Here is a 114,406-nt window from a genome sequence, read left to right on the forward strand (position 1 = left end):
AATCACTCAGCGCAACCGCCCAAATCATAACCTCAGATGCCCCCAGTCTATCCTGAGCGTCTCCGCCGCTTCCGCCGCGTCCCAAGCGCCTCAGCAGCGCCGGTGAAGGGGTATTTACGGATTAGGTCCGGGACCTGCAACCCCCATTTTGAAAAAACTTCACATTTCTCGGCGAAAACTTACTCACCTTAATGAAAACAATAGTTTAAGTTAATAATGTACTCATTTTCCCCGGTCACACTCCCCCAAACCATCCGCTTTAAGACCCAGAAGACCGCCTGTGGATGGAATCGTGCCTCCAACACGACTATCACCAAAAACTCACCAATAGAAAACGCCGTCACGGTTTCCCGTGACGGCGCAGTTCACCAATGTCTGAATAGTGTCACTTCAGATCAAAGCGATCAGCGTTCATCACCTTGTTCCATGCGGAGATGAAATCGCAGACAAATTTACCTCCGGCATCAGCCTGACCGTAAACCTCCGCAATCGCTCTCAGCTGGGAGTTTGAGCCAAAGACCAGATCAACGCGGGTTCCTGTCCATTTGACATCGCCCGTGGTGCGATCGCGGCCTTCATACACGCCGCCTCCGTCTGCGGCCGGTCTCCATTCGGTCCCCATGTCCAGAAGGTTGACGAAGAAGTCCGTGCTAAGTGTCCCGACTCGGTCGGTGAAGACACCATGAGACGTCCCATCGGAATTTGCACCAAGAACGCGCATACCGCCGACAAGAGCTGTCATTTCGGGTGCGGACAAAGTGAGCAGTTGCGCCTTGTCGACCAGCAACTCCTCTGCTGAAACACTGTATTCCTTTCGCTGATAGTTGCGGAAACCATCTGCAATCGGTTCCAGCATCCCTACGGATGCAACATCCGTCTGGTCCTGGGACGCATCCGTGCGGCCCGGGTTGAACGGAACCTCAACATCATGACCCGCCGCTTTGGCGGCCTGCTCGATTGCAGCGCATCCGCCCAGTACGATCACATCGGCCAGCGACACTTTCTTGTTGCCCGATTGCGCATCGTTAAAGGCAGTCTGCACAGCCTCCAGCGCAGTCAGGACCTTGGACAGCTTCAGAGGTTCATTGACTTCCCAGTCCTTCTGCGGCGCAAGACGGATACGTGCGCCATTGGCACCGCCGCGCATGTCGGACCCCCGGAAAGTCGAAGCCGACGCCCACGCCGTCGAAACCAGTTCGGATACCGACAGGCCAGAGGCCAGGATGCTTGCCTTCAGCCCGGAGATATCCCCGTCATCGATCAGATCGTGATCGACGGACGGAACATTGTCCTGCCACAGCAATTCCTCTTCCGGTGCCTCCTCACCCAGATAGCGGGAGCGCGGGCCCATGTCGCGATGGGTCAGCTTGAACCACGCGCGCGCAAAGGCATCCGCGAATTCATCCGGATTTTCATGGAACCGTTTTGAGATCGGGCCATAGATCGGGTCCATGCGCATCGCCATGTCTGCGGTGGTCATCATGGTCTTGACCTTTTTCGACGGATCGCCAGCTGCCGGGGCCATATCCTCTTCCCGGACACCGACAGGTTCCCAGATCCACGCACCCGCCGGACTTTTGGTCAGGTTCCAGTCATATCCGAACAGCAGGTCGAAATAGCCGTTGTCCCATTTCGTCGGGTTTGCGGTCCAGGCACCTTCGATGCCGCTGGTGGTGGTGTCGTCACCCTTGCCGCTGCCAAAGTCGTTGATCCACCCCAGGCCCATCGCCTCAATGGGGGCCGCTTCGGGCTCGGGGCCGACCAGTTCAGGATCACCCGCGCCATGCGCTTTGCCAAAGGTGTGGCCACCAGCGACAAGCGCAACGGTTTCTTCATCGTTCATCGCCATCCGGCCAAACGTGTCACGGATATCACGGCCCGAGGCCAGAACGTTCGGCTCACCATCCGGACCTTCCGGGTTCACATAGATCAGGCCCATCTGAACGGCGGCCAGCGGGTTTTCCAGATCACGTTCGCCACTGTAACGCTCATCCCCCAGCCACTCAGTCTCGGTCCCCCAATAGATGTCCTCTTCGGGTTGCCAGATATCCTCGCGGCCTCCGGCGAAGCCAAAGGTCTTCCCGCCCATGGACTCGATGGCGCAGTTCCCCGCCAGAATCATCAGATCGGCCCACGAAATCTGGTTTCCGTATTTCTGCTTGATCGGCCACAGCAGGCGGCGCGCCTTGTCCAGATTGCCGTTGTCCGGCCAGCTGTTGAGCGGCGCGAACCTTTGCGTACCGGTCGAACCGCCACCGCGACCGTCTGCCGTTCGGTAGGTACCTGCGCTGTGCCAGGCCATACGAATGAACAGACCGCCATAATGTCCGTAATCCGCAGGCCACCAATCTTGCGAGTCGGTCATCAGCGCATAAAGGTCCTGCTTGAGCGCCTTCAGGTCCAACTTTTTGAACTCTTCGGCATAGTTGAACTCCCCGCCCATTGGATTGGACGCAGGCGCGTGCTGATGAAGAATGTTGAGGTTCAGCTGGTTGGGCCACCAGTCGCGGTTCGACCTGACCCCCGAGGTTGCGTGCATGACAGGGCATTTACCCATGCTGGCATTGTCGCTTCCGTCCATTTCAGTCTCCAATCATGGCTGTGGTTTTGGCAGATTTTAATTTAGAAACAGAGATATCGCCGAAGACGAAAGCACATCTTTCACCGAGCCACCAAACCCCGCCTCACGTTAATTCCTGCGAAACGCCAATGTCTGAGAATGCTCGGTTCAGAAAATGTGACTCCCTGTCTCGTCGTGAACAGATCTAACACTTTTGATCCATTCTAATAAGTTTTGTTTTTCAATCAATTTCATAGATTATTCTTATGGGTTGGCCAGAGTCACTTTGATGGCCGCGAAGCGACCTCGGTAAGCATCAGGCCTACCCAGCGAAACTAAAGCACATCAGCAGTTTTCAGGTTGGCTTGCTCGCGCGGTTTACGATCTGTGCCGACCGCTACGGGGAGGGGTTGCAGAGCCCCGCAAGCAGTTCTGTTTGCCGACCCTAAAAACAGCCCGGCTCGGATGTCTGAAAATTAATAGCGCAAACGTCACCTTGCAGACTTGCCGAAGGTGTTGATTCCAGTGCTAGAACCGGGGCGCCATACTACCTATACAGGTATGTTTTTCCCTCTTTATCCAATTGGATGACGAGATTGGACAACTAGCCGTCGGAAGTGTGTTTCGCACGGTGCAAGCGTTTAGCTGCAATAAACGGCTAAGCGACCTTAGTGGACGGCAGAGGGCGCGCTGAGCACCTCTGCGCCGTGGGTGGCCATATTGCTACATTGCTACGCTACTTATTTGCTTCTCAGCCGATACTCTCCGTAATGTTTGTCTCAATTAGCGTAGGGCCATCGAACAAGCATTCGATCCGGTATTTCAGTTCCAAATTTAGCGCGTTCTTCGCGGTGAATGAGGAAATGACACGAGCCCGTCCTGAAACGTGTGGCATGTACGCCAAGTCCCAAAGTCGAGAGAATTTTACTGTCGAAGGATGCACTGCGGCTTGTTTTGCTACTGCCTCACAACTGTTCACGGCTATGCTTTTTGCCAGTGGTTCCGTTGCCCTAAATTGCTGTCCTGTTTGGGCATCAGTGGGCCGAAACCAAATATTGAAGGCGCTTTCCAGCGAGCCGCAGGTGACATAAAAGACGGGATCGCCTGCCTTGCTTTTTGAAGACGACTTCGCAACAGACGAAGGGTCAATACTGCTGCAGTTGCGGTTCTCACGAGCGATCTTGTTCACCACGGCGATGATCTGCGGTTTGAACTTCGAAGTATCATCGTCCCAGTAGAAATCATCTTCTACATAGACGCGCCCGCCGCTTGCTGTACGCTCGATATCGCGCAACCCATCGCTGGGAACCCAACCGCGCACATGGGTCAGCCAGTCTGGGCTGACGATCTGTACTTTCGTCCAGTCTGCTTGCGCGCACAGTCGCTTCACGGTCGTCGAATTGTCGATACGATGGAAAACGTCCTCGCCGATTGCCCGAGATGCTTTTCGATTCTTGACCTTGGACGCCGACGATGTTGGCTCGACGCGGATATCATGTTCGCCCGAGACGGCGACAACATCATTAAGCACGAGACCGCCGTTGCCGCATGGGTCCGGAATTTCTCCACTTGCTAAAACGCTCACCTGCAAAGCGGCTTGTTCGCCATCCTGTTTTGTCGGTGTGGAATTGCTAGCTGCAGCGATCTTTTCGGATTCGTCCTCTCGCCTTGCGAATTCCGCTTGAAATTCTTCTGGTCTTAGCTCCTCTAGTTCCGCGAGCCACCGATCCTCATCGACCTCAGCCAGTTCGGACAAGTAACTATCGGTGTCAGTCAGGCGTAGGGTTGCCAATCGTTCTTCCCGCTGTTGATTAGACACCTGCGCGCCTTGCACACAAATGATCACAGTGAACAAAAAGAGCAGCGCTTTGCCGCGATGCTGGAAATGCGGAAAGCCTTTGCCCGTGATTACGGTGAAGGCAAAGACAAAAAACAGAAGTGTAGCAACGACTAACAAAGCGCTGAAGCTCACCTCCTGTAATACGAACATCGCCAAGATAAAGAAGACGAGCTCCAACATAACAATCAGAAAACGGACAAATTTTTTTACGGCTGTAATTCCCGTATTCTTCGATTTTTTGCTGCTCATAGCGGTCCCTTTACTAACGAAATCGGCCACCAGACATACGCCAGTACCTCCCCGGCCATAGGGTTCGAGGAGGTGCATTACGGTCTGCAGCAACCGCTTCGTGCGGGGTTACGTTGCCCCGAGACTGGCCCTATCTGCCAATCCTGAGCGTAGCCTAGCCCGGATGTCTGAAAATCGAAAGCGCAAACATCACCTCGCGGATTTCCCGAAGGTATTGATTCCAGTGCCAAAATAGGGGTGCTATCGGAGAAAAGTGGTGCCGCTGATAGGACTCGAACCTACGACCCCATCATTACGAATGACGTGCTCTACCAGCTGAGCTACAGCGGCACACCGGGGGTTCGTTTAAACGGTCGGCCGTAATCGTGCAAGGCGTAATCGGGTCGGGATGATGACTTCAGTTTCCAGCAAACCGAACGCTCGAAGTTCCGAATTCCCGACACTTCACAGCCCCCGAAATATCGCGTGTCCGGTTCAGTAAACTCGTCTCACCAGCGCGTGACAAAAGATGTCATCGGATTGCTCACCCCTTATTCTGTTGGCAGCCTGCCTTCGAAGGAGACGCAGATGACCCCGATTGCAAAACACAAATCTCTTGCGCTTGCCGCAGTCTTCGCACTAGCCGCATCGTTGACCCCGGCTGTCGCGCAAGCCGCTGAAACCCAATCGCTGACAGTGGCTGGCGGATGTTTCTGGTGCGTTGAATCGGATTTCGAATCTGTTCCCGGCGTGATCGAGGCTGTATCCGGTTATACCGGCGGCAAGGTGGACAACCCCACATACGATCAGGTCTCACGGGGCGGAACCGGCCATTACGAGGCCGTCGAAATTACATTCGATCCGACGAAAGTATCCCGGGAAACGCTGCTGAACATGTTCTTCCGGTCGGTCGACCCGACCGATGCGGGGGGCCAGTTCTGCGACAGGGGGGAAAGCTATCGTACGGCGATATTCGTCTCTAATACAGGCGAAAAGGCGCAGGCTGAGCAGGCCAGGAAGGACGCTCAGAACGCGTTGGGGCAGGCGATCGTTACACCGATCCTGCAGCAATCGACCTTTTATCCGGCCGAAGCCTACCATCAAGACTACTACAAGGGTGACAAACTGATCTTCACCCGCTTTGGCCCCAAACGTCAGCGCAATGCGTATAAGGCGTATCGCAAGGCCTGCGGGCGTGATGCCCGGGTCCAGGAGCTTTGGGGCACTGCCGCACCATTTGCGGCCGGTCACTGATCCAGTTGGGCCGCCTGCACCTCTTTCAGATCCGGGATCACATCGGCTGTTCCGCGCCGCGTCACCATAAGGGCTGCGGCGCGCATGGCCTGTGAAATCGCCTGCGCCATCGGCAAACCGCGATCCATTCCGGCCAGAACATATCCGGTAAAAGTATCGCCCGCGCCGGTGGTATCGACCGGGTCAACCTTGTGCGCTGGAAACTCCTGAGGCGCCTGACCTCGCCGGATATACCGCGCGCCCTGCGCTCCAAGCGTGACGATGACGTGTTCGACCGGCAAATCCGAAGCCGCAAGGCCCGTGCTCTGACGCAGTTGCTCGGCCTCGATCTCGTTCAGGATCAGAAAATCCAGATAGGGCTGAATGGATTTGACCGCGTCTGCGTCAAACGGTGCGGCGGCATAGCAAACCACCACCCCCCTTTCACGTCCCAGTTTTGCGGCATCAACCTGTGCGCTTGTTTCGTTCTGCATCACCAGCAGATCGCCCGACTGCGCCCCGGTCAAGGCCTGCGCCACCTGCTTTTGCTGAATTTCCTGATTGGCACCCGGGAAAAGAACGATCTGGTTTTCACCATCGGCATCGACCGAGATGATGGCATGGCCCGTCGGCGCATCAACCTCGGAAATCTGGCGGGTATCCACGCCATATTCCGACAGCCGGTCCCGCGCCCAGCGCCCATCTGGCCCGATCGCGCCGATATGGCAGACATGCGATCCCGCCCGCGCCGCAGCAACAGACATATTCGCACCCTTACCGCCCAGAAACTTGTCCAGCGCCGAGGCGGCAAGCGTCTCACCCGGGCCGGGCAGATGCGGAACGGCATAGACCATGTCCGCATTGATCGAGCCGAGGTTCCAGATCGTCATGGATCACCCGATATCGCAGGAGGCCAGAATGGCCATGTTTAGGATGTCATTCGCAGTCGAAACCGTCGAACAGATCTGAATCGGCTTGTCGATCCCGGTCAGAATCGGGCCGATCACTGTTGCACCGCCCATCTCCTGCATCAGTTTGGTCGAAATACTGGCAGAATGGCGGGCCGGAACAATCAGGATGTTGGCCGGGCCGGTCAGACGTGAGAACGGATAGGCCTCCTGTTGATGCGCGTTCAGCGCGACATCCACGGTCATTTCGCCCTCGTATTCGAAATCGACGCGGCGCGCCTCAAGCACCTGTGGCGCTTTATAGAGCTTTTCTGTCCGTTCTGAGACCGGATAGCCAAAGGTCGAAAAGCTGACGAACGCCACACGCGGGTCCAGCCCCATATGCCGGGCAACAGCGGCGGCGCGTTCAGCAATCGTCGCCAGATCATTCTCATCCGGCCATTCATGCACCAGAGTGTCGCCGATCAGTACAATCCGCCCCTTGTGCAACAGTGCCGTAATCCCTGCCGCGCCATCCGCAGCACCTGCGTCAAACACATGGTTGATCTGGTCCAGAACATGCGCCGACTTACGCGTCGCGCCTGTTACAAGACCATCTCCGTGCCCATGTGCAAGCATCAGGGCCGAAAACACATGCCGGTCCCGTGCGGCAAGACGGTGAACATCCTTGCCGTCAAAACCCCTGCGTTGCAGGCGTTTGTACAGGAAATCCTTGTAGGTCTGCAGATGCTGGGTGTTGGCCGCATTGACGACCTCAATCTCGCGCACGGCATCCGCCAGACCGGCAGCTTCCAGTTTTTCCCTCACATCGTCGAGCCGACCCACAACCAGCGCCTTGCCGAATCCCGAGCGCTGATACATCACCGCAGCGCGCAGCACGCGGGGATCGTCACCTTCGGCAAAGATCATCCGGCTTTGCGCAGCACGCGCCCGGGCGTTCAGGCCGCGCAGGATACTGGCCGTCGGATCCATCCGCGATTTCAGGCTCAGCTCATAGGCCTCCATGTCAATGATCGGACGCCGCGCTGCCCCGGTGTCCATCCCGGCCTTTGCCACGGCTGGCGGTATGCGGTGAATCAGACGCGGGTCAAACGGCGTCGGGATGATGTAGTCGCGACCGAATGTCAGCGACTTGCCATAAGCCATCGCCACCTCGTCCGGTACATCCTCGCGCGCCAGACGTGCCAGCGCGTGCGCGCAGGCAATCTTCATCTCGTCGTTGATGGCGCGGGCATGAATGTCCAGCGCTCCCCGGAACAGATAGGGGAAACCCAGCACGTTATTGACCTGATTGGGATAATCGCTGCGCCCGGTGGCAACGATGGCGTCGACACGCACCTCGTGCGCCTCTTCCGGCGTAATCTCGGGATCCGGGTTGGCCATGGCAAAAATCACCGGATTGTCGGCCATGCTGGCAACCATCTCCTGCGTCACGGCACCCTTGACCGAAACGCCAAGGAACACATCGGCACCCTTCATCGCATCCTCAAGTGAGCGCAGGTCCGTCGAGATCGCATGGGCCGATTTCCACTGGTTCATGCCCTCGGTCCGACCCTGATAGATCACACCTTTGGTGTCACAGACGATGCAATTCTCGTGCCGCGCGCCCATCGCCTTGAGAAGCTCGATACAGGCGATCCCCGCAGCACCTGCCCCATTCAGCACGATCTTCACATCCTCGATCTTTTTGCCCGAGATCTGAAGCGCGTTGATCAGCCCTGCCGCACAGATCACCGCTGTACCGTGCTGGTCATCGTGAAAGACGGGGATGTCCATCTCTTCCTTCAGGCGCTGTTCGATGATGAAACATTCGGGCGCCTTGATGTCTTCAAGGTTGATGCCGCCGAATGTCGGCCCCATCAGCCGCACAGCGCGACAAAACTCATCCGGGTCTTCGGTATCCAGTTCGATGTCGATCGAGTTCACATCCGCGAACCGCTTGAACAGGACCGATTTCCCCTCCATCACGGGTTTCGAGCCCAGCGCGCCCAGATTGCCTAATCCCAGAACTGCCGTCCCGTTGGAAATCACGGCAACAAGGTTCCCCTTGTTGGTATAGTCATACGCCGTTTCGGGGGCTTCGGCGATTGCTTCACATGGAACAGCCACGCCGGGGCTGTAGGCCAGCGACAAATCCCGCTGTGTGGTCATGGGAACGGTGGCCTGCACCTCCCACTTGCCGGGGGTCGGTTCGATGTGAAAGGCCAGCGCCTCTTCTTTGGTGATTTTCGCTTTGGGCATGTGATGGGTCGTTTCTCTGCATCTTCGGGGCTTCCGCCTCATAGCGCAGGCAATCGCCCGCCTCAACGGGAATACGTTTTCATCTTTCACAGCAGAAGGGGGATTTGTAAGGTCACGTCCGGAATACGCCAGAAGGGGGCCGCCTTGTCCACAGTCACGCCGATGATGGCGCAGTATCTCGAAATCAAAGAGGCCCACGCCGATGCCCTGCTGTTTTATCGCATGGGCGATTTCTACGAGATGTTTTTTCAGGATGCCGTCAACGCGGCCGAGGCGCTGGATATCGCCCTGACCAAACGTGGCAAACACAACGGCGACGACATTCCAATGTGCGGCGTGCCCGTCCATGCCGCCGAAGGTTACCTGCTGACGCTGATCCGCAAAGGGTTCCGCGTCGCCGTGTGCGAACAGATGGAAAGCCCCGCCGAGGCGAAGAAAAGAGGCTCTAAATCAGTCGTAAAGCGCGATGTCGTGCGTCTGGTGACGCCCGGCACCCTGACCGAAGACGCCCTGCTTGAAGCGCGCCGCCACAACTTTCTGGCCGCCTACGCCGAAGTCCGGGATGAGGCCGCGCTGGCCTGGGCCGATATCTCAACCGGCGCGTTTCACGTGATGCCGCTGACCTCGGTGCGGCTTAGCCCTGAACTGGCCCGACTGGCCCCGTCCGAGCTGATCGTGGCCGATGGGTCCGAACAGGCGCTGCAGGAACCCGTCCGCGATCTGGGGATTTCACTGACGCCGATTGGACGCGCCAGTTTCGACAGCACCGCGGCGGAAAAACGCATCTGCGGCCTGTTTCACGTGGGCGCGCTGGATGCGTTCGGCACATTCGGGCGCGCCGAGATTTCAGCGATGGGTGCGCTAATCGATTATCTGGAGATCACGCAAAAGGGCAAACTGCCCATACTGCAAACACCACTGAAAGAATCCGAAGACCGCGTCGTACAAATCGACGCCGCCACACGGCGCAATCTGGAACTGACCCGGTCCTTGTCGGGGGGTCGCGCCGGATCGCTTTTGTCCGTGGTCGACCGCACCGTTACACCGGGCGGTGCTCGGTTGCTGGAACAACGTCTCTCAAGCCCATCGCGCAATCTGGATGTCATCCACGCCCGTCTGGACGCGGTATCTTTTGCGGCTGAGGACAGCCTGACGGCCTCGGACCTGCGCGAGGCGCTGCGAAAAACCCCCGATCTTGACCGCGCCCTGTCGCGTTTGTCGTTGGAGCGCGGAGGCCCCCGCGATCTGGCCGCCATCCGCAACGGGTTGGCGCAGGCCGCGACCATTGCTGAACTGTGCGAAAGCCGCGACTTGCCGGTCCTGTTGGCCACTGCCGTACAAAACCTGACCGGATTCGACGATCTGCTGGCCCTGCTGGACGAAGCCCTTGTTGCCGAACCCCCTCTGCTGGCCCGTGATGGTGGCTTCATCGCACCCGGTTACGACGAAGAGCTGGACGAGGCCCGCACCCTGCGCGACGAAGGCCGTTCGGTCATCGCTGGTTTTCAACAGAAATACGCGGAACACACCGGCATCGTGTCGCTGAAGATCAAGCACAACAACGTGCTGGGTTATTTCATCGAAACCACCGCCACCCATGCTGAGAAGATGCTGAACCCACCCTTCAGCGAAACCTACATTCACCGGCAGACAACCGCCAATCAGGTCCGGTTCACCACCGTCGAACTGTCCGAGATCGAAACCCGCATCCTGAACGCGGGCAATCTGGCATTGGAGATCGAAAAGCGGCTCTATCAAAGGCTTTCTGGCGAAATTCTGACCAAAGCCGCGCACCTGAACCAGGCCGCTCGTGGGTTGGCCGAACTGGATCTGACCACAGCGCTGGCCGATCTCGCACGCGGAGAAAACTGGTGCCGCCCACAGGTCGACACGTCGCGCGCCTTCGACATACAGGGCGGCAGACATCCGGTCGTCGAATACGCGCTACGCCAGCAAGGGGGCGACGCTTTCATTGCCAATGACTGCGGTCTCAGCGCCGAAACAGGAGCATCGATCTGGCTGCTGACCGGCCCCAACATGGCCGGTAAGTCGACCTTTCTGCGCCAGAATGCACTGATTGCCCTGCTGGCCCAGATGGGCAGCTATGTTCCGGCAGAACAGGCGCATATCGGCATTGTAAGCCAGCTGTTCAGTCGGGTCGGAGCCTCAGACGACCTTGCGCGCGGGCGTTCGACCTTCATGGTCGAAATGGTCGAAACCGCCGCCATTCTCAATCAGGCGGATGACCGTGCCCTTGTCATCCTTGATGAAATCGGGCGCGGCACGGCCACTTATGACGGCCTCTCCATCGCCTGGGCGACGCTTGAACACCTTCACGCCTCGAACAAATGCCGTGCCCTGTTTGCCACGCACTACCACGAACTCACCGCTCTGGCCGGGAAACTGAAAGGCGTCGACAACGCCACCGTCGCGGTCAAGGAGTGGGAAGGTGAGGTGATTTTCCTGCATGAAGTCCACAAAGGCGCTGCCGACCGATCCTACGGGGTGCAGGTCGCGCAACTTGCCGGCCTGCCGGCATCCGTCGTCGAACGCGCCCGCGTTGTATTGGACCAACTGGAGAAAACCGAACGTGAAGGCGGCAAGCAAAAGGCCCTGATCGACGATCTACCCCTGTTTTCGGCCGCGCCCCCGCCGCCACCTGCCCCAAAAGCATCACCCGTCACGGATATGCTCAATGACATCCTGCCGGATGAACTCACGCCCCGCGAGGCGCTCGACCTAATCTACAAACTGAAAGAGGCGGCCAACACCTGACCGCCCCTTCTTCTTTTTCTTAAATTCGGCCGCCGGAGGCTTGGCCTCTACAAGGCCAATCAGCTCGCAGGCGTCGAAGACACACCAACCTGTGCTGGACGCAGCAACCGGTCGTGCAGCATGAATCCCTCGGCCGAAACCTGAATGATGTCCCCTGCCCGGGTTCCCGGCACCGGCGCTTCGAACATCGCTTCATGGACCTTCGGGTCGAACCTGTCGCCAACCTCGGGCGTGATCACCTCGATCCCGTGTTTCTGGAACACGTCCTTCAGGGCACGCATGGTCAGCTCGACACCTTCGATCAGACCGGCAGCCACTTCTTTCTGCTCATCGGTCGCCGCCTCAAGCGCGCGTTTCATGTTGTCGTAAACCGGCAGCATGTCGCGTGCCAGTTTTGAACCACCGTACTGTTCCGCATCGCGACGCGCCTTGTCGCCACGTTTGCGCGCGTTTTCCGCATCCGCCAGCGCGCGCATGAACTTGTCCTTGAACTCGTCACGTTCCGCGCGCAGCGCATCAATTTCCAGCGCCTCTTCGCTGATCTCCGCAAATTCCTCGGCCAGCTCTTCCGCTTCGGCGGTTGCGATATCGTCCAGAAAATCTTCGTTCTTGGGCTCTGCCATCTCTTACCCTCTAGCTCCGGTCGGATATCAGCTTGCCGACCAGTTGCGCCGTATAATCCACGATCGGCACGATCCGTCCATAATTCAGTCGCGTGGGTCCGATGACCCCGACCGCACCGATTATCTTTCGATCAGCGTTCATATATGGAGACACCACCAAAGAGGAACCCGAAAGTGAGAAAAGTTTGTTCTCAGAGCCGATAAAAATGCGCACACCTTCGCCTTCTTCGGTCAATTCCAGAAATTCCGCGATATCCCGCTTGCGTTCCAGATCGTCAAACAGCGTTCGGATCCGGTCCAGTTCCTCAGCTTCGCCCGGTTCACCCAACAGATTCGCCCGCCCCCGGACGATCAATCTGGCCGAGTCGGTCCCGTCGCCCTCCCACGCAGCCATGCCGCTATCGACCATCTCACGCGCCAGTACATCGATTTCCTGCTTGCGCGATGCGATCTGGCTTTGCATCTGACGGCGCACTTCGCTCAGCGTCCGCCCCTCGATCAGCGCGTTCAGAAAATTCGCCGCCTCGCGCATCGAACTTGGCGTCTGCCCCGGAGGGGGTGTGAAAAGACGGTTTTCAACCTGCCCATCCGAAAAGACCAGAACCACAAGCGCGCGATCATGGGCCAGTGAGACGAACTCGATATGTTTGATTTCAGACTCATGCTTGGGGGTCAGAACCAGCGACGCCCCATGTGTCACGTGTGACAATGCCGACCCTACCCGGTCCAGCATTCCACCTACATCGCCTGCGTTAGAGCCTAACGTTTCGTCCAACTTTTGCCGGTCATCATCCCCCAGATCACCCACTTCCAGCAAGCCGTCCACGAACATCCGCAATCCCTGCTGCGTCGGAATCCGGCCCGCACTGACATGAGGGCTGTCTAGCAGACCCAGAAACTCCAGATCCTGCATCACGTTGCGCACAGTCGCGGCACTGACCTTTTCCGACAGGGTGCGTGTCAGGGTGCGGCTGCCGACGGGTTCGCCGCTGTCCAGATAACTCTCGACGATCAGCCGGAACACCTCACGCGACCGGTCATTCATCTCGTCCAGAATTTTACTTGCTTCGCTCATCGGCGTTCCCCTGCTGGACCGTCATTAAATCGCAGGCAAATGAAAGGTCAATCGGGGTTGCATCGTAACGCCGCGGGGCGTTATCCCCAACCCAGCAAACAAAGGATTTTCCATGCGACCCTCAGGACGAGATTTAAGCGAAATGCGCGCCGTTTCAATTGAAACGGGGTTTACCAAACATGCCGAAGGTTCCTGCCTGATCAAGATGGGCGACACCCATGTTCTGTGCACCGCCACGATCGAAGATCGCGTGCCCCCCTTTATCAAGGGGTCAGGTCTGGGTTGGGTCACCGCCGAATACGGCATGCTGCCCCGCGCCACCAACACCCGGATGCGGCGTGAAGCGGCAAGCGGCAAACAAGGCGGACGAACCGTCGAAATTCAACGCCTGATCGGCCGTGCCCTGCGCGCGGGTGTAGACCGGGTTGCACTGGGCGAACGTCAGATCACCGTGGACTGCGATGTGATTCAGGCCGATGGCGGCACCCGCTGCGCGTCAATCACCGGCGGTTGGGTTGCGCTGCGTCTTGCGGTGAACAAGCTGATGAAAGCCGGCGATGTAATTTCCGATCCGTTGGTCGATCCCGTGGCCGCTGTGTCCTGTGGTATCTACGCCGGTCAGCCGGTGCTGGATCTCGACTATCCCGAAGACAGCGAGGCGGGCGTCGACGGCAATTTCATCATGACCGGATCGGGCAAACTGATCGAGGTACAGATGTCCGCCGAAGGCTCGGTCTTTAGCCGCGCACAGATGGATCAACTGATGGATCTGGCAGAAAAAGGCGTGGGTGAACTGGCTGCAGCGCAAAAGGCCGCCACTGCATGACACGCAAGTTCGATGGTGACAGGCTGCTGGTGGCCACCCACAACAAGGGCAAGCTGGAGGAGATGGCTCATCTCCTCGAACCCTTTGGCGTGACTGTTGTGGGCGCGGGAGAGATGGACCTGCCTGAACCGGAAGAAACCGAAGATACTTTCGTCGGCAACGCCCGGATCAAGGCCCACGCCGCCGCCCAGGCCACCGGCCTGCCTGCATTGTCGGACGATTCCGGCATCACCATCGACGCATTGGACGGTGCGCCAGGGGTCTACACCGCCGATTGGGCCGAAACCGGCAATGGCCGCGATTTCCTGATGGCGATGACCCGTGCGCATGATGAGTTGGAGGAAAAAAACGCCGCCCATCCGCGTACCGCACAATTCCGCTGTACGCTGGTTCTGGCCTGGCCCGATGGTCATGATGAAGTGTTCGAGGGCATCGCCCCCGGTCATCTGGTCTGGCCGATCCGCGGCAAGGATGGTTTCGGCTATGATCCGATGTTTGTCCCGGACGGCCATGACATTACCTTTGCCGAGATGGACCGTTGGGAAAAGAACAAGATCAGCCATCGCGGTCGCGCGGTGGAGATGTTCGTGAAGGGCTGTTTTGGCGGATGATTGGCGCAACGGGGGCTTTGGCCTGTATGTGCATTGGCCTTTTTGCGAGGCCAAATGCCCCTATTGCGACTTCAACAGCCATGTATCAAAAAATATTGATCAAAAACAATGGCTTGATGCATATTTAAGCGAATTGAAGCGGTCTGCAACTGAAACGCCTGACCGCGTCCTGAACACGATATTCTTTGGTGGTGGCACGCCTTCCTTGATGGCACCCGAAACCGTCGCCGCCGTAATTGATGAAGCCCGTGCCCTCTGGCGACCCGCCAATGACATGGAGATCACACTTGAGGCCAATCCCGGCTCAGTCGAAGCGGGCCGATTTGCCGCTTATCGAGACGCTGGTGTGAACCGTATCTCAATGGGTGTGCAGGCCCTGAACGACGAAGACTTGCGACGCCTTGGGCGCATTCACACCGTCGCCGAAGCCCGATCAGCCTTCGATATCGCCAGAAACTGCTTTGACCGCGTCAGTTTCGACCTGATTTATGCGCGGCAACACCAAACCCTCGAAACCTGGCGCGCAGAACTGACCGAGGCGTTGTCCATGGCGGTTGACCATCTGTCGCTATACCAGCTGACCATTGAAGAAGGCACCGCCTTTGGTGATCGCTATGCCATCGGCAAACTGCGTGGCCTGCCCGAAGATGACAGCGCCGCCGACATGTATCTGGCCACGCAAGAGATTTGCGAGGCGCATGGCCTGCCCGCTTATGAGGTCTCGAACCATGCCCGCCCGGGGGCCGAGTCGCAGCACAACCTGATCTATTGGCGATACGGGGATTATGTCGGCATCGGTCCCGGGGCGCATGGGCGGATAACGGTTGGCGGACGGAAACTGGCCACGGAAACCTATTTGTCCCCGAATGCCTGGCTCAACGCGGTAAACAGCGGCAGTGGGGAAAAGCAACGAGACGAGCTTTCGCGACAAGATCAGGCGAATGAATACCTCATGATGTGTATGCGGATCATTGAGGGGCTAAATATTGACAGATTCAATGCACTGTCAGACTATCCGCTACCGCAGGACAAGCTGAATGATCTGATCGAGTTTGGCATGGTAGACCAAACAGACGGACGACTGATCGCCACCAAAGATGGGCGTGCCGTGTTGAATGCCGTGATTCGAGAATTATTGGGGTAGAGGATGCAGTACATTTGGGCCGCCTTGGGTCTGATCAGTGTTGGGCTTGCCGTGATTGGGATTGCCCTACCCCTATTGCCGACAGTGCCCTTTCTGCTTCTGGCGGCGTTCTTCTTTGCCCGCTCCTCATCGCGATTGCACAATTGGCTGATTTCTCATCGAACCTTTGGCCCCATGATTTTGGATTGGCAAAGTTCCGGAGCGATTCGACCGGCCGCAAAAAAAGCGGCCACCGTCTCGGTCGCCGCCGTTTTTGGCCTGTCTGTTCTGCTGGCCTTGCCGTCACACGTTCTGATCATTCAGGCCGTGGTTCTGTCCGCAGTGATGATCTTTATCTGGACGCGCCCTAGCGGCTGAGTTTTGCGCACAGATCGTCCAGCTGATCCAGGTTTTCATAAGTCAGAACCACCTGCCCGGTTTCCGTTCCGGCCTTGTGGTTGATCGAAACCTTCATCGCCAGAATGGCCGACAAATCCTTTTCCAAAGCACGCGTGTCTGCATCCTTATCTGCGCCTGCACTTTTCGTGCGCGTCGGAGATTTCTCAGTATCGCCCTGAAGCTGTTTTTTGACCAAAGCCTCGGTCGCCCGCACCGACAACCCGTCCCGAACCACGATTTTGGCCAGTTCCGACGGGTTATCAGCAGTAATCAATGCCCGTGCATGTCCTGCCGACAGCTTTCCCTCGATCACCAATGCCTGAACATCCATCGGCAATGACAGCAAGCGCAGAAGGTTGGCAATGTGGCTGCGGCTTTTTCCAAGGGCCTCGGCCAGCTTTTCCTGCGTGTGGCCAAACCGATCCATCAGCTGCTTGTACCCGGCGGCCTCTTCAACCGCATTCAGGTCTGCGCGCTGAATGTTCTCGATAATCGCAACTTCAAGGACCTCGGTGTCATCAAACTCGCGCACGATAACCGGGATTTCGTGCAACTGCGCCATTTGCGCCGCCCGCCAGCGGCGCTCACCCGCAACGATTTCATATTCTCCACCGCTCAGCGGACGAACAATCAGGGGCTGGATGATCCCCTTTTCCTTGACCGACGCTGCCAGCTCGTCCAACTGCCCCTGCGAAAACGTCCGGCGTGGCTGATTTGGGTTGGCGCGCAGCTTTTCGATTGGCACTTCCATGTCCGGGCGGCGCGGCAAGGTCGCAACGGCACCTTCGACATCATGGGTGACATCCGCCATCAAGGCGGACAATCCGCGCCCCAGCCCTCTGGATTTTCCCTTTTTGACGTTCACTATGCCCTCCTGACCGCCGTTCAAGCAGCAATTCTGTTGTGTTTTTGCATAACCTCACGCGCCAGATGTCGATAGGCCATGGCCCCAAGCGAACCCGAGTCATACTGCAACACCGGAAGCGCAAATGACGGCGCTTCGCTGACCCTGACATTTCTTGGTATCTTGGTTTTAAACACCATCCCGCCCAGATTGTCACGCGCATCCTTTTCCACCTGACGGGACAAGTTGTTGCGGTTGTCGTACATGGTCAACACAACACCTTCGATTCTCAGGTTCGGATTCGCAGTCTGCCGAACCTCGCGAACAGTCAACATAAGCTGGGACAAACCCTCCAACGCGAAGAACTCACTTTGAAGCGGAATAAGTACCGAATGTGCAGCCACCATTGCGTTTACAGTCAGTAAATTCAGCGACGGAGGGCAATCGATCAGGACATAATCGAACTCATACCCGTCAATCGCGGTCTGTCGCAGTGCATCATGTAAAAGATAGCTGCGTTTTTCGTTTGAAATCAGCTCGATATCCGCAGAACTCAGATCGACGGTCGCGGGAACAATGTACAAACCACCAATCTCGGTTTCCTGAACAACCGCCTCCAACGGTGCATCGTCCAAAATCAGATCATAAGTGGTCCAATCCCGGTCCTCGACCCCCAACCCGGTCGATGCGTTGCCCTGAGGGTCCAGATCCACCACCAGAACCCTGCAGTTTGCCTCGGCAAGGCCCGCCGCCAGGTTGATCGCTGTCGTGGTTTTTCCAACTCCGCCCTTTTGATTGGCAACCGCTATGATCCGGGGCCCAACAGGACGAGACAAATCAACCACGTGTGACTCCATTTATTTTCAGGATAACTGCCTGAGGTTCAGTCAAACTTGTAATCGGCTCAGCATCGAATTTCCATTCCTTGCGAGCCTCTGCCAGTTCTTTTTTCCACGTGGCGCCTTTTGGAAACAGCGCCGTGCCGCCTGCCCCCAAATGCCGATGACAAAAAGATAGCAAAACTGTCAGATCCGCCAGCGCCCGAGCTGACAAAATATCCGCACTCAACGGTTCAACTGCCTCGATCCTTTTTGAAATCACCCGGCAAGACGCGCCGCATTCCCGCGCGGCATTGCGTAAAAACGCCGATTTACGCTGATCGCTTTCCACCAGCGTAAATTCCATCCCCGGCGCTTCCTCCGTCGCCAATATCGCGCAAATTATCCCGGGAAATCCACCCCCACTCCCCAGATCGATCCAGTTTTTGGAGGGAGAGATGCACCGAAAAACCTGCACGGAATCAACAATATGCCGGGCCCATACATCCTTCAGACTGTTCTTCGAAACCAGATTGATCTTTGGGTTCCACCGCTGCAAAAGATCTACGAATACCGCCAGGCGCTCTTGTGTTTCACGTGAAACATTAAGATCAGCAAGCATCTGCCCGTGTTCAGGACTCATGCCTTCATGGCTTTCTGTTTACGGCGCAGCTTTGCCAAAACCAACGTCAATGCGGCGGGTGTCACACCTTCTACGCGACTAGCTTGCGCAATATTGGCAGGTTTCGCCTCTGACAGCTTCTGCTTCATTTCAGCGGATAGCCCGTCCAAAGCAAAATAGTCAAAATCCCTTGGGATTTCATGCGCTTCATCGCGCTTCATCGCTTCTACATCGCGCTGCTGACGCGCAATATAGTTGGCGTACAAAGCATCCTTTTCGATCTGACGGCGGGTGTCGCCATCAACCTCCCTCAATCCGTCAACCAACGGCAGCAACTGTTCAAAAGTCACGTGAGGGAAGGCCAGTATGGCCATTCCGTCTCGCCGGTTTCCGTCCTGATTGACCTCAATCCCTGCTGACAAAACCTCACGTGGTGTATAAGTTCGACTGGTCAACGCCGACCTCACGGTTTCCAACTTCTCCAGTTTCTTCTGAAAAGCTGTCCGCCTAGTTTCCCCCACACATCCAACATCGATTCCCATCGGAGTAAGCCGCTGATCGGCATTGTCCGCCCTCAGCGAAAGCCTGAATTCTGCGCGTGATGTAAACATCCGATAGGGTTCTGCCACACCACGGGTAGTAAGATCGTCGATCATAACCCCAATATAGCTGTTTGAACGGGTGAAGTTCAGGCGGTCCCTACCCAACACCTCCAACGCGGCATTAAGCCCGGCAACCAAACCTTGTGCGGCTGCCTCTTCGTATCCAGTTGTACCGTTGATCTGCCCTGCCAGGTACAGGCCGGACACTTCGGGCAAGGAAAGTTGGGCAGTCAGGACCCGCGGATCGACGTAGTCATATTCGATAGCATAGCCCGGTTGCAGAATCGTGGCGTTCTCCAGCCCTTTGATGGAACGTACGTATTCTTCTTGAATATCCTCGGGCAAAGACGTGGATATACCGTTTGGATAGATTGTATGATCTGAAACGCCTTCAGGCTCCAAAAAGATCTGATGCGAGTCCTTATCCGCAAAGCGAACGATCTTGTCCTCGATGGAGGGGCAATACCTCGGACCAACCCCGTCGATGTGCCCCCCATACATTGCTGAACGGGACAGGTTTTTTTCAATGATTTCATGGGTACGCGCATTTGTATGCGTGATACCGCAGGCAATCTGGGGGGCAATTACCTGATTGGACAGAAACGAGAATAAAGTTGGATCCTCATCACCATCTTGCCGTTCCAGATCAGACCAGTCGATTGTACGCCCATCCAAACGCGGGGGCGTTCCTGTTTTCAATCTGGCCAAAGGCAGATCAAAACTATCCAGACGCTCAGCCAGCCGTACGGATGGCCGATCACCCATACGCCCACCAGGTCGCGAAACGTCTCCGATATGGATAACACCCCGTAGAAACGTCCCCGAAGTCAGGATCACCGTTTTGGTTGGGACAATCGAACCGTCTGCCAGTTCTACTCCGGTAATTCGATGGTTTTCGATAAGGAAATCGACAACCTCGCCTTCAACAACCGTCAGGTTTTCCCGTCCCGCCGTTTCACGCTTCATGGCCGCGCGATACAACGCGCGATCAGCCTGCGCCCGCGGTCCCTGCACGGCCGGGCCCTTTCGCTTGTTCAGCAGACGAAACTGAATCCCCGCCTGATCCGCGACACATCCCATGACACCGTCCAATGCGTCGATCTCGCGAACAAGGTGCCCCTTTCCCAACCCACCAATTGCCGGATTGCAGGACATGACGCCGATATCATTTTCCGACAGCGTTACCAAAGCCGTGTTCGCGCCCATGCGTGCAGCCGCATGGGCAGCTTCGGTTCCGGCATGGCCCGCACCAACAACGACAACATCGAATTGTGAATGTTTCACGTGAAACACTCCTTACTTACCAAGGCAGAAACTGGCGAAAATCTCGTCCAGTAGATTTTCAACATCTATTCTGCCGACCAGTGATTCCAGGGCGCGAATGGCGGTTCGCATCTCTTCGGCTGCGATATCATACAAATCGTCACCCGATTCCAGAACCTCCAAGGCAGCACCAAGCGCAGAAAACGCCTTGTTCATAGCGACACGATGCCGTTCCCGCGTTGCAATACCAGAACTTGTGGCTCTGTCCGATAAAACACGCGATATCTGGGATATTAACCTATCAATCCCCTGACCTGTCTTCCCCGAAATTCCGGCATCACCAGTTCCGCGGGTATCGGATTTTGGCAGAACATGAATATCACCGGGTTGCATCGGAATACCCAGATCATCGGGAGAGTCTGTCAGGAACACCCTCAAATCAGCTGATTCAGCCCGCCTGCGCGCCAAGGCAATTCCCAAGCCCTCGACATGATCATCGGTGTCCCGCAATCCAGCCGTATCCAGCAGGGTGACCGGCAGTCCGGCAAGATCCATTCTGACTTCGATAACATCCCGCGTCGTTCCGGCGTATTCCGAGGTTATGGCAGCTTCCCGCCCCGCCAGAGCATTCAGCAAGGTGGATTTTCCCGCATTTGGCGGACCGACGATCGCCACTTCGAACCCGGTCCGGATGCGTTCGGCGATTGTGACACCCTTTGCTTCCCGCTCCAGCTCCGCCATGACGTCGGTCACAAGGTCGCGCACTTCAGGGGTTACATCCGTAGGCACATCCTCATCGGCAAAGTCGATTACCGCCTCCAACAAGGATGCAGCCCGGATCAGCTTACGCCTCCATCCTTCGGCCAGTTGACCTAACTCCCCGGCCAGTATGGTCTGGGCCTGCCGGCGTTGCGCTTCGGTTTCGGCGTCGATTAGATCGGCCAGCCCTTCGACTTGCGCCAAATCCATTTTACCATTTTCCAGTGCCCGCCTGGTGAACTCACCGGGTTCGGCCATACGCAGGCCTTCTATTTCGGACAAACATCGTAAAATTGCATTAATCGAGGCCGTGCTGCCATGAACCTGCAACTCGGCAACATCCTCACCGGTGAAGCTGGCCGGGGCCTGAAAGGTCAGAACCAGCCCGTCATCCAGCCGCGCGCCATCGGACGCAAACAGACTACGCACACGCATCCCGCGCGCCGGAAGACTGTCACCGGTCAATGCACCCGCTGCGGAAATTGCCTGAGGTCCAGAGAGGCGAATGACCGCCACCCCGGCTTTGCCTTGTGCGCTGGCCAAGGCGAATATCGTGTCCATTCGAAGGCCTCGCGTCGTTTAAGACCTGTGTCAGGTGTTCATCGAATCGAAGAACTCACCGTTTGTCTTGGTCTGTTTCAACTTCGACAACAGGAACTCGATCGCATCGGTTGTTCCCATCGGGTTCAGGATGCGGCGCAGGACAAAGGTCTTGGCCAGATCGCCCTTGTCAACCAACAGATCCTCTTTCCGTGTGCCGGATTTGAGGATGTCGATGGCCGGGAAGACGCGCTTGTCCGCGATCTTGCGATCCAGAACAATTTCCGAGTTACCGGTGCCTTTGAATTCTTCAAAGATCACTTCGTCCATGCGGCTGCCGGTATCGATCAATGCAGTGGCGATGATGGTCAGCGACCCGCCCTCTTCGATGTTCCGGGCAGCACCAAAGAACCGCTTTGGCCGCTGCAGCGCATTCGCGTCCACACCACCGGTTAGAACTTTACCCGAGGATGGCACCACGGTGTTAAATGCCCTACCAAGTCTTGTGATAGAGTCGAGAAGAATAACAACATCTCGTTTATGCTCGACCAAACGCTTGGCTTTTTCGATGACCATCTCGGACACAGCCACGTGACGGGTCGCCGGTTCGTCAAAGGTCGAGGATACAACCTCACCCTTCACCGAGCGCTGCATGTCGGTCACCTCTTCCGGGCGTTCGTCGATCAACAGGACGATCAGATAACACTCAGGATGGTTCTGTTCGATCGAATGCGCGATGTTCTGCAGGATCACCGTCTTACCGGTCCGCGGCGGCGCGACGATCAGCGAACGCTGACCCTTACCGATGGGTGCCACCAGGTCGATCACACGGGCCGACTTGTCCTTGATGGTAGGATCCTCGATCTCCATCTTCAGCCGCTCGTCGGGATACAGCGGCGTCAGGTTGTCGAACAGGATCTTGTGTTTGGCCTTTTCGGGGTTCTCAAAGTTGATCTTGGTGACTTTAGTCAGGGCAAAGTAACGCTCGTTATCGTCGGGCGCCTTGATTTCACCTTCGACCGTATCCCCGGTGCGCAGCGAATGCTGACGGATCATGTCAGGCGACACATAGATGTCGTCCGGGCCCGGCAGATAGTTCGCCTCAGGCGACCGTAGAAAGCCGAAACCATCCTGCAGGACCTCCAGCACCCCGTCACCGCCAACGACCCATCCTTCGTCCGCACGTTCGCGCAGAATCTGGAACATCATTTCGCCCTTGCGCATGGTCGAGGCGTTTTCGATCTCCAGCTCTTCGGCCATCGCCAGAAGGTCTTTGGGGCTTTTTGCCTTGAGGTCGGCAAGATTCAGGGATTCAGTTGTCATGATGATACGGACCTTGGCCACATCAGTTGCAGCTCAGAGTTGGATTTCAAACAGGAAGAGACGCCACCCGGACGGGCGCGTTTTGACCTACATAGGCTGACTGCTGTCCGGAGTCAAACCTGCTTCAGAATTTCAGAACCACGGCAAGCACGATCACCACCATCAGAACGGTGGGAACCTCGTTCATCATGCGGTACTGACGCCCTGTCAGGGTGTTTCGCCCTTCTGCGAAATCCCTGCGCCGGGCCAGCAGCCAGTGATGAAACCACGTCATGCCGATCACCGCTGCGCCCTTGGCCCAGGGCCAGGCCCAGTCCCAGCCGACAACACCGGGGGTAAAGACCATGATCAGCCCGCAGGCCCATGTCACGATCATCGCCGGACGCATGATGACACGCAGCAGTTTGTCTTCCATCTCAAGGAAAATCTTTGATGCTCCGTCCACCTTCTGTGCTTGTTCGACGTGATAGACGAAAAGTCGGGGCAGGTAGAACAAGCCAGCCATCCAGGAAATGACAGCCATGATGTGAAACGATTTCACCCATGGGTACAGTGTGTAAAGCAGATCGGTCATTCCGGCTCCGGGCGTTGGACGGGTCATCCCTAATAAAAAAGAAAGAAAAGAAAAAGGATGATGGTTTTGTAGTGTGAACAAAAACCGTGGATTACTTTTTTACCCCTCAGTTTTCCCCAGGTGGAAAGGAAAGTTCCGGGGCAGATGGAATGGCTCCGGTAAATCTGATTAATGATATAATATCAAATAGTTACATGAACACGCACGGGTATCAATCTGGGGATAACTACAGGATGGTTCCGGAATATCCCGGTTATCCTGATCAGGCCACTTATCCTTGTCCCGGCTGGAAAGATTTCGGGCGACTCAGGGAAGTTTCGGGCGAAATTCGCGGGGTTGCGTGTCAACCGGAAACCCATACAAACCGTTCAGGAACGTTCAACGATTTGCCCACGGGGTTTTCCACATGTCTGTCCCCCTTATCCTTGCATCAGGCTCAGCAATCCGCGCGCAGCTGCTGGAAAATGCGGGTGTTCCATTTGCTGTTCAGGTTCCGCGTGTCGACGAAGATACGGTGAAACGGGCCCTTCTGGCCGAGGACGCCCCGCCCCGCGATATTGCCGATGCGCTGGCCGAGCTGAAGGCGCGCAGGATCAGCGACAAGAACCCCGGTGCAATGGTTTTGGGCTGCGATCAGGTTCTGGATTTTGACGGTCAGCTTCTGTCGAAGCCCCAATCGCCCGACGAGGCGCTGGCGCAGTTGAAAAAGATGCGCGGCAAGCGGCACATGTTGTTGTCTGCGGCCGTGATCTATCAAAACGGCGAACCGGTGTGGCGGCATGTCGGGCAGGTGCGGTTACGGATGCGCGCCAGTTCGGACGCTTATCTGAAATCTTATGTGGCGCGAAACTGGGACAGCATCCGCCACGCGGTGGGTGCCTACAAGCTTGAGGAAGAAGGCGTGCGCCTGTTCGCCACCATTGACGGCGACTATTTTAACGTTTTGGGTATGCCCCTGCTGGAGCTTCTCAATTTTCTGGCGTTGCGAGGGGTGATCGAACAATGACCGACAAGCGGATTCCACTGGCCGGGGTGATCGGGCATCCCATTGCGCATTCCAGATCGCCGAAGCTGCATGGTCACTGGCTCAGAACTTATGACCTGCCGGGGCATTATGTTCCGATGGACGTTGCGCCCGCCGATCTGGAACAGGTGTTGCGCGCATTGCCCAGGGCCGGTTTCGTGGGTGCCAATGTCACCGTTCCGCATAAAGAGGCCGCACTGCGTCTGGCCGATCATGTCTCGGACAGCGCATCGGTGATCGGGGCGGCAAACACCCTGACCTTCCGCCCGGACGGAACCATTCATGCGGACAATACGGATGGCTATGGTTTCATGGAGAACCTGCGCGCCGGAGCGCCCGACTGGAACCCGCAGGACGGGCCTGCCGTCGTGTTCGGCGCAGGCGGTGCGGCCCGCGCGGTTATTGCGGCCCTGTCCGACGCAGGTGTTCCCGAGATTCTGCTGACCAACCGCACCCGCAGCCGGGCCGATCATCTGAAAGAGGAATTCGGTCAACGGATCACCGTAGTTGACTGGGTTCAGGCGGGAAATGTCATCGAAGGGTCCGAGCTGGTGGTAAACACCACCTCGCTTGGAATGACCGGCCAGCCCGAACTGCGTGTCCCTCTGGACGGTCTGCAGCCGGGTACGGTTGTAACCGATCTGGTCTATGCTCCCCTGCAAACCCACCTGCTGCATGAGGCGGAAAAGGCAGGATGTACCACCGTCGACGGTCTAGGCATGTTGCTGCATCAGGCGGTGCCTGGTTTTGAGCGCTGGTTCGGTCAGCGCCCCGAGGTGGATGAGGCAACCCGCACGGCGGCACTGGCATGAGTTTTCTGCTTGGTCTGACTGGCTCGATCGGCATGGGTAAAAGCACCACGGCGCAGATGTTCGTCCAGGAAGGCTGCGCGCTGTGGGATGCGGATGCAGCCGTACATAGACTCTATTCAAGGGGCGGAGCGGCGGTTGAACCAATGCGCGCGGTCTTTCCGCAAGCCATTGTTGACGGTGCCGTCAGCCGCGATGCGTTGAAACGGATCATCTCGGAAAACCCCGAAACCCTGAAACGTATCGAAGCCATTGTTCATCCGCTGGTGGCCATGGATCGTGCGCAATTCCGTCAGGATGCGGATGCCGACATTCTGATTTTTGACATTCCGCTGCTGTTTGAAACCGGCGGTGACGCCGCGATGGACGCGGTTGCTTGCGTGTCCGTTCCGGCCGAGGTTCAGAAAGACCGCGTGATGGCGCGCGGAACCATGACGGCAGAGCAGTTCGAACAGATCCGCGCCAAACAGATGCCCAACGATGAAAAATGCGCCCGCTCGGATTTCGTGATCGTTACGGACACTCTGGACCATGCGCGCGCGCAGGTGCAGGATATTGTCAGGCAGATACGGGCAGGACTGACACATGCGTGAGATTGTTCTCGACACAGAAACCACGGGCTTTGACCCGGAAAGCGGCGACCGGATCGTCGAAATCGGCGCGGTCGAGCTGTGGAACCACGTGGCCACGGGCGAAACCTATCACGTCTATATCAATCCCGAACGGTCGATGCCCGAAGAGGCGTTTGGCGTTCACGGCATCGGTCCCGACCTGCTGGACTCACCGCGCCCGCCGGAATCGGGACAGATCACGCTCAGGGACAAGCCGGTCTTTGCAAAGGTCGGGCAGGCGTTCCGCGATTTCGTTGGCGACGCCAAGCTGGTGATTCACAACGCGTCTTTCGATATGAAATTCCTGAACGCCGAACTGGGCTGGATGAATGTGCCCCTGATCCCGATGGATCAGGCTATCGATACGCTGGCCATCGCGCGCAAGAGGTTTCCGGGCTCGCCCGCATCGCTGGATGCTTTGTGCCGCCGGTTCGGCATCGATAACTCGAACCGTGTTTTGCACGGCGCGTTGCTCGACTCGGAAATTCTGGCCGAGGTTTATCTGGAACTGATCGGCGGGCGTCAGCCCGACTTTGGGCTGGCTACGTCCGCAGCCTCGATGGGTTCCGGCGGGGCTGGCGACTGGCGCCCCACCCCGCGCGCTACTCCGTTACCCTCGCGGATCACCGAGGACGAGCGCACGGCGCATGAAACTTTTGTCGGGAAACTGGGCGAAAACGCCCTGTGGAACCGCGCCTGACCGATATCAGGCGCGGATCATCTGATCAGGCTTCGGATTTCTGCGCCTGTTCGGCCTGACGACGCATCAGTTCGTTGCGGTACAGCGCAACAAAGTCGATGTTGTCCAGGTTGACCGGCGGATACCCACCATCGCGGGTCACGTCGCTGACGATGCGGCGCAGGAACGGGAACAGCATGCGCGGGCATTCGATCAGAAGGAACGGATGCATTTGATCCTCGGGCACACCCTCGACGTGGAACAGCCCGCAATAGTCGACCTCGAACAGGAACAGTACGTCTTCCATGCCTTTGGCCTTGGATTTGACGCTCAGCTTGATCGAAACTTCATACTGATGCTCGGTTGGCCGTTTCTTGGCGTCCAGATTTACCTGAACGGCGACCTCGGGCTGTATATCGCCCGATACGCCTTTCTGCGCCATTACGTTTTCAAAGGACATGTCGCGGATGAACTGCCCCAGAACACGCATCTGAACCTGTGGTGCCTGTTCGGCCGCGGCGTTTCCTGCGGCGCTTTCTTCGGTCATGGAACTACTCCAAAAATGAAATTCGCCACTGCTTAGCAACTTGCGCGCGGCACCTCAATGCCGGTGCGGGCCTTCGACCCATTTCGAGGGTCCGGACGATTCTCTTTTAGGCTTTACTTCGGTGAATTCGCCGTCGATCGTGTCACCCTGGCCAAACGGATCCTGCCCGGGTCTGAAATTGGCCTGGGTCCCCATCTGGAAATGGGAAACGGTGACTTTCGACTGAACGTACCGGAACACGCCCACCCGGACCGCGGGGATCAGTAATGCAAACCCGATGGCGTCGGTGAAAAACCCCGGGGTCAGCAGCAGAACACCCGACAGCAGGATCATCGCTCCATGGGCCAACGGCTCGGTTGGGTCGTCCAGTTCGGCAAACGAACGCTGCAACTGTCCAAGCGCCATGCGACCTTGTGTCCGGACCAGAAGCGTGCCCATTACGGCCGTCAGAACGACGATGGCAAGGGTTGGCCACAGCCCGATCAGACCGCCAACCTGTATGAACAGGGCGATTTCGATGATCGGAACCAGCAAAAAAGCCAGAAAAAGGTACATCCGGGTTATCCTTTCATGCACGGCGGGCTGTGGACTTGCCCCCGACTGTCACCTACATAGTACCACGAGGCCATGTATACAAAGTCTCGGTTCTGAAAAGAGGACGAAATGAATTCACCCCTGATCCAGCTTCTCGTGCTGGCCGGCATTGCAGTTTTCCTGATCCTGCGTCTGAAGAACGTGTTGGGTACGCGCGAAGGGTTTGAAAAGCCGCCCCTGTCGCAGCAACCCGACAACAACAAGTCGCGCCGGGATTTCGAGGTGATCGAGGGTGGCCCTGATCACGACATCACAGATCATGTGCCCGAAGACAGCGAACAGGCGCAGACGCTGGCCGCAATGAAGCGGGTGGAGCCGACCTTTTCGGTCAGCGAATTCGTTCAGGGTTCGCGCGGCGCCTATGAAATGATCGTGATGGGGTTCGAACGCGGCAATCTGGATGAAATTCAACCTTTCCTGGCGGAAGATGTGTTTGACACCTTCGTCTCGGTTGTTGCCGCCCGCGAAGATCAGGGCCTGACCATCGAGGCCGAGTTCATCGGCGTTCGCGAAACGGTGCTGGCTGATGCGCAGTTCGACAAGGATACCAACCGCGCCGAAATCACCATGCGGTTTGTAGGCGAACTGACCTCGGTCGTACGTGACCGCGGCGGCGATATCATCGAAGGCAACCCGAACACCGTGAAACGCCAAAAGGACAGCTGGACCTTTGCCCGTGTTATGGGCACCGACGATCCGAACTGGCTGCTTGTTGCAACGGACGCATGATTGGTGCCCTCCGGTCGCTTGCTCTGGCGGGTGCGATGACTGCGGCAGGCGCGACCGGAGCGGATGTGACGCGAACGATCCTGTCGTTTGACGAACTGGATGGCTGGGCCGCTGACGACCACGGGGCGGCCCTTTCCACTTTTCTTAACACTTGCGGGGATCTGAACGATCCGGACTGGCGTGCCCTGTGTGGAGTGGCGCGAACCTATTCCGGTGACGCCGCCAAGTCGTTCTTTGAGCTGTTCTTTCGCCCTGTTCTGGTCGAAGACGGCGATGACGCCCTGTTCACCGGCTATTTCGAACCGGAGCTGGACGGATCCAAGACCAGCTCTGACAGATACAGGTACCCGCTGTATCGCATCCCGCCAGAGGCGCGCGATGCATCACAGTGGCTCGACCGGCGCGAGTTGCTGAGCAGCGGTGTGATGGAAAATCGCGGTCTCGAAATCGCATGGGTGGACGATCCGGTCGAGCTGTTCTTTTTGCAGATACAGGGTTCGGGCCGTATCCGTTTACCGGATGGCAAGATGCTGCGGGTCGGCTATGGCGGCGCAAACGGTCATCCCTACCGTTCGATCGGGGCCGAGCTGGTCCGGCGTGGCTTGTTGGGGGCTCATCAGGTCAGCGCCCAGATGATCCGAAGCTGGGTCCGCAAAAACCCCGAGGCCGGGGCCGAGCTATTGTTCCACAACCCGTCCTATGTGTTCTTTCGCGAGGTCACGCGCGTGGCGCCCGAACTTGGGCCACTGGGTGCGATGAACCGGTCGGTCACAACCCTGCGCACGATTGCCGCCGATCCGGCTTTTACCCCGCTGGGTGCGCCGGTCTGGGTCGAAAAGGATGGCAAAGCCCCAATGCGTCGCCTGATGGTCGCGCAGGATACCGGATCGGCCATCAAGGGCGCCCAGCGCGCCGATATCTTTTTCGGTACAGGCGATGCGGCGGGTCAGGCGGCGGGCAGGTTGAAAGATCCGGGTCGGATGGTGGTTTTGCTGCCGATTCAGCGTGCCTATGCCTTATTGCCGGATGAGTTCTGATGTCGCGCCGCAAGCTGACCTCAGAAGAGATCGAGTTGTGGCGTAAGGTTTCGCGCCAGACCGAGCGTCTGCACCCCGAAATCCCGCAATCGGTTCACCCGGTGAGCCTGCCCAAACCCAAGCCGAAGAAAACGCCGAAATCCCGTGTCGAAGAATTCGAGGTCGGACAATCCGCCAAACCCAAAGCGGCTGCGGATCGGTTCAAACCTACCCTGACCGAAAGCCTGCGTGCTGCGCCGGTTCAGATGGACAAAAAGGCGTTTGGCCGGATGAAGCGGGGTAAGCTGAAACCCGAAGGCCGGATTGATCTGCACGGGATGCGGATGGACACCGCGCATCCGGCCCTGGTCCGGTTCATCCTGTCGGCACAGGCGTCGGGCAAGCGGCTGGTGTTGGTGATCACCGGCAAGGGCAAGGACCGGGACGAACCCGGCCCCATTCCCACACCCCGCGGTGTTCTGCGCAATCAGGTGCCGCAATGGCTGTCCCTGCCGCCGCTGACGCAGGCGGTGATGCAGGTCACGCCCGCGCATATCAGCCATGGCGGTGATGGGGCCTACTACGTCTATCTCCGCCGCACCCGCTAAAGGCTGCGCACAGCGCGGGCGATACCGACTCCCACCGACAGACAGGCCAGCAGGAAAAAGACGGCGATCCATGCGAACTGTGTTTCCAGCCCGATCCCCTGATCGATCAGAACGCCTGTCAGGCCCGGCCCGATGGCCGACCCCAGAACCATGACCGCCGCTGCGGTTGCCTTGATCGCACCGATGTGCCGGGTGCCGTAGAACTCGGCCCAAAAGGCGCTGGGCAGCGTGCCGTTTGCGCCCATGGTCACAGCAAGAAAAGACATGGCCATCAGTGCACCGCCGATCGACTGGATGGTGGATAGAATGCCGAACCCGATCGCCATTGGCAGCAGGGAAAACGGCATCATCCGCGCCGTGCCCCATTTGTCCAGCGCCCAGCCCGAAGCGAACATGGAAATCATTGCAACTGCGGTAAAGGCGGGAAACAGCGCGACCAGTTCCACATGCTGCCAGCCTTTTATCTCGGCCAGATGAACCTGATGAAAGAAAAACGCGGTGATGAAGGCGGACGGGCCCAGCAAGGCCGGTGTCATGAACCAGAACAGCGGATGCAACAGCGCCTCACGCCGTGTCCAGTGACGGCCTTCCATGCCGGTTGCCGAGTATGAGGTGGACAGGCTTTGTGGTGTACGCTCTCTGCGCAGTAACCGCATTAGCACGGGGATTCCCAGAAAGGCGACGCAGGCGGACCCGACCCATAGCAGACGCCAGTCGATCACGGCCATCGCTGAAACGAACAACAGCGGCAACAGCGCCTCACCGGCGGCAAAGCCAAGCGTGGCGATGGCCAGCGCCCTGCCCCGCGTCGCCGTAAACCAGCGCGCCATGGCCACCAGCGCCAGATGGTTACTCATGCCTTGTCCGAAAAACCGCAGCAGGAAAATCACCACTGGCAGCAACAACAGCCAGGTGTTGAATGCCATTGCCAGCGCTGCCAGCCCCAGCCCGCCCAGAACTGCCGGCCCCAGAACCCGGACCCGGAATATGTCGGTTAGACCGCCTGCCCAGATCATGACAACCGCCGACGCGGTGGTTCCCAGCGAATAGATGCCGCCCCATCCCCCATGGCTCAGCCCGTACTCGGCCCGGATTTCTCCGGCAAAGACCGAGATAAGGAAGGTCTGACCGAAGCTGGACAGAAATGTCAGCAGAATTCCCGCGCTCAACCAGGTTGCGTTCCCGGCAAGGTACCGGCGCAACCCGGCCATCATCATTCGGATGCGACAGTCGCAGACCCGCTTTCGGTCAGTACGATTTCCGTAGCGCCCGAGTCGTGCCGGACATGCGGCGGAACCAGCAGATCAAATCCCGCCTCGGGGCCGAATGTGTTGCTGACCCTGCTTGCGGAATTGAGGATGGACAACATCGCAGGCGAGGTCGCGGCCACAAAATGCGACGACCCCGCATCGCTGCTGAAGGCTGTCGTGTTCACCACGTCGATCGGGTATTCAGCCACCTTTTCGACCGAGTCGATGCTGCCCAGCCGATCGCTTCTGGATGTGCCGCGAATGCGTGCTGAAATGTTCAGTATCTTGTCCTTCTCGGACACCATCACGACGAAGGGCTGAGGTGGGTTCTTGATGCTGTCCATCTGTGATCTGAATACATCCACATCCAGATCGGGTGAGATCAGGATCACACCTTCGATGTTTTTCGCCGACCAACCCGGCTGGCGCAGTTCGGCTTGGCGCATCATCTCCATCGTCAGGGCCGATCCCATAGAATGGGCGACAATGACCACACGCTCCACCCCCAGGGCCTTGAGGTCGCGGATCGTCTGTTCCAGCCCGTCGCGCGCAAAAAGCATACTGTCAATGTCATAGGCATAGCCACCTGCCTTGGCCCGGCTGGGCCAGGAGTAGATCAGGATCGATCCGGGGATACCGATATCATGCGACAGCTGCGCCGCGCGAAACGCCGTCTCGGTCTGAGTGGCGTTATAGCCGTGCACAAAGATCGTCACCTCGCGGGCGGGCCTGCCCTTTCTGTTCCGCAGTTGTCGGCCGAATTCCTGCACCGAATTGTATTCGGTCACACCGGCCAGCACGAATTGCTTGTTCGGATTAGGATTGCCGTATGAAAAATTCAGGTTGCCCGGCGTGTGTGTCGGCGGAACGGATACGGTCATTTTCATAAACCGAAGCCGATCGGCACGCTCAAACCCGTATGTTCCATCCGATTCCTTTGCGCGGGTCGTTGCGGCAAACACCGTTTCCGGCGTGCCAACCTCCAGCGCTTTGGGCACAGTGACCGAAACACTGCGATCCGTACACGCGGCCATCGCGAACACGGCCAGAAAACCAAGAAGAATCCGCACCTGAGCCCAACTCCAATTCAGTCAGCGTCACGTTATATAAAAACGGGGACGCGTCCAGTGGGTTCGGGCATATGGTGGTTAATCCGCGAATGCCTGCCAGCCGCTACAGGACGTAGCGGCTCAGGTCGGTCGATTTCGTCAGTTCGCCAAGGTTGTCGTGCACGAATTTCGCGTCCACCGTGATCTGTGTGCCCGCCTTGTCAGGCGCCACAAAGGACAGCTCCTCGAACACGCGCTCCATGACCGTATAAAGCCGCCGCGCACCGATGTTTTCGACGCTCTGGTTCACTTCGGCCGCGATCCGGGCAAGGGCTGCGATGCCATCCTCGCTGAAATCCACCGTGACCTCTTCGGTGCCCATCAGCGCGGTGTATTGCAGCGTCAGCGCGTTGTCGGTTTCGGTCAGGATACGCACGAAATCCCCTTCGGTCAGTGCCCGCAGCTCGACCCGGATGGGCAGACGCCCCTGAAGTTCGGGCAGCAGGTCCGATGGCTTGGCGATGTGGAACGCGCCACTGGCGATGAACAGGATATGGTCGGTCTTGACCGGGCCGTGTTTCGTGGACACCGTGGTGCCTTCGATCAGCGGCAGCAGATCGCGCTGCACGCCTTCACGGCTGACATCGCCGCCACGCGCCTCGGTCCGGGCGCAAACCTTGTCGATTTCGTCCAGAAACACGATACCATTTTGTTCGACCGCTTCCAGCGCGGTGCGGGCGACAGTTTCGTCATCCAGCAGCTTGTCGGCCTCTTCTCCGATCAGCGCTTCATAACTGTCCGCGACGGTCATCTTGCGCTTGACCGTCCGACCCCCGAAGGCCTTGCCGAATATGTCACCCAGATTCATCATCCCCATCTGGCTGCCGGGCTGGCCGGGAATGTCGAACATCGGCATCGGATTCGATGTGTCCGACAGTTCCAGCTCGATCACAGTGTCATCCAGCTCACCCGCTTTCAGCTTTTTGCGGAACATTTCGCGCGTACCTTCGCGGGCGTCCTCACCGGCGATGGCGGCAATGACCCGATCCTCGGCGGCCTGGTGCGCCCGCGCCTTCACATCCTCACGCATGTACTCACGCGTTTGTAAGATCGCCGCATCCGCCAGATCGCGCACAATCTGTTCCACGTCGCGCCCGACATAACCAACCTCGGTGAACTTGGTCGCCTCGACCTTGATGAAGGGCGCGCGCGCCAGTTTGGCCAGACGGCGGCTGATCTCGGTCTTGCCGACGCCGGTGGGGCCGATCATCAGGATATTCTTGGGATAGACCTCTTCGCGGATGTCATCGGGCAGCTGCTTGCGCCGCCAGCGATTGCGCAGGGCCACGGCAACCGCGCGTTTGGCATCCTTCTGGCCAATGATGAAACGGTCCAGTTCCGAGACGATCTCGCGCGGGGTCAGGTCGGTCATGTGTTTTCTATCCAGTTGTTCCGCCACGGAACCTAATCATGGGGCGCAAAAACACAAGCCGATCACGAAAAGATCACGCGGGCACACGAAACACGCACGCTTTCTCGTTGTGTTGTGAGTGGCTTACTCACCTCATCCTCCGACATAAAGAACGGCATCAGGCATGTCGCCTGCATCTATTCAATGGAGACCAACCGAAATGCTGACTCGCCGTTCCCTGTTTCTTACCGCTGCTGCTTCGGGCGCGGCCCTGACCCTTGCCAGCGCCACCACCGCATTGGCCGGTGGCTACAAAAAAGGCAGCTTCGAAGGCCGTTCGAACCATGTCACCAGCGGCTCCGTCAAGCTGGTCAAAAATGGTGACCGCTATATCGTCGAACTCGGCGATAACTTCTCACTGGATGGCGGCCCGGATCCGCGCGTGGCGCTGGGCAAGGACGGAACATACGATCCCGACACCAAACTGGGCGCTCTGCTGAATCTGACCGGCAGCCAGTCTTACGCGGTGCCGCCAACGCTGGACACGTCGAAATACAACGAGGTTTACATCTGGTGCGAAGTCGCTGGTGTGCCATTGGGCGTAGCGACGCTGAACTAAATCAGGCGCAAAACGCGGTGTACAAGGGGCCGGATCCGCCGGCCCCACTTGCATTCCGAACCCAGCCCTTCCGATCCGGTGGGAAAAAACGGAAATTCTGCTAAACTCCCGCCATTGGGGGAATTTTGCATGACAACCATTACCCGGATCACATTACTTTTTGTTGTTTTTGTCGACCTGATCGGACAGGGATTGGTCTTTCCGATCATCAACTCGCTGATCATGGAAACGGATTCCGGGTTTCTCCCCAAATCGACGCCGATGGGCAGCCGCCATTTCTACTATGGCCTCGTCATCGGATCGTTTTTCCTGTCGTGGTTTCTGGGCGTTGTTTACGTTTCCAAGGTTTCGGATTCGATTGGACGCAAGAACGCTCTGCTGATCTGTCTGGGTGGAGCATTGGCCGGATATGCCATCACGATCGTGTCGCTATATCTCAACAGTCTGGCCCTGCTGATCCTTGGACGGTGCATCACCGGGTTTACCGCGGGAAACCAGCCCATAGCGCAGGCCGCCATGATCGATGGCAGCACAGATGCGGCGGATCGAGACCGCAACATGGGTTATATCGTGACAGGTGTCAGCTTTGGCCTTGTCGGCGGCCCGATCATCGGCGCGGTTCTGTCGGACAAAACCCTGCTGGGCAGCGCCGCAACACTCAAAACACCTTTCTACGGCGCCTTCATTCTTGTCTTCATTGCGATTTTGCTGGTGCTGTTCTTTTTCAAGAATACCCGGACCGAAAGGGTGCCGTTCGTATTTCGCCCGCGTGACATCACCGACAGCCTGATCGCAGTACGCGGCCATCCGATGGTGCTGAAAATCCTGCCGGTCTATACCTTTTTCATGATCGCCAACGTCACGTTTTACGTCTTCGTTGATAACTTCCTGACCAGCGCTTTCGGTTACGGCGTCGTGGGCGGCAGCATGGCGATGGTGACTATCGGTTTTGCGCTGGCCTTTTCAAGTACGTTTCTGGTGAAACCTGCGCAGGAACGGTTCAGCAAGCACGCCATCATTCACACTTCACTTGTGACCATGGTGATCTGCGGCTTTGCCTTTGCCTTCAGCCCCAGCGGTGTGCTCAGCTATATCCCGGTGTTCTTATTCTATTTCCTGTTCGGGGTTGCCTATCCGACAATGCTGGGCCTGTTTTCCTCCAGCGTCAGCGAGGGGGATCAGGGCTGGGTCATGGGCGTCACGACCGCCGTGTTCTGCCTTGCGGGCGGCATCATGTCACTGATTGGGGGTGGGTTGATGAGCATCGACATCCGCGTGCCGTATTACATCGTGATCGCTTCGGCCATCATCGGCATCATCGGGATGTATCGCAGATGGCGCGGCAAGGAGATCGCCGCGCTGTTGGCCTAATCCGTCTCTAGATGGTTTCAACTGTCAGGTTGCCGTTGGTATACACGCAGATATCAGCGGCAATCGCCATTGCCTCGCGCGCAACCTCTTCTGCGGTTTTGTCGCTGTCCATCATGGCCCGCGCGGCGGCCAGCGCGAAGTTACCACCCGATCCGATGGCGGCCACATCATGCTCGGGCTCCAGCACATCCCCTGCCCCGGTGATCACTAACAGCTCGGTGCCGTCGGTCACGATCAGCATCGCCTCTAGCTTTTGCAGGTACTTGTCGGTGCGCCAGTCCTTGGCCAGTTCTACCGAGGCCCGCGTCAGCTGACCCGGTGTCGCCTCCAGCTTGGCCTCAAGCCGCTCCAGCAGAGTAAAGGCATCCGCGGTCGATCCGGCAAAGCCTGCCACAACCTCGAACCCGCCCGGCGACAGGCGGCGCACCTTGCGTGCGGCTCCCTTGATCACGGTCTGCCCAAGGCTGACCTGACCGTCCCCGGCAATGACAACCTTGCCGCCCTTCTTGACGCCGATGATGGTCGTGCCGTGCCAACCGGGAAAATCGTTATCTGCCATGAAAGCCTCCGTTGGGTTCGCAGAACTATATGGGCTGACTGCGCGTGTGACGCAACCGGTTCTCAAACCGCCTCAAAGATATGCATAAATTGCATTCCGGGGCTGTCGAACCGGCAATTGTGGGACTCAGTGAATGCGCTTACATGAGCCTTACAACCGACGAGGGGTCGGCTGTTTGAGTTAAAAGGAACGCGCAAAATGGCAACTACCGCAAACATCCATGCGCCGCTCGGAGCAGCTACCGTTCTCCATGTAGTGGACGCTTTCATCTCGGCCAAAAACGCCATCATCGAATGGAACGAAGCCCGGGTGACCCGTAAAATTCTGTCGAAGCTGAGCAACGCCCAGCTTTCCGATATCGGCCTGAGCCGTAGCGACATCGAAAAAATCTGATCCTGACAACGGATCACCAAATTAAGACAGGCCGCTCATGTGAATGAGCGGCCTTTTTTGTCAGCTCTGCCTGTATTGACCGGAAAGATCCGGCAAAAATGCCTCGATCGCCGCCGTTGCCACAACGTGACGTGTGCCCGTGTCGGCATCCTCGACATCCAGTCCGCCCTTGACGGCCCGCACCTTCGCCTGCCCGCGCGGCAGATCGGCAGCAACCAGCGCGCAATCCACCTTGTCAGGCTGCTGCACGGCAATGGTCACTTCGACCCGCATTTCACTGTGATCGATACCTAGGTTTGAAAACAGGGTGATCGACGAATGGTGCAGTGCGTCCTGAACCGCCCGGCGGGCGGCTTTAGTATAATCCTGACCATACAGGTCATTGCCGGTGCCCATTTCCAGAATGATGCGTTTGTCGGTCATGCGGTGCGCTCCATGTCAAACGAAACGGCAATGGCCGCATTGGCAATGACGGTCCGGCCCTGGCCTTGTGGTTTATCGATGTCCAACCCGCCCTGCGTGACAGTGATCGACGGCTGGCCATATGGAAACACGGCTTTCAGCGCCTCGGCATCCACCTTGTCGGGCTGCTGCACTCCGATCTCGGCATCAATGATCATCGCTTCCTTGGGAAAGCCGAACAGCTCGGCCATGTTGACCGAGTTGCGCCACAGCGCATCCCTGACCGCCCGCAGCGCGGCCTCGGTATAATCTTCCCGCCTGAGCGACGTGCCCATTCCGAATTCCACAAGTACGCGTGTTTTGGGCATGTGGCCTCCTTTTCATAATTCCATGGCCAGACCTGCACGACTTTGCGCAAATAGAAAGGACCAGAATGGCCGGGTACATCCGGCCACCTGACCCGTTAGCCGGTCAAGGGATTTAGTAGCGCCAGAGAAGTCGTTTAGCCAAATTTTCTAAACGTTTATTGTTCAGTTCAATAAAGGAAAGGATTCGAGTGATGAAATTTCTACGACTTATGCCTGCCTTCTTATTGCTAAGCTCAGTTTCAACATTGGCAATGGCTGAGGAAATTAAGGTAAAACAAGAGTTTATCGAACTGGTGTCCGACAAAAAGCTTGTTCTGGATAACAGTTGGGTAAGGATTCTCAGGAACGGGACGGTCGAAGGCAAAGGACCTGATCAAGGTGACATCACCGGCACATGGGAATGGAAGAGAAGGTATTACTGCCGTGATATCGTAATTGACGGAGAAACGCTGCCACATGACTGCCAGACAGTTACCGTTGAAGGAAACATAGTCACTTTCACACACAAAGAGGGCAGCGGGATTTCGGTAAGCTGGGCAATGGATTGAGCCACGGCCCTGTTCCAGGGGCATTCTTGCGAACAAAAAAAGGCGCCTTGAAGCAGGCGCCTTTTGAATTCTTCGTTGGGACTGCTTAGATCGACTCGTCGATCCAGCTTTGCAGCGCCGCCTTGGGTGCTGCGCCTGCCCGGTTCGAAATGACCTGACCGTCCTTGAAGATGAACAGCGCCGGAATGCCACGCACGCCCATGGCAGCGGCAGCGTTCGGGTTGCTGTCAACGTCAACCTTGGCGATCTTCACCTTGCCGCCATACTCGGCAGCCAGTTCTTCCAGAGCCGGGCCAATCTGCTTGCACGGTCCGCACCATTCGGCCCAGAAGTCCACGACAACGGGAACGTCCGAGTTCTTGACTTCTGCGTCAAAGGTTTCGTCAGTGACGGCTACGGTGGACATATTCTGTCTCCTGAATGAGATACGCTTGGGAACTGAAAGTATGTGCCGCGCTATGGGAGGTCAAGATATGTGGGCTCGCTCAAGCGCATCAGTCACAAGATCGTGCGGTAACCACATCAGGCTGGCGGTTCGGGTCCACAGGATGGCTGTGCGGATACCCCGATCCGGATAGATCTGGCGCAAGGCTTCGGCATAGGCCCCCATCTGGCGCAGCAGTCCCTCGGGGCAGTCGTGCACATCCGCTGGAACGGTCATATTTGATTTGAAATCAATAATCTGAACCTCGGCATCCGTCACGATAAGTCGGTCGATCACCCCGTGAATCCGGCGCTCGCCCAGATTGGCGGTAACGGAAACTTCGGCCAGTGCATCGGGATGGAATACGACCTGCAGATGAGGCGCGGTAAGAACGCCCTCGACCTCGTTCAGCAGGGCATCCCGTTCAACCTGCTGCATATCAGGCAGAAGCTTGCCGCAAACCTCGGCCCAATCAGATTCGGCACTTTGAGGCAGGTGCTCAAGAAGCAGGTGCAACCGTGTACCCCGGACCTTTGCCGCCTCTTCATCCACACCTGCATCGCCGGCCAGAGCTTTGGCGCCGCCCAGATTTGACGGGCTCAGAACCTCGGGTGTTTCCGGCGGAGCATCCGCCGGTTTATGGAACATGTCCGGTAACGGTTCCGGATGTTCGATGACGACTTCGCTGTCCACGACGGGTAAACCATCCCAGTCGCCATGCTCCAGCCTGCGGGTGTCCGTGTCGGTAACAAGTGTGGCCCCGGCCTGCGACATTGCGCCTTCGACCATCTGATACCAGCTGTTGCCGTCCCTGCCGACATCCCCCGCCGCACAGACGATCAGCCACTTTTCCGCCCGTGTCAGAGCCACATACAACAGTCGCAGCCGCTCATTTTCTTCTCGTGTCCGTGCAGCCTCGCGGGCTTTGGCAATGATGGCTGGGGAAGCGTCCGCCGGAACTTTCCACACCGGCGTTCCGTCGGCCATCATGATCTCGGCATCGCGCGGCGGTTGTCGTTTGCCGGTATCCGGCAGGATCACGATGGGCGCCTCCAACCCCTTGGAGCCATGCACGGTCATGACACGGATCATGTCACCAACGCCACTCATCTGCCTTTTGATCTCAAGATCGTCGGTCTGCATCCAGACCAGAAACCCGGTGAGACTTGGAATGTCGGTGCGCTCATAGGCTAGTGCCTGCGACAGCAGGGCGTTGATCCCGTCCTCGGCCTCGGCCCCCAACCGGCCCAGCAGTTTTCGCCGTCCGTCATGTCGGGTCAGAATGCGTTCGATCAGGTCATAGGGGCGCAGGAAATCTGTTTGCCCCCGCAGATCGTTCAATACGGCAAGGGTTTCGGGAAACTCGCCTTCACGCTTGCGCAGCGCGGCCCACAGGAATTTTTCCTGCCGCCGGTGCGCCAGATTGAAAAGCTGCTGTTCCGTCCACCCGAACAAGGGCGAGCGGAGCACGGTGGCCAGCGAAAGACTGTCTTCGGGCGTGGCCAGAAAACTTAGCAGCGCCGCCAGATCCTTGACCGCCAGTTCTGCGCCCACCTTCAACCGATCCGCCCCCGCAATGGGCAGGCCGGCCGTCTTGCAGGCGCGGATGATCTCGGCAAACAAGTCCGACCGGCGCTGGACGAGGATAAGAAAGTCCCCGGGCCTGACCTTGCGGCGCACAAAACTGCCCCGCGTTTCACCGTCCTCTGGGATCGTGTCACCGTTGTCGATCATCGTCTTGATCGATTGCGCCACCTGCTCTGCCAGAATGACAGTGTGATGGCGTGCACCGGGTCGGTCCACGGGATCGGTCCAGTCGCCGTCCTGTGCTTCTTCGACCTTTTCCACGACCGGCCACAGATCGACACGGCCTGGCAGGTCTGACTTGAAGGCGCGATGAAGCGACTCCTTGTGAAATCCTGCATCAGTGCGGCCATCGAACACCAGATCAACCAGATTCAGAATTGCGCTGGACGAACGGAAGGAAAATTCAAGCGTCAAATCCGTCAGGTTAGAGCCTGATTCTTGCAATTTTCGCCCAAATTCGGCCTGCATCCGGTCGAATGCTTCGGGGTCGGCGCCCTGAAAGGAATAGATCGACTGTTTCTTGTCCCCGACGACGAAAATCGTGCGCTCAACCCCGGATCTTGCACCCTCGCCGCTGGTGAATTCCTGTGCCAGTTTTTCGACCACATCCCACTGGTCGGGGCTGGTATCCTGCGCCTCATCCACAAGGATATGATCGATCCCGCCATCCAGCCGGTACAGCACCCATTCGGCAACTGCGGGGTCATTCAACAACTGCCGCGCCTTGAGGATCAGATCGTCGAAATCCAGCCATCCGCGCAGCTGCTTGCGCCGCTCATATTCCGGCAGGAACGCGGCGGCAAAGCGGTGCAGCGCCAGTGATTTCTGTGCTGCAACATAGGCAAGGCGCCGCTCGCGGGCTGCTTCGACCCGAAGCATCAGCGCCTCAAGCTGTGGCATCTGGCCCGCCAAGGCCCCTTCCCGCAACGCCTTGGTTGGAAAGGAACCGATTTTGGCGGTAAAGGGTTCTTTTGCCGAGGCACCTGTCAGCAGAACGTTCTCCAACAGCGGCAGGCTTGTCAGGTCTGGCGCGGCAATGCTTGTCAGCTTGTCCGCAGCCTTTGCATTGTTGCCGCCGCTTTCCGCGAGAGGTGTCAGTATTGATTGGATCAGCTCGACCTCACCACCAACAAAGACCTCACTCAGCAAGGCGTTGTCGTCAAAAGTGCCGGGCAGGCCAAACAGCTCCAACAGCGCATCCCTGTCCAGCGACCGGCCAAATCCGTTTCGTTTATGAGTGATTGCACCCGCAAGGGTGTCAAAACCGGTATCGGTGACAAATCGGGCAATGCCGTCGATCAGGTGCGCCTGCGGGCCACCTGCAAAATCCTCTATTATCTCCTCGCGCAGCAAGGCGGCGGCGCGGTCTTCCATCTCCGAAAACTGCGGGCTGACACCTGCCTCAAGCGGGAAGCGGCGCAGCAAAGAGGCGCAGAACGAGTGAATGGTCTGAATCTTCAAACCGCCCGGTGTCTCGATCGCGCGGGCAAAAAGAGTTCGCGCGTGCGACAGGCTGGAAAGGTCGATGTGACCTTCGGCACCCAGTTCCGTCAGCTGCTTCAGCAGATTTGCATCATCCAGCATCGCCCATTCGCCCAACCGCTTGAACAGCCGGTTCTGCATCTCGCTGGCGGCGGCCTTGGTATAGGTCAGACACAGAATATGCTGCGGCTGGACGCCACTCAGCAGCAATCGCGCAACGCGGTCGGTCAGAACGCGGGTCTTGCCGGACCCGGCATTTGCCGCCAGCCATGTGGACGCGTTGGGGCGCGCGGCCTGGACCTGACGCTCGGTTGCTTCATCGCGTGGGGTCACGTCAGCCTCTCGGGTTTGGGTTCGGCGGTCCGGTCCCATTCTCCGAACCGGGCGAGGTGATCATAATCTCCGATATCGCTGTCCTTGTGCAGCATCCGGCGCGATGAGAAACCCTGATCAGGCTCTAAATAGGCTGATATTAGCTGTTTTAACTCTGCCAGAACCTTGTCTGACGGTTCTTTCTGCAGCGGTGCGGGCACTTCTTTATAGGTGCCGCCCATGCCAATGAATATGGCCTGCCCAACGGGTGTCGGGTCAAACCCGTCTATGCCACCCTCTTCGGCCATTGCGGCCTCGATCAGCAGTTGCTTGTCGAACTTTGCCTGCTGCGATTCCGTCGGTGGTGCGCCAGTCTTGTAGTCAATGATCCGCAAAGCGCCGCGGTTATTGAGGTCGATGCGATCAGCACGGCCCACTATGGAAAAGTTCAGCGGATCAAGGCGCAGCTTCATATCAACCTCAAACGCGACAGGGCCACCATCTGCCCGGCGCGCCGCCTCGGCAGTCAGAAACGCGTCGGCAATTCTGTTCAGCCGCGCCAGCCACAGCTTGCGGGCCGTCGGCCAGGCGACATGTTCCATCAGGATTGCCTCGGCGCGTTTCAGGAAATTTTCACGGGTTAACAGCGCCGTATCCACGACACTGTCCTTGATGAAATGTTCCAGAACTTCGTGAATCACGATCCCGCGCAATAGGGCATCCGGTGCCTGAACCAACGGGTCCAGAGGTTTCAGGCGCAGGACATGTTTTGCGTAAACCGCATATGGGTCGCGGATCAGCCGCTTGATCTCGGTCACGGACAGCCGGTCCGGTCGCGCGCTGACCGGAGGTTGCGGCGACGGGCGTTCCGCCGGTTCGATATTCGGCGCCTTTTCAAGGGCTTCAGCCCAGTGCAGCCATTTTTGACCCCGGTCGCGCATTGCGCGCAGACTGCGCCGCCCGCCCTGCTCTGCCAGACCCTGCAATAGGTTCGAAAGCCGGTTCAGCCAGCGTGACGGCACGGTTTCAGCATCGTCGGATCGGGTTGCCCGGGTCAGCCAGACCTCGGGGGCACCGACGGCCTGCTGAAAATCATGGGCCGACAGACCGATCCGCCTTTCCGGCAACAGTAATCCGGCCTTGTCGCGCATCTGCCGGTTCAACCACGGATCGGGCGATGGTGCTTCGGGCCAGCTTCCTTCGTTCAGGCCACCCAGAATCAGCAGGTCGGCCCCCTGAACACGCGCCTCAAGCGTTCCCCAGATCATGATGTGCGGATGCGGCGCGTCTCGATCCCTTACTTCCTCGCCCGCCAGCAAGGCGCCAAGCAGATCGGCAAAATCACGGGCTGTCATCGGACCGCCGTGATCAGCCTCATCCTCAAGCTGTGAAATCACCGCCAGCGCCTTTTGACCGGCGTTCTTGTCCCAGATCGTACCACCCTCACCCGTATAGCCCGCCGAGATGGCCTCGGCGCTCAGGCGCAGTCTGGTAACCCAGTCCTTCAGTGGCAAAACCCCGTCCACTTGCTGATCGCAGAACCGTTCTGCGACCCAGTTGACCCAATTTTGGTCCGCATCCTTGCGGGTGCCGAATGAGGTCAGGCTATGCCGGTCCGGAAAGGGCGGTCCGTTGCGGCGTAGGTCAAGCTCAAGATCACGGGTGTGCAGCAGATGTGCACCCCGTTCGCCGCCGTCATGGCAAAGCGGATGCTTCAAAAGCGTCAGCAGCGCCTCACCATCCAGCCGCCGGGTGAACAGGCCCGCGACATGCCTCAGGAAACGGCCCGGCGGTGACAGTTGCAGGGGAAGACCGGCGCTGTCATCTGGCAGGATGTTCCAGCGGTCCAGCGCGGCGCTGACCTGACGGGTCAGCATGCGGTCGGGTGTGATCAGGGCGGCGGTTTGCCCAGTTTCGGCGGCTTGCCTCAGGCGCAGCGCAATGGCCAGCGCTTCGGCACGCGGCGATTGCGCCTCAACCAGCGTTACATCGGCCGTGGCGTCTTGCAGGTTGGCAAGCTGCGGGCCTTCGCTCATCCACGCGTCGGTGACGGGCGCCGGGCGCAATGCCAGAGAAATCAATCTGTTACGGTCGGGCGAGGGGGCCTGTTCATCGGACCAGCGCTGAATCTGCCCGGGTTTCAGGTTCAGTTCCCGCATCAGCTTGCGGAACCGGTATTGCGGATGGTCTTCCGATAAAAGCGCGTCATCAAGGCCGGACCAGACGTGATCCGGCTGATCGAAATCATATCCCGGAAGGATCAGAGCCCCTTGCGGCAGGCGTGCGATGGCCTGCATCAACATCATTGTCGTGCCGCGCGAACCGGTTGATCCGGCCAGAATGACCGGATGTTGCGGCGGTGCGGCCTGCCATCGGTTTATCAGGTTCTGGACAACCCGGCGCTGTCGCGCCTGAACGTCCAGCGTCGTGCCATCGGTTCCGATGAACCGATCCGCGATCCCGATAAATGCCTGAGCACGCGCCCAGTGACCGGACAGGTCGCTGACATCCAGCTGGCGGATGGCCTCGGGCAACACACCTTCGCCCTGCATCTCGTCGATCAGGGCGGCAAGACTGTCCGACAGGTCGAACAGGGAGGATCGCGCGGCAAGATCGGGTTGCTGCTCCAGTAGCTTTGAAATCAGCTGAGTCAGCTCCAGCCGTCGGCGCAACGGGGGTATCGCGGGGGGCAGGTCAGACAATTCAGCCGCTTCACCCAGATCCGTGACCAATGAGATTTGCGGCAAGAGACAAGGCGGCCCCTGATCGAACAGGTCCCTGACCCGCCGCGCCATGCGCCGGGTGTTTACGACCAGCTGAACCCGGGCAAGCTCTTGTGGCGGGTGATGCGCGCTGCGGTGCCGCAGCCCGTCCACCAGAACCTTTGGGAAATCCGCGCCGGGAGGTACGGCAAAAACACGCGGGGTGTCGCCCGTTTCAAACATCCGCAAGCAGACCTTCCGCCAATGCGATGCCTTCGGGCCGGCCGACATCGCACCATTTTCCCGGATATTCGACCGCGAACAGCCGCCGTTGATCGTGTATTCGATCCCAAAGCCGGTTAAGCGAAAAGGCCTTTTCCGGAAACTCGCCCAACGCATCGGTCTTAATGATCTGCGCACCGCCATAGATCAGGCCGGGACCGCGTGTGATCCGGCCTTCGGCATCGGCGGTAAAATCACCCGAGCCAGCATGGCCGATTGCGTTGGGTACCGGCACGCACATCAGCAGCGCGTCCATGATGTCGGGGTTCCACGAGTCCCGCAAAAGGGTCAGGGGGTTGGGCCCGGCCCAGACGGCGTCCGTGTTTAGGGTGAAAACCGGCTCGGCCCCCAACAGGGGCAGTGCCGCACGCAATCCGCCGCCCGTCTCAAGTATTTCAGGCTCTTCACGCGACAGCAGAACCCCTTCGGGTTTCAGGTGCGCCTCAAGCTGATCCGCGAGGTAGTGCAGGTTTGCAACCGTACGCAGGGGTCCGGCATCCTGAACCAGATCAAGCGTGTGATCGACCAGAGGGCGCCCACCCACTTCGATCAGAGGTTTGGGCCGGTTCCGGGTCAGCGCGCCCATGCGCGTTCCGAATCCGGCGGCAAACAGCATGATGGACTGCGGATGCCGGGTCATGATGCCTTCAGCCTCGCCAGATTTTCTGCGGTGGGTTTCGGCAGCGCCTCGCGTAGCATTCCGGCGATGGAAACAAGCGCCGGATTTTCCAGTCCGCGCATCAGTTGCGTCCAGGTCGCCGGGATCAGGTCCACATACTGATGCTTGCCCCTCTCCAGGGCCAGCCGGGCAAAAACCCCAAGAATACGCAGGTTTCGCTGCACGCCCAGAACGGCATAGGCGGTTCGAAAATCGTGATCATTCACGCCGGTTGCCGTGATGTAGTGGTTGAGCATGCGCATCTCGATGCCAATGGGAACATCGCGGCGCACATCCTGCAAAAGCGACACCAGATCATAGGCCGGATGCCCCAGCATGGCGCTTTGGAAATCAAGCAATCCGACCCGCGCAAGGCCTTCACGCTCGGGCAGCCAGATCAGATTTTCCGCGTGATAGTCCCTGAGGATCACGACCTTGGTTCCATGCGTTTCCTGATGCAGCAGATCGGCGAACCGGCGCTCGAACTGTTCGCGCGCAGTCGTATCGTGTTGCCCCAGAATGCCCTGGGCATATTTTGTAAACGCCAGCGCGGCCAAATCCGCCATCATCGATGGATCATAAGTGTTGAGCGGCAGAACGGGCGCCTGATGCAGGTGGACAAGGACATCTGTCGCGGCCTCGTAAAGCGGGCGTTCCAGTTTCGGCTGCTTTTTCAGCAAGCGGGCAAACAGATCATCTCCGAAATCTTCCAGCAGCAGAAATCCGAACTCTGAATCTTCGGCATAAATCTCAGGCGCGTTCAGTCCGGCTGAACGCAGATATTCGGCAACTCTGACAAATGCGTGTACGTCTTCGCCTGTATCCGGAGGCGCATCCATCAACACCGCAGTCCGTCCCGTGTCCGGATCGGTCAGGCGTTCATATCGTCGGTACGACGCATCCCCGGCCAGCGGGGCGCTGGATGCATTGACCCACGGGGTCTGCGCAATCAGCGCCTTGGCCAGCACTGTCCGGTTGGTCATGAAATTTTCTCCATCAGCGTCGACCATTTCGGGTCCGACCAGATCATCGATAGCTGGCGGACCTCCTCATGGTCGGGATCGGTTGAAAAGGTTAGTGTTAGGGCCGTTTCCGGCCGTAACGGTCCGAGTTTTTCAGGCCATTCAATCAGGCAAATGGCCGAGTCGAACGCCTCCGTCAGGCCCAGCTCCTCAAGCTCTTCCACAGCGCTGAGGCGATATAGATCCGAGTGCCAGACCTCACCTTTTTGGGTGTCGTACACCTGAACCAGCGTGAATGTGGGCGAGGGGACGTCCTCGGGCGCCACCATCAGCGACTGAATCAGGTTACGCGCAAAATGGGTCTTGCCACTACCGATGGTTCCGCCCAGCAAAAGGCAGTCGCCCGGGGTCAGTTGAGCCCCAAGCCGGATGGCGAACGACGCCGTTTCGTCGGGTGTTCGCAGCGTGATCGAATGCGGCGTTTGCATCATGGCGCCACAATGGCCTTGCCGCGACTCAGCCGCAACCCGGTTCAGGCGTGGATTTGTCTGAGATCGGGAATTTCGACCGGAACCGTGTCCCCGGTAAAACGAACGATTGTGGCCCCGTTCTGGACAGGGCTGACCGTACAGATCAGACCCTCACCCGAGCGCAGGCGAATTTCGGCGGACCATTCCGCCCGATTTTCCCGCATCTCGACGAAATCGCGTATTTCGCCCCAAATCGGCGTGGCAGCGCATCGTTCCTGCCAGGTCCGGGTGGCCTCCAGCACTGTCATCGGGGCGAACCCTTCTTCCGCGCTTTCATCCCAAAGAATCTGGTGTGCGTAGTTTGAGAATGCCAGCGTTCCGTCATCCGAAAACACTGCGATGGCATCGGCCAGCTTATCGAATACCGACTGCATGAGGTCCATCTCGGATCGAAACCGGCGGGTCAGGGTGATTTCCGCCGTGATATCCTCGAACAGAAAGGCCACTGCGCCATCCGGGTGTGGTCGGCCGTTGACGGAATACACCGATCCCGAAGGCAAAGACCAGGTTTCCTGATAGTTGCCCCCCTCTGCCGCCTCCAGCAGATCATCCATCTGGCTGCGCCAGCTGCGGTAGTTCTTTGGCTCGGGCATCATGTTCTGATCGCGCAGGCGATCGAAAAAGCTGGGCAGGCTGGGACGGCAACTCAGGAAATCGGGCGGCAGTCTGGTCAGGTCGATGAGCGCCGGATTGAACAGGGCCAGTTGCCGGTTTCGATCAAAAATGGCCAGCCCGATAGAGAGCTGCGCAAAGGTCTTGGCCATTGTCTGCACAAATTTCCGCTGTGCGGTTTCCGCCTCGACAATCGGGTTTATGTCTGCCGCGTAGCAAAGCACGCCATCATTCCGGTTCACCGGTGTCAGATCGAACCACAGTTTTCGACCCGATGGGTCGGCATCAATCGAAACCCGAAGCCTGTTGTGGTGCTGAACAGAGTTGTCGAGCCCGGTAAAAAGCGGCTCTGTCAGGTCGGCGTCCGGTCCCCGGACCCTGCGCACCAGCGCGATGTAAGCTGCGTTGCACCAGCTGACCTTAATCCGATGATCCTGAAACCAGACCGGATAGGGCGCTTTTTCCATTGCCAGCCGCATGGGATCGCTGGTTTCGGTGTGAACCGGGCCGGGTTTATCGGCGATGTCGTGCAGCCTGACGCGGACAACGCCATCGATCCATTCGCATGACACCACGCGCTGGACCGTGCAGTCGATGGCCGAGACCACCACGTCACCACGCGCACGAACGATATCGGGGTTTTCGGGAAAGGTGGGAAAATCCCGTTGCAGCAGTCGGCGCAGATCATCCCAGTCGGCGACGGTTTCATACCCCGCAAGGGCAATGTCCGAATGGCTGATCAGTTTGGGGCCGTCGAACAGGAATACGGTGTCAAAGATCGAGTTTGGTGACGCCAGGCCAAACGTCGTGTCCCCATGGGTTTGCCTTGGGCGCAGCCATAACACCGCCAGACAGGCAGAGGTCAGGCTCACTGCGATCAGAATGATCCAATCAATCATCACGAAAATGCCCTTGCGGGGGAAACTGCGTGGACTATGCCGCCACAATGGTTAACGGCGTGTTAACTCACACCTGAATCTGCTGGTTCGCGCCCGAGGGCACCGGGTTGTCGCCGGTTTGCGCGTCAACCAGTTTGCGCGGCCAGATGACCTTTACGATCGCGCCGCGCCGGTCCGGTTGATCCGTCAGGTTTTGGTAAGGATCGGATCCGTTGGCAAATTTCAGCTCGGCGCCGCTGCGTTCCAGCAGGGTTTTGGCGATGAACAGGCCAAGCCCCATGCCTTCGTATTCGGGGCGTCTTTTCTGCTCGGATTCGGCGCGCCGCCGTCGCATGAACGGGTCACCAATCCGGCCGATCATCTGCGGAGGAAACCCGCGTCCGTCATCCATGATGTCTATCGTGATCCAGTCTTCGGTCCATTCCGCTTCGACCCAGACGTCCGAACGGGCAAAATCCACCGCGTTTTGAATCAGGTTGCGCAATCCGTGAATGATCTCGGGTTTGCGCAGGATTGATGGTTGCTGAACATCACCCCCGTCACCGGGGCCTTCATCGAACAGAACGTTTTTGCCCCGGTTGATATGGGGCTCTGCCGCCTCGTGTATCACCGTCGAAAGCGGCGCCTGACGCAGATGCAGGTCGTCCTTGCCCGCCCGCCCCATGTCCCGCAGAATATCGCGGCACCGGTCCGCCTGTTCCCGGATCAGGGCCGCGTCTTCTTTCAGGTCAGGCTGGTCATCCAGTTCTTCGATCAGTTCGGAACTTGTCAGCTTGATCGTGGCCAGAGGCGTGCCAAGTTCGTGCGCGGCGGCCGCGACGACACCGCCCAGATCGGTCAGCTTCTGCTCGCGCGCCAGTGCCATATGGGTGGCTGACAACGCTTCGGACATGGATTGGATCTCGGAGCTGATGCGATAGGAATAGGCGCCAAGAAAGACGATGGCGATCACGATCGCGGCCCAGTTTCCAAACACCAGAATTTCGGGAATGTGCAGAACAAGGCCCAACTCGGTCCTGAGCGGCAGGTGAAACTGGGCCAGCAGGCTTGTTAGTATGACGGCAACACCACCGATGATCAGGGTTGAACGCAGGCTCATGACATTTGCCGAAATCGTCACCGGCCCCAAAAGCAACAGGGCAAAGGGGTTGTTCAGCCCGCCGGTCAGATACAGCAGAAAAGCCAGTTGCAGCAGGTCGAACAGCACCATCAGAAAGTTTTCGAATTCCGACAGGCGCTTGTTTTCCGGAAACAGCAGGATTGCGGTCAGGTTGCCCATGACGGACACTCCGACCGCGAAATAACACAGACCCAGTTCCAGCTGCACGTGATAGGTGCGCTGGGCAACGGTGATCGCCGTGATCTGTCCGATGATTGCCACCCAGCGCAACAGGATCAGCGTGCGAAGGCGAATCCAGCTGCTGCGCTCATGCCCGCGCCAAAGGCTTGTCTTGGAATCCGTCATGCGTCGATTATGTCCTGTTGCAACGGCTGTGCAACTTGATAGGTGTCCCGGCCGAAACGATCAACAAGCCCAAACGTCAGGTATTTTGTCATGACCCGCCTTCTTGCCATTGCCGCAACCGTCGTTCTTGCCGTCGGACTGGGAGCTATGTGGCTGCTGACGCAGAGAAATGGCTCGGACGACAAATTCGCACAATGTCGGTCCAGCCAGATCGCCGGTGGTGCAGGGGCTATTGGCGGCCCGTTCGAACTGGTCAATGCCAAGGGCGAGACGGTGACTGACAAGGATGTGATCACCGAACCGACGCTTCTTTATTTCGGCTATACCTTCTGTCCGGATGTTTGCCCTCTGGATGTGGCCCGCAACGCCGAAGTGATTGATGTTCTTGCCGAACGCGGTCAATCCGTCACACCTGTCTTCATCTCCGTCGACCCCGATCGCGACACGCCCGAGGTGGTCGGAGATTTCGCGTTTAACCTGCATGAAAGAATGATCGGGCTGACCGGATCGCCGGAACAGGTCAAGGCGGCCAAGAATTCATACAGGGCCTATTCCAAGGCCCATGACAAAAGTGACGAGTATTACCTGGTCGATCATTCGACCTTTTCCTATCTGGTGACGCCGCAGGACGGTTTTGTCGAATTCTTCAAACGCGAAGAGACGCCAGAACAGATGGCCGACAAGATCGGTTGTTTTCTGGAAAAGATGTAACCGAAATAGGGCGTTTGATCTTTCTCAAGGCGCTGCTAATACTCTCTGTTAAGCCAAAGAACAGCAATAGCGGAAAGTATAGGCATGGCAGACACCCCTCAGCTGGAAATCGGTCCCGACAAGTCGTTGCTTCTGGTGGATGACGATGAGCCGTTTCTGAGACGTCTGGCCAAGGCCATGGAAAAACGCGGTTTCGAGATTGAAACCGCCGGTTCCGTCGCCGCAGGCAAGGCCATCGCCACCGCCCGCCCGCCCGCTTATGCCGTGGTCGACCTGCGGCTGGAAGACGGCAACGGGCTGGATGTGGTCGAGGTACTGCGTGAAAAACGCCCTGACAGCCGGGTGGTGGTGCTGACCGGTTATGGCGCGATTGCCACCGCCGTGGCAGCGGTCAAGATCGGCGCGACGGATTACCTGTCGAAACCCGCCGATGCGACCGACATCACCAATGCGCTGCTGGCCAAGGGCGACGAACTGCCCCCGCCACCGGAAAACCCCATGAGCGCGGATCGCGTACGCTGGGAGCATATTCAGCGGGTATATGAGCTGTGTGACCGGAACGTTTCCGAGACCGCACGGCGCCTGAACATGCACCGCCGGACGTTGCAGCGGATTCTGGCGAAGCGTAGTCCACGGTAAGGCACTGCCTATCGGGACTACTCAATATTCGGGCTCTGATCTCAAGAATTCGATTATGTCTGCTAAGCGGGCAAATGATGAAGGCCTGCTTTGCAGAGAGCGCCTGCTTTATTCTGTATCGCCGGTAGGAAGGTTCCTATTTGTCATCGGAGTCTCGTCACTAGCGGTAAGAATTACGCCATCGAACCCTAACGATGCGGCTGGAACCTGATGTCCGTCGGTCACTTCAGGTACGCGTTGAAGCACGTAGTTAACAAACTCCGATACGGTTATTGCCCCGTTTCCGTCCTCATCACCATCACCTGCGAGAGCCTCCAGGAGAGCAAGAGTCAGTGCACCATGGTTTTGGGAAGCAGTATCCAAACAAGCTTGACCAGGAAGCGATGCAACAACCAATGTTAACCTCTCTTGCGGAAGCACACTCTCTAATGCGCGATAATTCCCACCCGGACATGCATCTATCGTGAGCACGACGAACGTAGTTTCGATTAGTTCTGACAGCAGCTCCCCAAGTTCAGAGATCGAAATGAATGACGCATTAATAGGTCCGGCCTCGCTATTAAATTCCGCGTCGAAAGGCACGATAAAGAACTCTTCGTCTACCTGATGGGCATGTCCGGAAAAGTGAATGAGTGCAACATCGCCACTAGCTGCAGAGGCTCTGTAGTTGAGATCTTCAACGGCTCTTAGAATGTTGCTTCGGGTTGCCTCTGCGTCGGTAAGGAGAAATGATGAGACTTCACTATAGAGTCCTCCACGTTGTCGAATTGCGTTCGCAACAACAGCTTCAGCATCACCCACGGGCGCGCTAAGGGGAAAAATCGTTGAAGCCTGATAGTCCCCAACACCCACAGCCAGAACATGTAGCCTGCGAGAAGGAACATCACCCGGCGCAATCTGTTGAGGCAATCGAGGTATTCTCTCATCAGGCGTTGTTTTGAGATAAATCGCAAGGCGCCTGATCAGGTCTTCATTTTCGATGAGGCCGGCCTCGATCAAAAATTGCAAGTTGTTGCGAACAGCTGTCGCATCCCCACTCTTGATCATTTCCAAGATACGAGCAGCTTCAGCTCGTTGATCTTCAAGCCTCAGCTGTGCTTGTGTTCTCTGAAACTCCAAAGCACGCTGCTGTCTTGCGTCAAGGAATGAGATCGCACCATTGCTAATCGCAGCCAATGCAGCCGCTGCAATTGCAACGACCAATGGGCTTCTCCACCCAGAGCGGGACATTTCGCGCTTTTTGAGTTCGTGTTCGTCACGGCGAAGTTGAATCTCGTCGCGCCATTTTTCGCGCTCAAACTGTAACCTATCGTCTGACATTTTCGATCTGAGGTCTGTCGTGATAGCGTCTAACCAACTGTAGACTACACGATAACATGCGCACCTGTCATAGTGTGATGCCTGTTTCGCACCTCTCATCGCAGTTCACGACAATTGGCGCTTACCCAGCTTTGTGCACACGTTCAGGGTAGGCATTGGCTCAAACCGGATTATTAAAGTAACTCCAATAATGCCCCATGCCTTGCGGTATACGCCTCCCGCACCTCAAGCGGCGGGCGTAACCGGATTTCCAGCCCCTCCATCACCGATTTGTCCGGGCGACCAAAGAACTTCGTCGCCTCGGCCTCGGAAAAGCCCGCGATCTGCGTGGCCTCCATCCAGGCGCTGATCTTGTCGGCCTTCTTGATCTGCCGTTTCACTGTTTTGGGCACCGCCGCAGGCAGGCCGAACCGGATGTGGATTGCCGCCGCCAGCCGATCATCCAGCGCGCCATAGTCGGGACCGACGGCGGATTTCACCGGCGAGATCATGTCGCCGATCACATATTCCGGAGCGTCGTGTAACAGGGCCGCCAGCCGCCATTTTGCCGGTGCTTTGGGGGAAATGCGGCCAAAAAGCTCTTCGACTAGTAGGGAATGTTCGGCCACGGAATAGGCAAAATCCCCCGCCGTCTGTCCGTTCCAGCGCGCCACAAAGGCCAGTCCATGGGCGATATCTTCGATCTCGATATCTACCGGCGTCGGGTCCAGCAGGTCCAGCCTGCGGCCCGACAGCATCCGCTGCCATGCTCTGGGTTGTGTTGCCATTATGCCATGCCTCGTCCGAACAGCCGCGATTAAGCCGCATTTTTATGGTATGCTTTACCTGTCAGGATCACATGCTGCCAACTTTTTCTTGAGCATTCGTGCTTTGAACCGGCACGTGGTGATCCCGACATAAAGACCTGAGGGGGGCGCATGCTTCTCCCGGTGTGCCCCTCTCGGAACGAAACCAGTTACGAAAGGAGCATGTCATGTTCAAACGTCTGTTGGGTGTTGCCCTTGCATTCGGCATGGCCGCCACTGCGCCGCCTGCCCTCGCCGCCAGCTGTGCGCAACGCGATGATGTCATCGCGAAACTGCAGAGTACCTATTCCGAGGAGCTGACCTTTGGAGGGCTGCAGAAATCACGTGGTGCACAGTCGGTGATGGAGGTCTGGTCCTCGAAGGCTACGGGCACCTACACCGTGCTTTTGACCAATGCCAACGGCATAAGCTGCATTGTTGCCGCCGGCACAGATTTTTTTGAAGCGATACCAAAAATAAAGGCAGAAGGCACGCCAAGCTGATTTGCAGCTGCGCGGCCCATAGTCCTGCCATCTGCGTTGCCACCTGTTTCAGGGGATGTTAGGGGCTTTCCGGAACATTATTAACCGGAATGGAGCATCTGATGGCCGGGGACTATATCGTCAAAGACATTTCGCTGGCTGATTTTGGCCGCAAGGAACTGGATATTGCGGAAACCGAGATGCCGGGCCTGATGGCGTTGCGCACCGAATACGGGGACAGCAAGCCACTCAAAGGCGCGCGCATCGTCGGCTCGCTGCATATGACCATCCAGACCGCCGTTCTGATTGAAACACTGGTGGCGCTGGGCGCGGATGTGCGCTGGGCGTCGTGCAACATCTTTTCGACGCAGGACCACGCCGCGGCAGCAATCGCCAAGGCAGAAATTCCAGTATTTGCCATCAAGGGCCAGACCCTTGAAGAGCATTGGGATTACCTCGACAAATCCTTCCTGTTCGAAGATGGCCCGAACATGATCCTGGATGATGGTGGCGACGCAACGCTGTATATCCTGCTGGGCGCGCGCGCCGAAGCGGGTGAGGACATCATCCCCGTTCCGGGTTCGGAAGAGGAAGAGGTGATCAAGGCGCAGATTTCCAAGCGTATGGCGGCCTCTCCGGGCTGGTTCACCAAGATGCGCGACCAGATCCAGGGCGTGTCCGAGGAAACCACCACCGGCGTGAACCGTTTGTATCAGCTGGTCAGGGACGGCCACCTGCCGTTCCCGGCGATCAACGTGAACGACAGCGTCACCAAGTCGAAGTTCGACAACAAATATGGCTGTAAGGAATCGCTGGTCGACGGTATCCGCCGCGCCACCGACACCATGATGGCGGGCAAGGTTGCTGTGGTTTGCGGCTATGGCGATGTGGGCAAAGGCTCGGCCGCGTCGCTGCGTGGCGCGGGTGCCCGCGTGAAAGTCACCGAAGTTGATCCGATCTGCGCCCTGCAGGCCGCCATGGACGGCTTCGAAGTGGTGCTTCTGGAAGACGTCGTCGACAGCGCCGATATCTTTATCACCACCACCGGCAACAAGGATGTGATCCGCATCGAGCATATGCGCGAGATGAAGGACATGGCCATCGTCGGCAATATCGGTCACTTCGACAACGAAATTCAGGTGGCCAATCTGAAGAACCACAAGTGGACCAACATCAAGGATCAGGTGGACATGATCGAAATGCCCTCGGGCAACCGTATCATCCTGCTGTCCGAAGGCCGCCTGCTGAACCTTGGCAACGCCACCGGCCACCCGTCCTTCGTGATGTCGGCCTCGTTCACCAATCAGGTTCTGGCGCAGATCGAGCTGTTCACCAAGGGTGATGAGTACAACAATGACGTTTACATCCTGCCCAAGCATCTGGATGAAAAGGTCGCCCGGCTGCATCTTGACCGTATCGGCGTCCGGTTGACCCAGCTGGATAACGAGCAGGCTGACTACATCGGTGTGAAACCCGAGGGCCCGTTCAAGCCGGAACATTACCGTTACTGATGATCAGGGCCTGCGCTTTTTGCGTGGCTTTATGGGCGGCCCCCGCGGCCGCCCAATACGCGGTAGCAGAAGAAACCGTATACTATTCGGTGTCGGGCAGTTCGTTTCCTGAATTGCGCGCCGAAATGAAAGCGGGTGGCCCCTATGGATGGTGGGGTTACACCAGATGGTCCGTGGACTGGGACGCTGAGTGTAACGTGAAGCTGCGCGTTTCCATAACCTTACCACGTCACACCGATCCGAATTCACTGCCGTTGAACGTGCGGTCCAGATGGAATGTTATGCTGTCCGGATTGACCGCTCATGAAAAGCAACACGCGCGCCATGGGCATCGCGCGGCCGAGCAGATTGCCCGGCAGGGGTGCAATGGCGCATATTCAACGATCCTGAAATGGCGCTTTCAGGACCGGCTTTTTGACTGGAAAACTGACCACGGCGCGCTTGATGGTGTTTCTTTTTAGCGCAGCGGCGGCATGAAATCTCCGCGTCCGTGCGGTGTCAGGTCAAGCAGGTTCCACAGTGGCCAGATCGTGTCGATATGGCGAGGGTGCCAGTTGCTGGGCTCAAAGAACAGCTCGGAACTCCAGAAATGACGGACGCCATCTGGATCGCGGACGAATATGTTCAGGATGGGCAGCTGGTCGCCTTTGTCGCTTTCAGCAAAATAGTCACGCTGATAGCTGGTCCCGAGCGCAGAATATAGCGGCAGGCTGTCCCAGTTCATCTGCGCCTTTAACTCGCTCAGTTTTTGCGGTTCGTTCTGCGCCACCACCACCACCGCCATTTTTTGCTTAATATGGTCGACCTGACCGTTCAGACCGTCCAGAAAGGCCGAGCACAAAGGGCAGGGGGCCTTGGCGTTGGGGCCGTACATCAGGGAATAGACCGCCAGCGCGTCATGCTCACCAAACAGCGATGACAGATTGACTGGCCCACCACCCGGACCGGTGAACGTGTAATCCTGCGGGATCAATCCGCCCTTTGGAAGGGACCGGCGCAGGGCAGCCACTTCTTCGACTTGCGCGCGCAATGCTGTTTCGGCCGCCAGCAGTTTGTTTCTTGCGGTACGGTATTCGGTGCTTTCGTTAGGCAGGGAAATAGGCATTACGAATCTCCGGCTACAATATTTAACAAAAATGTTAAATGATTGGTAATGAGATTTCAACCACGTCGTTGTGCGGATCCAGACGGGTTAGGGGGAAAGGCCAGAATTTTTCCCTTTGATGATTTTTTCAATGCCGCTACCGTTTTCGGTGATTTTTACGGAAACCAACCCGATCAGGAGACAGCAATGGGAAAACGTGACGAGTTGATTGCGAAGTACGCAGATGATCTGAAAAATAAGTGCGGAATAGAGCCTGATATGGACTTGTTGACCAAGGTCACGATCGGTTGCGGCCCCGCCATTTATGACGCAGATGCAGCGACCGTTGCGGCCACCCAGGAAGGTGAGTTGGAAACCGTCAAGAACAACTTTCTCATCAAAAAGCTGGGCCTGTCCGATGGCCCCGAACTGATGGATGCGATCAGCAAGGCCATGGAAACCTATGGTCAGTCCGAGCGCAACAAGTACCGGGCCGTCGTCTACTACATGCTGACCAAGCAATTCGGCAAAGAATCCGCATATAGCTGAATTTCAGTGCGAATTTTTATTGGGCACCCGCATTTCATAATGCGGGTGCCTTTGTATTTGAGTCGAATTGTTCAAACTCGTCGATTGCAAGTCGAGCATGTTTCGCTAGTGTCAACTTGCGACCAGGATGGTCGGAACCAGAGTTTTGCAGATGCGTGTGGTGAGTAGGGAGCACGCGGGGCAGGGAAGGTTCTGATCAGTCAGGGCCTTCCCGAAATTCATCTGATTTCGTCAAGCAGGCGCGCAATGAACAGGTCGAAATCGGTCGGTTGCCGGTTAGAGTTACCCGTGTTGCCAGAACCGCCCCTTCCGGCCAGATAGACCTCGATCCGTCCGGGTTGGGTCTTGCTGCCGGCTTTCGTGAAATCCCGTGCAATTCCGCCAAGCGCTTCGGCGGCCAGCGTTGCATTGATGGCATCATCCGGGTGGTAATACCGAACGTGCGTTTCGCGGACCGAATAGGGCACCCTTGCTGTCGCGACCACAGTGGCCTTGCCGTTTGTCAAAGCCTCCAGCGCTTTGTTGCTGGCATCATCCGAAACCCTTCGGGGCACAAACAAACCGACCTCAATTCCAGCCGTTCGTGTCGGAACCGGAAGGGGTTTTACCTCGGAATACTGCGGTTCGAATGATGCTTTTGGTACTGATGGTTCTGGATCGTATACCAATACGGCGTCCCCACTGGGGGCGGGCGCAAAATTCAGTTCTGGCGGTCCGGTCGTCCTGCCCGGAGAGTCTGTTGGCGAAACCGTCGTAATTGACAGGTTCGAATAACGGCTTAACATCTGGATATCTGAAGGCAATGTATCAATTCCCTCGGGCAACGAGCCATCAAAAACAGCTTCGCTCGAAAGAGCCACGCCTAACGAAGAGGTGTCATTCCGGGTCACGGTATTCTCGGGTTGCCGATCGTCCGTGACTTTGGCTGCACCCCACTGAAGAAAGGCACCGCACAGCATTGCCGCCAACACAATCAGACCAATGCTATACCGGCGCTGGCGCTTTTTGGGCCGTGTCCGCTCGCGCGGGCGAATCCATTCCTCGACATCGGCTACAGGCGCAGCCTCGACCCGCGCGGAATCCGGCACAGGCTCGGGCTTCTTTGGGGCTTCATCTGGGGCTGTATTTGCCTTCGGTTGCTGTCGTGCCTTGGCCAGCGCCTTGGCCCGCTGTTTTCGCGCCAATTCTAGGCGATCTTCCCACTTGCCGGAGTCCTTCGCCGCGACAAACTTTCTGGGTGTTCCCCTGCTGCCCTTAGCGTCAGACATGGGTTTAAACTCTCAAAAAATGACCGATCTCTATCAGAGCAACGCCAAACGATCTGGACCTGCGAAAACCGCCGCCAACAGCCCCCCGCATGGCGCAGCCAGAAAATAATAGCATTTTTTCATGTTTGTGAGAAGTTTCTCGTCTTTTCCGGCCCAAGCCGTCAATCCGCGCGGGTCTGTCCCAGATCGCAAATCACCGCCCATTCAGCGTCGCTTACGGGTTGAACCGACAGGCGCGAGTTTCTGACCAGCACCATTTCAGAGAGCCGCTCATCACCTTTGATCTGATCCAGTGTGACCGGAACCTCAAATGCCCGGACGGCCTTTATGTCCACGCATTCCCAACGCTCATCGTCCGTCGTGCTGTCAGGGTGGGATTCGGCGCAGACCTCGACGATCCCCACAATCGCCTTGTCCTTTTGCGAGTGATAGAAAAAACCGCGATCACCCAGCTTCATCTCGCGCATGAAATTCCGCGCCTGATAGTTGCGCACACCGTCCCATTCCTCGCCAGCCTCGCCTTTGGCAACCTGCTGGTCCCAGCTCCAGGTGGACGGTTCGGATTTGAACAACCAATTCGCCATCAGCCGATAACCTTTTTCCATGGGATCAGTTCAACCGACTGAAACAGCCCGGCCTTGGCATAGGGGTCACCATCGGCCCAGGCCTGCGCCGCCGCCAGGTCCGCCACATCCAGAATGATCAGCGATCCGATCATCTGATCGCCATCCAGCAACGGCCCCGCCTGAGACACAATGCCAGTCTCCTCGATATAGGCCAGATGCGCCGCGCGATTATCAAGCCGGGTTTGCAGGGCGTTGTCCTTGTCGCGGGCAATCAGGGCGATCAGCATTTCATTCCTCCTTCAGGGGTCGGTTGAGCAGAGACTGGATGGCCTCGGCCACACTGTATTTTCCGCCGCTCAGTTCGGCCACAGCGGTACTGATGGGCATGTCCAGACCTTCGGATTTCGCAATTTCGGCTACTGCGCGCGCGGTGGCAACACCCTCGACCGTTGTCGTGCCATCAAAGGCCTCATGCCGTCCAAGAGCAAGCCCAAAGCGAAAGTTCCGCGACAGGTCCGATGCGCAGGTCAATGCCAGATCCCCAAGCCCCGACAGCCCCATCAACGTTTCCGGCCTGGCACCGCGCAAGGCCGCAAAGCGCTGCATCTCGGCAAATCCCCGCGTCATCAGCGCTGCACGCGCGCTTTCGCCCATGCCTTCGCCGATACAGGCGCCGCAGCCAATGGCCATGACGTTTTTCAGGGCGCCGCCAAGCTCGGCCCCGATTGTGTCCGTCGTGCGGTAAAGGCGCAGATTGGCGGTCGTCAGTTCGACCTGCAGCCGCTCACCCAGTTCCGCATCCGCGCAGGCCAGTGTCAGGGCCGTGGGCAGCCCGCGCGCAATGTCGTGGGCAAAACTCGGGCCGGTCAAAAGGGCGGATCGGGCCTGTGGCATCACTTCGGCAATCACCGAAAGCGGGCCCTGACCTGATTTCAGTTCGATCCCCTTGCAGCAGGCCACCAGAACCTTGCCGTCCAGTTGCCGGGCGTGTTCCGTCAAGGCATCGCGCAGTTTTTGCATCGGCACGGCCAGCAAAACCACATCACCGTCCGCCGCATCCTCGAATCCGGTGGTCACGCGCAACGTATCGGGCAGGGGGACACCGGGCAGGCGTTGGGTGTTTTCACGCTGATCCTGCATCCGTAGCGCCTGTTCCGCAGACCGGCACAGCAATGTTACGCGTCCGTTCCCGGCAAGTGAAATGGCCAGCGCAGTGCCAAAAGCCCCCGCGCCAAGAACCGAAACCGTCATGCCTTGGCCCCTTTCTTTCCGCCACCCAAAAGGGCGGGGCTGTTTTGATCCAATGGCCATCGGGGTCGGGCGGTCAGGTCCAGACCATCGCGTTCGCCCGCGCGAAACCGTTCCATTCCGGCATAGGCGATCATTGCCGCGTTATCCGTGCAAAGGGATAGGGGCGGTGCGGTGAAACGTGCGCCGAGTGTTTCACAAACAGACTCTAATTCAGCACGAATGCTTGAATTTGCGGCCACACCCCCAGCCACCGCGACAACCGGTTCCCGGGGCTGTTCCTCCAGATACGCCAATATCGCCCGGCGGGTTTTTTCGGCCAGCGTATCGACAATGGCCTGCTGAAACCCGGCGCACAGATCGGCGCGGTCCTGGCGTGTCAGGCCGCCCTTTTCGGCAACGATCTGATCCCGCATCCGCATCAGCGCGGTTTTCAGCCCGGAAAAGGACAAGTTGCAGTCGGGACGGTCCAGCAGAGGGCGGGGAAAGCGAAATCGCTTTGGATCGCCATGTTGCGCCTCAGCCTCAACCGACGGGCCGCCAGGCTGCGGCAGTCCAAGTAACCGGGCGGTTTTGTCAAAGGCTTCGCCGGGGGCGTCATCAATCGTGCCGCCCAAACGGGTAAAGCGGTCGGGCCCGTGCGCAATCAGATACTGGCAATGCCCGCCCGAAACCAGAAGCATCAGATAGGGAAAGGCCACGCCATCCGTCAGACGGGGAGTCAGCGCATGGCCCGCAAGGTGGTTCACACCAACCAGCGGCAGTCCCGTCGCGGCGCTCAGCCCTTTGGCGCACATCACACCCGACATCACGCCGCCGATCAGGCCGGGACCGGCAGTGACTGCAATGGCATCCATCTGCCTCAGCGACAGACCGGCTGCTTCCAACGCCTGTACCACGCAAACATCCAGCTTTTCCGCATGGGCGCGCGCGGCAATCTCGGGTACGACGCCGCCAAAGGCGCTGTGCAGTTCGGCCTGCCCAAAGACAACCGAAGACAGGATTTCGGCCGGTTTACCCGCAGTTTGGCGCACAACGGCGGCGGCTGTGTCATCACAGCTGCTTTCCAGTCCCAGAATCGTAAGTGTTTGCGCCATTGGCCTGAACCGTTGCATCATGATCCGACTGCGGGGTATCACTCCGCGCGGACGCAAACAATCCCGAGGCCGAAGGCGCCGACCCTTGTATTTGCTGATGACCCGCCCTCGCGCCGCCTCGGAAAGGTTTGTCGCGCAGCTGCCCGCCCGGCTTCAGGGCCGGGTTCAGGTCGTGCATTCTCCGCTTCTCGACATACGGACAACCACTGGCGACGTCGAAACCGACGGTGTTCGCGGTTTAATCTTTTCGTCGGCCAATGGTGTAAACGCGGCCGTCAAATTGCACGTTGATCCGGATCTTCCTGCCTATTGCGTTGGCCCGGCAACGACACAGGCGGCCAACCAGGCCGGATGGTCCGCGGAAATGGCCGGCGAAACCGCCGAAGAGCTTGTCGCCGCCCTGTTGCGACTGCGCCCACAGTCTCCGCTGCTGCACTTGCGCGGCGAGCACAGCCGGGGAAATGTTGCCGAGCGGCTGACGCAAATGGGTCTGACCGTGCAGGAGAAGGTGATTTACCAGCAACGTCTGCTGCCATTTTCTGATAAGGCGCGCCGCATCATGGCCGGAAAGGCCCCTGTGATCGCTCCGATCTTCTCTCCTCGTACCGCGCGACAATTTGCCGACCTCTGGTCCGGATCGGCGCCGCTTTGGGTGGCATCGATCAGTGAAGCGACCGCAGAACCCCTTGAAACACTGGATATCGAACGTTTGCGCATTGCCAGGCGGCCAACCCCGAAAAAGATGCGCAAGGCCGTAAAAAAGCTGGTGAAAGATGTGATGCGGGTTGAGAGAGCGATGGACGCGGATTAACCTTGTATCGGTCTGTTGTTCAGGTTTTTTACAGAATCAATAAGGGGGTGTGACGGTGGCTGATAAGAAAGACGCGGATCAGGAACCGGGCACCGATCCCAAATCGGAAGGTGTGTCAGAGGATCAGACCGGCGAAACCGGTGCTGCCGCGGATGACGAATCTCTTGACGCCGGTAAGTCAAAAGATGAGCTGATTTCCGAAGCCGAAGCCGAAGCCGAAGCCGAAGCCGAAGCCGAAGCCGAAGCCGAAGCCGAAGCCGAAGCCGAAGCCGAAGCCGAAGCCGAAGCCGAAGCCGAAGCCGAAGCCGCTCCTGCGGTTGAAGAAAAGATCGTCGAGCGCACTGTGGAAAAACGCGGCGGCTTTGTTCCGGCACTGATCGGCGGCATCATCGCGGCGGGCATCGGGTTTGTTGCCGGCCGTAGCGACATGATCTTTCCCGCCGATTCCGGACCATCCGATGCGATAGCCGCGCTTGAGGCAAAGCTGGCTGACCAGACCGATCAGATCGCAAAACTCTCGAAAGCGGTGACCGATGCGCCGGACCTGTCCGGCATTTCCGACAAGGTAACCGCCCTGACCAGCCAGCTGGACCCAATCGAAAGTGATCTGGGGGCGGTGAAATCCAGTATTGATACGTTGAGCAGCAAGGTCGATCCACTGGCCAACCGGCTGACGGAACTGGAAAAACGCCCGATCACCGAAGGTGCCTCGCCCGAGGCCGTTGCGGCTTATGAGGCAGAGCTCAAGAAATTGCAGGACTCGCTGGCCACCCAGCGGGCAGAGGTTGAAAAGATGGTGTCCGACGCGCAGGCGCTTGAGGCCAAGGCATCGGCCGAGGCCCGGGCTGCGACAAATGCCGCCATTATTTCGCGCCTGCACGGTAAGCTGGATGCGGGTGTTCCGTATTCCGACCTGTTGGCCGAACTCAAGGCCGGTGGCGTGGATATCCCTGACGCGCTTTCCACCCCGGCTGACAAAGGTGTCGCGACCCTCTCGGCGTTGCGCGCCTCGTTTGCGCCTGCTGCCCGTACGGCACTGGCCGATGCGCGGGATACGCAGGCCGGAACCGGCATCGTTGCCTTCTTGCAGCGTCAGACCGGTGCACGCTCGGTCTCACCGCAAGAGGGCGATGACCCGGACGCGATCCTGTCCCGTGCCGAAGCGGCGCTGGTCAGTGGAGACCTTTCTGACGCGCTGACCGAGCTGAAGGCGCTTCCGGATGCCGCTCAGGCTGCGATGGCGGATTGGGAACAAACCGCGACGACCCGTTTGTCGGCTGTGCAAGCCGCCGATGCGCTTGCGCAAAGCGCGAACTCGAACTGAAGGACCTGCCATGCTGTGGTCATTGTTAAAGATATTGGTTTTTGTGGCGATTATCGGTCTGCTGGCACTGGGTGCCGGTTTTCTCATGGAAACAAGCGGTGGCGTGCAGGTCACCGTGGCGGGGACCGAATACACGCTTGGGCCGCTGCAATCCGTCATCGCGCTGGGCGTGCTTGTGGTCGGGGTCTGGCTGTTCTTCAAGCTGCTCAGCCTGCTGATCGCCACGCTGAAGTTCCTCAATGGCGATGAAACCGCGCTGTCGCGTTACTTTGATCGCAGCCGTGAACAGCGCGGCTATCAGGCGCTGGCGGATGGTTTGATGGCGCTGGCCTCGGGTGAGGGGCGGGTGGCCATGACCAAGGCGGCCAAGGCCGAAAAGCTGCTGAACAAGCCCGAACTGACCAACCTGCTGGTGGCGCAGGCTGCGGAAATGACCGGGGATACCAAGAAAGCCTCGGACACCTACAAGCAATTGGTTTCCAACAATGCGACCCGGTTCGTCGGCGTTCGTGGCATCATGAAGCAGAAGCTGGCCGAAGGGGATGACGAAACCGCCCGCAAACTGGCCGAAAAGGCGCTGGAACTGAAACCTCGCCACGAAGAAACGCAGGATGTTCTGCTGAACCTGCAGACCAAGGCCCAGGATTGGGCCGGTGCGCGCTCGACCCTGACGGCCAAGCTGAAATCAGGCGCCCTGCCGCGTGATGTCTACAAACGCCGCGATGCAGTTCTGGCCCTGTCCGAGGCCAAGGGCATTCTGGACGAAGATGCCAGCATCGATCAGCAGGAGCGCGCGATCGAGGCGAACCGGCTTTCACCCGATCTGGTGCCAGCCGCCGCAATGGCCGCCCGTGCCTATATCGCCAAGGGCAAGGCGCGTTACGCGACCAAGATCATCAAAAAAGCGTGGGAGGCACAGCCGCATCCCGATCTGGCCCATGTCTTTGCCGAGATAGAGCCCGAGGAATCCCCCGATGCGCGCGTCAAACGGTTCACTGCCCTGACGCGGATTCACCCGGAAAACCCGGAAACCCGTTTGATTCTGGCCGAGCTGAATATCGTCGCCGAAGATTTCCCCGAAGCCCGCCGGGCGCTGGGCGATGTCGTCGAAAAACAGGCAGATGCCCGGGCCTATACCCTGATGGCAGCAATCGAACGGGGTGAAGGCGCGTCGGACGCAGTTGTGCAGGGATGGCTTGCCAAGGCTCTGACTGCTCCGCGTGGTCCGCAATGGGTGTGCGACAATTGCCACGACATTCACGCCGAATGGGCACCGGTTTGTCAGAACTGCAACAGCTTTGACACCCTCAGTTGGCAAACGCCGCAAACACCGGAAATCGCAACCGCCACAGGCGTTCACATGCTTCCTTTGATCGTGGGCGCGCTGGAGGACAAGGCCGCCGATGTCGATGAAGCTCCGGAAGCGGACTCGGCAGAACCGGACACTTCGGACTCTCCGGATGCCGAAACCGTTGAGATCGAAGCAGAACCCGTCGAGGCCGAGGCCAAACCCTGACCGAATTCAGCCTGACTGCTGCGGCTTAACCGAGAAGCTGTCCCAGTTTCATCGCGACCCCCATGTCGCCCGATATCCTGAGCTTGCCCATCATCACGCCGGTCATGGGGTTCAGCTTGCCGGTCAGCAATTTGGTCAGGTTGTCGCGTGAGATGCGGATGGTGCAATCGGTTTCGCGGTCTTCTGTCGAGGCCGCGTTGTCGGCCAGAACGATGACACCGTCATCACCGCAATCGAATTTCAATGACCCGTCGAAAACCTTGCCATCCAGACCTTTCTGAATGCCGTCGGCGATATCCTGAAGCATAATCCTGCCCTCCGCTCTTTACCTTCGGGTAAAGAATGAGCACAGCGAATGGCAAGGCTGACCCAACGATAACGGGTCAGAATTACGGCGTGTCAGGCGCGTCCAAGGGCCTGCAGGGTCAATGGGCAGGGAGTCCCGCCGTAAAACGCATCCAGAACGCCCTGAAACTCACCCGGCGCATCCGCAACATTGGTGAACAGCGTCATGCAAGACCGCAGCTTTTTGGCGTCTATACCGCCCAGAATATCTTCGGGCTTGGCACCGGTATGGGACAGCATCAACCGGCTGACTTCAATCAGGCGGCTGCGCAGTTCGGGATGTTCCAGATAGGCGGTTGCCTCTTCCAGATCCTCGATCCCATAAAGCTGCGCCATGTGGGACCGGCCGAGATCAGCAAGTTGAGGGAATACGAACCACATCCAGTGGCTGGTTTTCTTGCCATCGGTCAGTTCACGCAGGACATCGTTCCACACGGTGTCCTGCGCCTCGACGAACATTTCCAGTTCGTCGCCTATGCCGTCATCATCCATCATTTGCCGGTACGCTTGTCGCGTGCCGCCAGCAGTTTCAGACGCAGCGCGTTCAGCTGGATAAAGCCCGCCGCATCCGTCTGATCATAGGCGCCGGCATCTTCCTCAAAGGTCACATGCGCCTCGGAATACAGCGAATGATCCGACCAGCGGCCCACGGTCGAGGCCAGACCTTTGTACAGTTTCACGCGGACGGTGCCGGTGACGTGTTCCTGGCTCTTGTCGATGGCGGCCTGCAGCATCTCGCGCTCGGGGCTGTACCAGAAGCCGTTATAGATCAGTTCCGCATATTGCGGCATCAGCTGGTCTTTCAGGTGCATCGCGCCGCGATCCATGGTGATGGATTCGATCCCGCGATGCGCTTCCAGCAGTATGGTGCCACCCGGTGTTTCATAGATGCCGCGCGACTTCATGCCCACGAACCGGCCTTCGACCAGATCAAGACGGCCAATGCCGTGCTTGCCTCCATATTCGTTCAGCTTGGTCAGGATGGTGGCCGGGCTCATCGCCTCGCCATTGATGCTGACCGCGTCGCCTTTTTCAAAGCCGATCTCGATGAATTCCGGCTCGTTCGGCGCGTCTTCGGGGTGGACGGTGCGCTGATAGACATAATCGGGCGCCATATCGGCGGGATCTTCCAGAACCTTGCCCTCGGAAGAGGTGTGCAGCAGGTTCGCATCGACCGAGAAAGGCGCCTCGCCGCGTTTGTCCTTGGCAATCGGGATCTGGTTCGCCTCGGCAAACTCCAGCAGCTTGGTGCGGCTGGTCAGGTCCCACTCGCGCCAGGGTGCGATCACCTTGATGTCGGGGTTCAGCGCGTAGGCCGCCAGTTCGAAACGGACCTGATCGTTGCCCTTGCCGGTCGCGCCATGTGCGACGGCATCGGCACCGGTTGCCTCGGCAATCTCGACCAGACGTTTCGAGATCAGCGGCCGCGCGATTGAGGTGCCCAGCAGATACAGCCCCTCATACTGCGCATTGGCGCGGAACATCGGGAAGACGAAGTCGCGGACGAATTCCTCGCGGATGTCTTCGATATAGATGTTTTCGGGCTTGATCCCCAGCAGCTCGGCCTTTTTGCGGGCGGGTTCCAGTTCCTCACCCTGACCCAGATCGGCGGTAAAGGTCACGACCTCACAACCATACTCGGTCTGCAGCCATTTCAGGATGATCGAGGTATCAAGGCCACCGGAATAGGCCAGAACAACTTTCTTGGGCGCGGACATCTGACTTCCCCTAATTCAAACGACGATTGGCCCCTAGCGGGTTTTGGACGTGGGGGCAAGCGGTGTGGATTGACGCCGCCCGGGAATTGGGGTGAAACGGTTGCAAGTAATACAAAGAATGGTTGAGAGGGCGGGTTTGATGTTGGGACTCGAGATATTTGTACATTCGGTAAAGATGGTTCTGCGCAACCTAAAACAGGCTTTGCAGATTTCGGTTGTTCCGGCACTGGTCGGAGGGGTTCTGATCACCGCCCTGTTCTATGTCTTCGATATCCCGCTTGAGGCGCTGGACAGCTCCGAACCAGGATTGCCGCCGGGGACAAGTCCCGGCTCGATTGTGGCGTTCATTCTTTGCATGCTGGCCGTTTTCGTTGGCACGGTGTTCTGGATCGTGGTGTCCTGGCACCGGTTTGTCCTGCTCGAGGAATATCCGCGCGGATTTCTGCCCCCGTTCCGATTTGACAGGATCCTGGCCTATTTCGGGCGCGCTGTTTTGTTGGGCTTGCTTGGGCTCATTGCCTTGCTGCCCGCGTCCTTCATTTCCGGAGTGGCGGCGCAGGCGTCGCCTGCGATCAGCGTCGGGGTAATGTTGGTTTTCTTGCTGATGATTCTGATCGCGTTTTATCGGCTGTCGCCTATTCTGCCCGCTGCGGCCATCGGAAATTCGCTGACTTTCTCCGAAGCATGGGCGGCAACAACAGGTGCAAGCGGTGCGATAGTTGTCCTGCTTGTCGTGGCCACTCTGTTTCAACTTCTTATTCAGTTTCTGGGTGGATTGCTGATCTTTATCCCGGTGATCGGCCCGCTGATCCTTGTCTTTGTCGCGATGCTTGTTCTGCCACTGATCAACGTCAGCATCCTGACAACAATGTATGGCGTCTTCGTCGAAAAACGCGAACTCTCCTGACCCGCGTACACATATGTATTCCTTGCCCTTTCGGCGGTGATGCGGCACTGAAACGGACATGAGCGATTTCATGACCCGCGCCCGCGCCGCCGAACAGGCGATGCGCACCGTTTTCCCGGCAACCCCGTTGCAGCGGAATGCCCATCTGTCCGACCGTTTTGGCGCCGATATCTGGCTCAAGCGCGAGGACCTCAGTCCGGTGCGGTCGTATAAAATCCGCGGTGCGTTCAACGCCATGCGCAAGCAACAGGGACAGGACCTGTTCGTCTGTGCCAGCGCCGGAAATCACGCGCAGGGTGTGGCTTTCATGTGCAGGCATCTGGACGTGAAGGGCGTGATCTTCATGCCGGTGACCACGCCGCAGCAGAAAATCCAGAAAACGCGCATGTTCGGCGGCGACAATGTCGAGATTCACCTGATCGGGGACTATTTCGATGACACTCTGGCAGCAGCGCAGCAGTGGTGTACGCGTCAGGGCGGGCATTTCCTGTCACCGTTTGACGATGCGGACGTGATCGAAGGTCAGGCGTCGCTGGCGGTCGAGATTGAAGCGCAATTGGGCGGCGTGCCGGATCACGTGGTGCTGCCGGTGGGCGGCGGGGGCATGTCCTCGGGCGTGGCAACTTGGTTCGGGGATCGCACCCATTGCCTGTTTGTCGAACCAGCAGGCGGTGCCTGCCTGCGCGCGGCGCTGGCGGCCGGTCATCCGGTGGCACTGGACCGCGTGGATACCTTTGTCGATGGCGCCGCCGTGGGGCGGATTGGCGACAAGCCGTTTGAATTGCTCAAGAAACGCCACCTCTCGGACGTTCTGGTCATGCCCGAGGATCGGATTTGCACCACGATGATCGAAATGCTGAATGTCGAAGGCATCGTTCTGGAACCCGCAGGCGCGCTGGCGGTCGAAGCGGTTGCGGATGTGCAAAGCTTTATTCGCGGCAAGACCGTTGTGTGTGTCACCTCGGGCGGCAATTTCGACTTTGAACGCCTGCCAGAGGTCAAGGAACGCGCCCAGCGCTACTCCGGGGTAAAGAAATACTTCATCCTGCGCCTGCCGCAGCGGCCCGGTGCGCTGAAAGAGTTTCTGGGCATTCTTGGCCCGGACGATGACATTGCCCGCTTTGAATACCTGAAGAAATCAGCGCGAAACTTCGGTTCGGTCCTGATCGGGATCGAAACCAGCAGGCCCGAGAATTTCGTGCGCCTGTTCGCGCATCTGGACGACGCGGGGTTCACCTATACTGACATCACCGACGACGAAACTCTGGTTCAGTTCGTGATCTGAGATTCAAATCTGTCTGGCCAGTTCATTCTGAAAGATAGTTTTTGATTGCTCAAAACAGGCAATGATGGCGTCCAGGTCGATATCCATCCTGTTACCGGCAGACGCATCACGTTCGCCATCCTGGCACAGTCTGGAAAACGTCGCGAACCCAAGGCTCAGCCCGCTGCCTTTCAGGAAATGCAGGTTCTGTTCGATCTGCGCACGCCCCTTATCCGCCTGCAGCCGGGCAATCATCTCTGTGACCTCGTCCAGAAAAAGCGCGACGACTTCATCAAATTCGCTTGCTCCGACCTCGTGGTGCAACTGCCTGACCCTGGGCCAGTCGATCATGTCCAAACCTCCCTGCTGATACGCCGGTGGCCTGTTGATATTCGTTTGCAAGTAAAGCCGCGGTTAAGAGGCTGAGTGAAAATCGCAAAAACCGGTTTCACCGGATGTTAAGGCGTGGCCCCTAGCTTGCGACTAACAGGTCTGTCGCGGACAACAGGAAATTCAATGTGTTACAAGGTGTAGAAGCGGATGTAGGTTGTGAACAGGATTTTGGTGCCATCAAAAAAGTGATGGTTGTCGACGACAGCCGCCTGCAGCGCCGTATCCTTGTTGCTTCACTCAGGAAATGGGGGTTTGACGTTGTCGAGGCCGACAACGGGCAGACTGCGATTGACATCTGTTGCGCCGATCCCCCTGATCTGGTGCTCAGCGACTGGGTCATGCCGGGGATGAGCGGGCTGGAATTCTGCAAGGCGTTCAGACGTCTGGAAAACGACCAGTATGCGTATTTCATCCTGCTGACCTCGAAAAGTGAAAAGCAGGAAGTGGCGCAGGGGCTGGACGCCGGGGCCGACGATTTCCTGATCAAGCCGCTTGGGGCGGATGAGTTGCGGGCGCGCATCTCTGCCGGGGCTCGCATTCTGGGGATGCAGCGGGAATTGTCGGACAAGAACCGACTTATCGAAAAGGCGCTGGATGAGTTGAAGCTGGCGCATGAGGCCATCGACAAGGATCTGGTACAGGCCAGGAAAATTCAGGATTCGCTTGTTCCCGAACTGACGCGGCAATTCGGCAAATCCCGTGTCAGCCTGCTGCTGAAACCCTGCGGACATATCGGCGGCGATCTGGTGGGCATGTTCTCGCCCGGCGTCAACCGGCTGGGGTTCTACAGCATCGATGTCTCAGGGCATGGCATCACCTCGGCAATGATGACCGCGCGTCTGGGGGGGTATCTGTCCAGTGCGCATTTCGACCAGAACGTCGCGATGGAGAAACGGTTCGACAAATTCTATTCTCTGCTGCCGCCCGAGAAGGTCGCCGCAATCCTGAACGCCCGGCTCATGGCCGATACGGGGATCGAGGAATATTTTACCATGGCCTACGCCATCATCGATCTGCGCAATGGTCATCTGAAGATGGTGCAGGCAGGCCATCCGCATCCGCTATTGCTGCGCGCGGATGGCAGTGCGGAATTTCTTGGTAAGGGCGGCATGCCTATCGGTCTGCTGCCGGATGTATCGTTTCAGCAGATCGACACCTACCTTCAGCCGGGCGACAAACTGTTGCTCTATTCCGATGGTTTTACCGAATGTCGCTTGGCGGATGGAAGTCACTTGGATGAATCCGGCCTGCTTGGCATGGCACTCAATTGCGCGGCTGATGCCGACGGGCCGGAATTTCTGGACGACATGTTCTGGCGGCTGACGCAGAACATCCCTGCCGGAAGCGGGATGGAAGACGACACCTCTGCCGTTTTCTTCGAATATAACGGGCCTTAAAGCCCCCGCATGTGACGCGCTGCAAAATGCCGGTCCCCGGCATTGCCCAGAAGGGTGACCGCATCGACGGCATCCATCCAAACCGCCTCGTGACAGGCTTCGGTCGGCGGCCCGATGCGGCGCACCGGTCGGGCGCGGTAAATGACACAAACCTTTTCGGCCCAAAGATCGTATTCCGGCATATAGGTGAACCGCCTGAAGGCCCCCAGCCGACGGGGCGCCGCGATCAGCCATCCGGTCTCTTCAAAAACCTCTCGATGCAGTGCGGATACCGGTGATTCTCCGGGGTCGATCCCGCCTCCGGGCAGCTGCAGGTCCGGGCCGGGTTCGGTCTGGCAGGTCAGCAACAGGCGACCGCCCGCAGGTAATAGGGCATAAACGCCGATGCGCCGGGTATACCTTCGCCCGGCTTGTGGGGTTTCACCAAACCGTCTGATCATGTATGGCCCCTTTCAACCCAGTCTGTTGGACCTATATGGTGGCGGTATGCCAACCCGTGGCGTGTAAGGAAACCCCATGTCTATTGGAACGAAAATCGCGTGGGACGATACGGTCCTGCCCTTTCAACTCGACGTATCGGATATGCGGGGTCGTGTGGCCCGGCTGGACGGTGTGCTGGACGGCATTCTGAAACAGCACGACTATCCCGAGCAGGTCGAGGCGCTGGTGGCCGAAATGGCCCTGCTGACCGCGCTGATCGGCCAGACCGTCGCATTGCGCTGGAAGCTTTCCCTGCAGGTGCAGTCCAAGGGCCCGGTGCGGATGATTGCCACCGATTACTACGCCCCGCAGGAAGAAGGACAGCCCGCAAAGATTCGCGCCTATGCCAGCTTTGACCGCGAGCGTCTGACCAGCGGCGCACCCTTCGATCAGGTTGGCGAAGGGTATTTTGCCATTCTGATCGATCAGGGAAAGGGCACGCAGCCCTATCAGGGCATCACCCCTCTGGCCGGCGGGTCGCTGAGCGCCTGTGCAGAATCGTATTTTGCCCAGTCCGAACAGCTGCCCACCCGGTTTTCGCTGAGCTTCGGGAAATCCATCGAACCCGGCGTCGACGAGCATTGGCGCGCTGGCGGCATCATGTTGCAGCATATGCCCAAGGCGTCGCCTTTCGCGGCCAAGGGCGAAGGCAGTGGCGAGGTTCTGAGTGCCGAAGATCTGGTCGACGGAGAAGCGGGTGAAAACTGGGGCCGGGTGAACATCCTGCTGGACACGGTCGATGATCTGGAACTGATCGGCCCCACAGTCCAGCCGACAGACCTGCTTGTCCGTCTGTTCCACGAAGAACAGCCTCGGGTCTATGATGCGCAGCAGGTTCAGTTCGGCTGCACATGCTCTGAAGAACGTGTGCGCCAAAGCCTGTCGATCTATTCGGCCAGAGATATTGAAAAGATGACCACGCCCGAGGGCACTGTGACGGCGGATTGCCAGTTCTGCAGCGCGCATTATGTCCTTGCTCCCGGCACGGTCGGTTTCGACGCTGAAAATCCGGACAGTGCGTGATCCTGCCGCTGAACTGACGGCGGCTCTGAACCGCCCGGGGAACGGGTCGAGCGATTTCGACCTGAACCCCGACACCGTATTGCCGGCAGGTCGCAGGCTGCGCCCGGCCGGCGTTCTGGTTCCGGTCTCGCTGGTCGGTGACGAACCACGCGTCATTCTGACCAAGCGGTCCTCGGCACTGAAACACCACCCCGGCCAGATCGCTTTTCCCGGCGGGAAACAGGACGAAGATGATGCGGACGTGACCGCAACGGCCCTGCGCGAAGCCCAGGAAGAGATCGGCCTGCCAACCACGTTGCCGCAGGTGCTGGGGCATTTGCCCGCGCACGAGACCGTCACGTCCTTTACCGTCACCCCGGTGCTTGCGGTCTTGACCGAACAGTTCTCTCCCGTTGCAGAACCCGGCGAGGTGGACGAGGTGTTTTCCGTCCCGCTCGATCACGTTCTGAACCCCGGCAACTATGTCATCGAGTCGCGTTTATGGCGCGGCCAGCGGCGGTATTATTTCGCCGTACCCTTCGGGCCTTATTACATCTGGGGGGCGACAGCACGAATCCTGAGGGGGCTGGCGGCCAGGGTGAATGAATGAACCGGATCACGGATGACTGGGTCTCGCAAACGGCCACGCAAGATGTTTGCGCGGCCCTGACCGATGCAGGCGCGCAGGCCCTGTTTGTCGGGGGCTGCGTCCGCAATGCGCTGTTGGGTGCGCCCGTGGCCGATATCGATATTGCAACCGATGCCCGGCCCGAACAGGTCATCGCCTATTCCGAAAAGGCCGGGATCAAGGCCATTCCGACCGGGATCGATCATGGCACCGTGACGCTTGTCAGCAAGGGCGTCCCGCACGAGGTCACGACCTTTCGCCGCGATATCGAAACCGATGGCAGGCGCGCAACGGTCGCCTTTTCGGATCGGGTCGAAGAAGACGCGGCGCGGCGCGATTTCACCATGAACGCGCTGTATGCCAGTCCGGATGGAACCATTCTGGACCCGCTCGGCGGATTGCCGGACCTGCAGGCCCGGCACGTTCGTTTCATCGGCAATGCCGGGGATCGCATTCGCGAGGATTATCTGCGCTCGCTGCGCTATTTTCGGTTTCACGCTTGGTACGGGGATGCCGACGCGGGCTTTGACCCCGACGCGCTGGCCGCGATCGCGGCCAATCTGGATGGCCTGGCAAAGCTCTCGCGCGAACGGGTAGGAGCCGAACTGCTAAAACTTTTGTCAGCCTCTGACCCGGCCCCGTCTGTGGCCGCGATGCGCAGCACCGGCGTTCTGACGCAACTATTGCCGGGCGCCGATGATCGGTCTCTGGCACCGCTTGTGGCGCTTGAGGGTAATGCCGACGCCGCACCCGATCCGATTCGCCGTCTGGCCGCGATCGCAGACCCGGAACAGGCATCTACTCTGCGCCTCAGCCGGGCCCAGATACAGCGCCTGACCAGAATGAGGGACGAAGCCTCCGGCCCGGCAGGGGTCGCGGAACTGGGCTATCGGTACGGTTCCGATGGCGGGCTGCATGAAACGCTTCTGAGATGTGCGTTTCTGGAACAGCCGTGGTCGCACGACCTGACCGAGGCCCTTGAAAAAGGCGCTGCGGCCAGCTTTCCGATAAAGGCCAATGACCTAATTCCGGAATATACCGGCCCGGCGCTGGGCAAGAAACTGGCCGAGCTTGAGGCCCGCTGGATCGCGTCAGACTTTCGGCTGAACCGTCAGGAATTGCTGGCGGAATAGCCTGAAGTCTCAAAAGGGGATGACAAAGCGGATCATTTGTGGCTAGGGTGCGCCTGTCACATGGATGGAGGAATGCGAATGTATTACGGGATCTGGTTCTTCTAAACCCGGAACGCCTGACCCGTTGGGGTGGTGTTTCGGTGCCATCTTTCTTCGCATGTCCAATGTATCTGCTCAATCGGAGCACTTTCCATGTTTCGCTATTTCGAAAACCTCGTTGACCCCTTTGCCGACTATCAGGAAACCGACACACCGCCGACGCGGTTGTGGCCCTTTATGGTGGAATATACCCGCCCGTTCTTTCACGTGTTCTTCTGGACGGCCCTTCTGTCGGTGATCGTGGCCGGGGTCGAGATCGGCCTGATCTATTACATGGGCCGGGTGGTTGATCTGTTGTCCGGTTCTCCGACCGAGGTCTGGCAGGTGCATGGCACGGAATTGATCCTGATGGCGATTTTTGTGCTGTTGCTGCGTCCGATGCTGCATATCGTGGACGTGCTGCTGCTGAACAATGCGATCTTGCCGAACATAGGCTCGATTTTCCGTTGGCGCGCGCACAAGCACGTGCTGCGGCAATCCGTGGGCTGGTTCGAAAATGACTTTGCCGGACGCATTGCCAACCGGATCATGCAGACCCCGCCCGCCGCGGGTGAGGCCGTTTTTCAGGTCTTTGACGCAATTTCCTTTTCGCTGGCCTACCTGATCGGGGCCGCCATTCTGCTAATGGCTGCGGATGTCCGGCTACTGGTCCCGCTTCTGATCTGGTTCGCGCTTTATGCGTTGCTGGTGCGCTGGACCATCCGGCGCGTCGGGCCTGCCTCACAGGCCGCGTCGGATGCGCGTTCGACTGTCACGGGTCGGGTCGTGGACAGCTATACCAACATCCATTCGGTCAAGATGTTCGCGCATGATGACCAAGAACTGGATTATGCCCGCGAAGCCATCGAGGAAACGCGCCGCACATTTCAGGCTGAGATGCGGATATTCACCATCATGGATGCCGTGCTGGTTACGCTCAACGGCCTGTTGATCGTGGGTGTGGTTGGCTGGGCGATCATGCTGTGGATGCAAGGCAGCGCTACCGTCGGCGTCGTCGCGGCGGCCACGGCCCTGACCCTGCGGCTGAACGCCATGACCGGTTGGATCATGTGGGCGCTGACCAGTTTCTTCCGCCAGCTGGGTGTCGTCGCCGAAGGGATGGAGACCATTGCCCAGCCCATCGATCTGCTGGACGCGCCGACTGCGGCCCCGCTGCAACTCGACAATGGCCGGATCGAGATTCGCGATCTGTCGCATCACTATGGTCGGGAAACCGGCGGTCTGGATCACATCAACCTGACCATTCAGCCGGGCGAAAAGATTGGTCTGATCGGTCGCTCGGGTGCCGGTAAATCGACTCTGGTAAAGCTGCTTTTGCGTTTTTACGACGTCGAACGCGGTGCCATCCTGATCGATGGTCAGGACATCTCGCGCGTGTCGCAGGACAGTTTGCGCAGCCATATCGGCATGGTTCAGCAGGACAGTGCGCTGCTGCATCGTTCGGTGCGCGACAATATCCTGTATGGCCGTCCCGAGGCCACAGAGGAAGAGATGATCAGGGCCGCCAAACAGGCCGAGGCGCATGAGTTCATTCTGGATCTTCAGGACCCACAGGGGCGGACGGGATATGACGCGCATGTGGGTGAGCGAGGCGTCAAGCTGAGCGGTGGCCAGCGTCAGCGCGTGACGCTTGCGCGTGTGATCCTGAAAGATGCGCCGATCCTGCTGTTGGACGAGGCCACATCGGCCCTTGATTCCGAGGTCGAGGCGTCGATTCAGGAAACGCTTTACGGCATGATGCAGGGCAAGACGGTGATCGCCATTGCTCACCGGCTGAGCACCATCGCCCAGATGGATCGCATTCTGGTCATGGATCAGGGCCGGATCGTGGAAGAAGGCGGACATGGCGAACTTCTGGCGCAGGGCGGGCTTTACGCGCAGTTCTGGGCACGGCAATCTGGTGGCTTCCTGAACCCGGAGGCCGCGGAATGAGGATTGCCGATCTTATCGACCCGTTTCGCACCACCGAAACGCCCCCACCGCAAACGCTGGGGGCGTTCATACGCTGGTGCCTGTCGGGTGCCTGGCCGATGTTGTTCGTGGCGGCATTCTTTTCGGCAGCAGCAGGCGTGATGGAGGCAGGCACGGCCTGGATCTTGGGGCGCGTGATCGACCTTGCCTCATCAAGCGGGCCTGAGAATTTCCTGACCGCGCAGAACATGTGGATGATCGGCGGGGCGGTTCTGTTCTTCATGATCCTGCGGCCCGCATTGTTCGGCCTGTCGTCGGTGTCGAACAACTATATTGTCATGCCCAATATCTCTCCGCTGGTTCTGGCCCGTCTGAACCGCTGGACGCTGGGCCAGTCGGTGACCTATTTCGATGACGACTTTGCCGGTCGGATTGCGCAAAAGCAGATGCAGACCTCCAATGCGCTGACGTCGGTCGTCTCGGAAACCATCAGCGCCATTGTCTTTGCATTGGCGTCTCTGGCGGGGTCTTTAGCCTTGTTAGGGTCTATTCACCCGCTGGTGACGCTGCCTTTTGTGCTTTGGCTTGTGGTCTATTTTGCGCTGATCCGCTGGTATCTGCCGCGTATCCGCAAGCGGTCTGGTGCCCGGGCGGGCGCGCGGGCGATGGTAACGGGACAGATTGTCGACACGATCACCAATATCAAAACGGTGAAACTGTTTGCGCATTCCGATCACGAGGATCAGGCCGCGCGCACAGCCATGGTCGAACTGCGCGAAAAATCACTGGATTTCGGTCGCCTTTCCGCCAGTTTCCGGTTCTTCCTGATGGTACTGGCCGGGGTTCTGCCGGTGCTGTTGCTGGGGGCGACGCTGCTGTTGTGGCAGGCAGGAAGTGCGACGCCGGGGGATATCGTGGCCGCAGGTGCCGTGTCGATCCGTATCGCCCAGATGACGGGTTGGGTCAGTTTCACGCTGATGGGTCTTTACGCCAATGTCGGCGAAGTTGAAAACGGCATGAAGACCCTTGCCGTGCGCAACCGGGTCGAGGACGGAAGCACCGCAACAGAGCTGTCGGTTCCCCAAGGCCAGATCGATTTTGACGATGTCAGTTTTGCCTATGGGCGCGACATTGGTGGCGTCGCGAACCTGACGCTTAGCGTGAAGCCCGGTGAAAAGCTGGGCATCGTGGGGGCGTCCGGCGCCGGGAAATCCACGCTGGTTTCACTGCTTTTGCGACTCTATGACAGCGAAGATGGCGCCATTCGCATTGATGATCAGAACGTCTCAACGGTCACGCAGGACAGCCTGCGCCGCGCCATTGGCATGGTCACGCAGGAAACGGCGATGTTCAACCGCTCGGCGCGCGAGAATATCCTGTATGGCCGCCCAGACGCCTCCGAAGAGGACCTGATCGCGGCAGCACAGAAAGCCGAAGCACATGAATTCATCCTCGGTCTTCAGGACGGGCAGGGCCGTACCGGGTATCAGGCGCATCTGGGCGAACGCGGCGTCAAGCTAAGTGGCGGTCAGCGGCAGCGTATCGCTCTGGCGCGCGCCATCCTCAAGGACGCGCCTATTCTGGTTCTGGACGAAGCGACCTCAGCCCTCGATTCCGAGGTCGAGGCCGCGATCCAGACGGCACTGCATCGGGTGATGGAAGGCAAGACGGTGCTTGCCATTGCCCACCGCCTGTCAACGCTCAGCGAAATGGACCGTATCATCGTGCTGGATCAGGGGCGCATCGTGGAAAGCGGCACACATGCCACCCTGCTGGCCAAGGGTGGGCTTTATGCCCGGTTCTGGCATCGCCAGTCAGGTGGCTTCATTCAGACGGAAGCTGCCGAATAAGGGTTTTGTCGCAGGCCAAGCCCGGCTATCAGGCCCGTCATGACGCAGGAATTCACCATACTCCGCCTCGGCCATCAGGGTGACGGTATCGCCGATGGTCCCGTTTACGCACCGCGCACCCTGCCCGGCGAAACCGTGCAAGGAACTCTGGAAGGATCTCACCTGACTGACATCCGCGTGATCGAACCGTCGGACCAAAGGGTCAAGGCGCCTTGCAGACATTATAAATCTTGCGGCGGTTGCCAGTTGCAACATGCCTCTGACAGTTTTGTCGCGCAGTGGAAGACCGATGTGGTGCGCACTGCGCTGTCCGGGCAGGGGCTGGACGCCGATCTGCGTCCGATCCACACATCTGCCGCGCGCTCGCGCCGCCGCGCCACGATTGCCGTGCGCCGCACCAAAAAGGGGGCACTGGCCGGATTTCACGGGCGCGCTTCGGACACCATTACCGAAATCCCGGATTGCCACCTGCTTGATCCGGCTTTGATCGACGCCATTCCCGTAGCCGAGGCGCTGGCACTTCTCGGCGGCAGTCGAAAGGGCGTTCTGGCGGTGACACTTACCCTGTCCACGGCTGGGCTGGATGTTTCGGTTCAGGGGGGAAAGCCCCTCGATGGCCCGCTGGAACTGGCGCTGGCGCAGGCGGCCGAACGGTACAATCTGGCGCGTCTGGCCTGGGATGGAGAGGTTGTGGCCATGCGGAACGCACCCGTTCAGACCTTTGGTCCGGCTGCGGTGGTCCCTCCACCCGGAGCATTCCTGCAGGCGACAAAAGACGGTGAACAGACTCTATTGCGGGCGGTTCTTGAGGCTGTTGAGGCTGCAAAGACAATTGCCGACCTGTTTGCAGGCAGCGGAACATTCTCGCTGCCGCTGGCACAAACGGCCGAGATTCACGCGGTCGAAGGCGAGGCCGAGATGATCCACGCCCTGGATCAGGGCTGGCGCAAGGCGCAGGGGCTCAGACGTGTGACCGCAGAGGTCCGAGACCTGTTCCGCCGCCCCCTGACCCCGGATGAGCTGAAATCCTTTGATGCCGTTGTTCTGGACCCGCCCCGCGCCGGGGCCGAGGCGCAGGTGGCCGAGCTTGCCCAAGCGAAACCACACGTGATCGCCTATGTCTCGTGCAACCCCGTCACCTTTGCCCGCGATGCAAAAAGACTGGTTGATGCCGGATACACCCTTGATTGGGTGCAGGTCGTTGACCAATTTCGATGGTCGACACATGTGGAACTGGCAGCGTCATTCAGACTGGGGAAGAAAACAGCATGACCGATCAGCAGAGCATTCCCGGCGGGTTCAGGCAGCGGCTGCGGAACCTGACCGAGTCTCCGATTTTCGGGCGCTTCATCACCGGCGTCATCATCTTCAACGCGATCCTTCTGGGCATGGAAACCGCCCCCGGCCTGATGGAGGATTTCGGGCCGGTCATCGTGTTTCTCGACGGGTTGTGCCTGACGATTTTCATCATTGAAATCGCAATGAAACTGATCTCGCAGGGAGGCAGGTTCTTCAAAAACGGGTGGAACGTTTTTGACTTTACCATCGTCAGCATCGCACTGGTTCCCGGTGGTGCGGGCCTGTCGGTGCTGCGGGCGCTCAGAATCCTGCGGGTATTGCGCGTCATTTCGGTGGCTCCGCGTCTGCGGCGCGTGGTCGAAGGCTTCATTCAGGCCTTGCCCGGCATGGCCAGTGTGTTCCTGCTGATGGCGATCATCTTTTATATCGGCGCCGTGATAGCGACCAAGCTGTTTTCCCAATCGTTTCCCGACTGGTTCGGTGATCTGGGCCTGTCCGCCTATACTTTGTTTCAGATCATGACGCTGGAAAGCTGGTCCATGGGCATCGTGCGCCCGGTGATGGAGGTTTATCCCTACGCGTGGCTGTTCTTTGTGCCCTTCATCATGATCACGACCTTTGCGGTGGTAAACCTGCTGGTCGGTCTGATCGTGAATTCGATGCAGGATGCCCATCATGCCGAGGATGAGGTAAAAACCGACGCTTACCGGGATGAGGTGCTTGAGCGGCTGGAATCCATAGAAAACCGGCTGAGAGAGCAGCAGAACATCAAAAAGTGATTTTGAATTTCTGAAATTTTGGCATAATGGCAGGCAAAACAGGCAGCAGGCAGTGAAAAAAATGGACCGTCGAGCATTTGGAATGGGAGCGTTGGCGACTCTGAGCCTTTCGGCTTGCGCGTCGGCAAGTTCCCCAAGATTTCTTACCTATAACGGGCCCGAGGTGACATCATTGGTCATCAACAAGGGCGCGCGTAAAATGTATCTCCTTCATAACGAGAAAATCCTGAAGGAGTACGAAGTTGATCTGGGTTTTGCGCCCAACGGTACGAAAAAGGTCCGGGGCGACGGCAAGACGCCCGAGGGAACCTATCTGATCGACCGCCGCAACCCCAACAGCCGCTATCATCTGTCGCTGGGTATCTCTTATCCGAATTCACAGGATATTGCCGAGGCCAAGGCGGCGGGCATTGATCCGGGTGGCGACATCTTTATTCACGGGCAACCCAACCGGAAGAAAGAGCGCAAGCGCGCCAAGAAAACGCCGGATTGGACCGCCGGATGCATCGCGGTCAAAAACGATGAGATCGAAGAAATCTATTCGATGGTCAACGAGGGCACGCTGATCACATTGCGGCCCTGATCCGGTTCAGACCGGTCTCCAGCGTCCGAACCCAAGCTGCAGATAGTCGCGGCGGTAAATTTCCGCCGCCATCTTCTCAAGGTCCTCATCATAGATTTGGTCAAGTTCGAATGGCGTGTCCGATGTCGCCGCCGCGGGCGTAGGCGGGGCAGGATGCCCCAATTTCCGGGCCAGACCCGGCAGGTCGGATGCCATGTCCTCTTCCCGGATCACATGATCGGGCAGCGCGAATTCTGCAAAACCTGTGAGTGCCTGCGACTGACTGCACCAAAGGCCATCGACCCGTGCCGCCGTCTGACCGGCAAGGTTCAGGCGCAGGAATTCAAGAAACCCGGCAAACGCGTCGCGATGCTGTGACAGGGAATAGTCCTTTCCCGGATCTTCGGCGGGGATCGGCGCCTTGAACTGTTTTCTCAGCAGATTTCGGATTTTGCTGTAGCTGCCCGGTCCCTTGGGCAGAATGCGCTGGCAGAATGCCGAATGCGCCCGCGCCAATGGGTGGCGCAGTACGGTGAATTTGCGATGCTGCGGATGTGTCCGCATCCACTTGCGCACCTGTTTCTGATTGCGGTTCGTTACCAGAGCCTCAGTGTCGGCTCGGTCAAGATCGGCCAGCCATCTGCGCACCTCATCCTCGGGCCCGCCACGCATCGGCAGATACATCAGGGGCGTTTCGATCCCGGCGATGTAATTGGGAACCGCAGGCCCCCGTCTGGGTTCAAAATTCGGCGTTCGGCTCAGGTTAAGCGGATCAAGATCGGCCAGCGCCGCCTTCATGTCATCCGGATTTTTCACCTTGGACAGAACGGGTGCCGGATTTTGCCGGGTTAGACTCTGATTCAGGCGTTCTAGCCGGGACTCAACACCCAGCCATTTTGCAAGGCCGTTTATGACGTCGAGCTGATCGAGGTCTTCGTAGGACAAATAAAACGGCGTCTGGCCCGACCGCTGCAACCGGTTCAGCAGGACGATCTGAAATTCCTGCAGCTTGCCGACATAGTCGGTGAATTCCGTGGAATCGAAACGGGCCTGCGCTTCCCGGCGCCGTTTGATATTGGTCAGTTTCCACTGTCCGGTTTCGCGCGCGATCTTCCACGACACGTAACTGTCCAGAGGGTTGCGCGTCAGTATGATCTTGGCGCATCGGGCGTCTTCAAGCGCCGGTTCCAGCACCCGGGGGTCGTGGTCGTGAAAGTATCGAAACCCGTTCAGCACGCCCGGACCATTCCTGATCGCGTCGATGAGGCAGGCCGGATCGTCGTCGCGTTGTGGCTGGCTCACTCCCAGAACATCGGTTCGATTGGGGTATCCGATAAAGTGGGGGTTGAACGCTTCTCCATGGCAGGTGACGCCATCAAGCGCGTTCAGATTAGATTCCAGAAAGTTGGACCCGGTGCGCATCTCCGCGAAAACAATGAAATAGTCGAAATTCGCACCCATGGCTGACTATTGCACCAGATAGGGTTTCCGCACAGGCCGCGGAGCCGGTTCAAAATCATCGTCGGCCGGAAAGTCGCCAACCAGATAGGGATGCATGCCCTGGTTCTTCAGGTTCTGAAGAAACTTTCCAAAGCCGGTCAGATCAACAAGGGTCGGCGCTTCGGACACGGGCCTCAGGGGGATTGGGCTGATTTCCTCAATTATCGTTTGCAGCGGTTCCATCGGTGCCTCGATGAATTCGGCCAGCGACCAGATTCTGACCCGCGCCTTGGTATCGGCACCTCGCAGAACCTCCAGTTGTTTCGTTTCGGTCTGCTGCATTTGCGCAGCTTGCTGGCGGATATCCGCGAAATTCATATTCGACCGGAACAACGGGACAGCCCATGCGCCTGTGATGACCGAGATTTGCAGGTTCTTGTCACGGGCAAAAAGCGCGTTGAGCTTTTGGTTGTCGGCGGGACCGTACTGGAAACACTGGCGTTCCCCTCTGGTGTTCCAGATCAGGTTCTGAAGAAACGCCGTGGGATTATAGTCGCGCAAGGTGGCGGCGTCGCAAAGCGACCCGTTCATCATGGTTTCACCGTCAGAGAATTCCGCCCTGTCGGGTCCGAACAGATGCCCGTGAACCCGCGTGCCGGTTGCGTTGGCCAGCCATGGCTGGAAATCCTCGAACAGTTCGGAAAATCCCTGAAATACAGAGTAAGGGTGGGCTGACACGCCCTTTTCGCAGCTTTTTCGTGGAAACCTGCTTTGCATGTACAACCCGTCACGTCCACGGGTTCGGCGCTCGACCGCCTTGGCAAATACCCGGTCGATCTTGCCGGGATTGGGCTCGGCCGGTTTCATTGCCGTTGTCCGGTCGGTCAGAAATGCCTGATACAGGCGGTCGGCCTGCGGCCAGATCTTGCGGGCCACAAAGCAATCGGACCGGCGCAGCAGTTGCAGGTGATCATCGTAAAAAATGTGCGGACGGCCCTGATAGTCAAACTTTGACAGGGTCAGGGACCGGCTTTCGATACAGGTCGAATACACCCGCGCCAGAGTCTGGAAATAACTTTCATCGGGAATCCACACATGCCTGAAGTAGGCATCATAGGTTTTTCGCTGGGGATCCTGCAGGATGGCCGACAGCGTTTGCCGGGACAGACACCACCACTGGCTGCCCATATGCGGAACCAGCCCATCGGGTATCTTTCGCCTGACGTTCATGCGGCGCTGCAGCCTGACATAGGCGTCGAACAGTTTGCGGTGTTTGCGCCAGGAAAACGGAAACCGCAGCGTAAAGCGTTCGCGATCCAGCCCCCCGACCGTCCAGGTCACATCTGATGTGGTGGCGCTTTCGATGAAATCCGCGCGCGGGCGATCGGCAAGGTAATCGGTCAGCTCCTGTACCGGCCGCAAGGGCAGGCAGGCGCCGGAGGTCAGGAAAACGTGGTGAACGTCCGGGAACGTCTCCAGCATCAGTTCCGATGCCGATTGCGAGGCCGCGACAATCCCCCAGGTGCCCCACTCGCACAGATGGCGTTGGGAAAACCGGATCAGGCTGTCGTCGGAACAAGACTCTGCAAAGGCGGAAAAGGTGCTTTTGGGCACCTTGCGGTCCACATGGATCACAACCGGGCAGCCCGCCGCGGTCCAGTGGCGCGCGACCTGCTCGGCCCGGTCCAGCGCGGTGTGCACCAGCATGACGACGCCCAGACGGCTCATGCCCAGTTGCCTTTCGACATGAGGCCGAGAATCTCAAGCTGCCGCCAGTTGATGTACTTCTCCGACCACTTGCACCAGAAATCCGGGCAATCCTTCAGGTGTCCGGCATAGGCCTTGTATTCTTCGGAGGATCGGTAATGTTGCCCGCGGCTCAGCTCTTCAACCGCCTTCATACCCAGCGATCCGATCAGTTTGGCGTGCAGCAGGGCACCGCTGGTCTTTTCGCCGCCGGAATCGTCGTACACCTGGTTCAGCCCTCTGGGTAATAGCGAGTGGGTCGAGCTGACATATGTGTAACGCCGGTCCCACCGAACAAGGGGAATTTTGTTCAGGGCGGGTGCTTTTTTGGGGTTGTCCCGAAAGAACATCCGACACCGGGGACCACCCTGAATCCAAAGGTTCCCATAGGCCGGGTTCTTGGTGATCGTGTAGTTTCCCGTGTCGAACCAAGGTGCAATGTCCAGCGGGTTCTGCCCTTCGTGATACTGCGCCGCGTCTATGGGGCCTTTGGGATAGATGTCGATCAGCATCGTGCCAAAGCTGCGGATGCCGGTTCCGTCCAGCCAGTCGGTCAGGGCGCGGATGGGGCGCGTATCGCAAAACGGATAGACAAAGAACTCATCCGGATCGACCGTAAGCACCCAGTGTTTGTGGGCGTATTTGCGCAAAAGGTAATTCATCCAGTCCACGCCGTAGGTGGCGCGCTTGTAGCTGTGGCCCGTTTCCCAGACGGATGTGTCGGGCTGACTGGTCAGGTAGGCGCGGGTGCCGTCGTCGCTGCCATTGTCGACGAACAGAAAATGGTTCACGCCCAGTTTGCGGTAATATTCCAGAAAATAGGGAAGCCGGGTCTTTTCGTTCCGAACCACGCTCAGCAGCAGCACGTCTTCGGGTTGGATATCAGCCGTATTGTCGCTGACCGGCTCAAGCTCGCGCCCCTTGCGCAGACAGCGCAACACACGGCGCCTGCGCCGCAATCTCATCCGGTAAGAGTCCAACAGGCTCACGCGACTGCCCAACCTTTTTGATACGCGAGCATGCCCGGGGCTGGTTGAGGCCAGAGTGGTGCCGGGCAATTGACGCTTTATGACACTTTTGTATCTTGCAAGGCAATGAATTTAAATAATCTTAGCGATGGTGTGGCTGATTGGATCCGTCATCCGGCGCCTTATTCAAATCCTCCGGCCCGCATCAGTTTCAACTGATCCAGCTGCCGCCATTCCGTATAGCGCACTGAATTTTCTATCCAAAGATCGGGCTGGCCGATTATCCCGTCATAGTATGATCCGAACTGATCCGGGCTATGGAAATGCTGGCGGCGCATCTTTTCGATCCGGGATTTTTCGACAATCTCGGGCAGGAATTTGGTGTGCAGCAAAACGCCCGAGGGTGCCGAACCCCCCGGGCCGTCGTAGCCGTAATTCAGGTGCGCGGGCAAAACCGAATGGCATGAGTTGACATAGGCATACCGGCGCGACCAGCGCATCAGTGGAATTTTGTTGAGCGTGGGTGAGCGTTCGGGGCGGTCGCTGAAAAACATGCGTTCCCGAACACCACCCTGCACCCACAGATTGCCCAGCGGGTTCTGCCTCTGCGCCCGGTATGGCCCGCTGTCGAACCATGGCAGAATCTCTGTCGGATCGGTTTCCGGCGAATAGGTCTGAATGCCCAGCGGCCCCTTTGGATAAAGGTCCAGTAAATGCGCGCCGAACACCTTTTGCCCTGCGGCGTCCAGCCAGTTTGTCAGCTCGTGCAGGGATCGGGTGTCGTGATGGGCATAGATCAGCAGCTCGTCGGCATCCACCATCAGCGTCCAGTGCCCGTGGCCGTAACGCATCTGCAGCCATGTCAGCCAGTCCAGTCCGAACCGGGCTGCGCGATAGCTGCTGCCGGTCTGCCATAGGGACACGTCCGGCTGTTCCCGCAAAACCTCTGCCGACCCGTCGTCGCTGTGGTTGTCCACCACCAGAAAATGGTTCACGCCCAACCGGCGATAATGGTTGAAAAACCACGGCAAACGGCCGACTTCGTTTCGCAGTGTGGTAAAGGCCAGAATGTTGCCGGGCGCGATCTGATGGGTGCGGTCCGACAGGCAGGCCAACTGATGCCTGCTGCGAAAGGATCGCCACAAAAGCCGCCGCCGCTTCCATCGCAACCGGTAGGACTGTACCCAGCCGGGGGATCGGGCTTCGGCTGCGCTCATCTCCGCTTCATTTCTCGTAATGCCCGTTCTGATGCCAGCGCCAGGCATCCGCGACCATAGTCTCTAATGTTGATCTTTTGGGCTGCCATCCCAGTTCACTTTCAGCGCGGGTCGAACCGGATACCAGTTTGGTGCAATCCCCGGCCCGGCGGGGACCGATCGTGTAGGGGACCGTCTGATTTGTGACTGCTTTGGAGTGTTCGATCACTTCCATCACCGAAAAACCCGACCCCGTGCCCAGATTGAAGACGCGGCTTTCCTTCCCCTGCTCCAGCCATTTAAGGCCAAGAACATGGGCATCCACCAGATCACAGACATGAACATAGTCGCGGATGCAGGTGCCGTCCGGCGTGTCATAATCCGTCCCGAATACTGTAAGGGCATCCCGCTTGCCATCGATGGCGTCCAGCATCAACGGAACCAGATGTGTTTCGGGGCGGTGAAACTCGCCCACTTCACTGTCAGGGTCGGCACCCGCGACGTTGAAATATCTGAAAATGACGTGGTTCAGATGATGCGCCGACTGAAAATCCCTCAGAATATCCTCGATCGCCCGTTTTGATGCGCCATAGGAGTTGAGCGGATGTTGCGGTGTGTTCTCGTCCAGCACCACATTGTCATGCTCGCCATAAGTGGCGCAGGTCGAGGAAAAAACAAAGTTCAGGCAGTTTGCAGCCACCGCCGCTTCGATCAGGTTCAACGAGCCGGTGACATTGTTTGACCAGTACCTGCCCGGCTGCGACATCGCCTCGCCCACCTGGCTGAGGGCGGCGAAATGCATGACCGCCGCTGGCTCGTATTTGGCAAAAACCTCGTCCAGACGCTGCCGGTCCAGCAAATCACCCTGTTCGAACGGCCCGAACTTGACCGCGTCCTGCCAGCCGGTGACCAGATTGTCATAGGTCACCGGGGTGTAGCCCGCCTTGCTCAGCGCCTTGCAGGCATGGGATCCGATGTATCCCGCGCCGCCGGTTACCAAGATATTTGTCATGATGAATCCCGATCTGAAATCCGTAATTTTCTGAGGTATCTACGTGTCATCGAAGCTGCGCGCCACGGGGAAAACGGCTCAGTCCAACCCCATGGCGGTCATCATTTCTTCGATTTTAGGCACGTCTTGCGGGTTGTTCAGCTCCCAGAACTGGCGTCCTCTGGCCTCGACCTCGACGCACAACACCTTGCGGCCGTTTTCCATGAAGCGCAGCTGCTCCAGCCCTTCCAGATTTTCCAGCGGTCCCGCCGCCCACGCCGGATAGGCGCTTAGCGCATCGGGACGGTAAGCGTAGACACCAACATGGTGAAAAACCGGTGTGTCATCGGTGCTGGCATAAGTGTCCGAGGTAAAGGGAATGACCTCTTTCGAAAAATACATCGCGCTGTGATCTGCACCGAACACGGCGGTGGTGCCGCCCACCCGTCCGTTCTTGCGGTCGTTCAGCAAACTGTTGAGCGCATCGCCGTCGCAGCGCAGGACCGGCGTCGCCACACCGGCATCGGGGGCTGCGCGCAGCCCCTGAACCAGATCCTCGACAAACCAGTGCGGCGTCAGCGGGGCGTCGCCCTGCAGGTTCACGATAATCTCGTAGCCGCCACCCAGCGCCGCATGTGCCTCGGCGCAGCGCTCGGTTCCGTTGACGCAGGATTCCGAGGTCATTACAACTTCGGCCCCAAACCCTTCGGCCACCTCGCGGATGCGATCGTCATCCGTTGCAACCACGACACGGTCCACGCCCGACACGGCCTTGGCCGCGCGCCATGACCGTTCGATCAGCGTCATCGATGTTCCATTTGCTCCGGTCAGCGGCACCAGCGGTTTGCCGGGATACCGCGTCGAAGCGTAACGGGCGGGGATCGCGATCAGAACGGACATCAGGCCTCCTTCAGCTCAACACCCGGAGCATAGGCGATGAAGAACGGATTGGCATAGCCATCCTTGCCGTATCCCAGCGGTGAATGATCATCAAAGCGCACCACTTTACCCCCTGCACCCGCCAACACGGCGTGGCCTGCGGCAGTGTCCCACTCCATCGTGCGGCCCACGCGGGGATAGAGATCCGCCTCACCGGTCGCCACCAGGCAGAACTTGAGCGACGAGCCCGCGCTTTTGCTGTCCTGCACCTGATACTTGTTGATGTAATCCTCGGTCGCCTGATCTCGGTGCGATTTGGATGCCACGATCAAAAGCGCCGAATTGTCCGGTTTAGACACTGATATCGGCGCCAATTCCCCGGCCTGTGCCTTGTCCAGCGCGCCGGTTTCTTCGACCGACTGACCATCGGCCTGTGTGTAGAACATCCGCCCTTTGGCCGGGGCATAGACCACGCCACGGGTCGGCACACCGTTTTCCACAAGCGCGATATTCACAGTGAAATCGCCGCGCCGGTTGATAAACTCCTTGGTGCCGTCCAATGGATCGACGATCAGAAACGTATCGCCCTTTTCCGAATGGGATGCGGCCTGTTCTTCGGTCACCAGCAGGATATCGGGAAAGGCATCGCGCAATCCGGCCGAGATCAACGCATCCGCCGCTTCATCCGCTTCTGTCACCGGGCTGGAATCGGATTTGACCTTCACGTCGAAATCGTCGGCGTTGTAAATCTCCATGATCTTGTCGCCTGCTTCCAGGGCCAGACGGCGGATGACGGGGATAAGGGCTTCGTAGGTCACAAAATTGCTCCGATCCTGTGATTTGTTGATCTGCAAACTTGTCGATCTTATGGTGTGATGCAAAGGGTTCGGCAAGATTTACATGGCATGATCCCGGAAATGACGCAGGTAAAATTCTTCGGTGTTTCAGTACAAGCGCAATAGAACCCTGATCGGTGCCGCCATTTCGACGGCTGAACTGGTGTTTCACGGCATCGTGCGCAATGTGCGTTCGAAGCATTCGAATGCCGTTCTGGCGATTGTGCTGAATATCATTCAGGTCGTTCTGATGGTCATCGTCTTCTACCTGATCATGACCTTTGTGATGGGTGGGCGTGTCGCGCGAATTCGGGGCGAATTCATTCTGTACCTGCTGTCGGGCGTGTTTCTGTTTCAGGGCCATATCAAGGCTGTTGCTGCCATTTCAGGGGTGGGAACCGGCAACAATCCGATGATGCTGCATTCACCGATGAACATGATGGTGGTTCTTTTGGCGGCGGCGTTCCAGACACTCTATGTCCAGATAATGTCTCTGATCGCGATCCTGTTCATCTATCATGTCACGATCAACCCGTTGGAAATTCAGGATCCGGGCGGTGCATTTGCCATGCTTGTTCTGGCCTGGTTCACAGGTTGCGCCGTGGGGCTGGTATTTCTGGCGATCCAGCCGTGGTTTCCCACAGTTGCAAGTATCGGAAGCAGCGTTTACCGGCGCATGAACATGGTGTTTTCCGGCAAAATGGTCGTCGCCAACGCCTTGCCGCCCTTCATGCTGAAGGTTTTCGACTGGAATCCGCTGTTTCATGCCATCGACCAATGCCGTGGCTTTATCTTCCGAAACTATTTCCCGCGCGTGACCAGCTGGGAATACGCCCTTTGGGTCGGCATTGTTCTAGTGATGATCGGCCTGATGGCCGAATTCTATACCCGGCAGCAGGTGTCGAAAAGCTGGTTCGCCCGCCGCTGAGTGTCAGGTCGCGACGCGCAGCGTCAGGTTGAGCCGCCCGCCCTTGGGCAGCAGGCGGGACGAACCGAACCGGATTCGATCCACGCCATGATAGGTCAGGCGCGCAGGCCCGCCCATGACCACCACATCCCCCGAATTCAGCCACAGCGAGTCGGTTTTGCCGCCCCGGCTGGTGTTGCCGATCCTGAACAGCGCGTCATCCCCCAACGAGATCGAGACAACCGGCCAGGAAAAATCCGCTTCGTCCTTGTCCTGATGCAATCCCATCCGGCTGCCCTCGCCATAATAGTTGATGAGACAACAATCCGGCGCGCGGTCAGCCCCGGTCAGGTGTCGCCAGATATCCAGAACCGATGCCGGAATGTCGGGCCATGTCACGCCCGTGGGGTGGGTGGGCTGATACCTGTAGCCGCTTTTGTCGGTGACCCATCCCAGCGCCCCGGCCGAGGTCATGCGAACCGACATCTGTTTCCCGGACGGGGTCGTTGGCCGGACCAGCGGAGCGGCCTTCAGAATCGGCCGCAACTCCTCGATAAGACCAGACTGTGCGGCCCCGTCCAGATAGCCTTTTCTGATGTCGAAACCGCGCAACAGCAGCTGAGTCATCCCGGAAACCCCAATCCTTTCCAAATCCTTGCCAAAAAAGGCCCGAAAATCGTGAAAACCTGCATTTCACGACGCTTGCAGGCCACGTTTCCGGCCCTTATATACGCCGGGACGCGCGATGGTGTAGTGCTGTCGCGCACATCAGATCGGGGCCGGGATGCCGTAACGGGTTCAGGCCTCGGGACATCGCCTTGAAGAGAAAGGGATCGAACCTATGGGAAAAGTAATTGGCATTGACCTCGGCACAACCAACTCGTGCGTGGCAATCATGGACGGCTCTCAGCCGAAGGTCATCGAAAATGCGGAAGGGGCGCGGACCACGCCCTCGATCGTCGCCTTCACCGAAGATGAGCGACTGGTCGGTCAGCCTGCAAAACGCCAGGCGGTCACCAACCCCGACAACACGATTTTCGGCGTCAAGCGTCTGATCGGTCGTCGTGTGGATGATGCAGAAGTCGAAAAAGACAAGAAAATGGTGCCCTATGCCATCGTCAATGGCGGCAACGGCGACGCGTGGGTTGAAGCCCGCGGTGAAAAGTACTCCCCAAGCCAGATCTCGGCCTTCACTCTGGGCAAGATGAAGGAAACCGCCGAGAGCTATCTGGGTGAGGAAGTCACGCAGGCGGTCATCACCGTTCCGGCATATTTCAACGACGCACAGCGTCAGGCCACCAAAGACGCTGGCAAGATCGCCGGTCTGGAAGTGCTGCGGATCATCAACGAACCGACAGCGGCTGCTCTGGCCTATGGTCTGGACAAGGAAGAAACCCAGACCATCGCGGTTTATGACCTTGGTGGTGGTACCTTCGACGTGACCATCCTGGAAATCGACGACGGCCTGTTCGAGGTCAAATCGACCAACGGTGACACCTTCCTGGGTGGTGAAGACTTTGACATGCGCATCGTCAACTACCTGGCGGATGAGTTCAAAAAGGAACACGGTGTCGATCTGTCCGCTGACAAGATGGCGCTGCAGCGTCTGAAAGAAGCCGCGGAAAAAGCCAAGATCGAACTGTCCTCGACATCACAGACCGAAATCAACCAGCCGTTCATCTCGATGGGTTCGAACGGTCAGCCGCTGCACATGGTCATGAAACTGACCCGTGCCAAGCTGGAATCGCTGGTTGGTGACCTGATCAAGAAATCGATGAAGCCGTGCCAGGCCGCTCTGAAAGACGCAGGTCTGTCGCCTTCGGACGTGGATGAGGTTGTTCTGGTCGGTGGTATGACCCGGATGCCGAAAGTGATCGAAGAGGTCACCAAATTCTTCGGTAAAGAGCCGCACAAGGGTGTGAACCCGGACGAAGTGGTTGCCATGGGCGCCGCCATTCAGGCCGGTGTTCTGCAGGGCGACGTCAAGGACGTGGTTCTGCTGGACGTGACCCCGCTGTCGCTGGGCATCGAAACGCTGGGTGGCGTGTTCACCCGCCTGATCGATCGCAACACCACGATCCCGACGAAAAAGTCTCAGGTCTTCTCGACCGCCGAGGACAACCAGAACGCCGTGACCATCCGCGTGTTCCAGGGTGAGCGTGAAATGGCCGCGGACAACAAGATCCTTGGTCAGTTCAACCTCGAAGATATCCCGCCCGCACCGCGCGGCATGCCTCAGATCGAGGTGACTTTTGACATCGACGCCAACGGCATTGTCTCGGTTTCGGCCAAGGACAAAGGCACCGGCAAAGAGCAGAAGATCACCATTCAGGCCTCTGGCGGTCTGTCCGAAGAGGACATCGACAAGATGGTCAAGGACGCCGAGGACAATGCCGAGGCAGACAAGGAACGTCGCGAGCTGATCGAGGCGAAGAACCAGGCCGAAAGCCTGATCCACTCGACCGAAAAGTCGATGGAAGAGCATTCGGACAAGGTCGATCCGACCACGATCGAAGCCATCGAGCTGGCGATTGCCGCGCTCAAGGACGAGATCGAGACGGACAATGCCGACAAGATCAAGTCCGGCATCCAGAACGTGACCGAAGCCGCCATGAAGCTGGGCGAAGCCATCTACAAGGCGCAGGCTGAAGAAGCGGATGACGAACCGGCAGCAGCGGACGCTGCACCCGGCGATGACGACATCGTCGATGCCGAATTCGAAGATCTGGATGACGACAAGCGTAACTAACGGGTAACCGGGCCAATGCGGGCCGGTCCGGTTGCCGGGCCGGCCCGATTACGTTGAGGCAGAAGGAAAAACTGATGTCAAAACGCGACTACTATGATGTGCTCGGCGTGTCCAAGGGCGCATCGGCGGACGAGATCAAGAAGGGTTTTCGCAGGAAAGCCAAGGAATTGCATCCCGACCGCAACAAGGACAACCCGGATGCCGAGGCGCAGTTCAAGGAAGCGAACGAAGCCTATGACGTTCTGAAAGACGGTGAGAAAAAGGCCGCCTATGACCGCTTTGGCCACGCGGCGTTCGAAAACGGCATGGGTGGCGGTGGCCGTCCCGGTGGCGGTTTCGGATCGGGCGATTTCTCCAGCGCATTCTCGGACGTGTTCGACGACCTGTTCGGTGATTTCATGGGCGGTCAGCGCGGAGGTGGCGGCGGACGCCGGGCCGCGCGCGGGTCCGACCTGCGCTATAACCTGCGCGTAACGCTGGAAGAGGCGTTTGCCGGGATGCAAAAGACGATCAACGTCCCCACTGCGGTTGGTTGCTCGTCCTGTGATGGAACCGGCGCCGAAGGCGGTGCTGAACCCTCGACCTGTCCGACCTGTTCGGGCATGGGCAAAGTGCGGGCTCAGCAGGGCTTTTTCACGGTTGAACGCACATGCCCCACCTGTTCCGGTCTGGGTCAGATCATCAACAACCCCTGTAAATCCTGTCAGGGCGCTGGCCGCGTTGAAAAAGAACGCGCGCTGTCCGTCAACATTCCCGCAGGTGTCGAAACCGGCACCCGCATCCGTCTGGCAGGCGAGGGCGAGGCCGGAATGCGCGGTGGCCCTCCGGGTGATCTTTACATCTTTGTCGAGGTTTCTCCGCATCAGCTGTTCGAACGCGACAGCGTGAACCTCTATTGCCGGGTTCCGGTCAGCATGGCCAAGGCTGCGCTGGGCGGTTCGATCGAGGTTCCCACCATCGACGGCGGTCGCGGCCGCGTTCAGATCCCGGCCGGCAGCCAGTCCGGCCGCCAGATGCGCCTGCGCAGCAAGGGTATGCCAGCCCTGCGCGGCGGCGGTGTTGGCGACATGTTCATCGAACTTGCCGTCGAAACCCCAGTCAACCTGACCAGCCGCCAGAAAGAGCTGCTGCGCGAGTTCGAAGAGCTGGGCGAAGACAACCATCCCGAATCCAAAAGCTTCTTTTCCTCGGTGAAAACCTTTTGGGACGGAATGAAGGGCTAAGCCCGACCGCAACCCGAATTCAGGCCGGCCCAATCGGGCCGGCCTTTTTTGGCCCGATCAATAAGTCCAGATTGGCCTCAATCCCCACAGGATTGGCCCTTGATTCCTGCGCCATCCCCTGAGATTGTCCGCGCCAACCGTTGGGGTGCCCGATTGCGGGCTGAGAGGCGTGGATGCGTTAACCCATCGAACCTGATCCGGGCAATTCCGGCGTAGGGAACGGTCTAAAGACAAGAGAACGTTTTTTATGCCCCTCGTTGCCCAAGTGAATTGGAGCAACCAAATGGCGCATATCGCGTTGACAATAGCTGGATCTGACAGCGGCGGCGGAGCGGGCATTCAGGCCGACCTCAAGGCCATGTCCGCGCTGGGCGTTTACGGCGCCAGCGTGATTACTGCGGTCACTGCCCAGAATACGCAGGCGGTTACTGCGGTACACGGAATTCCGCTGGACGTCATTGCGGCCCAGATCGACGCGGTTCTGAGTGATCTGGACGTCCGGGCGATCAAGATCGGGATGCTTGCCACACCCGAAATCATCCAGACGGTCGCCGATGGCCTTTCCGGCTTTGACGGCCCGGTGGTTCTTGACCCGGTGATGATCGCCAAATCCGGTGATGCGTTGCTGGCCCGCGAGGCGGTGCAATCCCTGCGCGACCTGCTGGTTCCCCGCGCCACGGTGCTGACCCCGAACTTGCCCGAGGCCGCCTGCCTGTTGAATGAAATGGTCGCCGAAACGGATGATGAGATGATCCGGCAGGGATATGCCCTGTCCGCCATGGGGGCCAAATCCGTCCTGATGAAAGGCGGGCACGGCAAGGGTGATCTGTGCCGCGACCTGCTGATCGACAGCACCGGAGTTCTGGCGCAGTTCGAGGCCCCGCGACAGGACACGAAAAACACCCATGGAACCGGCTGCACCCTGTCATCCTCAATCACAGCCGGATTGGCCAGTGGGCTGACGGTGCCCGAAGCGACGGCGCAGGCGCATGACTATCTGCAGGGTGCGATCTCGCAGGCGGATGGTCTTGCGGTTGGACATGGACATGGTCCGGTGCATCACTTCCATCGGGTCTGGGGCGCGTGAAGGATTTCTCGGTCATAGGTGCCGGTGTCTCCGGCCTTGCGGTTGCGACCGAACTGGTCGCGCGCGGGGCAACGGTTCAGATCTTCGACCCCGGCGGTGTGCCGGGGCCGCATTGCTGTTCCTGGTGGGCAGGCGGCATGCTGGCGCCCTGGTGCGAGTACGAGAACGCCGAAGAACCCGTGCTGCGGCTGGGTCAGCAGGCCATCGGTTGGTGGGCCGATAAAACCCGCGTAACGCGCCATGGAACCCTGGTTGTTGCCAGTGGCCGAGACTTGCCCGATCTGCGCCGTTTTGCCCGTCGTACCGAAGGCTTTGCCGAGGTGGATCGAGCAAAAATAGCCAAGTTAGAGCCTGATTTAGACAAGTTCGGCAAAGGTCTTTTCTTTGCGGACGAGGCGCATCTTGACCCGCGCAAGGCGCTGCAGGACCTTGTGCGCAGATTGCAGGACAACGGCGTGGTGTTTCACCGCAAACTGGCTCCGGCGCGTCTTGAAAACGCGATCGACTGCCGGGGCCTGCACGCCCGCGACCTGCTCTATGACCTGCGAGGCGTCAAGGGCGAGATGCTGGTGATCCGCTGCCCGGATGTCACTCTGTCGCGCCCCGTGCGTTTGCTGCATCCGCGTATGCCGCTTTACATCGTACCGCGCGGAGACGGCGTTTACATGCTGGGCGCGACGATGATCGAATCCGAGGACAGCAGCCGGATCACCGCCCGCTCGATGCTGGAAATGCTCAGCGCCGCCTATGCCCTGAACCCTGCCTTTGGCGAGGCCGAGGTGCTGGAAATCGGCGTCGATCTGCGCCCCGCCTTCCCCGACAACCTGCCGCGTATCCGGCGGCTGGGGCGGACAATCTATGCCAACGGTCTCTATCGTCACGGCTACCTGCTGGCGCCCGCGCTGGCGCAGGGGGTGGCCGATCTGGCGCTGGAAAACAAACATTCGGAGATGGTCGATGAAGATCGTGCTTAACGGCGAACCGCGCGAGGTGCGCGCCGAAACCCTGTCTGAACTGCTGACCGAATGCGGGTTTTCCGGCCGCGTCGCCACTGCGGTGAACGAAGATTTCGTGCCCTCGGGCCTGCGCGTCGCCCACAAACTGACCGATGGCGACCGGGTCGAGGTCGTCGCGCCGATGCAGGGGGGGTGAGGATGAAAACCTTCTACGGCACTGAACTGCCAAATCCTCTGATGCTGGGTACGGCGCAATATCCCAGCCCGGCCATTCTGGAACAGGCGTTCCGTGACAGCGGGGCAGGGGTTGCCACCGTATCCCTGCGTCGTGAAGGCGCGGGCGGTGCCGGGCAAACATTCTGGCAGATGATCCGCGATCTGGGCGTGCTGGTCCTGCCCAACACTGCCGGATGCCACACGGTGAAAGAGGCCGTGACCACCGCCCATATGGCGCGCGAGGTGTTCGACACAAAATGGATCAAGCTGGAGCTGATCGGCCACACCGACAGCCTGCAGCCGGATGTGTTCCAACTGGTCGAGGCCGCGCGCATCCTCACCGAGGACGGGTTTCAGGTCTTTCCCTACACCACCGACGATCTGATCGTGGGCGAACGTCTGCTCGAAGCTGGTTGTGAGGTGCTGATGCCCTGGGGCGCGCCTATCGGTTCGGGCCGGGGGTTGAACAACGAATATGCCCTGCGTGCCATGCGCGCCGAATTTCCAGATGTGCCGCTGGTCATTGATGCCGGCATCGGCCTGCCCAGCCATGCGGCCCACGCGATGGAGCTTGGGTTCGATGCGGTTTTGCTGAACACGGCCGTGGCCCGTGCGGGCGATCCCGCGGCTATGGCGCGGGCCATGGCGCTGGCGATTCAGGCCGGGCAACTGGCCCGTCAGGCCGACCCGATCGAGGCGCGCGACATGGCCGAGGCCTCGACCCCCGTTATCGGAAAGGCGTTCCTGTCATGACTCTCGACCGGTTTTACCCGATCTTCGATCACTCCGACTGGCTGCGCCGGATGCTGCCGCTTGGTGTCAAACTGGTGCAGTTGCGCATCAAGGACCAGCCGGACGATGTGGTGCGTCAGGAAATCGCCACTTCACGGGCACTGTGCGCTGAACATGGTGCGGTTCTGGTGGTGAACGACTATTGGCAGGCCGCCATAGACGCCGGGTGCGACTGGATTCATCTGGGACAGGAAGATCTGGACGACGCCGACCTGAAAGCAATCCGCAAAGCGGGTCTGAAACTGGGTGTTTCCACCCATGACGATGACGAGCTCGAGCGTGTCTTGTCGATGGGCCCCGACTATGTGGCGCTGGGTCCGGTCTATCCAACCATCCTGAAAAAGATGAAATGGGAACAGCAGGGCCTGCCGCGCGTGACCGAATGGAAGGCGCGCGTGGGGGATATCCCGCTGGTCGGAATCGGCGGCATGAGTGTCGAACGCGCACCCGGCGTCTTTGCGGCTGGGGCCGATATCGTCTCAGCCGTCACCGACATCACACTGAACGCCGACCCCGAGGCGCGCGTGCGCGCATGGATCGAGGTCAGCCGATGACACGCTATGCCCGCCAGATGATCCTGCCCGAGGTGGGTGAGCAGGGGCAAAGCCGCCTTGCCGCTGCGCGGGTTCTGGTCGTCGGCGCAGGCGGGCTTGCCGCCCCGGCGCTGCCGCTGCTGGCGGGCGCAGGCATCGGTCACCTGATGATCATCGACGCGGACACCGTCTCGCTGTCGAATCTGCATCGCCAGACGCTGTTCACCGAACAGGATTGTGGTCGTCCCAAGGCCGAGGCCGCCGCTGACCGCTGCCGCCAGATCAATTCCGATATCGAAATCATCGGTACAAACCGGAAGATCACCCCTGAAAATGCTGTAGGATTTGTACAAAACGCCGATCTGGTGCTGGATTGCGCCGACAGCTACGCCGCCAGCTACACACTGTCTGATACCTGTCTTGCGCTGGGCAAACCCCTGATCAGCGCCTCGGTCCTCGGTCTGTCAGGATATGCCGGCGGGTTCTGTGGAGGGGCCCCATCCCTGCGCGCGGTCTTCCCCGATGCCCCTGACAGCGGCGCAAGCTGCGCCACCGCGGGCGTACTGGGACCAGTTGTTGCGATGCTGGGCGCGATGCAGGCGCAGATGGCGTTGAGTGTGATCCTCGGTCTGGAACCGTCCCCTCTGGGACAGCTTGTCCAGTTCGACGCAACTACCTTCTGCAGCACCGGATTCCGGTTTGATCGCGCCCCTGAGCCGCCGCAGTTCTTCCCCTTCGTCACCGCCAGTGCGTTGAATGAAACTGATCTGATCGTCGAGCTGCGAGATGTGGATGAGGCACCGACACCGATCCATCCGGATGCTCGTCGAATATCACCGGAAAGCCTGAAAATAGAGCCTAACAAAGGGCAAAGGCTGGCCTTTTGCTGTGCCACCGGTCTGCGCGCATGGCGTGCGGCCGAGCGTATTCAACCGGATTGGCCGGGCGAGATTGTCCTCGTCGCGGCTTCAACCTCGTGAACAGAAGGAAACGCGAGACATGAAAAAGCTGATCGCTGCAATCACCCTGCTGGCCGCCGCGCCCGCATGGGCCGAAGACAAGATGACCGTGCTGCTGGATTGGTTCATCAACCCCGATCACGGGCCGATCATCGTTGCGCAGGAAAACGGCTATTTTGCAGAACAGGGGCTTGAGGTCGAAATCGTACCACCTGCAGACCCCTCGGCCCCGCCGCGTCTGGTCGCTGCTGGTCAGGCTGATCTGGCCGTGTCCTACCAGCCGCAACTGCATCTGCAAATCCACGAAGGTCTGCCCCTGAAACGCGTTGGAACACTGGTCGCTACGCCGCTCAACTGCCTGCTGGTGCTGAAGGACGGACCGATCAAATCGCCTGCAGACCTGAAAGGAAAGAAGATCGGTTTCTCGGTCGCAGGTGTTGAAGAGGCAGTTCTTGGTACGGTTCTGGGTCAATATGATGTGACCTTGGCCGATGTCGAACTGATCAACGTCAACTTCTCGCTTTCGCCTTCGCTGATGTCCGGTCAGGTGGATGCCGTGATCGGCGCATATCGCAATTTCGAGCTGAATCAGATGGACATCGAAGGCCGTCCCGGCACCTGCTTTTACATCGAGGAAGAGGGCGTTCCGGCCTATGACGAACTGATCTATGTCGCCAATCCGGACACCATGGATCAGGACAAGGTCGCGCGTTTTCTGGCCGCGACCGAAAAGGCAACTCAGTACATTGTCAACAATCCCGACAAAAGCTGGGAGATCTTCTCGTCAACCTCGCCCGAGCTTCAGGACGAGCTGAACGCCCGCGCCTGGGTCGATACGCTGCCCCGTTTCGCACTGCGCCCGGCGGGTCTTGAGGCGGGTCGGTATGCCCGGTTCGAGGCCTTCCTGAAGGACAGCGGCATGATCGACAGCATCAACCCGGTCAGCGACATTGCCATTGACGTGACCGCGCAATGAGCGGTCAGGACTATGGCCGCGCCTTCGCGCTGATGCGCGATGCGGCGCAAGAGCCGTGGCGGGATTACACCCGCCACGCCTTTGTCGAAGGGATGAAGGACGGCACGCTGCCGCGCCCGGCATTTCTGCATTATCTGCGACAGGACTATGTGTTCCTGATTCATTTCTCACGCGCTTGGGCGCTGGCGGTGGTAAAGTCGGAAACACATGAAGAGATGCTGGCCGCCGCGCGTACAGTAAACGGGCTGATCAGCGAAGAGATGAAGCTGCATATCGGTGTCTGCGAAGCAGCAGGCATTCCGCAGGCCGAGTTATTCGCCACACCGGAACGTTCTGAGAATCTGGCCTATACGCGTTTTGTGCTCGAAGCGGGGTACAGCGGCGATTTGCTGGATCTTCTGGCAGCCCTTGCGCCCTGCGTTATGGGTTACGGCGAAATTGGCACGCGCCTTAGTTCCGAGGGCACTTCGGAAACCTATCGCGACTGGATCGATACCTATGCGGATGATGAGTATCAAGAGGCCTGCCGTGCAGTTGGCGAGTTGCTGGACTCGGCTCTAACCCGAAGGATTGGGCCGGATTTCGCCGCCTCGTCACGCTGGGAACGCCTGTGCCGAACCTTCCGTACAGCCACTGAACTGGAGGTTAACTTCTGGCAGATGGGTCTGACCCCGTGACACCTGCGCCCGAAATCACCATCAGTGGACAGGCCAGCATCGACGATGCGCCGCTGTTCGCGCCGTTGTCCCTGACGCTTGCGGCGGGGCAATGGACCTGTCTTCTGGGTGGTTCGGGCGTCGGAAAAACTACAGTCCTGCGTCTGATCGCAGGTCTGGCGACTGGCGCTGAATTTGAGGGTGAAATTACCGCGACAGACAGCGTATCGGTCTCCGACCGGGTGGCCTATATGGCGCAGGATGATCTGTTACTCCCTTGGGCTACGGTTGCGCAGAATGTCTCGTTGGGTGCGCGACTGCGGGGCGAGAAGGTCGATCTGGATAGACGCGAGCGCCTGATCAAGCGCATGCGCCTGCAGGATCATATGTCAAAAAAGCCCGGCGAGCTTTCTGGTGGCCAACGCCAACGCGTCGCGCTGGCGCGCACGTTGATGGAAGATCGTCCCATTGTCCTGTTGGATGAACCTTTTTCAGCTCTTGATGCGCGCACCCGCGCCGACATGCAGGAACTGGCCGCCGAGGCGTTGTTGGGGCGCACCGTCCTGCTGGTCACCCATGATCCCGGAGAGGCCGCACGACTGGGGCAGACCATAGTCGTCATGACACAGCATGGCTTGACCCACTGTCAACCGCCGCACGCACCCGCGCCGAGAAAGGTGGATGATCTGGAGACACTGGAGACTCAGGGGTCTTTGCTGCGTCTGTTGCGGGAGGGTTCGGCATGAAATACCTGTCCGCCCTTGCCGCAACCGTGTTCGCGGTTGCTGTCTGGCAGGCCATCGTCACCCTGACTGGTCTGCCCAAGTTCATACTGCCGGGGCCAGCCCTGGTGGCCGAAACCTGGTGGCAAAACCGCTGGCTGATTGCGGAACATACATGGATCACTGCGGTTGAGGTGCTGATTGGCCTCGCTTGCGGGACGTTATTGGGCGTAATCACTGCCCTGCAACTGGCCAATTCGCGGGCCGCACGGGTATTGGTGCAGCCGATGCTTGTGTTCACACAGGCATTGCCCGTTTTTGCGCTGGCGCCTCTGTTGACCTTGTGGCTGGGCTATGGGCTTTGGTCCAAGGTGGCGATGGCTGTTCTGATCATCTATTTCCCGATTACCTCGTCATTCTTTGACGGACTGATGCGGACGCCACCCGGATATTTGGATCTTGCGCGCACCATGCAGGCTGGGCCGCGCGCGGTGTTGTGGCATATCCGCATTCCCGCCGCGCTGCCCTCACTTGCATCCGGTATGCGACTCGCTGCGGTTTACGCACCAATTGGTGCGGTGATCGGTGAATGGGTAGGGTCATCGCAGGGGCTGGGCTATTTGATGCTGCTTGCGAATGGCCGCGCCAAGACTGATCTGATGTTTGCCGCGATGCTGACTTTGGGGGTGTTTTCGGTTGTGTTGCATATGGCTGTGCGGCGTGCGACCGCGCGCATGGCCGGTGAGTCACATTAACCAATCGGAAACCAGTTCTGAGCCAGTCTGAGCATATGACTCAGGACACCTTTGCCGAAGCCCCGACGCTGTTTGAAACGGACGAAGCCCCGGTGCAACCGTTGCCCGCAGGCCGGTTGCCGTCCTACATCAAGGATCACCGCAAGCGCCTGCGTGAACGGTTCATGTCGGGCGGTTCTGCGGCGATGCCGGATTATGAATTGCTGGAACTGGTTTTGTTTCGTTCCATTTCCCGACAGGACGTGAAACCGCTGGCGCGGGCTTTGATGGACGCGTTTGGCGACTTCAACCGGGTGCTAACCGCGCCCGAAGAGCGGCTGCGCCAGATCAAGGGCGTTGGTGATACTGTGATCACCGATCTCAAAATTCTTGAGGCTTGCGCTCACAGGATGGCGCGTGCGCGGGTGATGCAACGGCACGTGATCTCAGGCTGGGACGCATTGCTGGACTATTGCCACACCACCATGGCGCATCGTGAGACAGAGCAGTTTCGGGTGTTCTATCTGGATCGGAAAAATGTCCTGATCGCAGACGAAGAGCAGGCCAAAGGCACCGTGGATCATGTTCCCGTATACCCGAGGGAAGTTGCGAAGCGAGCGTTGGAACTGAACGCATCCGCGCTGATTCTCGTGCACAATCACCCGTCAGGCGACCCGACGCCCTCGCAATCCGACATCGACATGACCAATCGAATTCAGGACGCCTGTACCGCACTTGGCCTAGTTTTGCATGACCATCTGATCATTGGAAAATCAACCGAGTTGAGTTTCCGGTCGCAGGGATATCTTTGATCGAAGGGTTGCCTGCCAACTGCAGGCTTGAATGAGCTGCATCCGGCCGTTGCCAGTAAAGGCAACCTACCGGATGCTGGCGTTCCGGTGCACCAACACCGGAACGGTCTGTCTGATCACCCGTGCAACGGTTCGTTGTTTGCGGCCCGATATGCCTGAACGTATCCGCGGGCGACGGACCGGACGGCACGGCCAATTTGCGAATAGGCCTCATCTGGCAGGTTGGCAAAGGACACGCGGGCGGACCAGCCGGGTGCGTCAAACCCGCTGCCGTTCAAAAGCACGATCCCGTAATCCTCGGCCAGCTTGAAGGCGATATCCAATGGGTGAACGTTTTTCTTGATCCATTCGACCACATCCTCGCCCACGTATTTCCGCAGCCAGTATTCAAAGTCGATGATCCCGTAATATGCGTCGTAATGCGCACCGGCATCCACCTCAATACCCATTGCCTCGGTCAGCAGTTTGAAACGGCGGTGGACAAGTTCCATGCACGCGGTCTGATACAGTTTCTTTGTGTCCACCAGTTCGCAAAGCGAGAACAGCGTCATCATCACCTGTTGCGGCAGAGACAATCCGGCAGTGTGGTTCAGGGCAACATCGCGACTGTCGGCAACCAGCCTGTCGATGAATCTGATATCGCGCGGCGTAAGGCTCAGCGTGCCGTAGCGGCGATCCAGCGCCTGTTTGATCTCTTCCGGCAGGTTCGCGAGTTTTTCGTCAAAGATATTGTCTTCGGCCACCGCGATCACGCCCAGACGCCATCCCGTACAGCCGAAATACTTGGAATAGGAATAAACCCCGATCGTATTGCGCGGCAGCTGCCCCATGACCGATGTGAAATCATGAACAAAGGTTCCATAAACATCGTCGGTCAGCACGATCAGGTCGGGCCGGTGGTTTGTCACCAGATCATCCAGCTTGCGCAGCGATGCGTCATTCAGCGCGACCGAGGACGGATTACCGGGATTCACCAGAAAGAACGCTTTGACCTTTGGGTCTTTCAGCTTTTCCACAGCCGCATCGGTAAGTTGAAATCCGTCTTCCTCATCAGTCTCTACATGTACGGATTCCAGATTGTAGTCCTCAAGCTCGGGCATCTCGAGATAAGGAGTGAATATCGGTGTGCACAACGCAATCGTGTCGCCCGGATTCAGCAGGCGGTTGGCCTTGAGAGACTTGAAGATATAACACATCGCCGCTGTGCCGCCCTCGACCGCGAACAGATCGAATTTTGCGTCGGGTCGATGACCCGAACACATGGACCACATCAGATATTCATGGGCGATGATCGCATTGTGCTTCAGGATACGATCCGGAACGGGATAGTTGTCGCCGATGATCGAATCCGTCAACTCGTGCACAAATTCGTCTGCATCAAAGCTAAAGGCTGAAATGGCGTGATCCACCACCTGGCGCAGGGTTTCCGATCCCGGCATGTCACCGTTTTCATCAAGCCAGCCCATCAGGCGGCCATGACTGCCGACCATTTCCGGCATTCCGCCCAGGCCTGCGGGATGGTTCATGACACGTTTGGATTCGGTTATTGCGAATTGCCCCAGCGCAAAGAAAGCCTCTCGCGGGCGGGTCGCGACCCAGTTGGGGTTTCCGCGCCCGGCGTTCAGAAAGACGCTGTTGGCTTTTTGGGCCTCGGCTGACGCCAGTTGAATAAGCTCATCCTTGATCTGGAACGGGCTGAGCGCCTCATAGTCGTGCAGTTTCAATCTATCCATTGCAATAGCCTCTCTGAATCAGCTGAGAACAAGTACGACGACCATTCCGAAAATGGTCAAAAGCGTGTTTCCGATGGCATAGGGCATGCCATATCCAAGCGCCGGGATGCGGCTTTGCGCGGCTTCTTGAATCATGCCCAGCGCAGCGGTTGTCGTTCGGGCGCCCGCGCAGGCGCCGAACAGGATTGCCGGGTGAAACTTGAAGACATAGTGGCCAACATAAACAGAAAAGATCATCGGCAGTGACGTCGCGACGATGCCCCAAAGCAGCAGCGCCAATCCCGCCTGCTGAAGGCCCGCGACGAAACCCGGCCCGGCTGAGATTCCGACCACCGCGATAAAGACGTTTAGACCGAGGGTATTCATCAGCCACAGCGATGGTCCGGGTATACGGCCAAAGGTTGGGTGAACGGTCCGCAACCAGCCGAGGACGAGGCCAGCCAGCAGCGCACCACCGGTGGTCGACAGGCTGATCGGAAAGCCGCCCATCATGATCGCGAATGTGCCGATCAGGCCGCCGATGAAAATCCCCCAGCCCACAAAGGCCAGATCGGTCGTATCGACGGGGCGGTCCGCATACCCCAGTTCGGCAATGGCGGCTTCGACGTGGCGCTTGCTGCCCATGATTGTCAGGATGTCGCCGCGATGCAGGACCGTTCCCGGCAAAAGCGGCAGGTCGATCATGTTGCGCATCAGTTTGGTGGCATAGACACCACGGGCCTGATGCATCTCGCTGAGGTCTTGCAGGGTTTTGCCATGAACCTCCTTGTTGGTGATCAGAACATCCAGTTTTTCGGATGGAATGCTCAGCAATTCCGGCGCATCGGCTTCTTTCAGGGTTGGTTCCAGTTGGCCGACCAGATCGGCCCGCCGCCCCGAGAACATGACGGTATCCCCGGCCTGCAGAATGGTGTCATCGTCCACTTCGATGATCTTGCCGTCCCGTCGCAGCCGTTCCGCAAACACCCGCACGCCCGGCAGCAGGTCCTTGACAGGCTGCCCCAGAAGCGCACTGCCCTGAGGGATTTCAAAGGCGCGGGCCTCGATCGCGCGGTAGGCCGAGACCATGCCGCCGCCTGTTTCCGCCGCAGCGCCGCCACCCAGTTGGGCCTCATACTCTTTGCAGGCAGCAACCAGATCAACGCCGATCAATCGCGGCCCGATCTTGGCCAGAATGATGGCCGAACCGATGGTGCCGTAGATATAGGTGACGGCATAGGCGATCGGAATTTGATTTGCGTATTTCTGCGCGTCCTCCGATGACAGCCCGAGTTGGTTGATCTGATCCGTCGCAACGCCAATTGCAGCCGAGATGGTCTGCGAGCCCGCATAAAAACCGGCGGCATAACCCAGCTCCAGACCAGCAATCTTAGCCGAGATCAGGGGTACAATCAGGCACAGCGCAAGGACGCTGAGCGCAAACAGAACCTCTCTTGCGCCATCGACTTTCAGGCCCCGGATAAATTGCGGTCCGACGCCATAACCGACGGCAAAAATGAACATTATGAAGAACGTGGATTTGACGGCGGAATCGATGTCGATATGCGCCTGTCCGATGACCACGGCGGCCAACAACGTGGCCGTGACCGTCCCCAGACTGAACCCCATGAATTTCCATGGGCCGACCAGAAAGCCGATTCCAATGGATAAAAATACGGCAAGCTCCGGATAGTTCCGAAGCACACCCACAAACCAGTCGATCATAGTCTTCCTCCCCTGACGGTGATCGAATTTTGCACTGCTTACGTTTCTGCCTGTTTCCGCTGTCCGTGCACCTTTTCCCGAAATTTCTGAGCCAAAACATAAAGTGACGGGATGATGAAAATCCCAACAAGCGAGGCCGCCAGCATACCGCCAAACACAGGTGTACCAACGCCGCGCCGCGCCAGTTCCGACGCGCCTTCTGCGACAACCAGCGGGTAAAGCCCCGCGATAAAGGCAAAGCTGGTCATCATGACCGCCCGAAAACGTGCACGGGCGCCATCAATGGCGGCGTCAACAACATTCATCCCGTTATTGTACCGATCCATCGCAAATTCGACGATCAGGATCGCGTTCTTTGCCGCCAGCGCAATCAGGACGACAAGGCCGATCTGGGCATAAAGGTTGTTTTCAAGCCCCAGCAGCAAGAGCGCCCCCAATGCCCCGCACACGCCAAACGACACGGACAACAGAACCGCCAGCGGAATGCTCCAGCTTTCGTAAAGGGCGACGAGGAACAGATAGGCAAACAATACAGCCAGCCCCAGAACGATGGGAGTTTTACCGGCCGCCTCGATCTCTTGCTGGGCTGTACCGGTCCATTCATAGCTATAACCCTGCGGCAGTGTCTGGGTGGCAACCTGATCCATCGCCGTCAGCGACGCACCTGAAGACACGCCTGGCGCCGGAGCACCATTGATGGTCACGGATCGGAAGTTGTTGTAGCGAACCAGCAATTGCGGCCCAAGGATCAGGTCCGTTTCGGCCACTGCGCGGATCGGTACCATCTCGCCATCCTTGTTGCGCACATGAATGCGTCCGATATCCGTGGCGCTTTTGCGATACTTCTCATCCGCCTGCAGATTGACCTGCCAGGTACGGCCAAAGAGGTTCATGTCGTTCACATAATACCCGCCCAGCGTCACCTGCATGGCGCGGAACAACTCATCCACATCGACGCCAAGGGTCTGCAGCTTTTTCCGATCCAACTTGAGGTCCAGTTTCGGGGTCTGCGCCGAAAAGGTCGTATAGACGCCCGCAAGCCGGTCATCCGCATTGGCCGACGTCACAAGACCCATCGCTGTTGCCCCCAGATCGACAACATCGCCGCCATGCAAATCCAGAAGCTGGAATTCAAATCCGGCACCCGTGCCAAGCCCCATGATCGGCGGCAGGTTGAAAGGAAACGCGACCGCGGATTCCAGCCCGGCAAAACTCCGCCGCGCGTAGCGGATGGACGCATTGACCGAAAGCGCCGGGTCGGTCCGTTCTTCAAAGGGTTTCATGATGACAATTGCGAAACCGCCGTTGGATTTCGAGATACCGTCGACAAAGCTGAAACCCGTGACGGTCATCACTTCCTCGACGCCCGGCCCGTCCTTCAGGATGTCATAGACATCATCCAGCACGACGGCGGTCCGGTTGATCGAGGCCCCTTCGGGCAACGCCACCTCGACAAAATAGACACCCTGATCTTCGGTGGGCAGAAACCCTGACGGCGTAATCTTGAACAGCGCACCGGCGCCGAACAGGGCGAACCCAAGAAACAGGATCGACAACAGCGCGCGCCGGGCCAATCGGGTGACCACAAAGGCATAGCCATCGCGCGCATCGTCGATCCGCCGGGATATCCACGCCAGCGGGCCGCGCTTTGGTTCGTTGTCATGTTTCAGCAAAAGCGTGCACAGCGCCGGGCTGAGCGTCAGGGCATTCAACGCTGAAATCAGCATCGAAAAGGACACGGCCACGGCAAACTGCTGGAACATCGATCCTGTGATGCCGGGAATGAACGCAACCGGGACAAACACCGACAGAAGAACGAAAGTGATGGCCAGAATTGGGGCGGTGATCTGGTTCATCGCCTCGCCGGTTGCCTCGGCCACCGACAGTTCCGGCCGCTCGCTCATCACCTTTTCGACGTTCTCGATGACAACAATAGCGTCATCCACAACAATGCCGATTGCCAACACCAAGGCCAGCAGCGAAACCGTGTTGAGCGAAAAGCCAAGCGCGAGAATAAAGCTAAGCGCACCGATCAGCGAAACCGGGACCGCGATTAGGGGGATCAGTGCCATTCGGAAACTGCCGAGGAACAGAAAGACGACAATCACCACCAGCACGAAGGCCTCAAGCAGCGTCTTGATGACCTCTTCGATACTGGCCTTAACGAATGTGACCGAGTTGTAAGGCACACTCCAGCTGACATCCTGTGGGAACGAGCTTTGCAGGGCATCGATGGCATTGTTCACCCCCTCGGATGTTGCAAGCGCATTGGCGCCGGGCGCCAGATAGACGCCGATCATCGCAGTGGGTTTGCCTTTGAACTTGGAAAAGGAATCCTGAGATTTGGCGCCCAACTCAATCGAGCCGACATCGCCAAGCAGCACAAACGACCCATCGGGCAGGGACCGGACAACGATCTGCTCGAACTCTTCAACGCTGCTCAGGCGGCCTTGCGTCTGGATATTTAGCTGAAAGACCGGATCATCGGTCATCGGCTGCGCGCCTACCCGGCCCACCGCAGCCTGCACGTTCTGTCCGTTCACCGCATTGATCACGTCGTCAACCGACACCTGCAGGCTGGTCATCCGGTCCACGTCCAGCCACACCCGCATGGAATAATCCTGCGCGCCGAATATTTCCGCATCCCCCACACCGGGCGACCGCTTGATACTGTCCAGAACGTTGATCGTGGCGAAGTTCGACAAAAACAGCGCGTCGTGTTTCGGATTGTCCGACGTTATCGCAATGACCTGCAACAGCGCCGAGCTTTTCTTTTTGGTGCTGACACCGGCCCGGACAACTTCATCCGGGAGGCTGGACATGGCCAGACTGACCCGGTTCTGGACGTTAACCGCGTTGATATCGGGGTCGGTTCCCGGTTCAAACGTTACCTGCAGGCTATAGCTTCCGTCCGAACCGCTGGTCGATTTCATATACAGCATGTCGGAAACACCGACGACCTGCTCTTCGATGATCTGCGCGACAGTGGATTCCACGACATCTGCGCCGGCGCCCGGATAGGCGGTCGAAACCTGAACCTGTGGCGGTACGATATCGGGCAACTGTTCGACCGGCAGCTGGGTCAGCGAAATGAGACCGGCCAGCGTTATGACAATCGAAATGACCAGCGCAAATCGGGGACGGCGAATGAAGAGTTGAGAGATCACGGATCAATCCTCTTTTGCCGTTGCATTACCCCCGGTGGCGTCGGTTTGACCGTCCTGCCCGGATTTCGCAGATGTCTTTTGTACGGCATCCACTTCGATACCGGCATGGACGCGCTGCAACCCTTCGGTGATGACCTGATCACCTTCTTTCAATCCGCTGCCCACAACCGCTTCGGTACCGGCAATGCGCGCAACGTCGATTTCCTGTTTTGCGACCTTTCCGCTGTCATCGACCGTCAGGACAAAATATCCGGACTGATCCCGCTGCAGGGCAATCGCCGGTATGACCAAAGACTTGTCCTGCGGTTGATCGACAACCTTTACGCGAACCAGCTGATCGTTCAGCAGTGCTCCATCCGGGTTCGGGAAGGTTGCCTTTATCATGATGGTGTCGGTTCCGGACTGAACGCTGGTATCAAGCAGCGAAACCTTTCCGCTATGCGCATAGTCCGTGCCGTCAGCCAGAATCAGATCGATTTCCAGAGGCGGTCCGCCCTTGTTCTTCGACCGCTCAGCCCTGAACTTCAGAAGCTCGGTTTCGGATACGGGAAACGAGACATAGATCGGATCGATACTGGCGAGGTTCACAAGCACCCCGCTGCCCGGGTTCACATAGGCCCCTACCGACAGGCTGCTAAAGCTCATCCGCCCATCGAAAGGCGCTGCGATCTTGGTATAGGACAAGTTAAGCTGTGCATTCTGCAGGCTACCTTTCAGCTGCAACAACTCACCTTCGACCTGACCCTGCTGGGCCTGCGCTTTTTGTACGATGTTTTCGGCAACATCATCTTTTTCAAACAGCTTTTGCTGACGGTCCAGTTCGATATCCGCCAGAGTTTTCGCGGCCTGCGTGGATTTGATCTGGCCCTGTATCTGGGTGATCGCCGCCTCATAAGCGTCCGGTTCGATCTGAATCAGCAGGTCGCCTTTTGCCACGCGCCCGCCTTCCTCGAACCCGATGGATTCAACATAACCCGGAACACGGGCAAGAATGTCTACCTGGTTCACCGGTACGACCCTGCCCGAGAACACTTCGGATTCCGAGACCTGCTTTGACTCGACCGGAACAACGGTCACTTTCGGTTTGGGTGGTGCCTGTTCGCCGGACTGCGCAAAGGCCGGAGCTGAAAGGCCGCCCGACGAGACAAAAACCAACGTGATAAGCGCAGCTAGGCGTTTCATATACGTTACTCAACTATGGATAATCTGGAATTCTCGTTTCACGATAGCGGTAATCGCGCTTGAGTCCAGTTTCAGAGACTTTGTGCTAACCGTTTTTTCGATCAGCCAGTGTTTCAATAGTTGGTAACGGTGTTCCCTGAAGCCTACAGCGCTGCCCAGTACGGGCATAGACCTGCGCGGCATAATGAATAATGTGAACCCAGTACGCCAACATAAGACATATTGCGGATCGGGAACCCCAATGACGGTCATTTCAAAAGAAGACACAGAAAAGCTTGAAAGCCGCGCTCTGACTGCCGGAATGATCGGTAACCTGTTTATGGGTGTAGCTGGCGTGATAGCGGCCTATCTTTCGCACTCACAGGCCATTCTGGTTGATGGATTGTTTTCGCTGATCGGCTTTTCCGCCGCCTTGCTTGGCAAACGCGTTGCGCGAAATGCGCGCCGTCAGCCGGACAAGTTCCGGCCATACGGCTATGCGGGTGACGAGGCGATTTTCACCACGTTTCGCGCGCTGTCCCTTCTTGGTCTGGTTCTGTTCGCCATAGCCAACGCTCTGATGAACATCCTTGGCTATGTGAACGGAGCACCTCAGGCGAAACTGATATTCGAACCAATGGCCATCTATTTTGTGGTCGTCGGGCTGACCTGTGTCCTGTTATGGGCCTTTCATCGCTGGTCATGGAAGAAAACCGGAAATCTTAGCGAGGTGCTGCGGCTGGAAAGCAAGGCCGCCGCTTTTGACGGCATAATCACCGGTGCCGCCGCCGTGGGCCTTTTGGGCATTCATTTTCTCAAGGACGGATTTCTTGCACCCATTGCTCCGGTAGGGGATTCGGTCATTGTTCTGGTTCTGTGTACAACTGTCGTTGCACAGTATTTCCGGGACTTTATACGCGGCCTTGGTGAATTGGCGGGGGTCACTGCCAGCCCCCGGCATGTCGCCGCAGCGCGCCGCGCAGCCCGGCACACGTTGACGCAAGATGGGGGTTTGCTTTGCGATCTGTCGGTCTCCAAGCTGGGGCGTCTTTTTACGGTTTTCGTCTACTACGATCCAAACCGTCCCGTGCTTGCCGAGCATATTGATGCCCTGACCTTGCAGTTGCAGAAAGATATTGGGGCGGCCCTGCCAGATCCCGAAGTCTTTGTCGTGATCTCAAAACACGGCCGTGTTCTACCGACGGAGTAGGGATAGCCAAGATGCAGAGCAGTGCAATCGGATAATCTGACCCACGATTTGGTGTCAGAAACTTAATCCGAACCCGATAGCAACGCCGTTAAAATCCTGAGCGAATACACCATTTAACATAATTCGACCTGCCCGGATCGCCGATCTTCCGCCGGTACCTGTATCGACTTCCAACCCCAGACCGGTTGATACCATCCAGTCTGTATCCAATACAGTTGCACTATCCCCGTGAAAAAAGGCGACGCCGGTATCGATCACCAGACGTGTAGGACGTTTGAACGGCCGGACCTTGGGCAAGGGGTATCTGTGTCGGGCAAACAAGGTGGTCTGGTTGGATCTTGCGGTCGCATCCCCAGCCAATGGTTCGTCAATTGGATAGAATTTGAGAAATGTTTGGCGAATTCGGTACTCACCTTCCAGCAGCCCAAACTTTTCCTCGCGGAGCAGGCTGAGCGACGCACCGACCCCGACAGCATCCAGATTTCCATCGGCCTCGTCGTTCGGGTTTGTTTCCATTCGCGACAGCGGAGAGCCGGACAAAATTGCGTCTGTTGAAACATGGCCAAAAGACAAATGGCCGACAGGTCGGACTGTCCAATCGCGTCCCAGTGGAAATTCCCAGCCAACCCCCACCGTTCCGGCAATGCTCGCCCAAGTCACGTCCAATTCCCTTCCCGGAGCTATCTCGGGAAAAATGAGAACGGGGTTATAGTTTTGATAGGCCGCAAGCCATTCAATAAAAAGATTGTTTTCCAACGGTTTGAAGCCGCCCCTGATTTGCGTTGACCGAAAATCCCGGGTTGGGCCGGACGCGCTCAGGAAATTGAATGACGGCAGGATATCATTTGGTGTGGCAGCAACACTAAGCGCTGCCAATGCGGCTTTGGCGGCCACTTCTGATACATCCGGCTCAACACCCTGCGCCAAAACAGGTGGGGACAAAGCGCAGGAAACAAATGCAATCAAATACCGAACAGGTTTCACTGTCATCCTTCATTCTGGAGAGCTGAATACTCGCCATTGGCAAGAATTTGATAGAAACGCATCGAATAAAGCAACAACTTTAAACCGCAACTCAGCCAGATCATGTGGTTGAGGTGAGGGGCTACTTGTCAATTTTGCCCATGCCTCCTGCCACTTTCCGCAAGCCAAGGGGTTTTGTTCCCAAAAGATTGTGCCTGTAGGTTTGCAGAAGGCTACGTATCCGCCATCGCCAATTTCATGTGAAGTGTGGCGCTCACTCGACCCAAACTTCGACCCGCCGGTTAATTTTCCGGCCCCATTCGCTGTTGTCGCATGCCATGGGCATTGCCTCGCCAAAGGCATCCACGGCGATTTCGACGCTTTCCGGCAATGTGGTTTCAATTGCCGCCAGAACCGCGTCGCGCACGGATTCAGCGCGTTTCAGTGCGATGCGGGCGTTGCCGTTTGCTGGTCCGTCGCCATCGCTGAAGCCGATAAACATCAGCTTTCGCGTGTCGTATTCTCCGCTCTCCAGCGCTTGCGCCAACTGCAAAATGTTCGATCTTGATTGCGCATCCGGGCGGGACGAACCGGGTTCAAAACGAAATGACGTTGTCAGGCGCGCCATCGGCCTGAGCGTTTCAATCATGCGCCGCATTTCTTCAATCCGAATTTCATCCCCACTGGATGCGATGACATTGGCAAGACGATCACCTTGCAGTCCGATGCTGATGGTTTCGGTTGACTGATCCACAAAACCCGCCCGGCGGATGACCAGTTGAGCATCAGGGCCCTGGGCGTATGCCAGAAACTGCCGTGCAATCTTTGGCAGGCGGCGTGCGGGCAGATACAGAAACATGGGCGACGTCAAAGGATAGTCTTCGGTCTTTATGGTCCAGCGGGTTGCCGACAGGGAAAACCCACAGGGACCTGCCAAAGTCAACGCTCGCGCCGTTGCTGTTTCGGCGTGGCTGGCAATACCGATTGAAAATGGATCGCTGGAGATAGCGCGACCCAGATCGCTGCTTCGCGTGTGCCGAACGATATCCGTCGCAAGCGTCAGATTGACCGGATTCAGCAGCTGGTCAACTACGGCCTGCGCCAGACCGGATCCCGCATCAGGCAGATGCAGTGTTACCGGAGCATCCGGCCCGCCCAATTCGGACCAATTGGCAATTTTGCCGGCAAAGATATCGGCAAGATTGGTGGTCGTGACCTGCCGGACCGGGTTTTTGGCGGACACCACGGGAACCATCGCGTCCAGCGCCAGAACGCGGGACCGGTTGGGTTGAGTCAGGTCACCCAAGCCGGCCTGTATTGCCTGGTCCTTTTCCAGAGGGCGTATCTCCCTCTGTGCCATAACTATATCGGCTTCATCGCTCAGAAGATCGGCAAATCCCTGATCGGTGTGCGCAAGTCTGAAGGTCAGCCGCGCAAGCGGAGCTTGCCGTCCGGGCTGGTGCAGAGAATAGACAAAATGCGTATCTCCCTGCGATTTTCGTTGTGCAGTCAGCCTGTTTTGCAGCGCAAACCCCTCGACAAGGGCTGGCAACAGCGACTCTCCCATCACGGAAGAGCCTGAAAACACCACCTCGGCGACGAAGTCGGTCAGACGAGGGCAGGCGGGGCCATCACAGGTGACGCCCGAACCATCCACCGTCAGTTCGCCAAACTGTGTTTCGATTCGATAGAATTCTCCGTCAAACCCCAACAGAGAACCGGTCACTTCGACCTTGCCGTCATGCGAAGTCAAAGTGATATCCTGCGCCGCGGCACCGGTTGCGATTGTCAGTAACGAAAGTGCGGCGATCGCCGCCGCACGGAGCCGGTTCATGTGATACCTGAGATTGCCTGCGAATTACTTTGAAGCGATTTTCAGGTCTTGGAGCAGATTATTCAACACCAGAAAATCACCTGCAGCCGTACAATCGGGGATAGTCAGCGTGAAATCGCGTGACCGCAGTTTACGATCCCGCCGCAGCTCAAGGGATTGCGCGTGAATGTCACGACCACAATTGGCCTGCGTCACCTCAGCTTCGATCGACAGCGCAACCGACCCCGTTTTATCGGACTCACGGGATGGAAAAGTGTAAATCTCTGCAAACTGCGCTTTGGATGCTTTT

109 protein-coding genes, 1 tRNA gene and 1 riboswitch (1 of these 111 cut by a window edge) are annotated in these 114,406 nt (G+C 58.3%); of the genes, 52 read left to right on the plus strand and 58 right to left on the minus strand.

What is annotated here, in order from left to right; translation table 11 throughout:
- Positions 1-385: 385 nt before the first annotated feature.
- From katG to ACR0NW_RS18595, 3 genes are all read right to left on the minus strand, one after another.
- Complete coding sequence (gene katG, locus ACR0NW_RS18585; RefSeq protein WP_480453129.1) at positions 386-2,581, minus strand: catalase/peroxidase HPI; 2,196 nt, start codon at positions 2,579-2,581, stop codon at positions 386-388.
- 730 nt (positions 2,582-3,311) lie between these two features.
- On the minus strand, positions 3,312-4,649 hold the full coding sequence (locus ACR0NW_RS18590; RefSeq protein ID WP_480453126.1) for a hypothetical protein: 1,338 nt from the start codon (positions 4,647-4,649) through the stop codon (positions 3,312-3,314).
- A 254-nt stretch (positions 4,650-4,903) separates the two neighbouring features.
- Positions 4,904-4,979 (minus strand) — tRNA-Thr (locus tag ACR0NW_RS18595).
- A 237-nt stretch (positions 4,980-5,216) separates the two neighbouring features.
- Here ACR0NW_RS18595 and msrA point away from each other — a divergent pair.
- Entirely contained in the window at positions 5,217-5,882 is a 666-nt protein-coding gene (gene msrA, locus ACR0NW_RS18600) for a peptide-methionine (S)-S-oxide reductase MsrA (protein WP_480453125.1), read from the plus strand.
- On the opposite strand, the gene ACR0NW_RS18605 is transcribed toward msrA, so the two are convergent.
- On the minus strand, positions 5,876-6,751 hold the full coding sequence (locus ACR0NW_RS18605; RefSeq protein ID WP_480453124.1) for a ribokinase: 876 nt from the start codon (positions 6,749-6,751) through the stop codon (positions 5,876-5,878). The two genes, msrA and ACR0NW_RS18605, sit on opposite strands and share 7 nt — an antisense overlap.
- A 3-nt stretch (positions 6,752-6,754) precedes the next feature.
- Positions 6,755-9,010, minus strand: a complete 2,256-nt coding sequence (locus tag ACR0NW_RS18610; RefSeq protein WP_480453122.1) for an NADP-dependent malic enzyme — start codon at positions 9,008-9,010, stop codon at positions 6,755-6,757.
- Positions 9,011-9,172: 162 nt separating this feature from the next.
- Here ACR0NW_RS18610 and mutS point away from each other — a divergent pair, with 162 nt between their 5' ends.
- Positions 9,173-11,785, plus strand: a complete 2,613-nt coding sequence (gene mutS / locus ACR0NW_RS18615) for a DNA mismatch repair protein MutS (protein WP_480453133.1) — start codon at positions 9,173-9,175, stop codon at positions 11,783-11,785.
- A gap of 59 nt (positions 11,786-11,844) precedes the next feature.
- Here mutS and ACR0NW_RS18620 read toward each other — a convergent pair whose 3' ends face one another.
- Positions 11,845-12,408 carry a nucleotide exchange factor GrpE gene (locus tag ACR0NW_RS18620; RefSeq protein ID WP_170655396.1) on the minus strand — a complete coding sequence of 188 codons (564 nt, stop codon included), beginning with the start codon at positions 12,406-12,408 and terminating at the stop codon, positions 11,845-11,847.
- Positions 12,409-12,418: 10 nt separating this feature from the next.
- Positions 12,419-13,483, minus strand: coding sequence for a heat-inducible transcriptional repressor HrcA (hrcA, locus tag ACR0NW_RS18625; RefSeq protein ID WP_480453120.1), 1,065 nt, complete (start codon positions 13,481-13,483; stop codon positions 12,419-12,421).
- Between the two features lie 112 nt (positions 13,484-13,595).
- Here hrcA and rph point away from each other — a divergent pair, with 112 nt between their 5' ends.
- The 4 genes from rph to ACR0NW_RS18645 are packed head-to-tail and all read left to right on the plus strand — an operon-like array spanning position 13,596 to position 16,421.
- Positions 13,596-14,309, plus strand: a complete 714-nt coding sequence (gene rph / locus ACR0NW_RS18630) for a ribonuclease PH (protein WP_170655392.1) — start codon at positions 13,596-13,598, stop codon at positions 14,307-14,309.
- The gene (gene rdgB / locus ACR0NW_RS18635; RefSeq protein WP_480453119.1) at positions 14,306-14,920 is read left to right on the plus strand and encodes an RdgB/HAM1 family non-canonical purine NTP pyrophosphatase; all 615 of its coding nucleotides are present in this window, start codon (positions 14,306-14,308) and stop codon (positions 14,918-14,920) included. The genes rph and rdgB overlap by 4 nt, the downstream gene beginning before the upstream one ends.
- A complete protein-coding gene (gene hemW, locus ACR0NW_RS18640; RefSeq protein WP_480453117.1) occupies positions 14,910-16,064 on the plus strand; it encodes a radical SAM family heme chaperone HemW in 1,155 nt (384 codons plus the stop codon). The genes rdgB and hemW overlap by 11 nt, the downstream gene beginning before the upstream one ends.
- A gap of 3 nt (positions 16,065-16,067) precedes the next feature.
- A complete protein-coding gene (locus ACR0NW_RS18645) occupies positions 16,068-16,421 on the plus strand; it encodes a YbaN family protein (protein ID WP_480453116.1) in 354 nt (117 codons plus the stop codon).
- Here ACR0NW_RS18645 and ACR0NW_RS18650 read toward each other — a convergent pair.
- The 7 genes from ACR0NW_RS18650 to hemJ all read right to left on the minus strand — a co-directional run bounded on the left by ACR0NW_RS18650 (position 16,411) and on the right by hemJ (position 23,787).
- Entirely contained in the window at positions 16,411-17,307 is an 897-nt protein-coding gene (locus ACR0NW_RS18650; protein ID WP_480453114.1) for a ParB/RepB/Spo0J family partition protein, read from the minus strand. The genes ACR0NW_RS18645 and ACR0NW_RS18650 overlap by 11 nt on opposite strands.
- A 20-nt stretch (positions 17,308-17,327) precedes the next feature.
- Entirely contained in the window at positions 17,328-18,131 is an 804-nt protein-coding gene (locus ACR0NW_RS18655; RefSeq protein ID WP_170655382.1) for an AAA family ATPase, read from the minus strand.
- On the minus strand, positions 18,124-18,747 hold the full coding sequence (gene rsmG, locus ACR0NW_RS18660) for a 16S rRNA (guanine(527)-N(7))-methyltransferase RsmG (protein WP_480453112.1): 624 nt from the start codon (positions 18,745-18,747) through the stop codon (positions 18,124-18,126). The genes ACR0NW_RS18655 and rsmG overlap by 8 nt, the downstream gene beginning before the upstream one ends.
- Positions 18,744-20,612, minus strand: a complete 1,869-nt coding sequence (mnmG, locus tag ACR0NW_RS18665; protein WP_480453111.1) for a tRNA uridine-5-carboxymethylaminomethyl(34) synthesis enzyme MnmG — start codon at positions 20,610-20,612, stop codon at positions 18,744-18,746. The genes rsmG and mnmG overlap by 4 nt, the downstream gene beginning before the upstream one ends.
- A 12-nt stretch (positions 20,613-20,624) precedes the next feature.
- The gene (gene mnmE / locus ACR0NW_RS18670) at positions 20,625-21,911 is read right to left on the minus strand and encodes a tRNA uridine-5-carboxymethylaminomethyl(34) synthesis GTPase MnmE (RefSeq protein WP_480453109.1); all 1,287 of its coding nucleotides are present in this window, start codon (positions 21,909-21,911) and stop codon (positions 20,625-20,627) included.
- 30 nt (positions 21,912-21,941) lie between these two features.
- Positions 21,942-23,213, minus strand: coding sequence for a transcription termination factor Rho (gene rho / locus ACR0NW_RS18675; protein ID WP_170655374.1), 1,272 nt, complete (start codon positions 23,211-23,213; stop codon positions 21,942-21,944).
- Between the two features lie 124 nt (positions 23,214-23,337).
- Positions 23,338-23,787 carry a protoporphyrinogen oxidase HemJ gene (hemJ, locus tag ACR0NW_RS18680; protein ID WP_170655372.1) on the minus strand — a complete coding sequence of 150 codons (450 nt, stop codon included), beginning with the start codon at positions 23,785-23,787 and terminating at the stop codon, positions 23,338-23,340.
- 406 nt (positions 23,788-24,193) lie between these two features.
- On the opposite strand from hemJ, the gene ACR0NW_RS18685 reads away from it, so the two are divergent.
- The 4 genes from ACR0NW_RS18685 to dnaQ are packed head-to-tail and all read left to right on the plus strand — an operon-like array spanning position 24,194 to position 26,931.
- A complete protein-coding gene (locus ACR0NW_RS18685; RefSeq protein WP_480453108.1) occupies positions 24,194-24,793 on the plus strand; it encodes a Maf family protein in 600 nt (199 codons plus the stop codon).
- Entirely contained in the window at positions 24,790-25,623 is an 834-nt protein-coding gene (locus ACR0NW_RS18690; protein ID WP_480453106.1) for a shikimate dehydrogenase, read from the plus strand. The genes ACR0NW_RS18685 and ACR0NW_RS18690 overlap by 4 nt, the downstream gene beginning before the upstream one ends.
- On the plus strand, positions 25,620-26,213 hold the full coding sequence (gene coaE, locus ACR0NW_RS18695) for a dephospho-CoA kinase (protein WP_480453104.1): 594 nt from the start codon (positions 25,620-25,622) through the stop codon (positions 26,211-26,213). The genes ACR0NW_RS18690 and coaE overlap by 4 nt, the downstream gene beginning before the upstream one ends.
- Positions 26,206-26,931 (plus strand): DNA polymerase III subunit epsilon, encoded by a 726-nt coding sequence (dnaQ, locus tag ACR0NW_RS18700; RefSeq protein WP_480453102.1) that lies wholly within the window; start codon positions 26,206-26,208, stop codon positions 26,929-26,931. The genes coaE and dnaQ overlap by 8 nt, the downstream gene beginning before the upstream one ends.
- A gap of 25 nt (positions 26,932-26,956) precedes the next feature.
- Here dnaQ and secB read toward each other — a convergent pair whose 3' ends face one another.
- Together secB and ACR0NW_RS18710 are read right to left on the minus strand one after the other, a co-directional pair.
- A complete protein-coding gene (gene secB, locus ACR0NW_RS18705) occupies positions 26,957-27,457 on the minus strand; it encodes a protein-export chaperone SecB (RefSeq protein ID WP_170655362.1) in 501 nt (166 codons plus the stop codon).
- A 54-nt stretch (positions 27,458-27,511) separates the two neighbouring features.
- Complete coding sequence (locus ACR0NW_RS18710; RefSeq protein WP_480453101.1) at positions 27,512-28,012, minus strand: FxsA family protein; 501 nt, start codon at positions 28,010-28,012, stop codon at positions 27,512-27,514.
- A 108-nt stretch (positions 28,013-28,120) separates the two neighbouring features.
- Between ACR0NW_RS18710 and ACR0NW_RS18715 the strand changes: the two genes are divergently transcribed.
- Genes ACR0NW_RS18715 through ACR0NW_RS18725 form a run of 3 tightly spaced genes read left to right on the plus strand, consistent with a single transcriptional unit; the run spans position 28,121 to position 30,404 of the window.
- Entirely contained in the window at positions 28,121-28,780 is a 660-nt protein-coding gene (locus ACR0NW_RS18715) for a Tim44/TimA family putative adaptor protein (protein WP_480453099.1), read from the plus strand.
- A complete protein-coding gene (gene mltA, locus ACR0NW_RS18720) occupies positions 28,777-29,817 on the plus strand; it encodes a murein transglycosylase A (RefSeq protein ID WP_480453097.1) in 1,041 nt (346 codons plus the stop codon). The genes ACR0NW_RS18715 and mltA overlap by 4 nt, the downstream gene beginning before the upstream one ends.
- Positions 29,817-30,404: a Smr/MutS family protein gene (locus ACR0NW_RS18725; RefSeq protein WP_480453096.1), complete on the plus strand. Its 588-nt coding sequence runs from the start codon at positions 29,817-29,819 to the stop codon at positions 30,402-30,404. The genes mltA and ACR0NW_RS18725 overlap by 1 nt, the downstream gene beginning before the upstream one ends.
- Here the strand turns inward: ACR0NW_RS18725 and ACR0NW_RS18730 are convergent.
- The 3 genes from ACR0NW_RS18730 to hslU all read right to left on the minus strand — a co-directional run bounded on the left by ACR0NW_RS18730 (position 30,401) and on the right by hslU (position 34,135).
- Positions 30,401-31,615, minus strand: a complete 1,215-nt coding sequence (locus ACR0NW_RS18730) for an MFS transporter (RefSeq protein WP_480791895.1) — start codon at positions 31,613-31,615, stop codon at positions 30,401-30,403. The genes ACR0NW_RS18725 and ACR0NW_RS18730 overlap by 4 nt on opposite strands.
- A gap of 2 nt (positions 31,616-31,617) precedes the next feature.
- A complete protein-coding gene (locus ACR0NW_RS18735) occupies positions 31,618-32,724 on the minus strand; it encodes an alpha/beta hydrolase (RefSeq protein ID WP_480453094.1) in 1,107 nt (368 codons plus the stop codon).
- Positions 32,725-32,827: 103 nt separating this feature from the next.
- Positions 32,828-34,135, minus strand: a complete 1,308-nt coding sequence (hslU, locus tag ACR0NW_RS18740; protein ID WP_480453092.1) for an ATP-dependent protease ATPase subunit HslU — start codon at positions 34,133-34,135, stop codon at positions 32,828-32,830.
- Positions 34,136-34,334: 199 nt separating this feature from the next.
- On the opposite strand from hslU, the gene ACR0NW_RS18745 reads away from it, so the two are divergent.
- Positions 34,335-34,733 (plus strand): DM13 domain-containing protein, encoded by a 399-nt coding sequence (locus tag ACR0NW_RS18745; RefSeq protein WP_170655348.1) that lies wholly within the window; start codon positions 34,335-34,337, stop codon positions 34,731-34,733.
- A 129-nt stretch (positions 34,734-34,862) separates the two neighbouring features.
- Positions 34,863-36,104 carry an MFS transporter gene (locus ACR0NW_RS18750; RefSeq protein WP_170655346.1) on the plus strand — a complete coding sequence of 414 codons (1,242 nt, stop codon included), beginning with the start codon at positions 34,863-34,865 and terminating at the stop codon, positions 36,102-36,104.
- A gap of 7 nt (positions 36,105-36,111) precedes the next feature.
- Here ACR0NW_RS18750 and hslV read toward each other — a convergent pair whose 3' ends face one another.
- Complete coding sequence (gene hslV, locus ACR0NW_RS18755; protein WP_480453091.1) at positions 36,112-36,663, minus strand: ATP-dependent protease subunit HslV; 552 nt, start codon at positions 36,661-36,663, stop codon at positions 36,112-36,114.
- A gap of 198 nt (positions 36,664-36,861) precedes the next feature.
- On the opposite strand from hslV, the gene ACR0NW_RS18760 reads away from it, so the two are divergent.
- Positions 36,862-37,056, plus strand: coding sequence for a DUF1127 domain-containing protein (locus ACR0NW_RS18760; RefSeq protein ID WP_480453090.1), 195 nt, complete (start codon positions 36,862-36,864; stop codon positions 37,054-37,056).
- A 60-nt stretch (positions 37,057-37,116) separates the two neighbouring features.
- On the opposite strand, the gene ACR0NW_RS18765 is transcribed toward ACR0NW_RS18760, so the two are convergent.
- The gene (locus ACR0NW_RS18765) at positions 37,117-37,479 is read right to left on the minus strand and encodes a Lin0512 family protein (protein WP_480453089.1); all 363 of its coding nucleotides are present in this window, start codon (positions 37,477-37,479) and stop codon (positions 37,117-37,119) included.
- A complete protein-coding gene (locus tag ACR0NW_RS18770) occupies positions 37,476-37,826 on the minus strand; it encodes a Lin0512 family protein (RefSeq protein WP_170655338.1) in 351 nt (116 codons plus the stop codon). Before ACR0NW_RS18770 ends, ACR0NW_RS18765 begins: the two co-directional genes overlap by 4 nt.
- 191 nt (positions 37,827-38,017) lie before the next feature.
- Between ACR0NW_RS18770 and ACR0NW_RS18775 the strand changes: the two genes are divergently transcribed.
- Positions 38,018-38,374 (plus strand): hypothetical protein, encoded by a 357-nt coding sequence (locus ACR0NW_RS18775; RefSeq protein ID WP_480453087.1) that lies wholly within the window; start codon positions 38,018-38,020, stop codon positions 38,372-38,374.
- Between the two features lie 85 nt (positions 38,375-38,459).
- Here the strand turns inward: ACR0NW_RS18775 and trxA are convergent, their stop codons facing one another.
- From trxA to regB, 8 genes are all read right to left on the minus strand, one after another.
- The gene (gene trxA / locus ACR0NW_RS18780) at positions 38,460-38,780 is read right to left on the minus strand and encodes a thioredoxin (protein ID WP_170655334.1); all 321 of its coding nucleotides are present in this window, start codon (positions 38,778-38,780) and stop codon (positions 38,460-38,462) included.
- 60 nt (positions 38,781-38,840) lie between these two features.
- Entirely contained in the window at positions 38,841-42,200 is a 3,360-nt protein-coding gene (gene addA, locus ACR0NW_RS18785) for a double-strand break repair helicase AddA (RefSeq protein ID WP_480453085.1), read from the minus strand.
- Positions 42,197-45,124, minus strand: coding sequence for a double-strand break repair protein AddB (gene addB / locus ACR0NW_RS18790; protein ID WP_480453131.1), 2,928 nt, complete (start codon positions 45,122-45,124; stop codon positions 42,197-42,199). Before addB ends, addA begins: the two co-directional genes overlap by 4 nt.
- A complete protein-coding gene (locus ACR0NW_RS18795) occupies positions 45,117-45,803 on the minus strand; it encodes a nucleotidyltransferase family protein (protein WP_480453084.1) in 687 nt (228 codons plus the stop codon). Before ACR0NW_RS18795 ends, addB begins: the two co-directional genes overlap by 8 nt.
- Entirely contained in the window at positions 45,800-46,804 is a 1,005-nt protein-coding gene (locus tag ACR0NW_RS18800) for an aminoglycoside phosphotransferase family protein (protein WP_480453083.1), read from the minus strand. The genes ACR0NW_RS18795 and ACR0NW_RS18800 overlap by 4 nt, the downstream gene beginning before the upstream one ends.
- Positions 46,801-47,271, minus strand: a complete 471-nt coding sequence (tsaE, locus tag ACR0NW_RS18805) for a tRNA (adenosine(37)-N6)-threonylcarbamoyltransferase complex ATPase subunit type 1 TsaE (RefSeq protein WP_480453081.1) — start codon at positions 47,269-47,271, stop codon at positions 46,801-46,803. The genes ACR0NW_RS18800 and tsaE overlap by 4 nt, the downstream gene beginning before the upstream one ends.
- Before the next feature lie 44 nt (positions 47,272-47,315).
- Positions 47,316-48,824, minus strand: coding sequence for a PAS-domain containing protein (locus ACR0NW_RS18810; RefSeq protein WP_480453079.1), 1,509 nt, complete (start codon positions 48,822-48,824; stop codon positions 47,316-47,318).
- 67 nt (positions 48,825-48,891) lie between these two features.
- Positions 48,892-50,289, minus strand: coding sequence for a sensor histidine kinase RegB (regB, locus tag ACR0NW_RS18815; protein ID WP_170655318.1), 1,398 nt, complete (start codon positions 50,287-50,289; stop codon positions 48,892-48,894).
- Between the two features lie 90 nt (positions 50,290-50,379).
- Here regB and ACR0NW_RS18820 point away from each other — a divergent pair, with 90 nt between their 5' ends.
- Positions 50,380-51,000, plus strand: a complete 621-nt coding sequence (locus ACR0NW_RS18820) for an SCO family protein (protein WP_170655315.1) — start codon at positions 50,380-50,382, stop codon at positions 50,998-51,000.
- An 84-nt stretch (positions 51,001-51,084) separates the two neighbouring features.
- Positions 51,085-51,639 (plus strand): ActR/PrrA/RegA family redox response regulator transcription factor, encoded by a 555-nt coding sequence (locus tag ACR0NW_RS18825; RefSeq protein WP_170655312.1) that lies wholly within the window; start codon positions 51,085-51,087, stop codon positions 51,637-51,639.
- A 108-nt stretch (positions 51,640-51,747) separates the two neighbouring features.
- Here the strand turns inward: ACR0NW_RS18825 and ACR0NW_RS18830 are convergent, their stop codons facing one another.
- Positions 51,748-52,959, minus strand: coding sequence for a caspase family protein (locus ACR0NW_RS18830; RefSeq protein WP_480453077.1), 1,212 nt, complete (start codon positions 52,957-52,959; stop codon positions 51,748-51,750).
- A 173-nt stretch (positions 52,960-53,132) separates the two neighbouring features.
- Positions 53,133-53,726 carry an HD domain-containing protein gene (locus ACR0NW_RS18835; protein ID WP_480453075.1) on the minus strand — a complete coding sequence of 198 codons (594 nt, stop codon included), beginning with the start codon at positions 53,724-53,726 and terminating at the stop codon, positions 53,133-53,135.
- Between the two features lie 206 nt (positions 53,727-53,932).
- Between ACR0NW_RS18835 and ACR0NW_RS18840 the strand changes: the two genes are divergently transcribed.
- The 3 genes from ACR0NW_RS18840 to ACR0NW_RS18850 all read left to right on the plus strand — a co-directional run bounded on the left by ACR0NW_RS18840 (position 53,933) and on the right by ACR0NW_RS18850 (position 56,198).
- A complete protein-coding gene (locus ACR0NW_RS18840; protein WP_170655303.1) occupies positions 53,933-54,247 on the plus strand; it encodes a hypothetical protein in 315 nt (104 codons plus the stop codon).
- A 101-nt stretch (positions 54,248-54,348) separates the two neighbouring features.
- A complete protein-coding gene (gene ahcY / locus ACR0NW_RS18845) occupies positions 54,349-55,737 on the plus strand; it encodes an adenosylhomocysteinase (protein ID WP_480453074.1) in 1,389 nt (462 codons plus the stop codon).
- A gap of 23 nt (positions 55,738-55,760) precedes the next feature.
- Entirely contained in the window at positions 55,761-56,198 is a 438-nt protein-coding gene (locus ACR0NW_RS18850) for a DUF922 domain-containing protein (RefSeq protein ID WP_480453072.1), read from the plus strand.
- Here the strand turns inward: ACR0NW_RS18850 and ACR0NW_RS18855 are convergent.
- Entirely contained in the window at positions 56,195-56,842 is a 648-nt protein-coding gene (locus ACR0NW_RS18855; protein WP_480453070.1) for a DUF899 family protein, read from the minus strand. The two genes, ACR0NW_RS18850 and ACR0NW_RS18855, sit on opposite strands and share 4 nt — an antisense overlap.
- Before the next feature lie 186 nt (positions 56,843-57,028).
- Between ACR0NW_RS18855 and ACR0NW_RS18860 the strand changes: the two genes are divergently transcribed.
- Positions 57,029-57,370 carry a DUF2853 family protein gene (locus ACR0NW_RS18860; protein WP_480453068.1) on the plus strand — a complete coding sequence of 114 codons (342 nt, stop codon included), beginning with the start codon at positions 57,029-57,031 and terminating at the stop codon, positions 57,368-57,370.
- Positions 57,371-57,588: 218 nt separating this feature from the next.
- Here ACR0NW_RS18860 and ACR0NW_RS18865 read toward each other — a convergent pair whose 3' ends face one another.
- The 5 genes from ACR0NW_RS18865 to tsaD all read right to left on the minus strand — a co-directional run bounded on the left by ACR0NW_RS18865 (position 57,589) and on the right by tsaD (position 61,549).
- Positions 57,589-58,638, minus strand: a complete 1,050-nt coding sequence (locus tag ACR0NW_RS18865) for a hypothetical protein (protein WP_480453067.1) — start codon at positions 58,636-58,638, stop codon at positions 57,589-57,591.
- Between the two features lie 161 nt (positions 58,639-58,799).
- The gene (locus tag ACR0NW_RS18870; protein WP_480453130.1) at positions 58,800-59,222 is read right to left on the minus strand and encodes an EVE domain-containing protein; all 423 of its coding nucleotides are present in this window, start codon (positions 59,220-59,222) and stop codon (positions 58,800-58,802) included.
- Positions 59,222-59,491: a YciI family protein gene (locus ACR0NW_RS18875; RefSeq protein ID WP_480453065.1), complete on the minus strand. Its 270-nt coding sequence runs from the start codon at positions 59,489-59,491 to the stop codon at positions 59,222-59,224. Before ACR0NW_RS18875 ends, ACR0NW_RS18870 begins: the two co-directional genes overlap by 1 nt.
- 1 nt (position 59,492) lies before the next feature.
- Positions 59,493-60,455: an NAD(P)H-dependent glycerol-3-phosphate dehydrogenase gene (locus tag ACR0NW_RS18880; RefSeq protein WP_480453063.1), complete on the minus strand. Its 963-nt coding sequence runs from the start codon at positions 60,453-60,455 to the stop codon at positions 59,493-59,495.
- Positions 60,452-61,549, minus strand: coding sequence for a tRNA (adenosine(37)-N6)-threonylcarbamoyltransferase complex transferase subunit TsaD (gene tsaD, locus ACR0NW_RS18885; RefSeq protein WP_480453062.1), 1,098 nt, complete (start codon positions 61,547-61,549; stop codon positions 60,452-60,454). Before tsaD ends, ACR0NW_RS18880 begins: the two co-directional genes overlap by 4 nt.
- 97 nt (positions 61,550-61,646) lie before the next feature.
- Here tsaD and ACR0NW_RS18890 point away from each other — a divergent pair, with 97 nt between their 5' ends.
- The 3 genes from ACR0NW_RS18890 to ACR0NW_RS18900 are packed head-to-tail and all read left to right on the plus strand — an operon-like array spanning position 61,647 to position 65,200.
- Positions 61,647-62,360 carry a uroporphyrinogen-III synthase gene (locus ACR0NW_RS18890; RefSeq protein ID WP_480453060.1) on the plus strand — a complete coding sequence of 238 codons (714 nt, stop codon included), beginning with the start codon at positions 61,647-61,649 and terminating at the stop codon, positions 62,358-62,360.
- Between the two features lie 55 nt (positions 62,361-62,415).
- A complete protein-coding gene (locus ACR0NW_RS18895; protein WP_480791892.1) occupies positions 62,416-63,684 on the plus strand; it encodes a COG4223 family protein in 1,269 nt (422 codons plus the stop codon).
- Positions 63,685-63,694: 10 nt separating this feature from the next.
- The gene (locus ACR0NW_RS18900; protein WP_480452620.1) at positions 63,695-65,200 is read left to right on the plus strand and encodes a heme biosynthesis HemY N-terminal domain-containing protein; all 1,506 of its coding nucleotides are present in this window, start codon (positions 63,695-63,697) and stop codon (positions 65,198-65,200) included.
- 25 nt (positions 65,201-65,225) lie between these two features.
- Here the strand turns inward: ACR0NW_RS18900 and ACR0NW_RS18905 are convergent, their stop codons facing one another.
- The 3 genes from ACR0NW_RS18905 to ACR0NW_RS18915 all read right to left on the minus strand — a co-directional run bounded on the left by ACR0NW_RS18905 (position 65,226) and on the right by ACR0NW_RS18915 (position 67,263).
- Positions 65,226-65,507 (minus strand): SCP2 sterol-binding domain-containing protein, encoded by a 282-nt coding sequence (locus ACR0NW_RS18905; protein ID WP_480452619.1) that lies wholly within the window; start codon positions 65,505-65,507, stop codon positions 65,226-65,228.
- Between the two features lie 92 nt (positions 65,508-65,599).
- Positions 65,600-66,040 carry a DUF1810 domain-containing protein gene (locus tag ACR0NW_RS18910; protein ID WP_480452618.1) on the minus strand — a complete coding sequence of 147 codons (441 nt, stop codon included), beginning with the start codon at positions 66,038-66,040 and terminating at the stop codon, positions 65,600-65,602.
- The gene (locus ACR0NW_RS18915) at positions 66,037-67,263 is read right to left on the minus strand and encodes an argininosuccinate synthase (RefSeq protein ID WP_480452616.1); all 1,227 of its coding nucleotides are present in this window, start codon (positions 67,261-67,263) and stop codon (positions 66,037-66,039) included. Before ACR0NW_RS18915 ends, ACR0NW_RS18910 begins: the two co-directional genes overlap by 4 nt.
- Before the next feature lie 139 nt (positions 67,264-67,402).
- On the opposite strand from ACR0NW_RS18915, the gene ACR0NW_RS18920 reads away from it, so the two are divergent.
- The gene (locus ACR0NW_RS18920; protein WP_480452615.1) at positions 67,403-68,170 is read left to right on the plus strand and encodes a hypothetical protein; all 768 of its coding nucleotides are present in this window, start codon (positions 67,403-67,405) and stop codon (positions 68,168-68,170) included.
- 58 nt (positions 68,171-68,228) lie between these two features.
- A complete protein-coding gene (gene ilvA / locus ACR0NW_RS18925; RefSeq protein WP_170655265.1) occupies positions 68,229-69,455 on the plus strand; it encodes a threonine ammonia-lyase IlvA in 1,227 nt (408 codons plus the stop codon).
- A gap of 3 nt (positions 69,456-69,458) precedes the next feature.
- Here the strand turns inward: ilvA and ACR0NW_RS18930 are convergent, their stop codons facing one another.
- Positions 69,459-69,785, minus strand: a complete 327-nt coding sequence (locus tag ACR0NW_RS18930) for an Hpt domain-containing protein (protein ID WP_480452613.1) — start codon at positions 69,783-69,785, stop codon at positions 69,459-69,461.
- A 167-nt stretch (positions 69,786-69,952) separates the two neighbouring features.
- Here ACR0NW_RS18930 and ACR0NW_RS18935 point away from each other — a divergent pair, with 167 nt between their 5' ends.
- A complete protein-coding gene (locus ACR0NW_RS18935; RefSeq protein ID WP_480452611.1) occupies positions 69,953-71,224 on the plus strand; it encodes a PP2C family protein-serine/threonine phosphatase in 1,272 nt (423 codons plus the stop codon).
- Here the strand turns inward: ACR0NW_RS18935 and ACR0NW_RS18940 are convergent.
- Positions 71,221-71,664: an NUDIX hydrolase gene (locus tag ACR0NW_RS18940; RefSeq protein WP_480452609.1), complete on the minus strand. Its 444-nt coding sequence runs from the start codon at positions 71,662-71,664 to the stop codon at positions 71,221-71,223. The genes ACR0NW_RS18935 and ACR0NW_RS18940 overlap by 4 nt on opposite strands.
- 76 nt (positions 71,665-71,740) lie before the next feature.
- On the opposite strand from ACR0NW_RS18940, the gene hslO reads away from it, so the two are divergent.
- The 8 genes from hslO to ACR0NW_RS18980 all read left to right on the plus strand — a co-directional run bounded on the left by hslO (position 71,741) and on the right by ACR0NW_RS18980 (position 80,988).
- A complete protein-coding gene (gene hslO / locus ACR0NW_RS18945; RefSeq protein WP_480452608.1) occupies positions 71,741-72,727 on the plus strand; it encodes an Hsp33 family molecular chaperone HslO in 987 nt (328 codons plus the stop codon).
- On the plus strand, positions 72,672-73,316 hold the full coding sequence (locus ACR0NW_RS18950; protein ID WP_480452606.1) for a CoA pyrophosphatase: 645 nt from the start codon (positions 72,672-72,674) through the stop codon (positions 73,314-73,316). The genes hslO and ACR0NW_RS18950 overlap by 56 nt, the downstream gene beginning before the upstream one ends.
- The gene (locus ACR0NW_RS18955) at positions 73,313-74,467 is read left to right on the plus strand and encodes a CCA tRNA nucleotidyltransferase (protein WP_480452604.1); all 1,155 of its coding nucleotides are present in this window, start codon (positions 73,313-73,315) and stop codon (positions 74,465-74,467) included. The genes ACR0NW_RS18950 and ACR0NW_RS18955 overlap by 4 nt, the downstream gene beginning before the upstream one ends.
- 192 nt (positions 74,468-74,659) lie before the next feature.
- Positions 74,660-76,498 (plus strand): ABC transporter ATP-binding protein, encoded by a 1,839-nt coding sequence (locus tag ACR0NW_RS18960; RefSeq protein ID WP_480452602.1) that lies wholly within the window; start codon positions 74,660-74,662, stop codon positions 76,496-76,498.
- Complete coding sequence (locus ACR0NW_RS18965) at positions 76,495-78,327, plus strand: ABC transporter ATP-binding protein (protein ID WP_480452600.1); 1,833 nt, start codon at positions 76,495-76,497, stop codon at positions 78,325-78,327. The genes ACR0NW_RS18960 and ACR0NW_RS18965 overlap by 4 nt, the downstream gene beginning before the upstream one ends.
- Before the next feature lie 39 nt (positions 78,328-78,366).
- Positions 78,367-79,599: a class I SAM-dependent RNA methyltransferase gene (locus tag ACR0NW_RS18970; protein WP_480452599.1), complete on the plus strand. Its 1,233-nt coding sequence runs from the start codon at positions 78,367-78,369 to the stop codon at positions 79,597-79,599.
- Positions 79,596-80,405 (plus strand): ion transporter, encoded by an 810-nt coding sequence (locus tag ACR0NW_RS18975; protein WP_170655241.1) that lies wholly within the window; start codon positions 79,596-79,598, stop codon positions 80,403-80,405. Before ACR0NW_RS18970 ends, ACR0NW_RS18975 begins: the two co-directional genes overlap by 4 nt.
- Positions 80,406-80,466: 61 nt before the next feature.
- Positions 80,467-80,988, plus strand: a complete 522-nt coding sequence (locus ACR0NW_RS18980) for a L,D-transpeptidase family protein (RefSeq protein ID WP_170655238.1) — start codon at positions 80,467-80,469, stop codon at positions 80,986-80,988.
- A 6-nt stretch (positions 80,989-80,994) separates the two neighbouring features.
- Here ACR0NW_RS18980 and ACR0NW_RS18985 read toward each other — a convergent pair whose 3' ends face one another.
- The 7 genes from ACR0NW_RS18985 to cysQ all read right to left on the minus strand — a co-directional run bounded on the left by ACR0NW_RS18985 (position 80,995) and on the right by cysQ (position 89,005).
- Positions 80,995-82,428, minus strand: coding sequence for a nodulation protein NodH (locus ACR0NW_RS18985; protein WP_480452598.1), 1,434 nt, complete (start codon positions 82,426-82,428; stop codon positions 80,995-80,997).
- Between the two features lie 6 nt (positions 82,429-82,434).
- The gene (locus ACR0NW_RS18990) at positions 82,435-84,135 is read right to left on the minus strand and encodes a DUF5927 domain-containing protein (protein WP_480452596.1); all 1,701 of its coding nucleotides are present in this window, start codon (positions 84,133-84,135) and stop codon (positions 82,435-82,437) included.
- On the minus strand, positions 84,132-85,118 hold the full coding sequence (locus ACR0NW_RS18995; RefSeq protein ID WP_480452624.1) for a glycosyltransferase family 2 protein: 987 nt from the start codon (positions 85,116-85,118) through the stop codon (positions 84,132-84,134). Before ACR0NW_RS18995 ends, ACR0NW_RS18990 begins: the two co-directional genes overlap by 4 nt.
- Positions 85,119-85,303: 185 nt before the next feature.
- Positions 85,304-86,338 carry a glycosyltransferase family 2 protein gene (locus ACR0NW_RS19000; protein WP_480452595.1) on the minus strand — a complete coding sequence of 345 codons (1,035 nt, stop codon included), beginning with the start codon at positions 86,336-86,338 and terminating at the stop codon, positions 85,304-85,306.
- 7 nt (positions 86,339-86,345) lie between these two features.
- A complete protein-coding gene (gene galE, locus ACR0NW_RS19005) occupies positions 86,346-87,329 on the minus strand; it encodes a UDP-glucose 4-epimerase GalE (RefSeq protein WP_480452594.1) in 984 nt (327 codons plus the stop codon).
- 78 nt (positions 87,330-87,407) lie between these two features.
- Positions 87,408-88,208, minus strand: a complete 801-nt coding sequence (locus tag ACR0NW_RS19010; protein WP_480452593.1) for a 3-deoxy-manno-octulosonate cytidylyltransferase — start codon at positions 88,206-88,208, stop codon at positions 87,408-87,410.
- The gene (gene cysQ / locus ACR0NW_RS19015) at positions 88,208-89,005 is read right to left on the minus strand and encodes a 3'(2'),5'-bisphosphate nucleotidase CysQ (protein WP_480452592.1); all 798 of its coding nucleotides are present in this window, start codon (positions 89,003-89,005) and stop codon (positions 88,208-88,210) included. The genes ACR0NW_RS19010 and cysQ overlap by 1 nt, the downstream gene beginning before the upstream one ends.
- Before the next feature lie 121 nt (positions 89,006-89,126).
- On the opposite strand from cysQ, the gene ACR0NW_RS19020 reads away from it, so the two are divergent.
- Positions 89,127-89,951 (plus strand): ABC transporter permease, encoded by an 825-nt coding sequence (locus ACR0NW_RS19020; protein ID WP_480452590.1) that lies wholly within the window; start codon positions 89,127-89,129, stop codon positions 89,949-89,951.
- A 3-nt stretch (positions 89,952-89,954) separates the two neighbouring features.
- Here the strand turns inward: ACR0NW_RS19020 and ACR0NW_RS19025 are convergent, their stop codons facing one another.
- The gene (locus tag ACR0NW_RS19025) at positions 89,955-90,557 is read right to left on the minus strand and encodes an alpha-ketoglutarate-dependent dioxygenase AlkB family protein (protein WP_480452588.1); all 603 of its coding nucleotides are present in this window, start codon (positions 90,555-90,557) and stop codon (positions 89,955-89,957) included.
- Positions 90,558-90,771: 214 nt separating this feature from the next.
- On the opposite strand from ACR0NW_RS19025, the gene dnaK reads away from it, so the two are divergent.
- The 13 genes from dnaK to radC all read left to right on the plus strand — a co-directional run bounded on the left by dnaK (position 90,772) and on the right by radC (position 102,345).
- Positions 90,772-92,679, plus strand: a complete 1,908-nt coding sequence (gene dnaK / locus ACR0NW_RS19030; RefSeq protein ID WP_170655208.1) for a molecular chaperone DnaK — start codon at positions 90,772-90,774, stop codon at positions 92,677-92,679.
- A gap of 74 nt (positions 92,680-92,753) precedes the next feature.
- Positions 92,754-93,902, plus strand: coding sequence for a molecular chaperone DnaJ (dnaJ, locus tag ACR0NW_RS19035; RefSeq protein WP_170655206.1), 1,149 nt, complete (start codon positions 92,754-92,756; stop codon positions 93,900-93,902).
- Positions 93,903-94,033: 131 nt separating this feature from the next.
- Positions 94,034-94,138, plus strand: a riboswitch (TPP riboswitch).
- Positions 94,139-94,185: 47 nt separating this feature from the next.
- Entirely contained in the window at positions 94,186-94,989 is an 804-nt protein-coding gene (gene thiD, locus ACR0NW_RS19040; RefSeq protein WP_480452587.1) for a bifunctional hydroxymethylpyrimidine kinase/phosphomethylpyrimidine kinase, read from the plus strand.
- On the plus strand, positions 94,986-95,963 hold the full coding sequence (locus tag ACR0NW_RS19045; RefSeq protein WP_480452585.1) for an FAD-dependent oxidoreductase: 978 nt from the start codon (positions 94,986-94,988) through the stop codon (positions 95,961-95,963). Before thiD ends, ACR0NW_RS19045 begins: the two co-directional genes overlap by 4 nt.
- Complete coding sequence (gene thiS, locus ACR0NW_RS19050) at positions 95,947-96,141, plus strand: sulfur carrier protein ThiS (RefSeq protein WP_480452583.1); 195 nt, start codon at positions 95,947-95,949, stop codon at positions 96,139-96,141. The genes ACR0NW_RS19045 and thiS overlap by 17 nt, the downstream gene beginning before the upstream one ends.
- Before the next feature lie 2 nt (positions 96,142-96,143).
- The gene (locus tag ACR0NW_RS19055; RefSeq protein ID WP_480452582.1) at positions 96,144-96,914 is read left to right on the plus strand and encodes a thiazole synthase; all 771 of its coding nucleotides are present in this window, start codon (positions 96,144-96,146) and stop codon (positions 96,912-96,914) included.
- On the plus strand, positions 96,911-97,507 hold the full coding sequence (locus ACR0NW_RS19060) for a thiamine phosphate synthase (RefSeq protein WP_480452580.1): 597 nt from the start codon (positions 96,911-96,913) through the stop codon (positions 97,505-97,507). The genes ACR0NW_RS19055 and ACR0NW_RS19060 overlap by 4 nt, the downstream gene beginning before the upstream one ends.
- Positions 97,504-98,466 (plus strand): HesA/MoeB/ThiF family protein, encoded by a 963-nt coding sequence (locus ACR0NW_RS19065; protein ID WP_480452579.1) that lies wholly within the window; start codon positions 97,504-97,506, stop codon positions 98,464-98,466. Before ACR0NW_RS19060 ends, ACR0NW_RS19065 begins: the two co-directional genes overlap by 4 nt.
- 19 nt (positions 98,467-98,485) lie before the next feature.
- Positions 98,486-99,421, plus strand: coding sequence for an ABC transporter substrate-binding protein (locus ACR0NW_RS19070; protein WP_480452577.1), 936 nt, complete (start codon positions 98,486-98,488; stop codon positions 99,419-99,421).
- Entirely contained in the window at positions 99,418-100,098 is a 681-nt protein-coding gene (tenA, locus tag ACR0NW_RS19075) for a thiaminase II (protein WP_480452576.1), read from the plus strand. The genes ACR0NW_RS19070 and tenA overlap by 4 nt, the downstream gene beginning before the upstream one ends.
- Entirely contained in the window at positions 100,095-100,823 is a 729-nt protein-coding gene (locus ACR0NW_RS19080) for an ABC transporter ATP-binding protein (RefSeq protein ID WP_480452574.1), read from the plus strand. The genes tenA and ACR0NW_RS19080 overlap by 4 nt, the downstream gene beginning before the upstream one ends.
- A complete protein-coding gene (locus ACR0NW_RS19085; RefSeq protein WP_480452573.1) occupies positions 100,820-101,554 on the plus strand; it encodes an ABC transporter permease in 735 nt (244 codons plus the stop codon). Before ACR0NW_RS19080 ends, ACR0NW_RS19085 begins: the two co-directional genes overlap by 4 nt.
- Before the next feature lie 35 nt (positions 101,555-101,589).
- Positions 101,590-102,345 (plus strand): RadC family protein, encoded by a 756-nt coding sequence (gene radC / locus ACR0NW_RS19090; RefSeq protein ID WP_170655177.1) that lies wholly within the window; start codon positions 101,590-101,592, stop codon positions 102,343-102,345.
- Between the two features lie 116 nt (positions 102,346-102,461).
- On the opposite strand, the gene ACR0NW_RS19095 is transcribed toward radC, so the two are convergent.
- The 4 genes from ACR0NW_RS19095 to ACR0NW_RS19110 are packed head-to-tail and all read right to left on the minus strand — an operon-like array spanning position 102,462 to position 110,131.
- Complete coding sequence (locus ACR0NW_RS19095) at positions 102,462-104,078, minus strand: bifunctional aspartate transaminase/aspartate 4-decarboxylase (protein ID WP_480452571.1); 1,617 nt, start codon at positions 104,076-104,078, stop codon at positions 102,462-102,464.
- A gap of 18 nt (positions 104,079-104,096) precedes the next feature.
- A complete protein-coding gene (gene aspT / locus ACR0NW_RS19100; protein ID WP_480452569.1) occupies positions 104,097-105,782 on the minus strand; it encodes an aspartate-alanine antiporter in 1,686 nt (561 codons plus the stop codon).
- A 38-nt stretch (positions 105,783-105,820) separates the two neighbouring features.
- Positions 105,821-108,949, minus strand: a complete 3,129-nt coding sequence (locus ACR0NW_RS19105; RefSeq protein ID WP_480452568.1) for an efflux RND transporter permease subunit — start codon at positions 108,947-108,949, stop codon at positions 105,821-105,823.
- Between the two features lie 3 nt (positions 108,950-108,952).
- Entirely contained in the window at positions 108,953-110,131 is a 1,179-nt protein-coding gene (locus tag ACR0NW_RS19110; RefSeq protein ID WP_480452567.1) for an efflux RND transporter periplasmic adaptor subunit, read from the minus strand.
- Positions 110,132-110,372: 241 nt separating this feature from the next.
- Here ACR0NW_RS19110 and ACR0NW_RS19115 point away from each other — a divergent pair, with 241 nt between their 5' ends.
- Entirely contained in the window at positions 110,373-111,320 is a 948-nt protein-coding gene (locus tag ACR0NW_RS19115) for a cation efflux transmembrane domain-containing protein (protein ID WP_170655163.1), read from the plus strand.
- A gap of 54 nt (positions 111,321-111,374) precedes the next feature.
- Here the strand turns inward: ACR0NW_RS19115 and ACR0NW_RS19120 are convergent, their stop codons facing one another.
- The 3 genes from ACR0NW_RS19120 to ACR0NW_RS19130 form a co-directional block, all read right to left on the minus strand.
- Complete coding sequence (locus tag ACR0NW_RS19120; protein ID WP_480452565.1) at positions 111,375-112,310, minus strand: hypothetical protein; 936 nt, start codon at positions 112,308-112,310, stop codon at positions 111,375-111,377.
- A 247-nt stretch (positions 112,311-112,557) separates the two neighbouring features.
- Positions 112,558-114,117: a substrate-binding domain-containing protein gene (locus ACR0NW_RS19125; RefSeq protein WP_480452564.1), complete on the minus strand. Its 1,560-nt coding sequence runs from the start codon at positions 114,115-114,117 to the stop codon at positions 112,558-112,560.
- A 24-nt stretch (positions 114,118-114,141) separates the two neighbouring features.
- Positions 114,142-114,406 carry the 3' portion of a hypothetical protein gene (locus ACR0NW_RS19130; protein ID WP_480452562.1) on the minus strand. Its footprint extends 671 nt past the window's final position, so the window shows 265 of its 936 coding nt (coding positions 672-936); its start codon lies beyond the right edge, outside the window — the gene reads right to left on this strand; the stop codon is at positions 114,142-114,144.

The sequence above is a fragment of the Ruegeria sp. CF5 genome, assembly GCF_056537325.1.

Coding starts and splice junctions, on each gene's coding strand:
- coaE (WP_480453104.1), top strand. CDS start 25,620: ATGAGTTTTCTGCTTGGTCTGACTGGCTCGATCGGCATGGGTAAAAGC.
- secB (WP_170655362.1), bottom strand. CDS start 27,457: ATGACCGAAGAAAGCGCCGCAGGAAACGCCGCGGCCGAACAGGCACCA.
- ACR0NW_RS18760 (WP_480453090.1), top strand. CDS start 36,862: ATGGCAACTACCGCAAACATCCATGCGCCGCTCGGAGCAGCTACCGTT.
- ACR0NW_RS18795 (WP_480453084.1), bottom strand. CDS start 45,803: ATGACCCGGCATCCGCAGTCCATCATGCTGTTTGCCGCCGGATTCGGA.
- ACR0NW_RS18940 (WP_480452609.1), bottom strand. CDS start 71,664: ATGATCAGACGGTTTGGTGAAACCCCACAAGCCGGGCGAAGGTATACC.
- ACR0NW_RS18730 (WP_480791895.1), bottom strand. CDS start 31,615: ATGGCCGGGTTGCGCCGGTACCTTGCCGGGAACGCAACCTGGTTGAGC.
- mltA (WP_480453097.1), top strand. CDS start 28,777: ATGATTGGTGCCCTCCGGTCGCTTGCTCTGGCGGGTGCGATGACTGCG.
- ACR0NW_RS18800 (WP_480453083.1), bottom strand. CDS start 46,804: ATGACCAACCGGACAGTGCTGGCCAAGGCGCTGATTGCGCAGACCCCG.
- hslO (WP_480452608.1), top strand. CDS start 71,741: ATGTCTATTGGAACGAAAATCGCGTGGGACGATACGGTCCTGCCCTTT.
- mnmE (WP_480453109.1), bottom strand. CDS start 21,911: ATGGACACGATATTCGCCTTGGCCAGCGCACAAGGCAAAGCCGGGGTG.
- ACR0NW_RS18860 (WP_480453068.1), top strand. CDS start 57,029: ATGGGAAAACGTGACGAGTTGATTGCGAAGTACGCAGATGATCTGAAA.
- addB (WP_480453131.1), bottom strand. CDS start 45,124: ATGTTTGAAACGGGCGACACCCCGCGTGTTTTTGCCGTACCTCCCGGC.
- ACR0NW_RS18930 (WP_480452613.1), bottom strand. CDS start 69,785: ATGATCGACTGGCCCAGGGTCAGGCAGTTGCACCACGAGGTCGGAGCA.
- ACR0NW_RS18645 (WP_480453116.1), top strand. CDS start 16,068: ATGCAGTACATTTGGGCCGCCTTGGGTCTGATCAGTGTTGGGCTTGCC.
- ACR0NW_RS18725 (WP_480453096.1), top strand. CDS start 29,817: ATGTCGCGCCGCAAGCTGACCTCAGAAGAGATCGAGTTGTGGCGTAAG.
- ACR0NW_RS18920 (WP_480452615.1), top strand. CDS start 67,403: ATGTTGGGACTCGAGATATTTGTACATTCGGTAAAGATGGTTCTGCGC.
- thiD (WP_480452587.1), top strand. CDS start 94,186: ATGGCGCATATCGCGTTGACAATAGCTGGATCTGACAGCGGCGGCGGA.
- ACR0NW_RS18610 (WP_480453122.1), bottom strand. CDS start 9,010: ATGCCCAAAGCGAAAATCACCAAAGAAGAGGCGCTGGCCTTTCACATC.
- ACR0NW_RS19010 (WP_480452593.1), bottom strand. CDS start 88,208: ATGTCCGTTCTGATCGCGATCCCCGCCCGTTACGCTTCGACGCGGTAT.
- ACR0NW_RS18710 (WP_480453101.1), bottom strand. CDS start 28,012: ATGTACCTTTTTCTGGCTTTTTTGCTGGTTCCGATCATCGAAATCGCC.
- dnaK (WP_170655208.1), top strand. CDS start 90,772: ATGGGAAAAGTAATTGGCATTGACCTCGGCACAACCAACTCGTGCGTG.
- ACR0NW_RS18825 (WP_170655312.1), top strand. CDS start 51,085: ATGGCAGACACCCCTCAGCTGGAAATCGGTCCCGACAAGTCGTTGCTT.
- ACR0NW_RS19095 (WP_480452571.1), bottom strand. CDS start 104,078: ATGGATAGATTGAAACTGCACGACTATGAGGCGCTCAGCCCGTTCCAG.
- ACR0NW_RS18995 (WP_480452624.1), bottom strand. CDS start 85,118: ATGAGATTGCGGCGCAGGCGCCGTGTGTTGCGCTGTCTGCGCAAGGGG.
- ACR0NW_RS19070 (WP_480452577.1), top strand. CDS start 98,486: ATGAAAAAGCTGATCGCTGCAATCACCCTGCTGGCCGCCGCGCCCGCA.
- regB (WP_170655318.1), bottom strand. CDS start 50,289: ATGACGGATTCCAAGACAAGCCTTTGGCGCGGGCATGAGCGCAGCAGC.
- ACR0NW_RS18975 (WP_170655241.1), top strand. CDS start 79,596: ATGACCGATCAGCAGAGCATTCCCGGCGGGTTCAGGCAGCGGCTGCGG.
- ACR0NW_RS18620 (WP_170655396.1), bottom strand. CDS start 12,408: ATGGCAGAGCCCAAGAACGAAGATTTTCTGGACGATATCGCAACCGCC.
- ACR0NW_RS19025 (WP_480452588.1), bottom strand. CDS start 90,557: ATGACTCAGCTGCTGTTGCGCGGTTTCGACATCAGAAAAGGCTATCTG.
- ACR0NW_RS18880 (WP_480453063.1), bottom strand. CDS start 60,455: ATGACGGTTTCGGTTCTTGGCGCGGGGGCTTTTGGCACTGCGCTGGCC.
- radC (WP_170655177.1), top strand. CDS start 101,590: ATGACTCAGGACACCTTTGCCGAAGCCCCGACGCTGTTTGAAACGGAC.
- aspT (WP_480452569.1), bottom strand. CDS start 105,782: ATGATCGACTGGTTTGTGGGTGTGCTTCGGAACTATCCGGAGCTTGCC.
- mutS (WP_480453133.1), top strand. CDS start 9,173: ATGATGGCGCAGTATCTCGAAATCAAAGAGGCCCACGCCGATGCCCTG.
- ACR0NW_RS18980 (WP_170655238.1), top strand. CDS start 80,467: ATGGACCGTCGAGCATTTGGAATGGGAGCGTTGGCGACTCTGAGCCTT.
- ACR0NW_RS18685 (WP_480453108.1), top strand. CDS start 24,194: ATGTCTGTCCCCCTTATCCTTGCATCAGGCTCAGCAATCCGCGCGCAG.
- rho (WP_170655374.1), bottom strand. CDS start 23,213: ATGACAACTGAATCCCTGAATCTTGCCGACCTCAAGGCAAAAAGCCCC.
- ACR0NW_RS18820 (WP_170655315.1), top strand. CDS start 50,380: ATGACCCGCCTTCTTGCCATTGCCGCAACCGTCGTTCTTGCCGTCGGA.
- ACR0NW_RS18770 (WP_170655338.1), bottom strand. CDS start 37,826: ATGCCCAAAACACGCGTACTTGTGGAATTCGGAATGGGCACGTCGCTC.
- ACR0NW_RS18970 (WP_480452599.1), top strand. CDS start 78,367: ATGACGCAGGAATTCACCATACTCCGCCTCGGCCATCAGGGTGACGGT.
- katG (WP_480453129.1), bottom strand. CDS start 2,581: ATGGACGGAAGCGACAATGCCAGCATGGGTAAATGCCCTGTCATGCAC.
- trxA (WP_170655334.1), bottom strand. CDS start 38,780: ATGTCCACCGTAGCCGTCACTGACGAAACCTTTGACGCAGAAGTCAAG.
- ACR0NW_RS18690 (WP_480453106.1), top strand. CDS start 24,790: ATGACCGACAAGCGGATTCCACTGGCCGGGGTGATCGGGCATCCCATT.
- ACR0NW_RS18870 (WP_480453130.1), bottom strand. CDS start 59,222: ATGGCGAATTGGTTGTTCAAATCCGAACCGTCCACCTGGAGCTGGGAC.
- ACR0NW_RS18865 (WP_480453067.1), bottom strand. CDS start 58,638: ATGTCTGACGCTAAGGGCAGCAGGGGAACACCCAGAAAGTTTGTCGCG.
- ACR0NW_RS18830 (WP_480453077.1), bottom strand. CDS start 52,959: ATGTCAGACGATAGGTTACAGTTTGAGCGCGAAAAATGGCGCGACGAG.
- ACR0NW_RS18985 (WP_480452598.1), bottom strand. CDS start 82,428: ATGGGTGCGAATTTCGACTATTTCATTGTTTTCGCGGAGATGCGCACC.
- msrA (WP_480453125.1), top strand. CDS start 5,217: ATGACCCCGATTGCAAAACACAAATCTCTTGCGCTTGCCGCAGTCTTC.
- ACR0NW_RS18915 (WP_480452616.1), bottom strand. CDS start 67,263: ATGTCCGCGCCCAAGAAAGTTGTTCTGGCCTATTCCGGTGGCCTTGAT.
- ACR0NW_RS18890 (WP_480453060.1), top strand. CDS start 61,647: ATGACCCGCCCTCGCGCCGCCTCGGAAAGGTTTGTCGCGCAGCTGCCC.
- hslV (WP_480453091.1), bottom strand. CDS start 36,663: ATGGCAGATAACGATTTTCCCGGTTGGCACGGCACGACCATCATCGGC.
- ACR0NW_RS18855 (WP_480453070.1), bottom strand. CDS start 56,842: ATGCCTATTTCCCTGCCTAACGAAAGCACCGAATACCGTACCGCAAGA.
- ACR0NW_RS19065 (WP_480452579.1), top strand. CDS start 97,504: ATGACACGCTATGCCCGCCAGATGATCCTGCCCGAGGTGGGTGAGCAG.
- ACR0NW_RS18715 (WP_480453099.1), top strand. CDS start 28,121: ATGAATTCACCCCTGATCCAGCTTCTCGTGCTGGCCGGCATTGCAGTT.
- ACR0NW_RS19110 (WP_480452567.1), bottom strand. CDS start 110,131: ATGAAACGCCTAGCTGCGCTTATCACGTTGGTTTTTGTCTCGTCGGGC.
- ACR0NW_RS18835 (WP_480453075.1), bottom strand. CDS start 53,726: ATGGCAACACAACCCAGAGCATGGCAGCGGATGCTGTCGGGCCGCAGG.
- ACR0NW_RS18905 (WP_480452619.1), bottom strand. CDS start 65,507: ATGCTTCAGGATATCGCCGACGGCATTCAGAAAGGTCTGGATGGCAAG.
- galE (WP_480452594.1), bottom strand. CDS start 87,329: ATGACAAATATCTTGGTAACCGGCGGCGCGGGATACATCGGATCCCAT.
- tsaE (WP_480453081.1), bottom strand. CDS start 47,271: ATGCAAACGCCGCATTCGATCACGCTGCGAACACCCGACGAAACGGCG.
- ACR0NW_RS18775 (WP_480453087.1), top strand. CDS start 38,018: ATGAAATTTCTACGACTTATGCCTGCCTTCTTATTGCTAAGCTCAGTT.
- ACR0NW_RS18910 (WP_480452618.1), bottom strand. CDS start 66,040: ATGATGGATGATGACGGCATAGGCGACGAACTGGAAATGTTCGTCGAG.
- ACR0NW_RS19055 (WP_480452582.1), top strand. CDS start 96,144: ATGAAAACCTTCTACGGCACTGAACTGCCAAATCCTCTGATGCTGGGT.
- ACR0NW_RS19115 (WP_170655163.1), top strand. CDS start 110,373: ATGACGGTCATTTCAAAAGAAGACACAGAAAAGCTTGAAAGCCGCGCT.
- rsmG (WP_480453112.1), bottom strand. CDS start 18,747: ATGAGTCCTGAACACGGGCAGATGCTTGCTGATCTTAATGTTTCACGT.
- hemJ (WP_170655372.1), bottom strand. CDS start 23,787: ATGACCGATCTGCTTTACACACTGTACCCATGGGTGAAATCGTTTCAC.
- ACR0NW_RS19085 (WP_480452573.1), top strand. CDS start 100,820: ATGAAATACCTGTCCGCCCTTGCCGCAACCGTGTTCGCGGTTGCTGTC.
- ACR0NW_RS19000 (WP_480452595.1), bottom strand. CDS start 86,338: ATGAGCGCAGCCGAAGCCCGATCCCCCGGCTGGGTACAGTCCTACCGG.
- ACR0NW_RS18900 (WP_480452620.1), top strand. CDS start 63,695: ATGCTGTGGTCATTGTTAAAGATATTGGTTTTTGTGGCGATTATCGGT.
- ACR0NW_RS18990 (WP_480452596.1), bottom strand. CDS start 84,135: ATGAGCCGTCTGGGCGTCGTCATGCTGGTGCACACCGCGCTGGACCGG.
- ACR0NW_RS18950 (WP_480452606.1), top strand. CDS start 72,672: ATGTCCTTGCTCCCGGCACGGTCGGTTTCGACGCTGAAAATCCGGACA.
- ACR0NW_RS18765 (WP_480453089.1), bottom strand. CDS start 37,479: ATGACCGACAAACGCATCATTCTGGAAATGGGCACCGGCAATGACCTG.
- ACR0NW_RS18605 (WP_480453124.1), bottom strand. CDS start 6,751: ATGACGATCTGGAACCTCGGCTCGATCAATGCGGACATGGTCTATGCC.
- ACR0NW_RS19060 (WP_480452580.1), top strand. CDS start 96,911: ATGACTCTCGACCGGTTTTACCCGATCTTCGATCACTCCGACTGGCTG.
- ACR0NW_RS18875 (WP_480453065.1), bottom strand. CDS start 59,491: ATGCTGATCGCCCTGATTGCCCGCGACAAGGACAACGCCCTGCAAACC.
- ACR0NW_RS19120 (WP_480452565.1), bottom strand. CDS start 112,310: ATGACAGTGAAACCTGTTCGGTATTTGATTGCATTTGTTTCCTGCGCT.
- ilvA (WP_170655265.1), top strand. CDS start 68,229: ATGAGCGATTTCATGACCCGCGCCCGCGCCGCCGAACAGGCGATGCGC.
- rdgB (WP_480453119.1), top strand. CDS start 14,306: ATGACACGCAAGTTCGATGGTGACAGGCTGCTGGTGGCCACCCACAAC.
- ACR0NW_RS18810 (WP_480453079.1), bottom strand. CDS start 48,824: ATGATTGATTGGATCATTCTGATCGCAGTGAGCCTGACCTCTGCCTGT.
- ACR0NW_RS18590 (WP_480453126.1), bottom strand. CDS start 4,649: ATGAGCAGCAAAAAATCGAAGAATACGGGAATTACAGCCGTAAAAAAA.
- ACR0NW_RS18960 (WP_480452602.1), top strand. CDS start 74,660: ATGTTTCGCTATTTCGAAAACCTCGTTGACCCCTTTGCCGACTATCAG.
- ACR0NW_RS19125 (WP_480452564.1), bottom strand. CDS start 114,117: ATGAACCGGCTCCGTGCGGCGGCGATCGCCGCACTTTCGTTACTGACA.
- ahcY (WP_480453074.1), top strand. CDS start 54,349: ATGGCCGGGGACTATATCGTCAAAGACATTTCGCTGGCTGATTTTGGC.
- dnaQ (WP_480453102.1), top strand. CDS start 26,206: ATGCGTGAGATTGTTCTCGACACAGAAACCACGGGCTTTGACCCGGAA.
- hslU (WP_480453092.1), bottom strand. CDS start 34,135: ATGACCGACCTGACCCCGCGCGAGATCGTCTCGGAACTGGACCGTTTC.
- ACR0NW_RS18955 (WP_480452604.1), top strand. CDS start 73,313: ATGAACCGGATCACGGATGACTGGGTCTCGCAAACGGCCACGCAAGAT.
- tenA (WP_480452576.1), top strand. CDS start 99,418: ATGAGCGGTCAGGACTATGGCCGCGCCTTCGCGCTGATGCGCGATGCG.
- tsaD (WP_480453062.1), bottom strand. CDS start 61,549: ATGGCGCAAACACTTACGATTCTGGGACTGGAAAGCAGCTGTGATGAC.
- ACR0NW_RS18840 (WP_170655303.1), top strand. CDS start 53,933: ATGTTCAAACGTCTGTTGGGTGTTGCCCTTGCATTCGGCATGGCCGCC.
- ACR0NW_RS18750 (WP_170655346.1), top strand. CDS start 34,863: ATGACAACCATTACCCGGATCACATTACTTTTTGTTGTTTTTGTCGAC.
- ACR0NW_RS18965 (WP_480452600.1), top strand. CDS start 76,495: ATGAGGATTGCCGATCTTATCGACCCGTTTCGCACCACCGAAACGCCC.
- dnaJ (WP_170655206.1), top strand. CDS start 92,754: ATGTCAAAACGCGACTACTATGATGTGCTCGGCGTGTCCAAGGGCGCA.
- rph (WP_170655392.1), top strand. CDS start 13,596: ATGCGACCCTCAGGACGAGATTTAAGCGAAATGCGCGCCGTTTCAATT.
- thiS (WP_480452583.1), top strand. CDS start 95,947: ATGAAGATCGTGCTTAACGGCGAACCGCGCGAGGTGCGCGCCGAAACC.
- hrcA (WP_480453120.1), bottom strand. CDS start 13,483: ATGAGCGAAGCAAGTAAAATTCTGGACGAGATGAATGACCGGTCGCGT.
- ACR0NW_RS18745 (WP_170655348.1), top strand. CDS start 34,335: ATGCTGACTCGCCGTTCCCTGTTTCTTACCGCTGCTGCTTCGGGCGCG.